108 protein-coding genes, 1 pseudogene and 1 riboswitch (1 of these 110 cut by a window edge) are annotated in these 113846 nt (G+C 53.0%); of the genes and pseudogenes, 55 read left to right on the top strand and 54 right to left on the bottom strand.

The window, feature by feature from the left end; all coding sequences use genetic code 11:
- Positions 1-858, bottom strand: partial view of a uridine diphosphate-N-acetylglucosamine-binding protein YvcK gene (gene yvcK, locus ACO7SM_RS14835; protein ID WP_490468176.1) — the 5' portion only. 51 nt of this gene lie to the left of the window's left edge; 858 of the gene's 909 nt are visible here — the first part of the coding sequence; its start codon is at positions 856-858; its stop codon lies off the left edge, out of view.
- A 266-nt stretch (positions 859-1124) separates the two neighbouring features.
- Positions 1125-1270: riboswitch (molybdenum cofactor riboswitch) on the top strand.
- Between yvcK and moaA the strand changes: the two genes are divergently transcribed.
- From moaA to ACO7SM_RS14805, 6 genes are all read left to right on the top strand, one after another.
- Positions 1258-2247 (top strand): GTP 3',8-cyclase MoaA, encoded by a 990-nt coding sequence (gene moaA, locus ACO7SM_RS14830; RefSeq protein ID WP_490468175.1) that lies wholly within the window; start codon positions 1258-1260, stop codon positions 2245-2247. It overlaps the preceding riboswitch by 13 nt.
- A 20-nt stretch (positions 2248-2267) precedes the next feature.
- A complete protein-coding gene (moaB, locus tag ACO7SM_RS14825) occupies positions 2268-2780 on the top strand; it encodes a molybdenum cofactor biosynthesis protein B (RefSeq protein ID WP_192611644.1) in 513 nt (170 codons plus the stop codon).
- A gap of 2 nt (positions 2781-2782) precedes the next feature.
- On the top strand, positions 2783-3268 hold the full coding sequence (gene moaC / locus ACO7SM_RS14820) for a cyclic pyranopterin monophosphate synthase MoaC (protein ID WP_490468174.1): 486 nt from the start codon (positions 2783-2785) through the stop codon (positions 3266-3268).
- Positions 3261-3506: a molybdopterin synthase sulfur carrier subunit gene (gene moaD / locus ACO7SM_RS14815; RefSeq protein ID WP_490468173.1), complete on the top strand. Its 246-nt coding sequence runs from the start codon at positions 3261-3263 to the stop codon at positions 3504-3506. The genes moaC and moaD overlap by 8 nt, the downstream gene beginning before the upstream one ends.
- 1 nt (position 3507) lies before the next feature.
- Positions 3508-3960 (top strand): molybdopterin synthase catalytic subunit MoaE, encoded by a 453-nt coding sequence (gene moaE / locus ACO7SM_RS14810; RefSeq protein ID WP_490468172.1) that lies wholly within the window; start codon positions 3508-3510, stop codon positions 3958-3960.
- Positions 3961-4011: 51 nt separating this feature from the next.
- On the top strand, positions 4012-4716 hold the full coding sequence (locus tag ACO7SM_RS14805; protein ID WP_490468171.1) for a Bax inhibitor-1/YccA family protein: 705 nt from the start codon (positions 4012-4014) through the stop codon (positions 4714-4716).
- Positions 4717-4764: 48 nt separating this feature from the next.
- On the opposite strand, the gene ACO7SM_RS14800 is transcribed toward ACO7SM_RS14805, so the two are convergent.
- The 3 genes from ACO7SM_RS14800 to ACO7SM_RS14790 are packed head-to-tail and all read right to left on the bottom strand — an operon-like array spanning position 4765 to position 7726.
- On the bottom strand, positions 4765-5727 hold the full coding sequence (locus ACO7SM_RS14800) for a lysylphosphatidylglycerol synthase domain-containing protein (protein ID WP_490468170.1): 963 nt from the start codon (positions 5725-5727) through the stop codon (positions 4765-4767).
- A complete protein-coding gene (gene clsB / locus ACO7SM_RS14795; protein WP_490468169.1) occupies positions 5727-6968 on the bottom strand; it encodes a cardiolipin synthase ClsB in 1242 nt (413 codons plus the stop codon). The genes ACO7SM_RS14800 and clsB overlap by 1 nt, the downstream gene beginning before the upstream one ends.
- On the bottom strand, positions 6965-7726 hold the full coding sequence (locus ACO7SM_RS14790; RefSeq protein ID WP_490468168.1) for an endonuclease/exonuclease/phosphatase family protein: 762 nt from the start codon (positions 7724-7726) through the stop codon (positions 6965-6967). Before ACO7SM_RS14790 ends, clsB begins: the two co-directional genes overlap by 4 nt.
- Before the next feature lie 133 nt (positions 7727-7859).
- Here ACO7SM_RS14790 and ACO7SM_RS14785 point away from each other — a divergent pair, with 133 nt between their 5' ends.
- The gene (locus tag ACO7SM_RS14785; protein ID WP_490468167.1) at positions 7860-8270 is read left to right on the top strand and encodes a YbhQ family protein; all 411 of its coding nucleotides are present in this window, start codon (positions 7860-7862) and stop codon (positions 8268-8270) included.
- Here ACO7SM_RS14785 and ACO7SM_RS14780 read toward each other — a convergent pair.
- The 5 genes from ACO7SM_RS14780 to cecR are packed head-to-tail and all read right to left on the bottom strand — an operon-like array spanning position 8232 to position 13864.
- The gene (locus ACO7SM_RS14780; RefSeq protein WP_192611653.1) at positions 8232-9338 is read right to left on the bottom strand and encodes an ABC transporter permease; all 1107 of its coding nucleotides are present in this window, start codon (positions 9336-9338) and stop codon (positions 8232-8234) included. The genes ACO7SM_RS14785 and ACO7SM_RS14780 overlap by 39 nt on opposite strands.
- Before the next feature lie 10 nt (positions 9339-9348).
- Positions 9349-10482 (bottom strand): ABC transporter permease, encoded by a 1134-nt coding sequence (locus ACO7SM_RS14775; RefSeq protein ID WP_490468166.1) that lies wholly within the window; start codon positions 10480-10482, stop codon positions 9349-9351.
- Positions 10475-12211 (bottom strand): ATP-binding cassette domain-containing protein, encoded by a 1737-nt coding sequence (locus ACO7SM_RS14770; RefSeq protein WP_490468165.1) that lies wholly within the window; start codon positions 12209-12211, stop codon positions 10475-10477. The genes ACO7SM_RS14775 and ACO7SM_RS14770 overlap by 8 nt, the downstream gene beginning before the upstream one ends.
- Positions 12204-13199 (bottom strand): secretion protein HlyD, encoded by a 996-nt coding sequence (gene hlyD / locus ACO7SM_RS14765; protein ID WP_490468164.1) that lies wholly within the window; start codon positions 13197-13199, stop codon positions 12204-12206. The genes ACO7SM_RS14770 and hlyD overlap by 8 nt, the downstream gene beginning before the upstream one ends.
- Positions 13196-13864: a transcriptional regulator CecR gene (cecR, locus tag ACO7SM_RS14760; RefSeq protein WP_490468163.1), complete on the bottom strand. Its 669-nt coding sequence runs from the start codon at positions 13862-13864 to the stop codon at positions 13196-13198. The genes hlyD and cecR overlap by 4 nt, the downstream gene beginning before the upstream one ends.
- A gap of 229 nt (positions 13865-14093) precedes the next feature.
- On the opposite strand from cecR, the gene rhlE reads away from it, so the two are divergent.
- The 3 genes from rhlE to ybiB all read left to right on the top strand — a co-directional run bounded on the left by rhlE (position 14094) and on the right by ybiB (position 18730).
- Entirely contained in the window at positions 14094-15482 is a 1389-nt protein-coding gene (gene rhlE, locus ACO7SM_RS14755) for an ATP-dependent RNA helicase RhlE (RefSeq protein WP_490468162.1), read from the top strand.
- 105 nt (positions 15483-15587) lie between these two features.
- Positions 15588-17732 (top strand): ATP-dependent DNA helicase DinG, encoded by a 2145-nt coding sequence (gene dinG / locus ACO7SM_RS14750; RefSeq protein WP_490468161.1) that lies wholly within the window; start codon positions 15588-15590, stop codon positions 17730-17732.
- A gap of 29 nt (positions 17733-17761) precedes the next feature.
- Entirely contained in the window at positions 17762-18730 is a 969-nt protein-coding gene (gene ybiB, locus ACO7SM_RS14745; protein WP_490468160.1) for a DNA-binding protein YbiB, read from the top strand.
- A gap of 106 nt (positions 18731-18836) precedes the next feature.
- Here the strand turns inward: ybiB and ybiJ are convergent, their stop codons facing one another.
- The 5 genes from ybiJ to mcbA form a co-directional block, all read right to left on the bottom strand.
- A complete protein-coding gene (gene ybiJ, locus ACO7SM_RS14740; RefSeq protein ID WP_192611661.1) occupies positions 18837-19097 on the bottom strand; it encodes a DUF1471 family protein YbiJ in 261 nt (86 codons plus the stop codon).
- Between the two features lie 285 nt (positions 19098-19382).
- A complete protein-coding gene (locus ACO7SM_RS14735) occupies positions 19383-19649 on the bottom strand; it encodes a DksA/TraR family C4-type zinc finger protein (RefSeq protein WP_203358396.1) in 267 nt (88 codons plus the stop codon).
- 82 nt (positions 19650-19731) lie between these two features.
- The gene (gene ybiX, locus ACO7SM_RS14730) at positions 19732-20409 is read right to left on the bottom strand and encodes a PKHD-type hydroxylase YbiX (RefSeq protein ID WP_490468159.1); all 678 of its coding nucleotides are present in this window, start codon (positions 20407-20409) and stop codon (positions 19732-19734) included.
- A 45-nt stretch (positions 20410-20454) separates the two neighbouring features.
- Positions 20455-22740 (bottom strand): catecholate siderophore receptor Fiu, encoded by a 2286-nt coding sequence (locus tag ACO7SM_RS14725; protein WP_490468158.1) that lies wholly within the window; start codon positions 22738-22740, stop codon positions 20455-20457.
- A gap of 302 nt (positions 22741-23042) precedes the next feature.
- A complete protein-coding gene (gene mcbA, locus ACO7SM_RS14720) occupies positions 23043-23303 on the bottom strand; it encodes a DUF1471 family periplasmic protein McbA (RefSeq protein WP_490468157.1) in 261 nt (86 codons plus the stop codon).
- 287 nt (positions 23304-23590) lie between these two features.
- Here mcbA and rlmF point away from each other — a divergent pair, with 287 nt between their 5' ends.
- Positions 23591-24517 carry a 23S rRNA (adenine(1618)-N(6))-methyltransferase RlmF gene (rlmF, locus tag ACO7SM_RS14715; protein ID WP_490468156.1) on the top strand — a complete coding sequence of 309 codons (927 nt, stop codon included), beginning with the start codon at positions 23591-23593 and terminating at the stop codon, positions 24515-24517.
- A 5-nt stretch (positions 24518-24522) separates the two neighbouring features.
- Here the strand turns inward: rlmF and ybiO are convergent, their stop codons facing one another.
- The 6 genes from ybiO to rhtA all read right to left on the bottom strand — a co-directional run bounded on the left by ybiO (position 24523) and on the right by rhtA (position 31181).
- Complete coding sequence (gene ybiO, locus ACO7SM_RS14710; protein ID WP_490468155.1) at positions 24523-26754, bottom strand: mechanosensitive channel protein; 2232 nt, start codon at positions 26752-26754, stop codon at positions 24523-24525.
- A gap of 119 nt (positions 26755-26873) precedes the next feature.
- Positions 26874-27596 carry a glutamine ABC transporter ATP-binding protein GlnQ gene (gene glnQ, locus ACO7SM_RS14705; RefSeq protein WP_192611668.1) on the bottom strand — a complete coding sequence of 241 codons (723 nt, stop codon included), beginning with the start codon at positions 27594-27596 and terminating at the stop codon, positions 26874-26876.
- Entirely contained in the window at positions 27593-28252 is a 660-nt protein-coding gene (gene glnP / locus ACO7SM_RS14700) for a glutamine ABC transporter permease GlnP (RefSeq protein WP_203358390.1), read from the bottom strand. The genes glnQ and glnP overlap by 4 nt, the downstream gene beginning before the upstream one ends.
- A 126-nt stretch (positions 28253-28378) precedes the next feature.
- Positions 28379-29125: a glutamine ABC transporter substrate-binding protein GlnH gene (gene glnH, locus ACO7SM_RS14695; RefSeq protein ID WP_301696297.1), complete on the bottom strand. Its 747-nt coding sequence runs from the start codon at positions 29123-29125 to the stop codon at positions 28379-28381.
- A 365-nt stretch (positions 29126-29490) separates the two neighbouring features.
- Complete coding sequence (gene dps / locus ACO7SM_RS14690) at positions 29491-29994, bottom strand: DNA starvation/stationary phase protection protein Dps (RefSeq protein WP_490468154.1); 504 nt, start codon at positions 29992-29994, stop codon at positions 29491-29493.
- Positions 29995-30293: 299 nt separating this feature from the next.
- The gene (gene rhtA / locus ACO7SM_RS14685; protein ID WP_490468153.1) at positions 30294-31181 is read right to left on the bottom strand and encodes a threonine/homoserine exporter RhtA; all 888 of its coding nucleotides are present in this window, start codon (positions 31179-31181) and stop codon (positions 30294-30296) included.
- 354 nt (positions 31182-31535) lie between these two features.
- Between rhtA and ompX the strand changes: the two genes are divergently transcribed.
- On the top strand, positions 31536-32051 hold the full coding sequence (gene ompX / locus ACO7SM_RS14680; protein WP_276292314.1) for an outer membrane protein OmpX: 516 nt from the start codon (positions 31536-31538) through the stop codon (positions 32049-32051).
- A gap of 98 nt (positions 32052-32149) precedes the next feature.
- Here the strand turns inward: ompX and ACO7SM_RS14675 are convergent, their stop codons facing one another.
- Both ACO7SM_RS14675 and mntS read right to left on the bottom strand, forming a co-directional pair.
- The gene (locus ACO7SM_RS14675; protein WP_490468152.1) at positions 32150-33733 is read right to left on the bottom strand and encodes a phosphoethanolamine transferase; all 1584 of its coding nucleotides are present in this window, start codon (positions 33731-33733) and stop codon (positions 32150-32152) included.
- 268 nt (positions 33734-34001) lie between these two features.
- Positions 34002-34130, bottom strand: a complete 129-nt coding sequence (gene mntS / locus ACO7SM_RS14670; protein ID WP_490468151.1) for a manganase accumulation protein MntS — start codon at positions 34128-34130, stop codon at positions 34002-34004.
- 186 nt (positions 34131-34316) lie between these two features.
- On the opposite strand from mntS, the gene mntR reads away from it, so the two are divergent.
- Entirely contained in the window at positions 34317-34790 is a 474-nt protein-coding gene (mntR, locus tag ACO7SM_RS14665) for a manganese-binding transcriptional regulator MntR (protein WP_490468150.1), read from the top strand.
- Positions 34787-35890 (top strand): anion transporter, encoded by a 1104-nt coding sequence (locus ACO7SM_RS14660; RefSeq protein WP_490468149.1) that lies wholly within the window; start codon positions 34787-34789, stop codon positions 35888-35890. Before mntR ends, ACO7SM_RS14660 begins: the two co-directional genes overlap by 4 nt.
- 95 nt (positions 35891-35985) lie before the next feature.
- On the opposite strand, the gene ldtB is transcribed toward ACO7SM_RS14660, so the two are convergent.
- The gene (gene ldtB, locus ACO7SM_RS14655) at positions 35986-36906 is read right to left on the bottom strand and encodes a L,D-transpeptidase (protein WP_276292309.1); all 921 of its coding nucleotides are present in this window, start codon (positions 36904-36906) and stop codon (positions 35986-35988) included.
- 234 nt (positions 36907-37140) lie between these two features.
- Between ldtB and ACO7SM_RS14650 the strand changes: the two genes are divergently transcribed.
- Complete coding sequence (locus tag ACO7SM_RS14650) at positions 37141-38736, top strand: ABC-F family ATPase (RefSeq protein ID WP_192611677.1); 1596 nt, start codon at positions 37141-37143, stop codon at positions 38734-38736.
- Between the two features lie 346 nt (positions 38737-39082).
- Here ACO7SM_RS14650 and ACO7SM_RS14645 read toward each other — a convergent pair whose 3' ends face one another.
- Together ACO7SM_RS14645 and ACO7SM_RS14640 are read right to left on the bottom strand one after the other, a co-directional pair.
- Positions 39083-41446 (bottom strand): glycoside hydrolase family 31 protein, encoded by a 2364-nt coding sequence (locus tag ACO7SM_RS14645; RefSeq protein WP_490468148.1) that lies wholly within the window; start codon positions 41444-41446, stop codon positions 39083-39085.
- Between the two features lie 17 nt (positions 41447-41463).
- The gene (locus ACO7SM_RS14640) at positions 41464-42765 is read right to left on the bottom strand and encodes an MFS transporter (RefSeq protein WP_490468147.1); all 1302 of its coding nucleotides are present in this window, start codon (positions 42763-42765) and stop codon (positions 41464-41466) included.
- 290 nt (positions 42766-43055) lie between these two features.
- Between ACO7SM_RS14640 and ACO7SM_RS14635 the strand changes: the two genes are divergently transcribed.
- Positions 43056-44129, top strand: coding sequence for a LacI family DNA-binding transcriptional regulator (locus tag ACO7SM_RS14635; RefSeq protein ID WP_490468146.1), 1074 nt, complete (start codon positions 43056-43058; stop codon positions 44127-44129).
- Here ACO7SM_RS14635 and ACO7SM_RS14630 read toward each other — a convergent pair.
- From ACO7SM_RS14630 to ACO7SM_RS14615, 4 genes are all read right to left on the bottom strand, one after another.
- A complete protein-coding gene (locus ACO7SM_RS14630; RefSeq protein ID WP_490468145.1) occupies positions 44126-45388 on the bottom strand; it encodes a DUF1479 domain-containing protein in 1263 nt (420 codons plus the stop codon). The genes ACO7SM_RS14635 and ACO7SM_RS14630 overlap by 4 nt on opposite strands.
- Before the next feature lie 264 nt (positions 45389-45652).
- Complete coding sequence (locus ACO7SM_RS14625; RefSeq protein ID WP_490468144.1) at positions 45653-46468, bottom strand: Cof-type HAD-IIB family hydrolase; 816 nt, start codon at positions 46466-46468, stop codon at positions 45653-45655.
- Between the two features lie 236 nt (positions 46469-46704).
- The gene (locus ACO7SM_RS14620; protein WP_490468143.1) at positions 46705-49137 is read right to left on the bottom strand and encodes a glycyl radical protein; all 2433 of its coding nucleotides are present in this window, start codon (positions 49135-49137) and stop codon (positions 46705-46707) included.
- Positions 49138-49142: 5 nt separating this feature from the next.
- Positions 49143-50042, bottom strand: coding sequence for a glycyl-radical enzyme activating protein (locus tag ACO7SM_RS14615; RefSeq protein WP_490468142.1), 900 nt, complete (start codon positions 50040-50042; stop codon positions 49143-49145).
- A 134-nt stretch (positions 50043-50176) separates the two neighbouring features.
- Between ACO7SM_RS14615 and fsa the strand changes: the two genes are divergently transcribed.
- Complete coding sequence (fsa, locus tag ACO7SM_RS14610) at positions 50177-50839, top strand: fructose-6-phosphate aldolase (RefSeq protein WP_490468141.1); 663 nt, start codon at positions 50177-50179, stop codon at positions 50837-50839.
- Positions 50840-50879: 40 nt separating this feature from the next.
- On the opposite strand, the gene moeB is transcribed toward fsa, so the two are convergent.
- Together moeB and moeA are read right to left on the bottom strand one after the other, a co-directional pair.
- The gene (gene moeB / locus ACO7SM_RS14605) at positions 50880-51629 is read right to left on the bottom strand and encodes a molybdopterin-synthase adenylyltransferase MoeB (protein ID WP_490468140.1); all 750 of its coding nucleotides are present in this window, start codon (positions 51627-51629) and stop codon (positions 50880-50882) included.
- Positions 51629-52864: a molybdopterin molybdotransferase MoeA gene (gene moeA, locus ACO7SM_RS14600; protein WP_490468139.1), complete on the bottom strand. Its 1236-nt coding sequence runs from the start codon at positions 52862-52864 to the stop codon at positions 51629-51631. Before moeA ends, moeB begins: the two co-directional genes overlap by 1 nt.
- A gap of 189 nt (positions 52865-53053) precedes the next feature.
- Between moeA and iaaA the strand changes: the two genes are divergently transcribed.
- From iaaA to gsiD, 5 genes are read left to right on the top strand one after another with little or no spacing between them, the layout of a single operon-like run.
- Positions 53054-54019, top strand: coding sequence for a beta-aspartyl-peptidase (iaaA, locus tag ACO7SM_RS14595; protein ID WP_490468138.1), 966 nt, complete (start codon positions 53054-53056; stop codon positions 54017-54019).
- Complete coding sequence (gsiA, locus tag ACO7SM_RS14590) at positions 54006-55877, top strand: glutathione ABC transporter ATP-binding protein GsiA (RefSeq protein WP_490468137.1); 1872 nt, start codon at positions 54006-54008, stop codon at positions 55875-55877. The genes iaaA and gsiA overlap by 14 nt, the downstream gene beginning before the upstream one ends.
- Positions 55878-55909: 32 nt before the next feature.
- On the top strand, positions 55910-57448 hold the full coding sequence (gene gsiB, locus ACO7SM_RS14585) for a glutathione ABC transporter substrate-binding protein GsiB (RefSeq protein ID WP_490468136.1): 1539 nt from the start codon (positions 55910-55912) through the stop codon (positions 57446-57448).
- A 47-nt stretch (positions 57449-57495) separates the two neighbouring features.
- Complete coding sequence (gsiC, locus tag ACO7SM_RS14580; RefSeq protein WP_490468135.1) at positions 57496-58416, top strand: glutathione ABC transporter permease GsiC; 921 nt, start codon at positions 57496-57498, stop codon at positions 58414-58416.
- Positions 58417-58418: 2 nt separating this feature from the next.
- A complete protein-coding gene (gene gsiD, locus ACO7SM_RS14575) occupies positions 58419-59330 on the top strand; it encodes a glutathione ABC transporter permease GsiD (RefSeq protein ID WP_192611692.1) in 912 nt (303 codons plus the stop codon).
- Positions 59331-59365: 35 nt separating this feature from the next.
- Here the strand turns inward: gsiD and ACO7SM_RS14570 are convergent, their stop codons facing one another.
- On the bottom strand, positions 59366-59875 hold the full coding sequence (locus ACO7SM_RS14570; RefSeq protein ID WP_490468134.1) for a GNAT family N-acetyltransferase: 510 nt from the start codon (positions 59873-59875) through the stop codon (positions 59366-59368).
- Positions 59876-60146: 271 nt separating this feature from the next.
- Positions 60147-61025: a LysR substrate-binding domain-containing protein gene (locus ACO7SM_RS14565; RefSeq protein ID WP_490468133.1), complete on the bottom strand. Its 879-nt coding sequence runs from the start codon at positions 61023-61025 to the stop codon at positions 60147-60149.
- A gap of 105 nt (positions 61026-61130) precedes the next feature.
- Between ACO7SM_RS14565 and ACO7SM_RS14560 the strand changes: the two genes are divergently transcribed.
- The gene (locus tag ACO7SM_RS14560) at positions 61131-62315 is read left to right on the top strand and encodes an MFS transporter (RefSeq protein ID WP_490468132.1); all 1185 of its coding nucleotides are present in this window, start codon (positions 61131-61133) and stop codon (positions 62313-62315) included.
- A 149-nt stretch (positions 62316-62464) separates the two neighbouring features.
- On the opposite strand, the gene ACO7SM_RS14555 is transcribed toward ACO7SM_RS14560, so the two are convergent.
- The 3 genes from ACO7SM_RS14555 to rimO form a co-directional block, all read right to left on the bottom strand.
- The gene (locus ACO7SM_RS14555; protein ID WP_490468131.1) at positions 62465-63778 is read right to left on the bottom strand and encodes a murein L,D-transpeptidase catalytic domain-containing protein; all 1314 of its coding nucleotides are present in this window, start codon (positions 63776-63778) and stop codon (positions 62465-62467) included.
- A gap of 204 nt (positions 63779-63982) precedes the next feature.
- Entirely contained in the window at positions 63983-64651 is a 669-nt protein-coding gene (locus ACO7SM_RS14550) for a hypothetical protein (RefSeq protein ID WP_490468130.1), read from the bottom strand.
- Positions 64652-65010: 359 nt separating this feature from the next.
- Positions 65011-66336 carry a 30S ribosomal protein S12 methylthiotransferase RimO gene (rimO, locus tag ACO7SM_RS14545; protein WP_490468129.1) on the bottom strand — a complete coding sequence of 442 codons (1326 nt, stop codon included), beginning with the start codon at positions 66334-66336 and terminating at the stop codon, positions 65011-65013.
- A gap of 230 nt (positions 66337-66566) precedes the next feature.
- Here rimO and bssR point away from each other — a divergent pair, with 230 nt between their 5' ends.
- Together bssR and ACO7SM_RS14535 are read left to right on the top strand one after the other, a co-directional pair.
- The gene (bssR, locus tag ACO7SM_RS14540; protein ID WP_490468128.1) at positions 66567-66950 is read left to right on the top strand and encodes a biofilm formation regulator BssR; all 384 of its coding nucleotides are present in this window, start codon (positions 66567-66569) and stop codon (positions 66948-66950) included.
- Positions 66951-67052: 102 nt separating this feature from the next.
- Positions 67053-68168 carry a PQQ-dependent sugar dehydrogenase gene (locus ACO7SM_RS14535; RefSeq protein WP_490468127.1) on the top strand — a complete coding sequence of 372 codons (1116 nt, stop codon included), beginning with the start codon at positions 67053-67055 and terminating at the stop codon, positions 68166-68168.
- Positions 68169-68233: 65 nt separating this feature from the next.
- Here ACO7SM_RS14535 and ACO7SM_RS14530 read toward each other — a convergent pair whose 3' ends face one another.
- Positions 68234-68860, bottom strand: a complete 627-nt coding sequence (locus ACO7SM_RS14530) for a glutathione S-transferase family protein (protein WP_490468126.1) — start codon at positions 68858-68860, stop codon at positions 68234-68236.
- A 258-nt stretch (positions 68861-69118) separates the two neighbouring features.
- Here ACO7SM_RS14530 and dacC point away from each other — a divergent pair, with 258 nt between their 5' ends.
- Positions 69119-70321 (top strand): serine-type D-Ala-D-Ala carboxypeptidase, encoded by a 1203-nt coding sequence (gene dacC, locus ACO7SM_RS14525; RefSeq protein ID WP_490468125.1) that lies wholly within the window; start codon positions 69119-69121, stop codon positions 70319-70321.
- 52 nt (positions 70322-70373) lie between these two features.
- On the opposite strand, the gene deoR is transcribed toward dacC, so the two are convergent.
- Both deoR and ybjG read right to left on the bottom strand, forming a co-directional pair.
- On the bottom strand, positions 70374-71132 hold the full coding sequence (gene deoR, locus ACO7SM_RS14520) for a DNA-binding transcriptional repressor DeoR (RefSeq protein ID WP_490468124.1): 759 nt from the start codon (positions 71130-71132) through the stop codon (positions 70374-70376).
- 70 nt (positions 71133-71202) lie between these two features.
- On the bottom strand, positions 71203-71811 hold the full coding sequence (gene ybjG / locus ACO7SM_RS14515) for an undecaprenyl-diphosphate phosphatase (RefSeq protein ID WP_490468123.1): 609 nt from the start codon (positions 71809-71811) through the stop codon (positions 71203-71205).
- A 306-nt stretch (positions 71812-72117) separates the two neighbouring features.
- Between ybjG and ACO7SM_RS14510 the strand changes: the two genes are divergently transcribed.
- A complete protein-coding gene (locus ACO7SM_RS14510) occupies positions 72118-73350 on the top strand; it encodes an MFS transporter (RefSeq protein WP_490468122.1) in 1233 nt (410 codons plus the stop codon).
- Between the two features lie 52 nt (positions 73351-73402).
- Here ACO7SM_RS14510 and ACO7SM_RS14505 read toward each other — a convergent pair whose 3' ends face one another.
- Both ACO7SM_RS14505 and ACO7SM_RS14500 read right to left on the bottom strand, forming a co-directional pair.
- A complete protein-coding gene (locus ACO7SM_RS14505; protein WP_490468121.1) occupies positions 73403-74218 on the bottom strand; it encodes a Cof-type HAD-IIB family hydrolase in 816 nt (271 codons plus the stop codon).
- Positions 74218-75426 (bottom strand): MFS transporter, encoded by a 1209-nt coding sequence (locus tag ACO7SM_RS14500; RefSeq protein ID WP_490468120.1) that lies wholly within the window; start codon positions 75424-75426, stop codon positions 74218-74220. Before ACO7SM_RS14500 ends, ACO7SM_RS14505 begins: the two co-directional genes overlap by 1 nt.
- A gap of 84 nt (positions 75427-75510) precedes the next feature.
- Between ACO7SM_RS14500 and ACO7SM_RS14495 the strand changes: the two genes are divergently transcribed.
- The gene (locus tag ACO7SM_RS14495; RefSeq protein WP_490468119.1) at positions 75511-76053 is read left to right on the top strand and encodes a TetR/AcrR family transcriptional regulator; all 543 of its coding nucleotides are present in this window, start codon (positions 75511-75513) and stop codon (positions 76051-76053) included.
- Between the two features lie 16 nt (positions 76054-76069).
- Here ACO7SM_RS14495 and ACO7SM_RS14490 read toward each other — a convergent pair whose 3' ends face one another.
- From ACO7SM_RS14490 to ACO7SM_RS14475, 4 genes and pseudogenes are all read right to left on the bottom strand, one after another.
- The gene (locus tag ACO7SM_RS14490) at positions 76070-76870 is read right to left on the bottom strand and encodes an SDR family NAD(P)-dependent oxidoreductase (protein WP_490468118.1); all 801 of its coding nucleotides are present in this window, start codon (positions 76868-76870) and stop codon (positions 76070-76072) included.
- 93 nt (positions 76871-76963) lie between these two features.
- A complete protein-coding gene (locus ACO7SM_RS14485; protein WP_490468117.1) occupies positions 76964-77188 on the bottom strand; it encodes a hypothetical protein in 225 nt (74 codons plus the stop codon).
- A gap of 855 nt (positions 77189-78043) precedes the next feature.
- Positions 78044-78499, bottom strand: a pseudogene (locus ACO7SM_RS14480) (tyrosine-type recombinase/integrase); the annotation flags it as partial.
- A 392-nt stretch (positions 78500-78891) separates the two neighbouring features.
- A complete protein-coding gene (locus ACO7SM_RS14475; protein ID WP_192611713.1) occupies positions 78892-80577 on the bottom strand; it encodes an aspartate:alanine antiporter in 1686 nt (561 codons plus the stop codon).
- 271 nt (positions 80578-80848) lie between these two features.
- Between ACO7SM_RS14475 and ACO7SM_RS14470 the strand changes: the two genes are divergently transcribed.
- Entirely contained in the window at positions 80849-81226 is a 378-nt protein-coding gene (locus ACO7SM_RS14470) for an inner membrane protein YbjM (RefSeq protein WP_490468116.1), read from the top strand.
- Positions 81227-81255: 29 nt separating this feature from the next.
- Here the strand turns inward: ACO7SM_RS14470 and ACO7SM_RS14465 are convergent, their stop codons facing one another.
- Positions 81256-81519: a GrxA family glutaredoxin gene (locus tag ACO7SM_RS14465; protein ID WP_162379633.1), complete on the bottom strand. Its 264-nt coding sequence runs from the start codon at positions 81517-81519 to the stop codon at positions 81256-81258.
- Positions 81520-81692: 173 nt separating this feature from the next.
- Here ACO7SM_RS14465 and ACO7SM_RS14460 point away from each other — a divergent pair, with 173 nt between their 5' ends.
- From ACO7SM_RS14460 to rlmC, 10 genes are all read left to right on the top strand, one after another.
- Positions 81693-81983, top strand: a complete 291-nt coding sequence (locus ACO7SM_RS14460) for a YbjC family protein (protein ID WP_192611715.1) — start codon at positions 81693-81695, stop codon at positions 81981-81983.
- Complete coding sequence (nfsA, locus tag ACO7SM_RS14455) at positions 81967-82689, top strand: nitroreductase NfsA (protein WP_490468115.1); 723 nt, start codon at positions 81967-81969, stop codon at positions 82687-82689. The genes ACO7SM_RS14460 and nfsA overlap by 17 nt, the downstream gene beginning before the upstream one ends.
- A gap of 59 nt (positions 82690-82748) precedes the next feature.
- Positions 82749-83651: a 30S ribosomal protein S6--L-glutamate ligase gene (rimK, locus tag ACO7SM_RS14450; RefSeq protein WP_490468114.1), complete on the top strand. Its 903-nt coding sequence runs from the start codon at positions 82749-82751 to the stop codon at positions 83649-83651.
- 90 nt (positions 83652-83741) lie between these two features.
- Positions 83742-84218 carry a type III secretion system chaperone family protein gene (locus ACO7SM_RS14445; protein ID WP_276292267.1) on the top strand — a complete coding sequence of 159 codons (477 nt, stop codon included), beginning with the start codon at positions 83742-83744 and terminating at the stop codon, positions 84216-84218.
- Positions 84219-84570: 352 nt separating this feature from the next.
- Positions 84571-85683, top strand: a complete 1113-nt coding sequence (potF, locus tag ACO7SM_RS14440; RefSeq protein WP_490468113.1) for a spermidine/putrescine ABC transporter substrate-binding protein PotF — start codon at positions 84571-84573, stop codon at positions 85681-85683.
- A 149-nt stretch (positions 85684-85832) separates the two neighbouring features.
- Positions 85833-86966 (top strand): putrescine ABC transporter ATP-binding subunit PotG, encoded by a 1134-nt coding sequence (gene potG / locus ACO7SM_RS14435; RefSeq protein ID WP_490468112.1) that lies wholly within the window; start codon positions 85833-85835, stop codon positions 86964-86966.
- Between the two features lie 9 nt (positions 86967-86975).
- Positions 86976-87929 carry a putrescine ABC transporter permease PotH gene (potH, locus tag ACO7SM_RS14430; protein ID WP_490468111.1) on the top strand — a complete coding sequence of 318 codons (954 nt, stop codon included), beginning with the start codon at positions 86976-86978 and terminating at the stop codon, positions 87927-87929.
- Entirely contained in the window at positions 87926-88771 is an 846-nt protein-coding gene (gene potI / locus ACO7SM_RS14425) for a putrescine ABC transporter permease PotI (protein WP_203358328.1), read from the top strand. Before potH ends, potI begins: the two co-directional genes overlap by 4 nt.
- Positions 88772-88821: 50 nt before the next feature.
- Positions 88822-89319: a YbjO family protein gene (locus tag ACO7SM_RS14420; protein WP_490470955.1), complete on the top strand. Its 498-nt coding sequence runs from the start codon at positions 88822-88824 to the stop codon at positions 89317-89319.
- Positions 89320-89358: 39 nt separating this feature from the next.
- Complete coding sequence (gene rlmC / locus ACO7SM_RS14415) at positions 89359-90489, top strand: 23S rRNA (uracil(747)-C(5))-methyltransferase RlmC (protein WP_490468110.1); 1131 nt, start codon at positions 89359-89361, stop codon at positions 90487-90489.
- A gap of 156 nt (positions 90490-90645) precedes the next feature.
- Here the strand turns inward: rlmC and artJ are convergent, their stop codons facing one another.
- The 6 genes from artJ to ACO7SM_RS14385 form a co-directional block, all read right to left on the bottom strand.
- A complete protein-coding gene (gene artJ, locus ACO7SM_RS14410) occupies positions 90646-91377 on the bottom strand; it encodes an arginine ABC transporter substrate-binding protein ArtJ (protein WP_192611723.1) in 732 nt (243 codons plus the stop codon).
- A 178-nt stretch (positions 91378-91555) separates the two neighbouring features.
- Positions 91556-92224, bottom strand: coding sequence for an arginine ABC transporter permease ArtM (gene artM / locus ACO7SM_RS14405; RefSeq protein ID WP_192611724.1), 669 nt, complete (start codon positions 92222-92224; stop codon positions 91556-91558).
- Positions 92224-92940 carry an arginine ABC transporter permease ArtQ gene (artQ, locus tag ACO7SM_RS14400; protein WP_490468109.1) on the bottom strand — a complete coding sequence of 239 codons (717 nt, stop codon included), beginning with the start codon at positions 92938-92940 and terminating at the stop codon, positions 92224-92226. The genes artM and artQ overlap by 1 nt, the downstream gene beginning before the upstream one ends.
- 6 nt (positions 92941-92946) lie before the next feature.
- Positions 92947-93678, bottom strand: a complete 732-nt coding sequence (gene artI / locus ACO7SM_RS14395; RefSeq protein ID WP_192611726.1) for an arginine ABC transporter substrate-binding protein ArtI — start codon at positions 93676-93678, stop codon at positions 92947-92949.
- 17 nt (positions 93679-93695) lie between these two features.
- A complete protein-coding gene (artP, locus tag ACO7SM_RS14390; RefSeq protein ID WP_192611727.1) occupies positions 93696-94424 on the bottom strand; it encodes an arginine ABC transporter ATP-binding protein ArtP in 729 nt (242 codons plus the stop codon).
- A 306-nt stretch (positions 94425-94730) separates the two neighbouring features.
- Positions 94731-95249: a lipoprotein gene (locus ACO7SM_RS14385; RefSeq protein WP_490468108.1), complete on the bottom strand. Its 519-nt coding sequence runs from the start codon at positions 95247-95249 to the stop codon at positions 94731-94733.
- Between the two features lie 127 nt (positions 95250-95376).
- Between ACO7SM_RS14385 and ACO7SM_RS14380 the strand changes: the two genes are divergently transcribed.
- The 3 genes from ACO7SM_RS14380 to ACO7SM_RS14370 all read left to right on the top strand — a co-directional run bounded on the left by ACO7SM_RS14380 (position 95377) and on the right by ACO7SM_RS14370 (position 97424).
- On the top strand, positions 95377-95700 hold the full coding sequence (locus tag ACO7SM_RS14380) for a heavy metal-binding domain-containing protein (protein ID WP_135321344.1): 324 nt from the start codon (positions 95377-95379) through the stop codon (positions 95698-95700).
- Positions 95697-96527, top strand: a complete 831-nt coding sequence (locus ACO7SM_RS14375; protein WP_490468107.1) for an N-acetylmuramoyl-L-alanine amidase — start codon at positions 95697-95699, stop codon at positions 96525-96527. Before ACO7SM_RS14380 ends, ACO7SM_RS14375 begins: the two co-directional genes overlap by 4 nt.
- Before the next feature lie 273 nt (positions 96528-96800).
- A complete protein-coding gene (locus ACO7SM_RS14370) occupies positions 96801-97424 on the top strand; it encodes a helix-turn-helix domain-containing protein (RefSeq protein ID WP_490468106.1) in 624 nt (207 codons plus the stop codon).
- Here ACO7SM_RS14370 and ACO7SM_RS14365 read toward each other — a convergent pair whose 3' ends face one another.
- Together ACO7SM_RS14365 and ACO7SM_RS14360 are read right to left on the bottom strand one after the other, a co-directional pair.
- Positions 97425-98063: a hypothetical protein gene (locus tag ACO7SM_RS14365; RefSeq protein WP_490468105.1), complete on the bottom strand. Its 639-nt coding sequence runs from the start codon at positions 98061-98063 to the stop codon at positions 97425-97427.
- Positions 98063-99640 carry an ExeA family protein gene (locus tag ACO7SM_RS14360; protein ID WP_490468104.1) on the bottom strand — a complete coding sequence of 526 codons (1578 nt, stop codon included), beginning with the start codon at positions 99638-99640 and terminating at the stop codon, positions 98063-98065. Before ACO7SM_RS14360 ends, ACO7SM_RS14365 begins: the two co-directional genes overlap by 1 nt.
- A gap of 301 nt (positions 99641-99941) precedes the next feature.
- Between ACO7SM_RS14360 and gspC the strand changes: the two genes are divergently transcribed.
- From gspC to ACO7SM_RS14295, 13 genes are all read left to right on the top strand, one after another.
- On the top strand, positions 99942-100673 hold the full coding sequence (gene gspC, locus ACO7SM_RS14355) for a type II secretion system protein GspC (RefSeq protein ID WP_490468103.1): 732 nt from the start codon (positions 99942-99944) through the stop codon (positions 100671-100673).
- Between the two features lie 12 nt (positions 100674-100685).
- Entirely contained in the window at positions 100686-102608 is a 1923-nt protein-coding gene (gspD, locus tag ACO7SM_RS14350) for a type II secretion system secretin GspD (RefSeq protein WP_490468102.1), read from the top strand.
- Positions 102609-102619: 11 nt separating this feature from the next.
- The gene (gspE, locus tag ACO7SM_RS14345) at positions 102620-104098 is read left to right on the top strand and encodes a type II secretion system ATPase GspE (protein WP_490468101.1); all 1479 of its coding nucleotides are present in this window, start codon (positions 102620-102622) and stop codon (positions 104096-104098) included.
- On the top strand, positions 104098-105306 hold the full coding sequence (gene gspF / locus ACO7SM_RS14340) for a type II secretion system inner membrane protein GspF (protein ID WP_490468100.1): 1209 nt from the start codon (positions 104098-104100) through the stop codon (positions 105304-105306). Before gspE ends, gspF begins: the two co-directional genes overlap by 1 nt.
- Before the next feature lie 3 nt (positions 105307-105309).
- Positions 105310-105759 (top strand): type II secretion system major pseudopilin GspG, encoded by a 450-nt coding sequence (gene gspG / locus ACO7SM_RS14335; RefSeq protein ID WP_490468099.1) that lies wholly within the window; start codon positions 105310-105312, stop codon positions 105757-105759.
- A complete protein-coding gene (gene gspH / locus ACO7SM_RS14330) occupies positions 105759-106244 on the top strand; it encodes a type II secretion system minor pseudopilin GspH (protein WP_490468098.1) in 486 nt (161 codons plus the stop codon). The genes gspG and gspH overlap by 1 nt, the downstream gene beginning before the upstream one ends.
- Positions 106237-106617, top strand: coding sequence for a type II secretion system minor pseudopilin GspI (gene gspI, locus ACO7SM_RS14325; RefSeq protein WP_490470954.1), 381 nt, complete (start codon positions 106237-106239; stop codon positions 106615-106617). The genes gspH and gspI overlap by 8 nt, the downstream gene beginning before the upstream one ends.
- Positions 106614-107306: a type II secretion system minor pseudopilin GspJ gene (gspJ, locus tag ACO7SM_RS14320; protein WP_490468097.1), complete on the top strand. Its 693-nt coding sequence runs from the start codon at positions 106614-106616 to the stop codon at positions 107304-107306. The genes gspI and gspJ overlap by 4 nt, the downstream gene beginning before the upstream one ends.
- Positions 107306-108316: a type II secretion system minor pseudopilin GspK gene (gene gspK, locus ACO7SM_RS14315; RefSeq protein WP_490470953.1), complete on the top strand. Its 1011-nt coding sequence runs from the start codon at positions 107306-107308 to the stop codon at positions 108314-108316. Before gspJ ends, gspK begins: the two co-directional genes overlap by 1 nt.
- 15 nt (positions 108317-108331) lie before the next feature.
- Positions 108332-109474 (top strand): type II secretion system protein GspL, encoded by a 1143-nt coding sequence (gene gspL / locus ACO7SM_RS14310; RefSeq protein ID WP_490468096.1) that lies wholly within the window; start codon positions 108332-108334, stop codon positions 109472-109474.
- Positions 109471-109956 (top strand): type II secretion system protein M, encoded by a 486-nt coding sequence (locus ACO7SM_RS14305; protein ID WP_490468095.1) that lies wholly within the window; start codon positions 109471-109473, stop codon positions 109954-109956. The genes gspL and ACO7SM_RS14305 overlap by 4 nt, the downstream gene beginning before the upstream one ends.
- Positions 109953-110750, top strand: coding sequence for a prepilin peptidase (locus tag ACO7SM_RS14300; RefSeq protein WP_490468094.1), 798 nt, complete (start codon positions 109953-109955; stop codon positions 110748-110750). The genes ACO7SM_RS14305 and ACO7SM_RS14300 overlap by 4 nt, the downstream gene beginning before the upstream one ends.
- A gap of 258 nt (positions 110751-111008) precedes the next feature.
- A complete protein-coding gene (locus ACO7SM_RS14295; RefSeq protein ID WP_490468093.1) occupies positions 111009-113726 on the top strand; it encodes a glycosyl hydrolase family 18 protein in 2718 nt (905 codons plus the stop codon).
- Positions 113727-113846 lie beyond the last annotated feature (120 nt).

Genomic DNA, 113846 nt, shown 5'->3' with positions numbered 1-113846 from the left:
ATCATGACGATACGGAATGTCGCTGGCCTCCAGAATCTCCTGAATCACAATTCTGTCGGTGATGGCGGAGGCATCGACTTTCGGCCCGACCACCACCGCATCAATGACTTTCTTCCCGACATACTGCTCCATAATGGCGAGCTTATCGCCAAGGGATAAACTGGCGGCAGGCAGACTCAACTCGCGCCCCAGATTACCGATATACACCATCGGCGCAGGGGTACGTCGTAACGCCTGCGCCAGGTCGTCCAGCAGCAGGATAGGCATCAGGCTGGTGTAAAAACTGCCCGGCCCAATCAAAATCAGATCCGCTTCGCTAATGGCCTGCACAGCCTCACGGGTGGCGGGGACTTTCGGCGACAGCATCAATTCTTGCGGCGGCATGGATAACTGGTCGATATTGACCTCGCCATACACTTCATGCCCCTGGGAGTCGATTGCCATCAGGTCTACCGGCAGCTCCGACATTGGAATTAAATGCGCATCCACTTTCAGCAAATTACGAATTAAATTGATGGCTTCAAGAGGCCTTACGCTAAGGTGATCCAGCGCCTTTAACATTAAATTTCCGAGGTTATGCCCGGAAAGTTCGCCATTACCGCCAAAACGATACTCAAACATAGCCGAAGCGACGCTGGGTTCAGTAATTAACTGGTTCAGACAATTACGCATATCGCCCCAGGCGATACCGCCTTCTGAACGGCGAATACGCCCTGTTGAGCCGCCGTTGTCTGTCGTCGTAACAATACCGGTCAGGCGTGAACCTAATGGCGAGAGTGAAGAAAGAACGCGTCCTAATCCATGCCCTCCGCCGAGAGCCACAACGCGGTCGAGGTCTGCCAGCGTGCGATTGCGCATATGAATTCCTGATGTCAAAAGATCTGCATTACAGTAGCGCAAATCGCGGGTTTTCAGCAATTAGCCTGGTAGGCTGAGCGGAAATAAAATCGTGGCGTCTACCACTTTATGGCGAGGGGTAAGGTACAGCAAAATGATGTATATCAATGCAAAACTGTGGTTTTTGCTTATTCTGTAGCGAAAGTGCACGATCATGACGCTATATATATGATTATACAGCGTAAGTGTAGATGGCGTAAAAAACGTTTACACGCTAGTATCGGCATAACCACAATAAACACTCTAGCCTCTGCACCTGGGTCAACTGATACGGTGCTTTGGCCGTGACAACGCGTAAACGTGCTTGTCACCAGGGCGCAGGAAGAAATGACTCCGCCTCCCGTATTTGGAAAGGTGTACATGGGCTCACAACTTACCGATGCTTTCGCGCGTAAGTTTTACTACTTACGTTTGTCGATTACCGATGTGTGTAACTTTCGTTGCACCTACTGCCTGCCGGATGGCTACAAGCCTGGCGGGGTCACCAATAATGGCTTTCTGACCGTCGACGAAATCCGTCGGGTTACCCGCGCGTTTGCGAACCTGGGCACCGAGAAAGTGCGCCTGACGGGCGGCGAACCCTCCTTACGTCGTGACTTTACCGACATCATCGCCGCCGTGCGTGAAAATGCCGCCATCCGCCAGATTGCTGTCACCACCAATGGCTATCGCCTGGCGCGTGACGCGGCGAACTGGCGCGACGCCGGGCTGACCGGCATCAACGTTAGCGTCGACAGCCTCGACGCCCGACAGTTTCATGCCATTACCGGGCAGGATAAATTTCAGCAGGTGATGGCAGGAATCGATGCCGCCTTTGACGCCGGATTTGAAAAGGTCAAAGTCAATACCGTGCTGATGCGCGATGTCAATCACCATCAACTGGACACCTTCCTTGCCTGGATTCAGGCGCGCCCCATCCAACTGCGTTTCATCGAACTGATGGAAACCGGCGAGGGGAGCGAACTCTTCCGTAAACACCATATTTCTGGTCAGGTGCTGCGTGACGAACTGTTGCGTCGCGGCTGGCTCCATCAGTTACGCAAACGCAGCGACGGCCCGGCGCAGGTTTTCTGTCATCCCGACTATGCCGGTGAAATCGGTCTTATCATGCCGTATGAGAAAGATTTCTGCGCAACCTGCAACCGTCTGCGCGTGTCGTCAGTGGGTAAACTCCACCTGTGCCTGTTTGGCGAAGGCGGCGTCAGTCTGCGCGATCTGCTGGAAGATGACGTTCAACAGCATGCGCTGGAAGCGCGCATTTCTGCCGCCTTGCTGGAGAAAAAACAGACCCATTTCCTGCATCAGAACCAGACCGGAATTACGCAAAATTTATCGTACATTGGTGGATAAACGCTAAAAGGAGATTTCAGATGAGTCAGGTAAGTACTGAATTTATCCCAACCCGTATCGCTATTCTTACGATTTCCAGCCGTCGCGGCGAAGAAGACGACACCTCAGGTCATTTTCTGCGTGATTCCGCGCTGGAAGCAGGCCACAACGTGGTCGATAAGGCTATTGTAAAAGAAAACCGTTACGCCATCCGCGCCCAGGTTTCCGCCTGGATTGCCAGCGACGACGTGCAGGTGGTGCTGATTACCGGGGGAACTGGGCTGACCGAAGGCGACCAGGCGCCGGAAGCGTTATTGCCGCTGTTTGACCGGGAAGTTGAAGGGTTTGGCGAAGTGTTCCGCATGCTCTCTTTTGAAGAGATTGGCACCGCGACGTTGCAGTCTCGCGCGGTGGCCGGTGTGGCCAACAAAACGCTGATTTTCGCCATGCCGGGTTCCACCAAAGCGTGTCGCACCGCGTGGGACAATATTATTGCGCCGCAACTGGATGCCCGTACGCGTCCGTGCAATTTCCACCCTCATTTGAAGAAATAAGTATGTCGCAACTGACCCATATTAACGCCGCTGGCGAAGCGCACATGGTGGATGTCTCCGCCAAAGTGGAAACCGTTCGCGAGGCGCGCGCGGAAGCCTTTGTCACGATGCAGAGCGAAACGCTGGCGATGATAATCGCTGGCAGTCACCACAAAGGCGACGTTTTTGCGACCGCCCGTATTGCCGGGATTCAGGCCGCCAAACGCACCTGGGAGCTGATCCCTCTGTGCCATCCACTGCTGTTGAGCAAAGTGGAAGTACAACTGCAGGCGGAACCGGAGCACAACCGTGTGCGTATCGAATCTGTCTGCCGTTTGACCGGGAAGACCGGAGTGGAAATGGAAGCGCTGACCGCGGCATCTGTTGCGGCGTTGACCATCTACGACATGTGCAAAGCCGTGCAAAAAGACATGGTGATTGGCCCGGTACGCTTACTGGCGAAAAGCGGCGGCAAGTCGGGCGATTTTAAGGTGGATGCCAATGATTAAGGTGCTTTTCTTCGCGCAGGTGCGCGAACTGGTCAATACCGATGCGCTGGAACTGCCCGCTAATTTCACCACGGTGGACGCACTGCGTCAGCATCTGGCGGCACAAAGCGATCGTTGGGCGCTGGCGCTGGAAGATGGCAAACTGCTGGCTGCGGTTAACCAGACATTAGTCAGTTTTGATAACCCATTGGTTGACGGTGATGAAGTGGCGTTCTTCCCGCCTGTGACGGGAGGCTGAAATGGCTGAAACGCGAATTGTTGTAGGATCTGCCCCGTTTAGCGTCGGGGACGAGTATCCCTGGCTGGCGGAACGCGATGAAGATGGCGCTGTCGTCACGTTCACCGGGAAAGTCCGCAATCATAATCTCGGCGACAGCGTGAAGGCGCTGACGCTGGAGCACTACCCCGGCATGACGGAAAAGGCGCTGGCGGATATCGTCGATGAAGCGCGTAGCCGCTGGCCGCTGGGGCGGGTGACGGTGATTCATCGCATCGGCGAGCTGTGGCCTGGCGATGAAATCGTCTTTGTCGGCGTGACCAGCGCACATCGCAGCAGCGCGTTTGATGCCGGACAGTTTATTATGGATTATCTGAAAACGCGGGCGCCATTCTGGAAGCGCGAGGCGACGCCGGAAGGGGAACGCTGGGTAGATGCGCGTGATAGCGATCAACAGGCGGCGAAACGCTGGTGAGATAATGTGATACGCTTAGTGACAGGTATCACTTTCAATCAGGAGATTATCATGGACCGATTTTCAAGACCCGATTCTATCGTTCAGGCGCGATCCGGCCTGCAAACCTACATGGCGCAAGTCTATGGCTGGATGACCTGCGGTTTACTGCTGACGGCGTTTATCGCGTGGTATGCGGCCAATACGCCTGAGCTGATGATGTTTATCTTTTCCAGCAAAATTACCTTCTTTGGTTTGATTATCGCTCAGCTTGGGTTGGTGGTTGTGCTGTCTGCGATGGTGCATAAACTCAGCGCCGGGATGGCGACCACGCTGTTTATGCTTTACTCCGCGCTGACCGGATTAACGCTGTCGAGTATTTTTATCGTCTATACCTACTCTTCCATTGCCAGCACCTTTGTGGTTTCGGGCGGCATGTTCGGCGCGATGAGCCTGTACGGTTACACCACCAAACGCGATCTCAGCGGTTTCGGCAACATGCTGTTTATGGCGCTGATTGGTATCATTCTGGCGTCGTTGGTCAACTTCTGGCTGAAAAGTGAAGCGCTAATGTGGGCGGTGACCTATATCGGGGTGATTGTGTTTGTCGGACTGACCGCCTACGACACGCAAAAGCTGAAAAACATTGGCGAGCAGATTGACGTCCGTGACAGCGCTAACCTGCGCAAGTACTCCATACTGGGCGCATTAACCTTGTATCTGGACTTCATCAACCTGTTCCTGATGCTGCTGCGTATTTTCGGTAATCGCCGTTAATTGCTGTAGTGCCTGACGGCGTTCGTACTGAACGCTGTCCGGCACAAATCACTTCGCCATCGCCTTCTCGTTTTTTGCCCGCAATTTCTTCGCCCGACTCTCCAGCACCAGATAACAGATCAGCGCCAGCAGCAGTGGAATAAAATAATAGAGCACCCGCCAGGCGAGCAGGGCGGCAATAATCGCACCCTGAGAGGTATGTTCTCCTGCGAGAAGGGCGATAAAAACGGCTTCCAGTACCCCAATCCCTGCCGGAATATGCACAATGACGCCTGCGATACTGCTCACCAGTAACACGCCAAGGACAAAGAAAAAGTTTACGGACTGCCCCAATAACAGCCAGATGGTCGCCCCCATCACCATCCAGTTAATGCTGGAAATGACCATCTGCGCGAGGGCGAATTTCCAGGAGGGCAGCACCAGTTTTTGCCCTTTGATGGTGAGATGGCGATGCTTTGCAAAGGCGCAGCACCACAGGTATAGCGTAATGATCAAAAGCAACGCCACGCCCAGAATACGCAGCGTATTTTCATCGATATACCAATGCTCAGGCAGTTGCACTACGCCGAAGGTAAAAATCACGCCCCCCAGCGCGATGTATCCCAACCAGTTGGTGGCAATGCTGAGGGAGAAAATTCGCGTGATCGTGCTGCCCGGTAAGCCGAGACGGGAATAAAGTCGGTAACGCATCCCGATACCGCCAACCCAGGTACTGAGCGTCAGATTAAAGGCGTAACAGATGAAAGAAACCAGCATCACCTGCCGTTTTGCCAGTCGGTGCCCACAGTAGAGGCGCGCGAGCAAATCATAACAGCCATAGAGTAGGTAGCTGACAATCACCAGCCCGACAGCGCCTGCCATGGCCATCCGGTTATAGTCGTGGACAACCGTCCAGACCTCGTTCCAGTCGACTTTGCTGGCGTAGACCACCAGCAGCACGATGACGGCAATAAAAAACAGCCCGGTGAGGATCTTTTTAGCCCGCCGCCAGCGCGTATGGGATTTAGCCATCAGGGTTTGCCCCCTGTATCTTGCGCTTCTACCCGGCCTGTAGTTTCCATCGCTGGCTGGGCTTGTGGTTCAACCCGCGTCAGATGCGGAGTATGGGCCGGAAGCCAACCGACCAGCGCAGGGAAGTGACGTAAAAAGTGGAACGCCAGTACGCTTTTGGTGAGGTTCCACCAGGTGCGTTTAGGCAACATCGATTCATCAACCTGTTTGCAATCATCGGCAATGATCGTGCTGAGATTGTCGCGTAACGTCTGGTTAAATGTCCGATCATGAATGATGATGTTCGCTTCCAGATTGAGCGACAGACTGAGTGGATCAAGGTTACTGGAACCTACGGTTGCCCAGTGGTCATCCATCAATGCCACTTTGCCATGCAGAGGGCGACGGTGATATTCAAAAATCTGTACGCCGCCCTTTACCAGATAGTTGTAAAGCAGCCGCGCGCCGACTTTGACAATCGGCATATCGGGCTCACCCTGCACGATAAGCTTAACGCGCACGCCGCGCCGGGCCGCGTTGCGCATTGCATGCAGCAGGCGATAACCGGGGAAGAAATAGGCGTTCGCAATCATCACTTCGCGTTTTGCCTGGGTGAGCATTTTCAGGTAATGGCGTTCGATATCGTCGCGGTGTTCGTCATTATCGCGCCAGACAAACAGCGCCTGCGCTTCGCCGGGCTGGCGATTTTCCTGCGCGCGATGATGGTGCCGCCACCAGCGGCGTGCCGCGCTCTGTCCCGGCAGATTCTCCAGCTCAAATTGCAGAATATCCTCCACAATCGGCCCTTCAACCCGAACGGCGTAATCCTGTTTGGCTTCAGGGCCATAGTTGGACATCTGTTCGGCGGAGTAGTTAATCCCGCCTACAAAGGCGATCCGGGCGTCTATCACGACAATCTTTCGGTGCATCCGGCGAAACAGATTGGTGCGCATCCCCAACAGGCGCGGGCGAGGATCGTAATAGCGAAAAATAATCCCTGCCGCCGTCAGCTCCTCAACAAAAGCGTCGCTAAGATCCGGGGAACCGTATCCGTCCAGTAACACTTCAGCGTGTACGCCACGTTGGGCGGCCTTGAGCAGGGCCGCGTGCAGTTGTCTTCCTACCTCATCGTCAAACCAGATAAAGGTTTCCAGAATGATTTTCTGCTCCGCCTGGGCGATGGCCTCAAACACGGCAGGGTAATACCGATCGCCATTCTCCAGTAACTGAATCTGATTGCCTTCACGCCAGCCGCATTTCATAGATGAATCTCCGCACTCAGAGGCGCATGGTCAGATAAGTGTCGCCAGTGAGCCAGCGGTAGCGCTGTGGGGGCGCTGGCGTTGGCATTTTTGACATAAATGCGATCAAGGCGCAGTAATGGCAGGCGCACCGGAAACGTCCGCGCCGGGCGACCGTGGGCGCGGGTGAAGATCTCCTCCAGACCCGCACGGGTCTTTAACGGACGGTTAGCCTGTTGTCGCCAGTCATTAAAATCCCCCGCGACAATCACCGGTTCGCCAGGGGGGAGGCTGTTCACCCAGTCGGCCAGCAGGGTGAGCTGCGCCTGGCGGTGGGCTTCACGCAAACCCAGATGTACGCACATAACGTGGATCGGGCTGTTCAACTGTGGCGGAATAATGCGGCAATAAAGCACGCCGCGTTTTTCGCTGTTGCCAACGGAGATGTCACGGTTTTCATCATATTCAATGGGATAGCGAGAAAGTACGGCATTGCCGTGGTGCCCTTCCGGGTAAACGGCATTACGCCCGTAAGCAAAATCACGCCACAGGGTATCGGCGAGAAATTCGTAATGGGGAGTCTCCGGCCAGTTTGCAATGCGCTGGGGGTGTATGTGATGGGCGCCCATCACCTCCTGCAAACAGACAATATCCGCACTGACGGTTCGCACCGCCTCTCGTAGCTCAGGTAAAATAAAGCGCTGGTTAAACGCCGTGAAACCTTTATGGGTATTGAGGGTGAGCACGTTGAATGAAAATCGCTGCGTTTGTCCGGGCATAATTCTCCTGTTTGCATCACTTTCCTGAATAAAAATAGTGTAGTCGCCGTCACAAAAAGATGCGGTCTTACGGAATTTTCCGTAAAGTCCGGTACTCTGAGTAATTAGACAAAAATCCTTCAGGAGATTAGCCATGAGGTGGCAACAACGTGTTCGTGTCGCAACGGGTCTAAGTTGCTGGCAGATTGTGTTGCATTTACTGGTAGTGGCGTTGCTGGTGATGGGCTGGATGAGCGGTATACTGGTACACGTGGGGCTCGGGCTTTGCGTGGTTTACGGCGTGACGGTTTTGCTGATGCTGGCGCTGCAACGCCACCATGAACAGCGCTGGCGCGACGTTGCGGATGTACTGGAAGAACTCACCACAACCTGGTATTTCGGCGCGGCAATGATTGCGCTGTGGTTGCTGTCTCGTGTTTTGCAAAACAACGTACTGTTGGCTTTTGCGGGGCTGGCGATCCTTGCCGGACCCGCGGTGTTTTCGTTACTGGCGAAAGAGAAAAAGTTACATCACTTTGCGTCTAAACATCGCATACGCCGCTGATCCCGTTGTGGCTGCTATCACCAGTAGCGGCCACAAACTTCCCCAGACAATCTTCAGACTCGCATCCTTCAGGTAAATCTGCTTGGTGATATCCGTAAAGTGGCGGATAGGGTTTATCCACGTTAAATTCTGCAACCAGACCGGCATATTCTCGACCGGGGAAACGTACCCCGAGAGCAAAATCGCCGGCATCATAAAGACAAACACGCCGATAAACGCCTGTTGCTGGGTAGCGCACAGCGACGAGATCAACAACCCGAAACCGACCAGCGACAAACCGTAAATCACCATCGTGAAGTAGAACAGGGCCAGTGAACCGGCAAAGGGAATTTGGTACGCCCAGATGCCGATCCCCAGCACGATGGTGGCCTGCCCGGTAGCAACAATCAGCGCAGGGACGGCTTTGCCGATGAAAATTTGCCAGGTGGTCAGCGGGGATACTAACAGTTGATCCAGCGTTCCTTGCTCGCGTTCGCGGGCAACGGAAAGTGAGGTCACGATCATCACGCCAATAGTGGTGATCATGGCGATCAGCGACGGCACCACGAACCATTTATAGTCCAGATTCGGGTTGTACCAATTTCTGACGACCAGCTCGCTGTTGTTGGGTTTGGGCTTACCGTCCATCAGCTCCTGCTGGTAATCTTTGACGATTTGCTGCAAATAGTTGGCAGCGATTTGCGCGCTGTTGGAGTTGCGCCCGTCAAGAATCAACTGCATTGGTGCCTGCTGGAAGGTATCCAGATTACGCGAAAAATCGGCCGGGAAGCGCACCAGTAACAGCGCTTTCTGGGTATCGATAGTCGGTTGGATCTCTTGCGGGCTATTGAGCAGCAGAATATGCGTAAACGCTTTGGCGCGGGCAAAACGTTGGGTCAGCTCGACCGAATGTTTGCCGTTATCTTCGTTATAAATGGCGATGGTGGCGTTGGTGACTTCCAGCGTGGCGGCAAAGGGAAACAGAATCACCTGAATCAGCACCGGCACAATCAGGATCGCGCGGGTCTGCGGCTCGCGCAGCAGCGATTGCAGCTCTTTGCGGATTAACGTCCATAAGCGATGAAACATGCTCTTCTCCCTAATCCAGCCGACGTTTGGTTTTGAGCCACGTCAGACCAATAAACATGACTGCCGACGCGATTAAAAACAGGACGTTGGTCATCAGCACCACCGGGATATTACCGGCCAGAAACAGGCTTTGCAGGGTACTGACGAAATAGCGTGCCGGAATAATGTACGTCACCGCGCGGATAACCGCAGGCATGCTGTCTATCTGGAAGATAAACCCCGACAGCATAATCGAGGGCAAAAAGGCGGCATTTAACGCCACCTGGGCGGCGTTAAACTGGTTACGGGTAATGGTCGAAATAAGCAGTCCCATCCCCAGGGTGCTGAGTAAAAACAGGCTGGTGATAAAAAACAGGATCAGCAACGAACCGCGATACGGCACGCCGAGAATAAACACCGAAACCAGCATACACAGCAACATCGCCAGCATCCCGAGGAAGTAATAAGGGATAAGCTTACACAACAGCAATTCCACGCGGGTGACTTCGGTGGAGAGTAGCGCTTCCATGGTGCCGCGTTCCCATTCGCGTGCGATCACCAGTGAGGTGAGGATGGCGCCGATTACCGTCATAATGATGGTGACCGCCCCCGGGATAATAAAATGCTGGCTGATGGCAGCCGGGTTAAACCAATAGCGGGTCTGCACGTCAATCAACGGCTTAAACTCTTCTCCGCGATCCTCCGCCCGCTGCATTTGCCAGAGTTGCCAGATCCCCTCGACATAACCTTGCACAAAGTTTGCCGTGTTCGGCTCGCTGCCGTCCGTGATCACCTGAATCGGGGCGGTATCATTGGCTCGCGCCATTTGCTGGGCGAAATCAACCGGGATAACCACCAGACCGCGAATACGCCCGGCCTGCATCTTTTCGATAAGCTCATGACGGTTATCGCTGATGGTCGCGTCGATGTAGGGTGAGCCCGTCATGGCGTGCGTAAAGTCGAGCGCCTCTTCACTTTGCTGCTCAAGCAGGATCCCCACCCGCAGTTTGCTGGAGTCGAGATTGATGCCGTAGCCAAAAATAAACAGCAGCAGCAACGGGATCACCACCGCAATCAGCCAACTGCTGGGATCGCGAACGATCTGGCGCGTTTCTTTGATGCACAGGGCGCGTACCCGGCGCCAGGAGAGTACGGTGTTACTCATGCGTATGCTCCTTGTCCCAGTCGTGGATCAGGGTGATAAAGGCGTGCTCCATCGTCGGGTCTGGCGTGTCGTTGTCGGCGGTCTGCGCTTTCAGGTCATCCGGGGTGCCGCTGGCGATCAGTTTCCCGCGATACACAAGACCAATACGGTCGCAGTATTCCGCTTCATCCATAAAGTGGGTGGTGACCATGACCGTCACACCTTTTTCGACCATGCTATTGATATGCAGCCAAAATTCGCGGCGGGTGAGGGGGTCTACGCCTGAGGTCGGCTCATCAAGAAAGAGAATATCCGGTTCGTGCATCAGCGAGCAGGCCAGCGCCAGGCGCTGTTTAAATCCCAGAGGCAGTTCGTCAGTGGCATGTGACGCAATACTTTTCAGACCAAAGGCTTCGCTCATCCGCGCAATTTTTTCGTTTTGCGCGCGTCCCCGCAGACCGTAGACGCCGGAGAAGAAACGCAGGTTTTGCTCCACCGTCAGGTTGCCGTAGAGGGAGAATTTTTGCGCCATGTAGCCCAAATGCTGACGCGCCTTGCCCGAACTGACCTTCAGATCCATATCCAGTACCAGCGCTTTACCGGAGGTCGGCACCAGCAGACCGCACATCATTTTAAAAGTGGTGGATTTCCCCGCGCCGTTGGGGCCGAGCAGGCCAAAAATTTCCCCACGCTTGACGGCAAAATTCACCTGGTCGGTTGCGGCAAAATCCCCAAACTTCTTGGTCAGTTGCTTTGCTTCAATCACCGTCTCGCCGGGCGTTCCCTCCACCGTATGCAGGATGGCGCCAAGCGGGGATTCTGACGTGCCCGCCCCGCCGAGCAGATCAATAAACGCATCTTCAAAGCGCGGTGCAGTTTCATCAATCGCGATTTCCGGCATCCCTTCACCGTTGCGAATATCGTCTGCCGTGGCCTCTTTTTTCAGGATAAGACGAACGGATTTTCCCTGAATCATGCCATCGCTGACCTGTGGCAGTTTTAACGCCTGCTGCAACAGCTTACGGTTGTTTATCTGCGGACTGCTGATTAAGAAACTGCGGCCCGCCATGGTTTGTGTCAGCGCCGTCGGTTCGCCCTGATAGAGAAGTTCACCTTCGTTCATCAGCAGCACGTCGCGACACTGTTCGGCTTCATCCAGATACGAAGTGCTCCACAGGATCAGCATTCCGTCGCCCGCCAGCTCATGCACCATTTGCCACAGCTCGCGCCGTGAAATCGGGTCTACGCCGACGCCGGGCTCATCGAGCAGCAGAACTTTTGGCGCGCCGACCAGCGTACAGGCCAGCCCCAGCTTCTGTTTCATTCCCCCGGAGAGTTTACCGGCCAGCCTCCCGGTAAACGGGCCGAGCGAGGTGAATTCCAGCAGACGTGCAAAGGTTTTTTTCCGCGTCTCGCCAGTGACGCTGCGCAGATCGGCATAGAGATTCAGGTTCTCCATAACCGTCAAATCTTCATACAGGCCAAATTTTTGCGGCATATAACCGAGCACGGCATGCAGTGCGCTGTCGTCGCGAATCGGATCAAACCCAATCACCGAAGCCTGGCCGCCGTCGGGCTTCAGTAACCCTGCGAGCATCCGCATAAGCGTGGTTTTTCCGGCGCCGTCCGGCCCCACCAGCCCGGTGACATAGCCTGCGTGAATCGTGCAGTCGAGCGGCGCCACGGCGCACTTTTCCATTCCCGCGAAGCGTTTAACCAGTCCGTTTAGCGTAATGACGGCGTCATTCATGCCGCGCCTCGTTACCGAACTTCAGTGTCACCGGCATTCCCTGGCGTAGCGCATCATCGGCGTCCGTCACCACAATGCGCAGGCGATAAACCAGATCGGTGCGCAGATCCGGGGTCTCAACGGTTTTCGGGGTGAATTCTGCGGTCGGAGAAACAAAGCCGATTTTGCCGTGATAAGGCTTATCGGGACGACCATCGGTATAGAGCAAGATTTCTCGACCCGGCGGTACCTGGCTCAGGTTACGCTCATCGACGTAAGCGCGCACCCAGACCGGACGCGTCAGCGAGAGAGTGAGAACCGTGCTGCCGGCATTCAGCATACTGCCCGGCTCCACGGCGCGAGTTAACAGCGTCCCGTCAGAGGGGGCGACCAGTGTGGCATCCTGCAAATCGAGTTCAGATTGCGCCAGTTGCGCCTGTGCCTGTTCAAGGCTGGCTTTCGCCTGGGCGATATCCTGTTGGCGATTACCGGTGCGGTACTGGCTCAGTTTGTCCTGCGCCGATTTCAGCGTTGCCTGCGCCTGGTCACGGGATGAGCGGGCATTTTCCAGATCGTTGGCGGAAATGGTGCGACTTTTCCACAACCCCTGCTGACGTTGGTAAAAGTTCTGCGCGTAGTCAAATGCGGCCTGCGCCTGTTTGACGGCGGCCGCCGCCTGGGCTATCTCTTCATCGCGATAGCCTGCCAGCATCAGGTCATACTGTGCCTGTGCGACTGAGACGCCCGCTTTAGCCTGCATTAATGCGTTTTCATACGGTGCTTTATCGAGCGTGCCCAGCACCTGCCCGGAGGTGATGGTATCGCCTTCGTCAACCGCCAGTGAAGCGAGTCGACCGCCAACGCGAAAGCTTAAATTGACGGTACGAATGTCTACATTACCGTACAACGTCAGCCCGTTATCCTGCCGACTTTGGTACCACCACGTTCCACCAGCAATCACGGCGACAAGCACCGCCACGGCCAGTCCGATAGCGACGGGTTTCTTCATGAGTCCAGACTCCTTTGCGTTAAACCTTGCAGAATGAGATCGATATGACAGGTGATCGTCTGGTAAATCAGCGCGGTTTTTTCCTCATCAAATTGCGACCAGCCTGTGCGCTTGAGGATCGTTTCCTTCCCCAGACGGAACGCCAGCACTTCTCCTAACAGAGCATGGGTATGCAAAATGGTTTGGGTATCGTCGGCATCGCTGCCGGTATAGGCCGCAATCAGCCTTGTGAGATGGGTATGCAGTGGGGCGATAACCTGATGGTGTATCAGTTGATAGGCCGCCGTTGGCGAGAGCTGCTCGCGTGAGATGAATTTGCTGAGGTTCACCGTGTCTTCCTGGGTCAGCAGCATAATCATGTTTTTGCAGGCGCGCAGAATCAGCTCGCGCATCGCACCGCGATCGGGCTGCGGCTGGGCGAAGAGATGTTCCGCCTCCTCGGCGTGAGGTCGAAACTGCCCGCCAATAAAGTCGGCAATCCACTGGGCGCAGGCGAGGTAGAGATCGTCCTTTGAACCAAAATAGTAGGTGATGGCGGCGATATTCTGCCCGGCCTGCGCGGCGATATCGCGGGTGGTGGCATGCAGGCCATATTCACCGAACTGCGCAAGGGCAGCGGCAATCAGTTGGCTCTTTGCCTGCTCGCCTTTGGTCGTCATGTTCATAGCATGACCTAAGTATTAATCAATCGATTGATTAACATTATGACTGATTTTTACGCTTGTCCAGCCCGGCGCTTTATTTTGTTTCAGGTACGTTCCGGGATAATTTATGCGGTACGTCACAAAAACTGCTACACTCCGCCCCTTCATGACACTGTGGTTTTTGTCATCTCTTTTGCGAGTATCTCCCTGAAAACTACACCGGGAACGGTCGGGGCGGTTCGGAGTAGTTATGTCTTTTGATTCCCTGGGTTTAAATCCTGATATTTTGCGCGCCGTTGCAGAGCAGGGCTACCGTGAACCCACCCCTATCCAGCAGCAGGCGATCCCTGCGGTACTGCAAGGCCGCGATCTGATGGCCAGCGCACAAACGGGTACGGGTAAGACAGCGGGCTTTACGCTGCCGCTGCTGCAGCACCTTATTTCCAATGAACCGCATGCGAAAGGGCGTCGCCCGGTACGTGCGTTGATTCTGACCCCAACTCGTGAACTGGCCGCGCAAATCGGCGAAAACGTGCGGGATTACAGCAAATACCTGAACATTCGCTCGCTGGTGGTTTTCGGCGGGGTAAGTATCAACCCGCAGATGTTGAAACTGCGTGGCGGCGTCGACGTGCTGGTGGCGACCCCAGGCCGTTTGCTCGATCTGGAGCATCAAAACGCCGTCAAATTGGACCAAATTGAAATTCTGGTGCTGGATGAAGCTGACCGCATGTTGGACATGGGCTTTATCCACGACATTCGCCGCGTGCTGGCTAAATTGCCGCCGAAGCGTCAGAACCTGTTGTTCTCCGCGACCTTCTCCGACGACATCAAAGCGCTGGCTGAAAAATTGCTGCATAACCCGCTGGAAATCGAAGTCGCGCGTCGTAACACGGCGTCCGAGCAGGTGACACAGCACGTCCATTTTGTTGATAAGAAACGCAAACGCGAACTGCTGTCGCAGATGATTGGTCAGGGCAACTGGCAGCAGGTGCTGGTCTTCACCCGCACCAAACATGGCGCCAACCATCTGGCGGAGCAGTTGAACAAAGACGGCATTCGTAGCGCAGCCATCCACGGCAATAAATCGCAAGGGGCGCGTACGCGTGCGCTGGCTGATTTTAAATCCGGCGACATTCGTGTGCTGGTCGCCACGGATATCGCGGCGCGTGGTCTGGATATTGAAGAGCTGCCGCACGTGGTGAACTATGAATTACCGAACGTGCCGGAAGATTACGTTCACCGTATCGGTCGTACCGGGCGTGCTGCGGCAACCGGTGAAGCGCTGTCGCTGGTCTGTGTTGATGAACACAAACTGCTGCGTGACATCGAAAAACTGCTGAATAAAGAGATCCCGCGTATCGCGCTGCCAGGCTATGAGCCGGATCCTTCCATTAAAGCAGAGCCGATTCAAAACGGTCGTCAGCAACGTAGTGGCGGCGGTGGCGGCGGTCGTGGCCGCTCCCCACAGGGGCAAGGTCAGGGCGGTGCAGGTCGTGGTCAGCAGTCACCGCGTCGTTCAGAAGGCGGTGCGGCAAAAGCCGGGGCCAAGCCTTCACGCCGTACGGGTGATGCGAAACCGGCGAGTGATAAGCCGCGCCCGCCACGCCGTCCGCGCAGACTGTCTTCCGCAGAGTAATGCAGTAAACGGGAAGCCCGACCGAATGGTCGGGTTTTTCTTTTTGCGACCCGTCTAAGAAAGTGCCACAATAGTGGCTGTTTATACAGTATTTCAGGTTTTCTCATGGCATTGACCGCTGCGCTGAAAGCGCAAATTGCTGCCTGGTATAAGGCGCTTCAGGAACAGATCCCCGACTTTATTCCCCGTGCGCCGCAGCGGCAGATGATTGCTGACGTCGCTAAAACGCTGGCCGGGGAAGACGGGCGACATCTGGCGATCGAAGCGCCGACCGGCGTCGGGAAAACCCTCTCGTACCTGATCCCCGGTATCGCCATCGCGCGCGAAGAACAAAAAACGCTGGTGGTGAGTACCGCTAACGTGGCCTTGCAGGATCAGATTTACAGCAAAGATCTTCCCCTGCTGCGCAAAATTATTCCCGATCTTAAGTTCACCGCCGCCTTTGGGCGCGGGCGGTATGTGTGTCCGCGCAATCTGGCGGCGTTGGCCAGCACTGAACCTGACCAACAGGATTTGCTGGCGTTTCTTGACGATGAACTCACACCGAACAATCAGGAAGAGCAAAAACGCTGTGCCCGACTGAAGGGCGATCTGGACAGCTATAAGTGGGATGGTTTACGTGACCATACCGATATCGCCATTGATGATTCACTGTGGCAGCGACTGAGCACCGACAAAGCTAGCTGCCTCAACCGTAACTGCCACTATTACCGCGAGTGTCCATTCTTTGTGGCGCGCCGTGAGATCCAGGACGCCGAAGTGGTGGTAGCAAACCATGCGCTGGTGATGGCGGCAATGGAGAGCGAAGCGGTATTGCCGGATCCGAAAAATCTGCTGCTGGTGCTGGATGAAGGGCATCATCTGCCCGATGTTGCGCGCGATGCGCTGGAAATGAGCGCGGAAATCACCGCGCCCTGGTATCGCCTGCAACTCGATCTGTTTAGCAAGCTGGTGGCGACCTGTCTGGAACAGTTTCGGCCAAAAAACACGCCGCCGCTGGCTATCCCTGAGCGTCTGAATGCGCACTGCGAAGAGCTGTACGAACTGATTGCCTCGCTGAATGCGATTCTGAATCTTTATATGCCCGCCACCCAGGAGGCGGAGCACCGCTTCTCAATGGGCGAATTGCCCGCAGAGGTGATGGAGATTTGTCAGCGGCTGGCGAAACTCACCGAAATGCTGCGCGGGCTGGCGGAACTGTTTCTTAACGATCTCAGCGAAAAAACCGGCACCCACGACATCGTGCGCCTGCATCGGGTGATTTTGCAGATGAACCGTGCGCTGGGTATGTTCGAAGCGCAAAGTAAGCTGTGGCGTCTGGCATCGCTGGCGCAATCGTCAGGCGCGCCGGTTTCCAAATGGGCCACCCGCGATGTGCGCGACGGGCAAATGCACGTCTGGTTTCACTGTGTCGGGATCCGCGTCAGCGATCAGCTGGAAAGGCTGCTCTGGCGCAGCGTGCCGCATATTGTGGTGACATCCGCCACGCTACGTTCGCTGAACAGTTTCTCTCGCTTGCAGGAGATGAGCGGGCTGAAGGAGAAAGCGGGCGATCGTTTCGTGGCCCTCGACTCGCCCTTCAACCATGTTGAACAGGGGAAAATCGTCATCCCCCAAATGCAGTATGAGCCGCTTATCGATAACGAAGAGCAGCATATTGCGGAGATGGCGGCCTATTTTCGTCAGGAACTTGAGAGCAAAAAGCACCAGGGCATGCTGGTATTGTTTGCCAGCGGCAGGGCGATGCAACGGTTTCTCGAGCATGTGACGGATTTACGTTTGCTGTTGTTAGTTCAGGGCGATCAACCGCGATACCGGCTGGTGGAGTTGCACCGCAAGCGGGTAGAAAATGGCGAACGCAGCGTGCTGGTGGGTCTGCAATCTTTTGCGGAAGGGCTGGATCTGAAAGGCGACTTGCTTACCCAGGTTCATATTCACAAGATTGCCTTTCCGCCTATCGACAGCCCGGTGGTCATCACCGAAGGGGAATGGCTGAAAAGTCTGAACCGTTACCCCTTTGAAGTGCAGAGTTTGCCCAGCGCGTCGTTTAATTTGATCCAGCAGGTGGGGCGACTGATCCGTAGCCATAGCTGCCGGGGAGAAGTGGTAATTTACGACAAGCGTCTGTTGACCAAAAATTACGGCAAGCGTTTACTGAATGCGTTACCCATTTTTCCGATAGAGCAACCTGTCGTGCCAGACGTTATAGTAAAAACAAAAGCAAAAGCGACTCGCCGCAAACGGCGCTAATGGTGTGCGCACCCCGCAAGGAGTTTTCGATGGATTACCGCAAAATCATCAAAGAGGTTGGGCGAGGTAAAAACCACGCCCGCGATCTGGACCAGGACACCGCGCGCGGCCTGTATACCGAGATGTTAAAAGGGGAAGTCCCTGACCTGGAAATGGGCGGCGTACTGATTGCGCTGCGCATTAAAGGAGAAGGTGAGGCCGAAATGCTGGGCTTCTATGAAGCGATGCAGAAGCACACTATTCGCCTGACGCCGCCTGTGGCAAAACCGATGCCTATCGTGATCCCCAGTTATAACGGGGCGCGTAAACAGGCAAACCTGACGCCGCTGCTGGCTATTCTGCTGCGTAAACTGGGTTTTCCGGTGGTGGTTCACGGGGTGAGCGAAGATCCGACGCGTGTATTGACCGAAACTATTTTTGACATGATGGGAATTACGCCGACCCTGCATGCCGGTCAGGCGCAGGCAAAACTCGACGGACACCAGCCGGTGTTTATTCCCGTCGGCACGTTGTGCCCGCCGCTGGAAAAACAACTGGCGATGCGTTGGCGAATGGGGGTGCGTAACAGTGCCCACACGCTGGCGAAGCTGGCGACGCCTTTTGCAGAAGATGCAGCTTTACGTCTTGCCAGCGTTTCTCATCCGGAATATGTCCCGCGTGTGGCGAAGTTCTTTGGTGATATTGGTGGACGCAGTCTGCTGATGCATGGCACTGAAGGGGAAGTGTATGCCAATCCGCAGCGCTGCCCGCAAATTAGTCTGATCGATAAGCGTGGCGTGCAGGTGCTTTTGGATCGTCAACGCGAAATGCCCGAAGAGCCGGTGCCACTCCCTGTCGCCAAAGATCCAGAAACCACAGCGCGTTGGATTGAGCGCTGCCTGGCGGGCCGCGAACCGGTTCCTGACGCGTTGAAAATGCAAATGGCCTGCTGTCTGGTGGCAACGGGCGAAGTGGAGACACTGACAGAAGGTCTGGCACGCGTCGGTCAGAGTTTTTAACGGATTCAGGTAAAAAAAAGCCCGTCCAGTGGCGGACGGGCAAACAAAGGGTAATACAGGTCTATGAGGGTTGGAGCAGGGCGTCTGTTGGCATACAGACAAAAAATTATTTGTAGATAACCGCAGTACCGCTCATTTTGTTGTTGCTGTATGCAGAGGTAATGCTATAGCTGCTTGCGCCAGCAGCAGCGGCTTTTTCAGCCAGTTTCGCTTCCAGACCGTCCAGGGTGGTGGCGCCTTCCGCAGAAACTACACCGATTTTATTCATGCTTTGTGCTTGTGCAGCCGTCACCGGCTCAGCGGCGAAAACGCCAAAGGAAAGTCCAGACAGAGCGATAGCGGCAACAGCATATTTGATGGTTTTCATAGTTAATCTCTCGCAGGTTATTCTGTTAGTAAGACGATGTTCCGTCGATGTGATAAGTATCACGTTATTGAGCGAGAGATAAAATCGAATAGAATTGACGGCCTCAATCAAAAATATTGAATGACAAATAACCTATTGATTATTAATAAATTCAGATTATCCCTTTACAGTTCCTGATGCTTCGGTTTACAGAGCGAAGGATAACGGCACATTTTGCTATGCAGTTCGCCAAAAAACGTGAGTGTAAAGGAAACCGCATCGCGCGATTTTTTCGGTAAAGATAAGTCAACGTAACTGGCTGTCTTTCGATCCTCTGCGATTATATCCTGAAAATGTTTCGTTTCTTGAATCTTTCTCCTGCTGACAGGCCAGGCATAACCTGACGCCCGGAACGGCTTTGCGTCGGGCTTCGGGGATAGGATCGCCACACTCTTCGCATTCATGCAGACTTTCCCCCTGGGGTAATTCCCCGCGAACGCGTGCGACAGCATCTTCAATGGTATTGTTGATCTGTTCATTCACGGCGTCGTCATTTGCCCATCCGGATGCCATAAGCCGTCACCTCCACATTCATTTCATAGGGTAATTGTAGTGAATGTGGGGGCAATAATCGCACCGTCAAGACAGCGTCTTCTCAGATCTCAGACCATTCACGCAGCAGGTTATGGTAGAGGTTGAGTAAAGAGAGGATCTCCTCGCTTTCGCCGTTGCGGCTTTTGAGCGACTGGATATTTTTGTCCAGTTCAAACAGCATCGCGCGTTTCTTATCATCGCGGATCATCGACTGAACCCACATAAATGAGGCAACGCGGACTCCCCGCGTCACGGGGGTGACGCAATGCAGGCTACTGGAGGGATACAGCACGACATCGCCAGCCGGTAACTTCACCGCATGTTGTCCGTAGGTATCGTTAACAATCAGTTCCCCGCCGTCATAGCTTTCCGGCGAACTCAGGAATAGGGTGGCGGAAAGATCGGTGCGCATCCAGCCGTTTTCCGGGTGGCTGCGTACAGCGCCATCAACATGAAAACCATAGGTTTCATTATCCTGATAGCGGTTGAACAGCGGCATGGAAATCGTTTTCGGCAAGGCGGCAGAGAAAAACAGCGCGCTCTGGTTGATGGCTGACAGTACCGCCTTCTGTAACGCGATATACAGTTCGCTTCCGGTATCAACCTGCTGGTTATTTTTGACCTGAGCGCCCTGAGCGCCAGTGGTTGCCCGGCCATCGATCCAGTCAGCCTGCTCGAGTTGTTGTCGACATTGCGCGACGGCTTGCGGCGTTAAAACGCCCGGAATGTGATACATCATGTGCGATTCTCCGAAAAGTGGGGCCGGGGCCCCACGCGATGCAAATCAGAAATGCATATTGGCTGTGAACAGGAAGGTTCTCGGTTCACCCGGATGATAACGGTATCCGCTCTTGTTAATCGAGGAGACGTAGTCAGTGTCAAACAGGTTGTAAACGTTCAACTGGAAATCGAGATTGCGGTTCACGCGGTATCCCAGTTTTGCATCCGCGACCCAATAACCTTCGGTGTAAGACGGCGTGCCGACCGCACCGTCAGAACCCCGGTGCATGCTGCCGATATAGCGCGCGCCAGCCCCGACGGAGAGATCGCTGGTGGCCTGATACTGGCTCCACAGGGTAAAGGCGTGTTCTGGCGTATACGGCAGGGAAGAGGAACCATCCTGCGCCACATCTTTGCCGTCGCGAATGGTAGCGTGCTGTTGGGTGTAACCGCCGATAACCTGCCAGTCCGGCGTGATGTTCCCGGCAACGGAAAGTTCATATCCTTCCACACGCTTCTTCCCGTACTGGGAGTACGTTCCGTCGTCGTTCTGTTCAACTTCATTTTCGATATCGGTACGGAATATCGCGGCGGTTAACAGCAGACGTTTATCCAGCACTTCCCACTTGGTGCCCACTTCGCTGGTTTTCGCTTTCTGCGGTTTGAAGTCAGTACGGTTAGCGCTGTTGCCGCTGCCGCTCTGGGCGAGGGCAAAGTTATTTCCGCCTGGCGGTTGCTGAGAAATAGCGTAGTTAACATAAATATTGCCGTTGTCGGTCAGGTGGTACAGCGCGCCTGCTTTCCAGTTCACCAGATTGCCCGACTTTGCGGTGTCCACTGTTGTGACCGGGGAACCTTTCGCTGCGCCCGCCGGGCAAGCCACTGCGCCGCGTCCCGTGCCGCCACAGGCGGTGGCGCTATCGTACTCGGTACGGTAATTATCGAGTCGAATGCCGCCGTTGAGTTCAATGTCGCGGGTGATTTGCAGGGTATCGAACGCATAGATGCCGAAGGTGTCGGTCTGGCCGTTGGCGTTTGCGCCATTACGGGTCAGCCCGCCAATGTGGACGTTGCTATTGGGGTTGTAAATATTGACCGGTGGCGGCGTCAGAGGATTTACGCCGTAGTTGGTCTGGGTTTCACGGGTAAATTCGACACCCGTACTGATGTCGTGTCCGATGGAGCCGGTATAAAACGTCGACGTCAGGTTGGTCTGGTTGGTCAGGATCTTGTTGCTGACATCTTTGGTATTCGCCAGGCGAGACCAGGTCCAGGAGTCAACGTTGTTGTCAGGCTGTGTGATGTTCGATGCACCGCCCATCACCGCGGTCATCAGATAATCCTGTTTGACGCGTGACCAGCGTGTGGTGTTACGCAGGGTGGTGCTGTCGGTCAGGTCATGTTCGAAACGCATGGTGGCGGTGTCGGTCGTGGAATCGTCGTAGTCGGAATCCGTGCCGTAAAAATTGTGCGTATCCACTTTGCCAGAACTGTTGAGTACGGACGTGCCAGCAGAAGGCGCAGAATAGCCAGGTAAACCAATCGTCGGGATCCCCCCGTCTGGTGTGTTGTGCTGGGTCACATGCAGATAATTCAGATACAGGCGAGTCGGCGTACTCAGACCGAAAGCGACGGAAGGGGCGACGCCGTAACGTTCGTTTTTAACGTTATCACGGCCCGCGTCATGCGTTTTTTCGCCCATCAGGTTCAGGCGCGCGGCGGTGGTTTCGCCTATCACTTGGTTAATATCCAGCGTACCACGGCGGAACCACGCGCTCCCCGCGCTGGCAGAGGCATCAATGCCCGAGTCGGTACGGGGCTGTTTGCTGATCATATTGATCGAGCCCGTCGGTGCGCTGCGGCCGTAATCGGTACCGGACGGGCCTTTGATCACTTCAACCTGTTCAGTGTTGAAGGTATCGCGCGTGACGCTGCCAATGTCACGCACGCCGTCAATGTAGATGCTGTTTGAGGTATCGGCGCCACGCATATAAACCGCATCGCCCGTGGTGGAGTTACCGTTCTCGCCTGCAAAGAAAGCGCCAACGCCGGGCACGTTTTTGAGTGCATCGGTCAAATTGGTGGCGCCCTGATCTTTGATAACCTGTTCTGAAATCACCGTCATTGTGCGTGTGGTGTCCGCCACCGGGCGCGAGAATTTCGGATCGGCGGATTTTGTCGGGGCGTAAAGCGACGGGGTGGAGGCTTCCACGACTAACGTATCATCCTGTTTCTTTGCCTGTTCATCTGCGGCGACAGCGTGTGCAACAGGCGAAAGTCCGATGCACAGACCGGCAAAAAACGTGAGCGAATGGAAGCTACTGGAAGGCAGGTTGCGATTTTTATCCATGTTAATAAGCGACTTTTTATTATTTGATTGATATTCCCACCCCGCGAAGGGGACATCTCTGCGGATGTCATGCCACTGCAGGTCTCGTCGGTGTGGAATCGTAAGTGATAATGATTTTGATAATGGTTATCACTTGGCGCGAATTTCTATCATTCATTCGTTAAAAAATAAATACATTTATTTACATGGCTCTCAAATTTCACACATGATGTTTACAAAGTGAGCGAATGGTGAAGAAGCGGTAAGGCAGGGGAGAAAGGAAAACTGCATCCAGGACGAATGCAGTTGAGCGGGTAAGAACACTATTTGTAGATGGTTGCAGTGCCGTGCATCTGATTGTTACCGCCAGCGGAGTTAACCACAAAACCTTTCGCGCCTTGTTCACGCGCTTTTTCAGCCAGTTTATCTTCCAGATCGCTTAGGTTAGTCGCCCCTGAAGCGGAAACGGTACCAGACGCTCTTAGCTGTCCGGTTTCTGGACTGGTGATTGGCTGTGCGGCAAATGAAGCAAACGTCAGGCCGGTAAGTACGGTGACTGCAAGTAAAGTGAAGCATTTTTTCATGATGACTTCCTCTGAGAGACAACGGGTAGTGCCTGATAAGTTTAGGACGTCAGAGGACGACAATTAACGCAAAAAATCGATGAAGATCTGCTTATTTTTTGAACGATGCATATTGACGAATATTGACAAATCAAGGACATAAATATTACTTATTTGGGCCGCTCTGGCAGTAAAATTTATGCGCTTTGTCGATAACCTTCTGGCGTCATAACGGTTTTCGCCGCTTAAGCATGTTTACCGCGTTGCGTTATACGGGTATCTTACGCCGCTGTTAAAAGGAGAATGCCATGTCCCCCCAGAAACCGGGATTACACCCCCGTAACCGTCACCACAGTCGTTACGATCTCGCGACATTATGCCAGGTCACGCCAGAGCTGGCGCAATTTCTCGTTCGCACGCCAGGTGGCGAACAAAGCGTTGATTTTGCCAACCCGCTGGCCGTAAAGGCGTTGAACAAAGCGCTGTTAGCGCATTTCTACGCCGTGACGAGCTGGGATATACCTGACGGTTTTTTGTGTCCTCCGGTACCGGGGCGCGCGGATTATATTCACCATCTTGCCGATCTGCTCGGTGAGACGACGGGAACGATTCCGACCACGGCAAGCATACTGGACGTGGGCGTGGGGGCGAACTGTATTTACCCGCTGATTGGGGCTCATGAGTATGGCTGGCGCTTTACCGGAAGCGAAACCAGCGATGAGGCGCTTGCCAGCGCCCAGGCGATTATTAAGGGAAATCCAGGGTTAACCCGCTCTGTCCGTTTGCGTCGTCAAAAAGATCCTACGGCGATTTTCAACGGCATTATTCATAAAAATGAACAATTTGAGGCTACCTTGTGTAACCCGCCGTTCCATGACTCGGCCGCTTCTGCGCGTGCCGGCAGCGAGCGTAAACGCCGTAATCTCGGGCAGGATAAAGACGATGCGCTGAATTTTGGCGGCCAGCAGCAGGAGTTATGGTGTGAAGGCGGCGAAGTGGCGTTCATCAAAAAAATGATCGCGGAGAGCCAGGCGTTTGGCCGTCAGGTCATGTGGTTTACCACGCTGGTTTCGCGCGGTGAGAATTTGCCCCCGCTGTATCGTGCTTTAACGGATGTTGGCGCGGTCAAAGTCGTTAAAAAAGAGATGGCCCAGGGGCAAAAGCAGAGTCGCTTTATCGCCTGGACCTTTATGGATAACGATCAGCGTCGCCGCTTTATGACGCAGAAACGCTGACCGGCCTAGATCGTCGGTTCGTCAGGCGGCAGAGGTTGTGCCGCCGCAGTCCCGCCGGTCGGTGCCGGTAGAACCTGATAGGTTTGTACCGGGGGACGGATATTGGCGAGGTCAAAGTGTTTTTTGACCTGAGTGTCGAGCGCGAAGCGGACAGTCCACTGCTTCAGCGGCAATGTGGTAAACGATACGCGCAGCGTAAATGACGTATTGGTTAAGCCCACAATGCCGGAAAATGATGGCTCGCCAATAATCAGGCCACGCACGTCGTCTATTTCCATCACCGCCGCAACGGCGTCTTTCAGCGCCTGGTTAGCTTTGTCGGCATCTTCATGACGATCCACATCATAGTTCGCCACCACCGAACCAATACCGCGTACGAAGTTGGCGAAGGTGGTTATCGATGACCACGGAACAATATGATAAGCCCCGGTATCCTGACGCACGCCCACCGATCGAATAGACATCCGTTCCACCGTCCCGGTTAACGGCCCGATCGTCACCAGATCGCCGGTATTCATGCCGTTTTCAAACTGGATAAAGATCCCGGTAATAATATCTTTCACCAGCGTTTGCGAGCCGAATGAAACCGCCAGCCCCAGCGCCCCGGCGCCTGCCAGTAACGGCGCGATATTGACCCCGATTTCCGAGAGCACAATCATGATGGTGATGGTACTGATGATCACCGCCAGCGCATTACGAAACAGCGTGAGCAATGTGCGCGTACGTGCGCTGGGCAGCGGACGCCCGTGGACATCGGAGGCCAGACGATTTTCTATCAGGCTTGCCAGTACAGTCCAGCCAATGGCCGAGAAAAACAGGATCAGCGCGATGCGGATCAGGATATCAACCGTTTTTTCGCCTGCCCCGTAATGCAGCCAGTTCCAGAAGTCGAATAATCCCCAGGCGTTAAGCAATAGCATGCCGGCGATACAGACCGTCAGGAATCGCGCCACTTTCAGCGCCATAGAGAGCCAGTTATTGAGCCGTTTTTGCAGTTCAGGGTAGTTTCGCTGCGTTTCGGGAGACAGGGTGATGGTTTTAGCAATCCAGCGAGAGAAGACCCCGGAGATAAACGCGGCGGCGCCAATAATGATCAGACTGCGCACCGTGGCGCCCATCATAAATTTCAGGCTATTGCCGGGATCAAACAGAGAAAAGAAAAACAGCACGATGAAATAGGCGCTGGCCAGCCAGTGCCACACCAGGGCAAAGGCGCGGATAAACAGACTAAAAAACGCCAGCGAACGTTGCGCCAGATCCAGCAGATGCTGGGTGATCTCCTGCTTGTTTTTGAAGATCAGATACAGTGCCCATAAGGTGATGCACAACATGATGATGACGTTGGCCATCGCCCCGACCTGGACATTCACCTGGTTGGAGATAATAGGAACGGCGACAATCAGCCCATAGCCAATCAGGCTGCTGAGCGAACTTAAACGGCGGTTCCAGTAGCGTGCGCCATCATTCTGAAGAGTAAACGGACGCAGCTCCGGCACGGCCGGGCAAAATATCAGGCGCAGGATAGCCTTGAAAAATTCAATCAGCGCAAACGCGTTGAGAAACAGACTCTGCTGAAACGCGATGGTGCGGCTACCTGCGTTCATTTTATCACTCAGCATCTGCCCGACAAATAACGTCAGCGCCAGCAACAGCAGATCGATAATAAACGCGCCGACAATCATCGCTGGTAGCTGTAGCCAGTTACTGCGATCGCGGTTTTTGTTACGCGCCCACTGACCCATTTTGCGATACAGCGGCAGCGTACACAGACGGATGACCCAGTAAAAGGTGAAGACTGAGGCCGCCAGCATTAAAAAATGGGTCAGGGCATTTGTAAATGATTGTGAATTGAAGGGTTTGTGCGGGGAATCGGTAATATTGCGATAGAGTTGGGCAAACTTCCCGGAGAGCGCATCACCGTAGTGACGACTGATGTCAGTGACATTCTCCAGCACGGTTTTTTCTTCTGCAAGCGTAGGGGGCGTGATGTCAGGCACCGACTCTGCGGGAGGCGTCTTCGCGACGCTGCGTAACTGCGCGATCAATTCTTTACGCGACGTCTCGTTCTCCAGCACGTCCGCGAGCGCCGCATAGGCTGCTTTCTTTTGTTCGACATCAGGTTCCGTTGTGGGTGTCGCGCCCGTCTGGGACGGTGTGCCCGTCGTTACGCCGGGTATCACGACTGCGTGGGCGGGAGCGCCCAGTAGAATGAAGAGGATGAACAGAATCCACCGCATGACTCCTCCAGTGAGAAAGTAAAACAAAAAGATAAGTATAGAGGATGGGGGAGGAGGAATTTGAAATGGGACAATTCGCAGGGAACCTCCCTTCGAAAGAAGGGAGGTGAGCACGGGGATCAGGAGACGTGTTGTAAAAACTCCTGTAAACGCTGACTGGGTGGATTTTCAATCAGCGTTTGCGGGTTACCGTCTTCCGCAATGCGGCCTTTGTCGATGAAGATTAAACGTGAAGCCACTTTCTCGGCGAAGCCAATTTCGTGCGTCACGATAACCATCGTCATGCCTTCTTCCGCCAGATCCTGCATGACTTTCAGCACTTCGTGGCGCAGTTCCGGGTCGAGCGCGGAGGTCGGCTCATCAAACAGCATCATTTTGGGCTTCACCGCCAGCGCACGGGCGATCGCCACGCGCTGTTGCTGGCCGCCGGAAAGCTCAGACGGATAGTGATGAGCGCGTTCCGCCAGCCCGACTTTCGCCAGCAGCTCTTTAGCCAGTTTCTCCGCGTCCTCTTTTTTCGCACCGCGTACGCGCTGTGGGCCGAACATGACGTTTTCCAGCGCCGTCAGATGCGGGAAGAGGTAGAACTGTTGAAACACCATCCCCGCTTCCTGGCGGATTAAGCGCTCGTCCACCTTCGGATCGTTCACTTTCAGGCCATCGACGATCAGATCGCCAGAGGTGATTTCTTCCAGCTTGTTGATGCAACGCAGCAGGGTGGATTTACCGGAGCCGGAAGGCCCGATAATGACGACCACTTCGCCCTGACGGATGTTCAGATCGATGTTATGCAGCACCTGGGTTGGGCCAAAATGCTTAGAGACGTTTTTAAATTCAATCACAGGATTTTCATCCTTCTTTCCAGACGACGCAGAATAAAGCTCAGTACCAGCGTAATGATCAGGTAGAACACCGCAACGGCGCTCCAGATTTCCAGTGCGCGGAAGTTACCGGCAATGATCTCCTGGCCCTGACGGGTGAGTTCAGCCACGCCGATAACAATGAACAGTGAGGTATCTTTAATGCTGATGATCCACTGATTACCCAGCGGCGGCAACATGCGGCGCAGCGCAAGTGGCAAAATGACATGACGAATGGTTTCTGTGCGAGAAAGTCCAAGCGCCAGTCCGGCTTCGCTGAAACCTTTATGGATTGAGAGCACGGCCCCACGCGTAATCTCGGCGATGTAGGCGCCTGAGTTGATCATAATGGTGACGACGGCGGCGCTGAACGGGTCAATCCGCAAATCGTTAAACGCCATTGGCAAGGCGAAGTAGATAAACATCACCTGCACGACGATGGGCGTACCGCGGATGACTTCAATAAAGACCAGCGCGACGTGGTTGGCAATCCAACCGCCATAGGTGCGCGCAAAGCCTGCTGCCAGCCCGATAACCAAACCGCCGGCCAGACCGAGGACCGAAATCCACAAGGTCATTTTGGCGCCTTCAATGAGAAGCGGAATGGCGGGCCAGATGGCACTCCAGTCAAACTGCATATGTCGTTCCTGTTACCGTGGTGAAATTATTCAAAGGCCCATGTTGCCGGAGGCGGACAGGGGCTAAAACGTAGGCCCGGTATGCGTGAGCGCCACCGGGCACGACGAGCCGATTTTCAGGCTGTTTTATTTAGGTTCAGTACCGAACCATTTTTTGTAGATTTCGTTATAGGTGCCGTTATCACGCAGCGTCTTCAGCGCGCCGTTCACTTTCTCGCGCAGTTCATCGCTGCCTTTCGGGAAAGCGATACCATACTGCTGCGCTTCCAGAGACTCACCGACCGCTTTGAACTTGCCGTTGCCCGCGGTTTTGATGAAGTACAGGATGTTAGGCGTATCATGCAGAACAGCGTCTGCACGGTTGGTGCCCAGCTCCATGTACGCGTTATCGATGTTCGGGAACTGACGCAGATCTTTGGTTTTGATGTTGGCTTTCGCGTAATCAACAGAACCGGTTCCGCTCTTCACGGCAACCACTTTACCGTCGAGGTCTTTAACGCTTTTTACGTCGTTATTGTCCGTTTTCACCATCACTAACAGACCACTTTTGTAGTAGCCATCAGAGAAGTCGATCGCTTTTTTACGTTCTTCTGTAATGGTGATGCCCGCCAGCGCCAGATCGATGTTTTTGGTTTGCAGCGCAGGGATGATGCCGCTGAAATCCATCGGTTTCAGTTCATAATCCAGCTTCAGTTCTTTTGCTACGGCAGCCCACAGATCCACATCAAAGCCAACGTATTTGTCGCCCTGTTTGAATTCAAACGGAACGAAGGCCGTGTCGGTTGCGACAACGAGTTTCTTATCCGCGGCGTGAGAAGATACCGCAAAAGCCAGGGTAAGTGCTGCCAGTGAAACTTTTAATACAGACTTCATAGCATTTCCTTTTATATCCACGGGGCGATCCCCTGCGAGAACAGATAATGTAATGAAAAAAACATGCCAACTTTGCAACTCATTGTTTTAACAGGCATGTGTTTTATGTCGTTGCACAATAAGCGGGGCAAAGTCGACGCTTCGCACCGTTTTGGGGCACTGAATTAGTGCAGAATTGTCCTGGTGCAAACGGTATGGCTATTTAGCGTAAAAATTGTTGATAAAACAATCTTTCGTTAACGATTGTGTGAAGTGATTATTACAATTTATTCACTTTGGCAGGGCGGAAGGAATCTTTGGTGCACCATAAAAGTGCAAAACCCCCGCCAGCGCGAGGGTTATTAGAGGAAGTACTTATGACGTGCTTATTCGATGTTGGATTCAATGAACCACAGGAATTTGTCGAGATCGCGAGAGGCGGCGGTGAGGATATCCGCAGTGTCTTCATCTTTCGTTTCGCTGATGGCTTTACGCACATCGTTAGCGACTATCGCATAGCGATCGGCCAGCTCTTTCAGGTGATCCTGTACGGTATGGATATCCAGCGGGTAGCTTTTCAGCGGCGTCTTGCTATTAATGACTTGCGTTGTGCCTAATGCCACGCCACCCAACTGTACTGCGCGTTCAGCCATCGTATCAAGGTGATCGGTCAATGCGGTACGGAAGCCATCCAGCATTTCATGTACGGCAATGAAATTGGCACCGCGCATGTTCCAGTGGGCCTGCTTGGTTATCAATGACAGGTCAATAAACTGAATCACCTGACGATTCAACAGCTCGATTGTCGCTTTCTTATCGCTGTCGGAGACATCGTTGCGGGTATAAAGCAGATTAGACGCTTTCGTTTTTACTAATTTAGCGGTACTCATAATCTCATATCCTCTTGATGTTTTGTGTCCCAGGTAATTAACGAAACTAAGTATAGCAGCAGATTTAATTCCTGCTTTTTTGGTTGTGCCTATTGCATTAATAGCGAGGATGATGAGAAATATAAAAATAGATAAAAATCAAAGGCATGATTGTTTTGTTGTGTCTTTGTTGCTTATTTTTATCAGAGAATGAAAATGAGAATAAATATGCCAACGAGAACGCAAAAATAAAAGGATATCAGACGGTTCAGCAGTGGGAATATTCTGCATGATGATGCACATCATGCAGAACGGCGACGTTAATTAATATCAACTTGCTCTATTTTGGTTTCGCGACGCAGAGTGAGCGTTGAACCCACGGATGCCGCAATGATGGCACCTAAGGCCAGCGTCTGTACCCACGTCAGCGTCTCTCCCAGGAAGATCATCCCGGAAACGGCGGCAAGGGCAGGCTCCATACTCATCAGCGTGCCAAAGGTGCGCGTGGGCAGGCGTGTCAGCGCAATCATTTCCAGCGAATAGGGCAGTGCTGTGGAAAGGACAGCCACCGCCAGACCTAACGGGATAATCGACCAGTGCCACAGGGCATCACCCGCCTGGATGACGCCAAGGGGAACGAAAACCATTGCGGCAATCAGCGAACCGACGGCGACGGTGGCGGGGCCGTGCTCCTCTCCCGCGCGGTGTCCGGTGAGAATATAAACGGCCCAGCAGGTGCCTGCCCCAAGCGCCAGTAACGCGCCGGTGAGATCAACATGAGAGACATCCTGCCCCAGCGGTAACAGAAACCACAGTCCAAGGACGGCCAGCGCCACCCAAATAAAATCAACCGGACGTCGTGAAGAAAACAGGGCCACCGCAAGGGGGCCTGTGAATTCCAGCGCAACGGCGATACCCAGCGGTACCGTCTGGATCGACAGATAAAAGAGGTAGTTCATTCCCCCCAGCGACAGCCCATAAAACACCAGAGGAAGACGTTGTTCTTTTGCAAAACGCAAACGCCAGGGTTTAAAGAACGCGATGAGGATTAATGTACCCAACGCAAGGCGCAGCGCAGTAACACCCGGCGCGCCAACGAGAGGGAATAGCGTTTTCGCCAGTGAAGCCCCGCTTTGAATAGAGGACATGGCAATAAGTAAAACCAAGATGGGTAACCAGACTGGCGTTTTTCGTGACGACCCCGGCATCCTTTCTCCTGTCAATAAATGTGTAGAAAAGTAAAAGGGGGAGTGTAAAGGAAATAACCCTCTGGCGGTTGAGTATTCGTTGAAAAAAAAATCCAGAAAATCCGTAGAATAGGGGTTGGTTGATGGAATAATAATCTGTGTGATTAGGATTAATCTGGATGAAAGTGCCATATTTTGCGCGTAATAATGGTGCAATCATGCGAAAAAGTGATGTTATTTGAAAGAGATAGCGAGCTTTGGAAACGTTCTGTTACATGAAAGGCTCCGTTAGACATCGCGAATCGCAAAGAGTTTCTCATCAATATTTGATATATTTAAAGCTTAGGATTTACTTGAAGCACATTTGAGGTGGTTATGAAAAAAATTGCATGTCTTTCAGCACTGGCCGCTGTACTGGCTATCTCCGCAGGTACTGCTGTAGCTGCTACTTCTACCGTTACTGGTGGTTACGCTCAGAGCGATGCTCAGGGCCAGGCCAACAAAATGGGTGGTTTTAACCTGAAGTATCGTTACGAGCAGGACAACAACCCGCTGGGCGTAATTGGTTCCTTCACCTACACCGAAAAAAGTCGTACTAACAGTGCAGGCGATTACAACAAAACCCAGTATTACGGCCTCACTGCTGGCCCGGCTTACCGTCTGAACGACTGGGCAAGCATCTACGGCGTAGTGGGTGTTGGCTACGGTAAATTCCAGGAAACGAATTTACCGACTGACAAAAACGACACCAGTGACTACGGTTTCTCCTACGGTGCCGGTGTTCAGTTCAACCCGATCGAAAACGTTGCTCTGGACTTCTCCTACGAGCAGAGCCGTATTCGTAGCGTTGATGTGGGTACCTGGATCGCGGGTGTTGGTTACCGCTTCTAATCACTACGGTGATATGAAAAATCCGCCTCTTGGGGCGGATTTTTTTTTGTCTGAAAATGGCGCAAGCGACGGGGCGATATCTCATCCCCGTTCGGTTATCACGATTTGGTATCGAAGATGTCAGTGCCCAGATGGTTGTAATCCACCTTCTGTAACTTGAAGTTGGTGATGAAGATAGGCCCGGCTTTCTGCTCAGAGATGAAACGGTATTTAGTGTCGATCTCTTTCGCGCTGATCCCGGTCCACTGGGTGAAAAAGCCCAGGAAGTCATTAGCGGAACGGCGCGCTTTGATTTTGCGGTGGGCTTTATCATCGCTGGAGATAACCATAAACGGCACCTGGAAGTTCTGCTGGAACTGATCGTCATGCGCCAGATACTGCACCTCTTTTCCACGCTCTTTAAACGCCAGACCGTGATCGGAGAAATAAACCATCGAGAAACTACTGCCGCTATTGCGCAGTTGGTCGTATAGCTGGCGCAGCAGGTCGTCAGTTTGCGTCATGGTGTAGAGATAGCAGGACGTCTCTTTTGACTGCACGAATTCTGCGTATTTACCTTGCGTACGATCGCAGGCCTGCGGATGAGAGCCCATTAAATGCAGGACAATGAGCTGCGGCTGCGTATGCTCGGTTTCGAGTACCTGGGCGGTCATTTTTAACAGCGCTTCGTCACGCACATTTTTGTTCGCTTCAAAGTTACCGTCTTTCAGGAAATGCACTTCGTCAGCACGTTTCGCAATACTGGCAATAGCGGTATCGTACTCGCCAATTTGCCCCTGATTTGAGAACCACCAGGTCTGGAAACCGGCGCGGTTGGCCAGCGTCACAAAGTTGTCCTGATACTGCGGTTGATTGTCCACCACACGGTTAAGCGTCAGCCCAAGCGATTTTTGTGTGGATCCGCTCGCAGCAACGTAATCCATAAAAATATTGCCGTTGACCGTGCTGGCGAAGGGGGTGTTATCCCAGTGACCGCCAAACGCCCCCAGCGCGTCCCGGCGCGCACTTTCGCCAATCACCACCACATAGGTATGGTATTTGGGTTTCACCGCCGTCACCGTCCAGGTGTCTTTCATTCCGGCCAGTTTTGCCATCCGCGCCTTTTCATCAATCACTTCATTGTTATTGACGATAACGTCTTTGACGAAGCGGAATACCGGGTAACCCGTATCTTTCAGTTTAAAGACGCCGCCCCACGCCAGGTTTTGCACGGGGGTAACAAAGAACGTGATGACGCTAAACAGCAGGCACAGGCTGTTGAGCGTATTCCAGGGTTTCTTTTCGCTCTCTTTTTTGCGGCGAATGGCAATCACGCCCAGCGCAAAAATGAAGACACCCACCAGGTAGTTGTACCACGGGAAAATAGTCAGGATCTCAGCCGACTCTTCCACGTTGGTCGAATGCATCGCCAGCAAGGTATTAAAGTTGGGCGAACCGTATGCCTGACCGAACGGAAAATACATTGCGGCGATCAGTGAACATACGCCGATCAACACCTTTTGCGTTCGCGGCGCGCTGCGCCAGAGCAGCAGCAATATGCAGGTAAAGGCTGCGCTATAAAGCAGGCTAAAGGGGTAACCCAGTGCGAGGTTAATCAGCAAAGATTGTAAAAAGTAAAAGGCCGTCCACGGGGTAATGACCCGGCTGCGGGCAATAAGCGAGTCTTTGAGGGTTAAATTCATATGCCACTATTACAAAAACGCCATGTGCTTACCCTGGCGCAAAGGGTTAATGCCTGCCTGAGAGTGCGTGAAGAGGGTATCTGCGTGCCGCAATATATGCAGGGCTGCAAGAAGATAGAGCTTGCTCATGTTTAGGTCAACTACTACAGCGAAAATGTTTTGCGAAGGGGATAGCAAATCAGACAAAAAGAAGGGGTATTTGCGCTGAACCGAGAAAAATTATCTGAAGTGGAGAGAAGAAAAGGAAGCGGCGTACCGCGACGCCGCATTAGTGTGAGGAGGGTTTACCCTGATCTGGTTTGCCGTTGATCATTTCGCACAGCATTGAGATCAGCATTAACCGTACTTTAAAGGGAGAGTGACTAAACACGCGCATACACCTCTTGAATTCGTTCATATAAACCTCCTGACTTCTCGATCCCATCAATCCTTGAGGGATGACTGTATTACATACAGATATAGCACAGGCTATATTATATAGCTATTGCTAAAACGTTAATTTTTTGTGCCAGGACAACTCTGGTTTACAATGGCTTTTCTTACATCTGATACAGTCAACGCGTCACAGTCATGGGGAAGCAGAATGAGTCGTCGCGCAGGTATGCCAACAACAAAAAAAGTGACGCAACTAGTGAATGTCGAGGAACATGTCGAGGGGTTTCGTCAGGTCAGGGAAGCGCACCGTCGTGAACTGATTGATGACTATGTCGAGCTGATTTCCGACTTAATCAATGAGGTCGGGGAGGCGCGTCAGGTTGATATGGCGGCCCGACTCGGTGTTTCGCAACCCACCGTCGCGAAAATGCTCAAACGGCTGGCCTCGGTTGGGCTGATTGAAATGATCCCCTGGCGAGGGGTGTTCCTGACCCCGGAAGGGGAGAAACTGGCGCAAGAAACCCGTGAGCGGCATCAGATCGTTGAAAATTTTCTGCTGGTGTTGGGGGTGAGTGCGGATATCGCGCGCCGTGATGCAGAGGGAATGGAGCATCACGTGAGTCAGGAAACGCTGGAGGCTTTTCGACTGTTTACGCAAAAGAACGGAACCGCATCTGAATGAGTCTTCCCTTTTTGCGTGCGCTCAGGCGCGATCGCTTTTTTCAGTTGTTGATGATTATCGGGATTGGCTTAAGTTTTTGTGTTCCGTTTGCGCCTCGTCGTTGGCTCACCGCCATTGACTGGCATACCATTATTACCCTCAGCGGTTTAATGCTGCTGACAAAAGGGGTTGAGCTGAGCGGCTACTTTGATGTGCTGGGGCGCCGCATGACCCGCCGGTTTGCCACAGAGCGTCGTCTGGCGATGTTCATGGTGCTGGCGGCCGCAGGGTTGTCGACGTTTCTGACCAACGATGTGGCGTTGTTTATCGTGGTTCCTCTCACCATTACCCTCAAAAAGCTGTGCGCGATTCCGGTTAATCGGCTGATCATTTTTGAAGCGCTGGCGGTGAATGCCGGTTCGCTGCTCACCCCGATTGGCAATCCGCAAAATATACTGCTGTGGGGACGTTCTGGCCTGTCATTTACCGCCTTTACCTGGCAGATGTTGCCGCTCGCTGTCGCAATGATGCTGACCTTACTGGTGCTGTGCTGGTTCTGTTTTCCGGCGAAAGCGCTGCAATACCATACCGGGACGCGCTCGCCAGACTGGCAGCCGCGCCTGGTGTGGAGCTGTCTTGGGTTGTACATCGTCTTTCTGACTGCACTGGAGCTGAAGCAGGAGCTGTGGGGACTGGCGATTGTGGCGGCAGGGTTTCTGGTACTGGCGCGCCGCGTAGTGCTCAGCGTGGACTGGACGTTGCTGCTGGTGTTTATGGCGATGTTTATCGACGTGCATTTATTAACCCAGCTTCCCGCGTTGCAGGCGATGTCAGGTCATATCGGCACGCTTTCCGGGCCGGGGCTTTGGTTGACGGCTATCGGACTGTCGCAATTTATCAGCAACGTGCCCACGACGATTTTACTGTTGAACTATGTACCGCCTACGCTGTTACTGGCATGGGCTGTCAATGTTGGTGGTTTTGGTCTGTTACCGGGCTCGCTGGCAAATCTGATTGCATTACGCATGGCAAACGACCGACGCATCTGGTGGCGTTTCCATCTGTATTCGTTACCGATGTTGGTGTGGGCGGCGTTGGTAGGGTATGGGTTGTTGATGTGATCGAAGTGCCAGACCCGATGGCGCTATGCGTATCGGGCCTGGTGAAACCTGTAGGCCGGATGAGGCGTTAGCCACCATCCGGCGTTTACAGCGAATTAGTTCAGACGAACCGGCATACCAGAACGGTTCTGTACCGCCTGTTCAACGACGGACTGATCGACGTCAGGCTGACCGGTGATGCTCGTAATGCTCTTGTTCAGCGTAATCGGCACGATCTCGCCGCCTTCGAACTGAGCTTCAGTGGTCGACAGCGGGTTATGCACCTCAATATAGCGGCTGCCGTCTGGCTCGGTGGTGGCTTTCACTGGCTCATCAATAAACTGAACGCGCGTACCGACCGGCACATTCTGGAACAGGAATTTGATGTCTTCGTTACGCAGACGCACACAACCGTGGCTCACGCGCAAACCAACACCAAAGTTGGCGTTAGTCCCGTGGATAGCATACAGACGGCCAATATACAGGGCGTACAGACCCATCGGGTTATCCGGGCCGGCAGGCACGACCGCTGGCAGCGGTTCACCCGCAGCACGGTATTCGGCGTGCATTTTAGCCGTCGGCGTCCAGGTCGGGCCTGCTTTTTTACGTTCCACTTTGGTGGTCCAGTTGATCGGCGTATCTTTACCTAACTGGCCAATACCAATCGGCAGCACGATAACGGTGTTGGTGCCTTTCGGGTAATAGTACAGACGCATTTCAGCACTGTTGATGACAATACCTTCATGCACGGTATCCGGCAGGATCAACTGCTGCGGAATGTTCAGCACCGTACCGCCTTTCGGCAGGAAAGTATCCACACCAGGGTTCGCTTCCAGCATGTTGGAAAGACCCATCTGGTATTGGGCGGCAAAATACTCCAGCGGCTGGGTATTGCCTTCCGGGACAGTGATGACCTGGTTTTGACCAATCACCCGGCTACCGTCTGTCGGTAGTGGGTAAGTTACGGCTGAAGCAGTGCTGCAAAAGCCAACAACAGCGAGTGCCGCCGCGAAAAACGTTGTCAATTTCATATTCATATTCATTTATGCGAGATTCATTGCCAGGCAGGCTATTGGGTTGAGATTTCTGTAGTGTTGGGAGCGCATTATATGTGCATTCGGGTTCACAGGGAAATCAGATGTGTACGAAATCACATTTTTTCCCTTGATCTGACCTTTTGTTCTGCGTTCATACTTCTGACAATACGCGATCTTTTTTAAGACTTGTGGCATAATATGCGGTTTGTCACATATTTTTCTCAGGATACGCCAGTGTTAGTTTCCAGCAACGTCACCATGCAGTTCGGCAGTAAGCCGCTTTTTGAAAATATTTCCGTCAAATTTGGCGGCGGCAACCGTTACGGCCTGATTGGCGCGAACGGTAGCGGTAAATCCACCTTTATGAAAATCCTCGGCGGCGACCTTGAGCCGACGCTGGGCAACGTCTCCCTCGATCCCAATGAGCGTATCGGTAAGCTGCGCCAGGATCAGTTTGCGTTCGAAGAGTTCACCGTACTGGATACGGTAATCATGGGCCACGCTGAACTGTGGGAAGTGAAACAAGAACGCGATCGCATCTACGCGCTGCCGGAAATGAGCGAGGAAGACGGCTATAAAGTGGCCGATCTGGAAGTGAAATACGGCGAGATGGACGGCTATTCTGCTGAATCCCGCGCTGGCGAACTGCTGCTGGGTGTTGGCATTCCGGTAGAACAGCATTACGGCCCGATGAGCGAAGTCGCCCCCGGCTGGAAGCTGCGTGTGCTGTTGGCGCAGGCGCTCTTTTCTAACCCGGACATTCTGCTGCTCGATGAACCGACCAACAACCTGGACATCGACACCATTCGTTGGCTGGAGCAGACGCTGAACGACCGTGACAGCACCATGATCATCATTTCGCACGACCGTCACTTCCTGAACATGGTCTGTACGCACATGGCGGATCTCGACTACGGCGAGCTGCGTGTTTATCCTGGTAACTATGACGAGTACATGACAGCGGCAACCCAGGCGCGTGAACGTCTGCTGGCCGATAACGCCAAGAAAAAGGCGCAGATTGCCGATCTGCAGTCCTTCGTCAGCCGCTTTAGCGCCAACGCCTCGAAATCGCGTCAGGCAACGTCACGTGCGCGTCAGATTGATAAAATCAAGCTCGACGAAGTTAAAGCCTCCAGCCGTCAGAACCCGTTCATCCGTTTCGAACAGGACAAGAAACTGTTCCGTAACGCGCTGGAAGTGGAAGCGCTGGCCAAAGGTTTTGATAATGGCCCGCTGTTTAAAAACTTTAATTTGCTGCTGGAAGTGGGCGAGAAGGTTGCCATCCTGGGGGCGAACGGCGTGGGTAAATCGACCATGCTGAAAGCGCTGGTCGGCGACATTGCGCCGGATAATGGCACCGTTAAATGGTCTGAGAATGCGCAAATTGGCTACTACGCGCAGGATCACGAATATGAGTTCGAAAACGATCTGACCGTTTTCGAATGGATGAGTCAGTGGAAACAGGAAGGCGATGACGAGCAAGTTGTTCGTAGCTTCCTTGGTCGTCTGCTGTTCAGCCAGGACGATATCAAGAAGCCTGCCAAAGTGCTGTCCGGTGGTGAAAAAGGGCGCATGTTGTTCGGTAAGTTGATGATGCAGAAACCAAATATTCTGGTGATGGATGAACCAACCAACCACCTGGATATGGAATCTATCGAATCGCTGAACATGGCGCTGGAGATGTACCAGGGCACGCTGATCTTCGTTTCTCATGACCGCGAATTCGTGAGCTCGCTGGCAACCCGCGTTATCGAAATTACGCCGGAACGCGTTGTCGACTTCACCGGTAATTACGAAGATTATCTGCGTAGCAGAGGCATCGACGGCTAATTTCCCGTCGTCTTTCACGCTACAGCTGCGTTGGCTGCTCCTGCGCACCCCGGTCACTTACTTTTGTAAGCTCCCGGGGATTTGCAGGTTTGCCGCCTTGCTGTAGCGCGAAATACTTAGGGAAATACTCCTGTTTGCCGGGTGGCGCTAACGCTTACCCGGCCTACAAAAAACATCGATCACGTAGGCCGGGTAAGACAAAGCCGCCACCCGGCAAACAGGTTTAGGGAAATATTCCTGTTATGTAGGCCGGGTCAGGTGAAGCCGCCTCCCGGCAAACAGGTTTAGGGAAATATTCCTGTTATGTAGGCCGGGTCAGGCGAAGCCTCCACCCGGCAAACAGGCACTACATCACCCAGTCACTGCGTTCTTCACCGTTAATCAGCAGCGTGCGCTGCTCACCCGCCGGTAACGACACTTTCAACGCTTTCCACGCCGGACGATAATCGCCGCGCGTTGTCACGTTCAGGTTGATAGTCGAACCTGTACACGCCATCTCCCACGTAAGCCACAGCGCATCGCCGTGCTGATAATTCCAGCTCTCGCCATCATCTTCAAACAGCATACCGTGCGTCGTGCCCGTGCCCTTAACGGGGAAGAGTTTCAGCTCGCGCGTATCGTCTTTCTCTGCGCTGACGTGGGTGATGCGTTCGCTCAGCGGTAAACCGGCGCCTGCCCGTACCAGCAGCGGCAGTTTTTCCAGCGGGGCATCGCGGGTAATCCACTGACCACCAGAGAACCATTCGTGCGTGTAAAAATCGTACCAGCCGGTTTCGTTATCCGGTAACCAGACGCGGCGCTGGCGTTGACCTTCTTCAACCACGCTTGCCACTAAAATATCGCGGCCCAGCAGGAAATCGTCGCACTCTTCGAAGGTTTGCGCATCATGCTCATGGTCGAGGAATGTCGGGCGCAGCATCGGCTCATCGTCGGCATGAGCCTGCCAGAGCAGGGTATAAAAATAGGGCAGTAAGCGATAACGCAGCTCAATCGCACTGCGAATGGCGGGCGTCACACCGGGATACATCCACGGTTCATTGACCGTATGATCGTCATTCCACGAGTGAATAGTAAAGCGTGGGTGCATCACGCCATTCTGTACCCAGCGCACGAACAGCTCGGCGTCCGGTTTGTCGCCGGAGAAACCGCCCACGTCGTGACCGACGTTAAACAGACCGGAAAGGCTCATCCCCAGCCCCATTCTTGTGTTGTAGCGCAGCGTGTCCCAGTGGGTGCGATTGTCGCCACTCCAGGTCTGGACGTAGCGCTGCATCCCGGCGCAGCCCGAGCGCGAGATAAGATACGGCCGTTTTTCTGGCGCAAAACGCTGCTGGGCTTCCAGTGAGGCGCGCATCATCAGCAGCGGCATCACCGGGCGAATGTGCTTAATGGCGATCTCCTGGCCAAAACCGTGACAGCGGGCTTCGCCGTCCCACACTTCAAACTCGTTGTTGTCGTTCCAGGTCGAGTCGATGCCCATCTCCAGCAGTTGAGTGGTCACGCCATCCTGCCACCATTGAATTGTTTGCGGGTTGGTAAAATCGAGATTAGACCCTTCATCGTCCCAGAAACTGGAGCGTTCCGGCGCATTCGTTTCTGAATCGCGAATGAACAGGCCTTTTTCCGCCACTTCGCTATAGCGCGGATGGTCTTGTAGCAAGCACGGCTTGATGTTGGCTGCCAGTTTAAGCCCTGCATCATGGAACGCGCGGGACATCACTTTCGGCTGCGGCACTTTGTCGTAGTTCCAGTTGAAGACGTAGCGCTTGCCGTTGATCGAGGTGTAGCCGGAAGAGAGCTGGAATGAATCGCACGGAATTGCGTGCTCTTCGCACAGGCGAATAAAGTTCATTAGCTGGTTTTGCGCGTCCGGTGCGTCGGTGTAGTGCATGGTCGAGCCGCTGTAGCCGAGGCTCCATTTCGGCCCGAACAGCGTTTTTCCGGTCAGACGCACAAACGCTTTGGTGACGTCCAGCACCCGTTTGCCGGTAAACATGTAGTAATCGATATCACCGGCCTCTGCCTGCCAGCGGCGATACGCGGTGTGGTAGTTATCAATTTCATTGCCCAGATCCAGCCAGCAACTGCTCAGGTTGTCATAAAACAGACCGTAGCTCACATCGTCGCGGCGGGTGATGGTGAAGGGAATATGTTTGTACAGCGGATCGGTGCTGACGGCGTTATAGCCCATCGCGTCCAGATTGCGCATCTCATAGCGTTTACCGTTGCGCTGCAAATTACCGGCTTTCTCGCCCAGCCCGTAAAAGCGTTCATCTTTTTGGCGGCTCAGATAGTGCGCCACGCCGTCGCCGTGGGCGTTCAGCAGATAGGCGCTGGTGCTGCGATCGCTCGCCAGCGGCTGCCAGTCACCCGCCTCATCGCGATAATGCCACTCCAGCCACAGCGGCTGGTGGACGGTGACGCGCAGCTTTTCAGTGCTGATCGTCACGGTTTCGTTCTGCTGCTCCAGGCTCCACGCCGGGCAGCTAAAGCCGCTGAGGTCATCGCGATGACGCCCCTCCCAGGGCACATCTTGCTTCGGTGCGATGCTCCAGGTTCTGTCCAGCGCCAGCGCGCCTTTACGCTTAATCAGTACGCGGAACAGATTCTCTTCCAGCACATACAGGCATACGCGGTGCTGGTTATCCACCAGCAGTTCCAGATGATGCGCTGATTGCTTCTCAACAGTCCAGTTCTTCAGGGTTTTCATATGCAATACATCCACTATCAAGCGCGCTTTGCGCGACGTTCAGCAATAAATGCCACCAGGAAAACAGCGCCAATCAGGTCGAAGAAACCCATGGCGATGAAGAGGGGGTTAAAGCCGATTTTGTCAGCGGTAACACCAATCAAAAGGGAGAACAGGAAACTGGCTATCCACGCCGCCGAACCGCGCATGCCGTTGACGGTCGCCATCTGACCTTTATCGAATGACTCCACGACCAGCGCGCTCAGCATGCAGGAGATAATTTGATGCCCGAAGCCGCCGATGGACATCAGGATCACGGCAACAATCGGATCGCGGGTGATCGCCACCGCGGCGAGCGAAATCATCATAAATGCGCCGGTGACGGAACTGGCGATGGTTGAGTTAACGCGTGAGTAGCCGAACAGGCGGGTATAGAGTTTGGTCAGATAGCCGCTTGCCACGCTGCCGAGATCGGCGGCGAGAAACGGCAGCCAGGCAAATAAGGCGATCTGCTTGAGATCCATATTGTATTCTTTGGCGAAGTAGAGCGGCATCCAGAAACTGAACACTGCCCATGCCGGTTCCGCCATAAATGCCGGGATGGCGATACCATAAAAACGTTTGTTTTTAGCGACGCCTTTCAGCGCGGCGAAGAAAGGCTGTTTTACGGGCGCGGGCTCGTTGTCCTGTTTGATCCAGGCCAGCTCGTCTTTGCCGAGATTCGGGTGCTGTTCCGGGTTATGGTAGAACACCCACCACAGAATCACCCACAGCAGCGCCAGTACACCGGTGAACATAAATGCACCCTGCCAGCCAAAAGAGGCGTGGGCAAAGTAAATAATCGGCGGCGCTAACATCGCACCAATTGAGAAGCCGACACCCGCCCAGCCTGCGGCAATCGGGCGCTCGGTTTTCGGAAACCATTCGCCAATTGTTTTGGCGTTGGCCGGGGTTGCTGCGGCTTCTGCGCCGCCCATAAAGAAGCGCAGAATCGCCAGATGCAGCCAGTTTCCGGCGCCAGCGTGAGCGATACAGGCAATGGCCCACAAACAGGCGCAAATCATAAAGCCGAGCTTCAGACCGATCACATCAATCAGCCAACCGCACAGGGGTTGGAAAAGGGTGTAAGCGAGCTGGAAAGCGCCGACTATCCAGGAATATTGTTCGGTGGTAATACCCAGACTGTCTTTGAGCTCCGGGGCCAAAATACCTAACGAGTTTCGCGTGATGTAGTTAACCGTGACGCCAATTAAAAACAGCACCAGCATGTACCAGCGCAAGTTTTTCATGACACGGCGGGTTTTGCTTGCCGTAACTGTGTTGTTAATGTCCTGACTCATTTCTTTCTCCACAAGACGGACGATAGAGGGAAAATTCATCCTAGTTGTCATACAGATTTGTATCAGTTTGATATGTATCTGTTTTATGGTCTAAAGCTGACATATAACTAGTATGGAAGTGGTGTGACAAATTCACCTTAAGGGAGAAAAGAGGTGGGTAATAGCGGATTTTGTGCAAGCTTTCTCATAACGATTGTCTTTTATTTGTCATGATGCGCCGGACACCCGTTACAGCTTAATCTCAGGATTATGAAAATTTTTTCATATGCCTGATGGAGCGAGATCACAAAATGGATAAAAGGCTCAAAATCGCCGAAATTGCTGCCCGCACGCAGCTCTCCATCAGCACCGTTTCCCGGGTGCTCGCGGGGAAGGCCAACACCAGTGAAAAAGCACGCAGTAAGGTGCTGGCCTGTGCGCGGGAACTGGGGGTGATGGACGGGATGGCGGCGGGGCGTCTGCTGCTCAATAACCTGTTGGTGTTTGCGCCGCAGCGGGCGTTTGATGAGCGGTCGGACATCTTTTACTACCGGGTGCTCCAAAGTTTAAGTAAAGGGCTGGCTTCCCATGAGGTCAGGCTACGCTATTGCGCGCTGGAAGAGCTGGACAGCGATGCCCAGCTTTTTCTGGCGCGTATTAATGAGCCGGAAACGCAGGCGGTGATGTTGCTGGGTATTGATGATCCGCATATTCATGATCTGGTGGTGGATGTCGGGAAACCCTGTATGTTGATCAACTGTCGTGACCGACGGATGCGTTTGCCGGCGGTTGCGCCCGACCATCGCGCGATTGGTGAGCTGGCGGCTGATTATCTGTTTGAGATGGGCCACCGGGACATCATGAACGTGTTCTGTCTTCGCCGTTATACGATGGAACTTCGGCTGGCGGGCGTTCGCGATGCCTGGCAGTCGCATAATCTGAGGTTCAATGATCAACGCGATTTGCTGGTGGTGCCCAGTTTCAGCGCGAAAGAAACAGAGCTACAGGTGAGCGAATGGTTGAAACACACGCCAGCCAAAGCGCTGCCGACTGCGTTTCTGGTGGGCGGCGATTTTATGGCCGCAGGGACGATCAGCGCACTGCAAAAGCAGGGGTTGCGTGTGCCGCAGGATGTTTCGGTCATGAGTATCGACGGCTTTAATCTGGCGGCAATTCAGGATGTTCTCTTAACCGCCGTTCATGTCCCGCGCGATGCGTTGGCAATAGAGGCCGTACAAATGCTTCAGCAGCGGCTGATGCGCCCCGATGCGCCAGTCGGTACGCTGTTGCTCAATGGTTCGCTGGCAATCCGTGAATCTGTCCGGCGGATACGTCAGGGAAAACGACGCACCGCCGTCGAGAGAGAAGGGCTGTATGACGATTAAGCCATACCCAGCGCGCGTTTACCGTGAATATTCAAATCATTGAGCGTAAAGCGTCCTTCCCAGTGGGTTTCATAATCCTCACGGGGGAAGTCGCCTGGTGAGGCGCCTTTCTCCAGTGCGGCTCTGACTTTGTGCGCATAAGCCAGATTCTTTTCGCACAACGGCGCGGCAGGGATGTACATCACGTTACCCCAGCCTTGCTGGTTTTCAACGGGCGCCACGGAGTGAATGACGTCGCAATGCCACCAGACGGAGTCACCGGCTTCCAGTTGTGGAATGCTGGTTAACGCGTCAATTAACAACGGGTGCCATTGTTCGGAAATGGGCAATACTCTGCCTGGCGCGACGCCGCACAGTTCATCTTCCGGCACATCATCCAGCAGGGGACGTAGCAGGACGTACGCCATCGCTTCCGGGATCGGCACCACGTGCAGCAATCCTTGACCGGGCAACATATCGGAAAGCGCTGTCCAGCCCTGGAAAGTACGAAACACCGAACATTTGGTGGTGTTCTCCACGGTGTACTCTTCCACGTCGGTACGGTGCGCAGCGTTCCACGGATCGTACTGCTCGATATTGCCGTCAAACACCTGCGCGAAGACCTGTTGATACGCCGGGAGCAGCCAGCGTTCCAGCGCGCCAGAGTCGGTATGTGCGCCAAGGCCTTTTGAGGTTGTTCCCGGCGGGCGGCGGCGAATACGATCCGGGTAAATCACGCTCACATCCGGGTTAAACCACTGCTTGCCGTCGCTTTCAAAAGTCCACAAACGGTTAAGGAATGACTGGGCGTTAGCCATCTCCTCGCTTTGACGCGCCTGCATTTGCGCCTGTGACCAGTAGATCGGATAAATTTCCGGGCGGGAGGCGGACAGTGTTCCGAAAAAGTTATCGCCAGGGCCTTTATACACCTCGTCAAACTGGTTGCTGTCCAGGTAGTCGAGCATCGACTGATCCCAGTCCAGCGCCTGCTCGCGTGGGAAATGTTGCTTAATGACCACGCAGCCGTGTTGTTTAATCTCTTCTCGCTGGGCGCCTGTGATGCGGCCTGCTTTTATGTCAGCGTAAGTGAGTTCAGGCCAGACAGTTTCGCCGCGTGCTTTACGCGCATTAATGTCCGCCACGCGGGCTGTAATCACATCACTGAGTTTGTCAAAAACCTGCTGAACATCACCGATTTGTGCTCGCAGCGCTTTCTTCATCTGCCGGATAGCGGATTTGTGGTCGGCGGGTAACGTATCGCTGGTAAAGGTAAGAGCCATAAACACCTCACATAAACTTTCATTCGAAAGAAACATAACTTACAAGTGATACTTTAAGTTAAAAATAAGTTAATGCAAGTTGAAATTTTCGACAGTGTGAAAAGAATGCAGAGAGGGGAAGAAAAACGCGAGTGCAATGCGCCGGGGGGGCGAGGGCGTCCGGGAGAACCTTTTACTCTGGTGAACGTCGCCCTCACCAAAATAAAAGGTTCTCCCAATTCCTTAACCAACTGGCATTAAATCACCACGCTCCAGATTGCTGATTCATTCATTGAAGGGGGCGGTTTTATCCAGTACGGCCTGAATAACGTTCAACGCGCCCTGGTGATTATTGTCGTCAGTTGAATAGCGAGAGAGGGTTTTGATGCTGTCTGCGGCATTCTTCATGGCGAACGAGTAGCGCGCCAGTTTCAGCATTTCCGCGTCATTGCCGCTGTCGCCGATGGCGACCACATTTTGCGGCGACAAATTCCAGCGTTTTAACAGGCGGCTAATGCCGTTGGCTTTATGCAGACCCGGAATTATCAGGTCAATAAAGCCGAATCCGCTGGTGACCGGTTTCATAATGCCATTCAACGCGGTATGCAGCGTGTCTATCATTATGGGGATCTGATTATCCGGTAAATTCAGTGAGAATTTAAACAGCACGTCGTCGATGTCGTGGTAATCCTTCACCGGTTTCAGGCGGTGATAGTGTTTTGACATCAGCGCCACAAAGGTGTCGGGGGCGTTTTCGCTGATGTACGCGCTTTGCAAACCACAGGCGACGAAATTGAGCTGTTTATCTTTTAATAATTCGCCAATCACGATTTGCGATTCGTGACGGGTCAGTTCGCCGTGGAAAATTTGCTCGCCATGCTCAAAAACCAGCGCACCGTTTTCGGCGACAAAAGAGATTTCATCTTTGAGTTCGGGGAAGAAGGAGATGAGTTGGTAATACTGATTGCCGCTGGCGACGACAAATTCAATATCGCGTTTTTTCAGTTCTTGATACTGCGCCATAAAACGCGCACGATCGTACTGCTTGGCGTCGTCGAGAAAAGTCCCGTCCATATCGGTGACGATAACTTTTACGGTCATACATTGCTCTCCAGAATATTACTGCGACTAGCAACATTCTAATAACAATGTGACCTGAAGCACAAATTTAATTTCGAATGAAAGTGAGAGAGGGTACAGACGCTGTAGGCCGGATCCGCGTCAGCGCCATCCGGCAATCGTGAGGAGAGGCTGCCGGATGTCGGCGTGAACGCCTTTCCGGCCTACGGAGAGAGGCTTGTAGGCCCGGTAAGCGCAGCCGCCACCGGGCGTGAGGGTTAAAGCATATGTTCGGTACGGGCGATGATGTCGTCCTGGGCGTCCGGGGAGAGCGCGGTGAAGAAGGCGGAATAGCCTGCCACACGCACGACCAGGTCGCGATACTGGTCTGGGTGCTTTTTCGCTTCCAGCAAGGTTTCACGCGAAACGATGTTGTACTGAATATGCCAGCCTTTGTGCTCTTCAAAGAAGGTGCGCAGCAGGATCATCAGCTTCTGCTTGTCGGACTCATTTTCCAGGGTGGCCGGATTCAACTTCTGGTTGAGCAGCACACCGCCGAGAATGGAGCCGGTCGGCAGTTTACCGACGGAGCCAATCACCGCCGTAGGGCCGAGGTGGTCAGTCCCGGAAGAGGGGCTTGCACCTTCCGCCAGCGGCGTGTGGGCTTTGCGACCATCCGGCGTTGCCATTGTCGCGGCGCCAAAAGGCACGTTGGCAGAGATAGAGGACGTACCGGCGTAGTAGTTGCCACCCGTCGGGCCACGACCGTAACGCGGGTTATGGTACTGTTTCAGTTCGTCGATATAGGTCTGGTAAGCGCGGGCCAGCAGGGTATCGACGCTATCATCATCGTTACCGTACTTCGGCGCGCCGTTGATCAGACGCTGGCGCAACTGTTCGTGGGTCAGCCCTTCGAAATCGTCAGCCAGTGCAGCCGCCAGTTGCTGTTGACCAATCGCCCCCTGGTCAAAGACCAGTTTTTTCACTGCGGCCAGGCTGTTACCGAGGTTGGCGATACCCACCTGCAGACCGGAAACCCAGTCATACTTCGCACCGCCTTGCTTGATGCTTTTCGCCCGCTCGATGCAGTCATCGACCAGTGCTGAACAGAGAATGTCATGTACGTTCTCTTCCAGCATGGTATCGACCACATACTCAATTTCGATCGATTTACGGGTGTAGTAGCGGATCTGGGTATCCCAGGCCTCCATCACTTCGTCGAAATTGTTGAAGTTACCGGCAGAGAGCGCCTTTTCCTGTGGCAGGAAGACTTTCCCGCTGGTGGCGTCACGACCGCCTTCCAGCGCTGCCAGCATCACGCGCGCAAAGTTAATAAAGCTCATCCCGGTGCAGCGGTAACCCCACTTGCCGCCAACGGCGGTTTCGATGCAGCCAATAGCCGCGTAGTCGTAGGCGTCCTGCGGGTCGATGCCGAGTTTAATAAATTCCGGAATAACGATTTCGTCGTTGTTAAATGCCGGCATCCCAAAACCACAGCGAATCACCTGTACGCAGGCGTCGAGGAAGTCATTGCTCATCCCGGCGTGGTAGCGCACGCTGAGGTTTGGCTGCGTTGAACGCAGGCGACCACAGGATTCCAGAATGGCATAAGAGAGCGGGTTAACCGCATCCATCGGCTGGTCGTTAACCAGATTCTGACCGCCAATGGTGACGTTCTGATACAGCGGGCTACCGGCAGACGCTTTGGAGTGGGAGCCGGAGCGGATTTTGTTCACTTCCAGCAGTTTCAGCCAGCAGCTATGCAGCAGCTCAATGGCGTGCTCGCGATCCAGCGTCTGGTTCAGCTCGACGTCGCGACGGTAGTACGGATAGAGGTACTGGTCCATACGACCGAACGAGACGGAGTGGCCGTTAGACTCAATTTGTAGAATAAGCTGGATGAAGTAGCACAGTTGCAGTGCCTGCCAGAAGGTTTTTGGCGGTTCGTGAGCGATAACATCACAGTTTTCCGCCATGGCCAGCAGTTCATCGCGGCGGCTTTCGCGCGTTTCGGTAGCCGCCATTTCGCGTGCCAGGTCGGCAAAACGCTCGATGTGCAGACTCACCGCGTCGAGGACGATATCAATTGCTTTGAGGAACTGATCGCCGTGCAGATCTTCCAGGCAGGTGAGATTAATGCGGGAACGACGTTCGTCGACTTTATGACGCAGACCGTCGAGCCCTTTTTCCAGCACCAGTGGGAAGTTGACCGCCAGATGCGCATCACCGGAGGTCATGTTGCCTTCGGCCTTGATGATCCCCGTTTCCAGCAGACCTTTTTGCTCATCGGTAAACATGCCGTAGCAGCGATCCTGAACGGTCTGTCCGCGCCACCATGGGCAGACTTCATGCAGCACGCGTTTGTTCTCTTCGCTGACCGCAAAACCGGCGCCTGGACGATCGGCGAGGTCATCGATCTCTTTTTCAATCCACGAGACGGTGTATTCCGGGAAGATAGGCGCAGCACGGACTTCACTGGCCTGGTTGCCGATGATCAGTTCGTCGTGTTTGATCCAGATAGTCCGCTTTTCCAGATGATGCGCCAGCGCCAGAGCACGACGAACCGGGATAGGTTTATTCAAATGCTGCTGATACATCTCGGTGTAGTGCTGGGCGCGTTCGGTACATACCGGCGGTTTTACAATATGAATAAGCGCGGTTTTGTGTGCCTTGATGCGGTCGCTGAGTGTATCCAGTTTCAGTGTGGTCATGGGAATTATCCTCGTAAAGTCGCGGTCAAACCTTTCGTGCTGGCGTACTGTTGCGCAAAGTCTAGCAGCGCAGGCGCATCAAGCGGTTTGTCTGGGGCGTTGTAGGGTTGACTGAGTAAGTGGTATTTGTTGATGCCCAGCGTGTGGTAGGGCAGAAAATGGATCTCACCGACGTGCAGTTCGTCGGCGGCAAAATCGGTAATGGCTTTTATCGCCTCTTCATCGGCATTAAAGCCCTGAATCAACGGCACGCGAATAATGATTTTTTTCCCTGCGGCGGCCACTTTTTTCAGATTTTCCAGCACCCGGGCGGCGTTGCCATCGGTCCATTGTTTGAACGGGGCGTCGGCAACATGCTTCAGATCTGCCAGAAACAGGTCGATATTCGCTAATGAGGGCGCAATGTATTTCCATGGCACATGCAGACAGGTTTCAACGGCAGTATGAATGCCCGCGTCATGGCTGGCTTTGAAGAGCGCGGCCGCCAGTTCTGGCTGCATAAACGGTTCGCCGCCGGAGAGGGTAATTCCGCCGCCGCTGCGATCGTAAAAGGGTTTATCGCGCAACACGGTGGCCATGATCTCTTCCACGCTTTTCATCTCGCCGCACACGGTTAACGCTTGTGTCGGGCAGCAGTCGGTGAGCGCATTCATGTGGGCGTCGGTCAGTTTCTCACGGTGGATAAGCAGGCCATTCAGCGTACGTTCGCACACACCGGGTGCTGCCTGAGCGCAGAGGTTGCACCCTTCCAGGCACAAACGCGCATCGTATAAAAGATCCTGTGTACGCGCGCGGCTCTCCGGGTTCTGGCACCAGCGGCAGCTCAGGGAGCAGCCTTTGAGGAACACCACGGTTCGTATACCTGGGCCATCGTGTGTGGAATAGCGCTGAATGTTGAAAATCATAAATCGGCCCTCTTGTTTCGTATAAAGATTAAATTACTTTCGAATGAAAGTTATATTGACGCAAGTCAACTAACAGAGAGGTTTTGCCGTGGTATCGTTAATCCATGCTAAATCTCACAGTTTGAGGAATGATTATGGAACTCTATCTGGACACTTCTGATGTCGATGCCGTGAAAGCCCTGGCGCGCGTTTTTCCGCTGGCGGGTGTCACCACCAATCCCAGCATTGTGGCCGCAGGTAAAACGCCGCTGGACGTGTTATTGCCCGAGTTGTATGAAGCGATGGGGGGGAAAGGACGTTTGTTTGCCCAGGTGATGGCAACCACCGCAGAAGGCATGGTCAGCGATGCGCGCCTGTTGCAGGCGATTATTCCTGACATCGTAGTGAAGATCCCGGTCACCTCAGAAGGTCTGGCTGCCATTAAATTGCTGAAATCTGAAGGTATCCCAACGCTGGGTACGGCAGTTTACAGCGCTGCGCAAGGGTTGCTGGCGGCGCTGGCTGGGGCGGATTATGTTGCGCCATACGTGAATCGTCTCGATGCGCAGGGCGGTGACGGTATTCAGACGGTTAATGAACTTCAGCAACTACTGCACATGCATGCGCCGCACGCTAAAGTCCTGGCGGCCAGCTTCAAAACGCCGCGTCAGGCGCTGGATTGCCTGCTGGTAGGGTGTGAGTCTATTACGCTGCCACTGGATGTCGCCCAGCAACTGATCAGCTCGCCGGCGGTGGACGCCGCCGTGAAGAAATTTGAGCACGACTGGCAGGGCGCCTTTGGGCGGACGTCTCTGTAAGTTTTGATCCCGGGTGGGCGCCATGCTCACCCGGTCTTGTTTACTTCCCGCAGACCTCACAGTCCGGATTGCGCATTAACTTCATCTCGCGGAACTGGCAGGTCATTGCGTCATACATGACGATTTTGCCGGAGGCGGGTTTGCCGTACTGCGCCAGCACTTTAATTGCCTCCATGGCCTGCAATGAGCCAATCACGCCAATCAGTGGCGCCATAACGCCCGCTTCCACGCAGGTCAGCGCGTTCTCGCCGAACAAACGACTCAGACAGCGATAGCAAGGCTCACCGTCTTGCCAGGTGAAGACGGTAATCTGGCCTTCCATGCGGATAGCCGCGCCGGAAACCAGCGGCACTTTTGCGGCGAAACAACCCGCGTTGAGCTGGTTACGCACCGTGACGTTATCGGTACAGTCCAGCACCAAGTCATGCTCAGCGATCAGCGCATGGAGGGCTGCATCTTCCAGCAGGGCGTTAATCGGGGCGATAATAATATGCGGATTAATACGCATCAGCGCGTCACGGGCGGATTCGACTTTGGCTTGCCCAACCGTCGCGTCACTGTGCAGCGTCTGACGCTGCAAATTGGAGACCGACACCGTATCAAAATCGAGCAGCGTCAGATTGCCGATTCCCGCGCTTGCCAGATATTGCGAGGCCGCACATCCCAGTCCACCCAGCCCGACCACCAGCACGCGCGCCGCTTTTAAGGCTTCTTGCCCGTCAAAATCGAAGCCACGCAGAATGATTTGCCGGTTATAGCGCATCATCTCCTGGTCGCTGAGCTCAGCCATTACAGACCTCCGAACAGCGCGTTAAACGGCTCGACTTCCACCCATTCGCCCGCTTCAACATTGCCGCGATCGCGCTCCAGCACAATAAAGCAGTTCCCCTGGCTAAAGGAGCTGAAAATATGTGAACCCTGATGTCCGGTCGTGGTGACTTCCAGTTCGCCGTCGGCGGTGCGCTGTAGCACGCCGCGCTGAAAATCGAGACGCCCCGGCGTTTTCTTCAGACGAGAGGCGGTGCGCACCCGCTGGCGTGCGGGCAGTCCACAGGCGGTATTGCCGCTGAGTTTGGCCAGCAGTGGCTGAACGAGTTGATAAAACGTCAGCGCGGCGGAGACCGGGTTGCCCGGCAGACCGCAGAACCAGCTATTGTTGAGTTTGCCAAAGGCGAAAGGTTTACCGGGCTTAATGGCCAGTTTCCAGAACGTAATTTCGCCCAGCTCTTCCAGAATCGTTTTGGTGTAGTCCGCTTCGCCAACGGAGACGCCGCCGGAGCTAATCACCACATCCGCCTGGCTGTCCGCTTCTACAAATGCAGCGCGCAATGCCTGCGGGTCGTCGCGGATAATGCCTAAGTTGATAACGTCGCAACCGAGCTGCTCCAGCATCAGATGCACCGTTAAACGGTTGGTGTCATAAATTTGCCCGTCGCCCAGAGGCTGACCCGGCAGTTGCAATTCATCGCCAGTCGAGAACAGCGCCACGCGCACTTTACGTACTACCGGAACGTCCGCGATGCCCAGCGAAGCCAGTACCGGCAGTTCTGCGGTGGTCAGGCGCGTTCCCGCCGCAAACACCGTGGCGTCAGCGGTAATGTCTTCTCCGCGATGGCGAATGTTTTGCCCGCCGCGAACTTCCGCCGTAAAGCGTACGCCTTCGTCTGTTTGTTCTGTTTGTTCCTGCATTACCACCGCTTCGCAGCCTGCCGGGACGGGGGCGCCAGTCATAATACGGATACAGGTATCTGCTGGCCATTCACCCTGAAAAGGCTGTCCGGCAAAGGCTTTACCGGCCACAGGAAGCGGTTTACCGGAGGCCAGATCGCCTAAGCGAACCGCATAGCCGTCCATCGCAGCGTTATCAAACCCAGGTACATCGAGGGGAGAGACAACGTCGTTTGCCAAAATGCGACCAAAACACTGAACCAGCGGTAGCGTTTCGACGGCGGTAAGAGGGGTAATGCGCGATAACATTTGCGTGAGTGCCGATTCAAGCGGCATTAATCCGGCGGTAAATTCCATGGAAATACTCCTGCGGGGCAAATTCGAATCCGGCTATTATGTCAGAAAATGCCAGCAGACTGTATGCCACCTCGGGCTTAACCTTTACATGCCGCTTGCATCTTTCTATATTCAAAAATTGAATGAAGAATTCACAATAATTCTGATATTTATAGCAAAAGTATGTGCCACCGTTAATGGACGACAAAAATGGGCAAAGCAGTCATTGCGATTCACGGCGGCGCAGGCGCCATTTCCCGCGCGCAATTGAGTCAGGAGCAAGAGCAGCGCTACATTCGGGCGCTGTCCGATATTGTTGAAGCAGGGCAAAGGATGCTCGAAGCAGGGGAAAACGCGCTTGATGTGGTGACGGAAGCGGTGCGTTTGCTGGAAGAATGCCCCTTATTTAATGCTGGCATTGGCGCGGTGTTTACCCGAAATGAAACCCACGAGCTGGACGCCTGCGTCATGGATGGCAACACGCTAAAAGCCGGTGCCGTCGCCGGGGTGAGCCAGTTGCGTAATCCGGTGCTTGCCGCCAGATTGGTGATGGAGCATAGCCCGCACGTCATGATGGTCGGTGAAGGGGCGGAAAATTTTGCTTTTTCGCAGGGAATGGCGCGCGTTTCCCCCGATATTTTTTCGACTCCCCAACGTTACGAACAGTTACTGGCGGCGCGTGCCGCCGGTAAAACGGCGCTTGATCACAGCGGCGCGCCGTTGGATGAAATGAACAAAATGGGCACCGTCGGCGCCGTCGCGTTGGATCAATACGGCAATCTGGCGGCAGCGACCTCAACCGGCGGCATGACCAATAAACTGCCCGGACGCGTCGGCGACAGCCCCCTGGTGGGCGCGGGGTGCTATGCCAATAATGCCAGCGTCGCGGTCTCCTGCACGGGAACCGGCGAGGTATTTATCCGCACCCTGGCGGCCTACGATATCGCCGCGCTGATGGATTACGGCGGACTGAGCCTTGCCGACGCCTGCGAACGGGTGGTGATGGAAAAATTACCGGCGCTGGGCGGTAGCGGCGGATTAATCGCCATCGATCATGAAGGGAATGTCGCCCTGCCGTTTAACAGCGAAGGCATGTATCGCGCCTGGGGATATGCCGGGGATACGCCAACCACGGGGATCTACCGGGAAAAAGGGGATACCGTTGCCACACAGTGACGAACTGGACGCCAGCGATGTACTGGCCGTCAGCAATCTGAATATTGCGTTTGTACAAGAGCAGCAACGCGTTAGCGCGGTGCGCAATCTATCGTTTCGCCTCAGGCGTGGAGAGACGCTGGCGATTGTTGGCGAGTCGGGGTCGGGAAAATCGGTCACCGCGCTGTCGTTGATGCGCCTGATTGAGCAGGCCGGAGGGGAGATTCAGTGTGATGAAATGCTCCTGCGTCGGCGTAATCGTCAGGTGATTGAATTGGGCGAGCAAAGCGCGTCTCAGATGCAGAGCGTGCGCGGTGCGGATATCGCCATGATCTTTCAGGAGCCGATGACCTCGCTCAACCCGGTGTTTACCGTGGGAGAGCAAATCGCTGAGTCGATCCGCTTGCATCAGGGCGCCAGTCGCGAAGAGGCGATGGCGGAAGCCAAACGGATGCTCGACCAGGTGCGTATTCCTGAGGCAAAGGCCATTTTATCCCGATATCCGCACCAGCTTTCCGGTGGTATGCGCCAGCGTGTGATGATCGCGATGGCGCTGTCGTGTCGCCCGGCCGTGTTGATTGCGGATGAGCCGACGACGGCCCTGGATGTCACTATTCAGGCGCAGATCCTGCAATTGATCAAAGTGTTGCAGCAGGAGATGTCGATGGGGGTAATTTTTATCACCCATGATATGGGCGTGGTAGCTGACGTCGCCGATCGGGTGCTGGTGATGTATCAGGGCGAGGCCGTGGAAACCGGCAGCGTTGAGCAGATTTTTCATGCGCCGCAGCACCCGTATACCCAGGCGTTGCTGGCGGCAGTACCACAACTGGGGGCGATGAACGGACAGGCGTTTCCGCGCCGTTTCCCGCTTATTTCACCCAACAACCCACAATTGCGCGAACCGCAGACAGCGCAGGATACGGTTGCCGCAGGCGAGCCCATCTTGCAGGTGCGTAATCTGGTGACGCGTTTTCCGTTGCGAAGCGGCATCTTTAACCAGGTCACCCGGGAAGTCCATGCCGTAGAAAACGTCAGCTTTGATCTCTGGCCGGGAGAGACGCTGTCGCTGGTGGGGGAGTCTGGCTGCGGCAAATCCACGACCGGACGCGCGTTGTTACGGCTGGTGGAATCGCAACGCGGCGAAATTACGTTTAACGGTCAGCGTATTGATACGCTTCCGGCGGGCAAATTGCAGCCGCTGCGCCGGGATATCCAGTTTATCTTTCAGGATCCTTACGCCTCTCTGGATCCTCGCCAGACGGTGGGATACTCCATTATGGAGCCGCTGCGCGTTCACGGTGTGCTGCACGGTGATGCGGCAGCGTCACGGGTGGCCTGGCTGCTTGAGCGTGTCGGTTTGCGCCCGGAACATGCCTGGCGATATCCGCACGAGTTTTCCGGGGGACAACGCCAGCGAATCTGCATTGCCCGCGCGCTGGCGCTCAATCCAAAAGTGATCATTGCCGATGAGGCCGTCTCGGCGCTGGATGTCTCTATTCGCGGGCAGATCATCAATCTGTTGCTCGATCTCCAGCGGGAGATGGGGATCGCGTATCTGTTTATCTCCCATGATATGGCGGTGGTTGAGCGAATCAGCCATCGCGTGGCGGTGATGTACCTGGGGCAAATCGTGGAAATTGGCCCTCGCCGCGCCCTGTTTGAGAATCCGCAACATCCTTATACCCGGAAGTTAATGGCGGCCGTTCCGGTAGCCGATCCTTCCCGACATCGGCCGCAACGCGTGCTGCTGTCCGATGATATCCCCAGCAATATTCGTAAGCGTGGGGAGCAGATTACGCCCGTGTCATTGCAGTTCGTTGGGCCGGGTCATTACGTTGCGCGTGTGCAGCCGGAAAATGCGCTTTCGCGTTTATAACATTCAGACACACAGGGTTTCAGGAGAATAATATGACAAAATTTGTTGCCCGTAATTGGCTGGTTGCAGCGGGCGTTGCTTCGGCGTTGACGGCGTCGCCTGCATTTGCGGCGAAAGATGTTGTGGTGGCGGTCGGCTCCAATTTCACAACGCTCGATCCGTACGACGCGAATGACACCTTATCGCAGGCGGTGGCGAAGTCGTTTTATCAGGGACTGTTTGGCCTCGATAAAGATATGAAACTGAAAAATGTGCTGGCAGAAAGCTACAGCGTCTCCGACGACGGTTTGATCTACACCGTGAAACTGCGTCAGGGGGTCAAGTTTCAGGACGGCACCGACTTTAATGCGGCGGCAGTAAAGGCCAATCTGGACAGGGCAAGTAATCCGGAAAGCCATCTCAAACGCTATAACTTGTACAAGAACATCGCGAAAACAGAGGTGGTGGACTCAGCAACGGTGAACATCACGCTGAAACAACCGTTTTCTGCGTTCATCAATATCCTGGCGCACCCGGCGACGGCGATTATCTCCCCGACGGCGCTGGAAAAATACGGTAGCGAGATTGGATTCCATCCGGTCGGTACGGGCCCGTATGAACTGGATACCTGGAACCAGACTGATTTCGTCAAAGTGAAAAAATTCGCCGGTTACTGGCAGCAAGGATTACCGAAGCTGGACAGCATCACCTGGCGACCGGTGGCGGACAACAACACGCGCGCGGCGATGCTGCAAACGGGCGAGGCGCAATTTGCCTTCCCAATTCCTTACGAGCAAGCCGCGCTGCTGGAAAAAAACAAAAACCTGGAGTTAGTCGCCAGCCCCTCTATTATGCAGCGTTACATCAGCATGAATGTTACGCAGAAACCGTTTGATAATGCCAAAGTGCGCGAAGCGCTCAACTACGCGATTAATCGTCAGGCGCTGGTGAAAGTGGCGTTTGCCGGTTATGCGACGCCTGCCACTGGCGTGCTGCCGCCGGCGATTGCGTTTGCGCAAAGCTATACGCCGTGGCCGTACGATCCGGCAAAAGCGCGCGAACTGTTAAAAGAAGCGGGTTATCCGAATGGTTTTAGCACCACGCTGTGGTCATCGCATAATCACAGTACCGCGCAAAAAGTGTTGCAGTTTACCCAGCAACAACTGGCGCAGGTCGGTATTAAAGCGCAGGTGACGGCGATGGATGCCGGGCAGCGCGCGGCGGAAGTGGAAGGCAAAGGGCAGAAAGAGAGCGGGGTACGACTGTTCTACACCGGCTGGACGGCCTCCACGGGGGAAGCCGATTGGGCGCTGTCGCCGCTGTTCGCGTCGCAAAACTGGCCGCCAACGCTGTTTAATACCGCGTTCTACAGCAACAAACAGGTCGACAGCGATCTGGCGGACGCGCTGAAAACTAACGACCCGACGGAGAAAGCGCGCCTGTACAAAGAGGCGCAGGATATCCTCTGGAAAGAGTCCCCGTGGGTGCCGTTGGTCGTCGAAAAACTGGTTTCGGCACACAGTAAAAAGTTGACCGGTTTCTGGATTATGCCGGACACGGGTTTCAGTTTTGAAGATGCGGATTTGCAGTAAGCCATCTATTCTGCCCCTGATGTTCAGGGGCAGACGCAGGGAGTCTGATGTTTAGTTATGTTCTCAAGCGTCTGCTGGGGTTAATTCCAACCCTGTTGATTGTCGCGGTGCTGGTGTTTTTGTTTGTCCACCTGTTACCCGGCGACCCGGCCCGGCTGATTGCCGGGCCGGAGGCCGATGCGCAGGTGATTGAACTGGTGCGCCAGCAGCTTGGCCTTGATCAACCGCTACATGTTCAGTTCTGGCATTACATCACCCACGTTCTCCAGGGAGACTTTGGGACGTCGATGGTTTCGCGCCGTCCGGTTGCGGAAGAGATAGCCAGCCGCTTTATGCCGACATTTTGGCTGACCATCACGAGCATGGTTTGGGCCGTAATGTTTGGGATGACGGCCGGGATTATTGCTGCGGTCTGGCGTAACCGCTGGCCGGACAGAGTGAGCATGACGCTGGCGGTCACGGGGATCTCTTTCCCGGCGTTTGCGCTAGGCATGTTGTTAATGCAGGTCTTTTCCGTCGAACTGGGTTGGTTGCCAACGGTCGGCGCAGACACCTGGCTGCACTACATTTTGCCGTCTGTCACGCTGGGCGCGGCGGTGGCTTCGGTGATGGCGCGCTTCACTCGTGCGTCATTTGTCGATGTGCTCAGTGAAGATTACATGCGTACCGCCCGTGCAAAGGGGGTGAGCGAAACCTGGGTTGTGCTAAAACACGGTCTGCGTAACGCGATGATCCCGGTTGTCACCATGATGGGGCTACAGTTTGGCTTTTTGCTGGGCGGATCCATTGTCGTCGAAAAAGTGTTTAACTGGCCGGGGCTTGGCCGCCTGCTGGTCGACTCGGTGGAAATGCGCGACTATCCGGTAATTCAGGCAGAAATCCTGCTGTTTTCCCTGGAATTTATTCTTATCAATTTAGTGGTGGATGTGCTCTACGCTGCCATTAATCCGGCTATCAGGTACAAGTAAGGATGCGACTGTTCAACTGGCGCCGTCAGGCGATTTTAAATGCCATGCCTCTGGTGAAACCGGACAGGGTACGTACCCCGTGGCATGAGTTCTGGCGGCGTTTTCGTCGTCAGCGTGTGGCCATGATCGCCGGTGTATTTGTGCTGCTGCTTATCCTGGTGGCGATATTTGCCCGCGGATTAACGCCGTTTGATGCGGAAAATTACTTCGATTACGACCGCCTTAATGACGGCCCTTCCATGCTGCACTGGTTTGGCGTCGATTCGCTGGGCAGGGATATTTTCAGCCGCGTGCTGGTTGGGGCGCAAATCTCCCTGGCGGCTGGGGTATTTGCGGTATTTATTGGTGCGGCGATCGGTACGCTATTCGGTTTACTGGCAGGCTACTATGAGGGCTGGTGGGACAGAATAATCATGCGTATCTGCGATGTGCTGTTTGCTTTTCCGGGCATTCTGCTGGCGATTGCGGTGGTGGCGGTGCTGGGCAGCGGCATTGCCAATGTGATTATCGCGGTGGCGATCTTTTCCATTCCTGCGTTTGCTCGTCTGGTGCGGGCGAATACTCTGGTGTTGAAACAGCAAACATTTATTGAGTCGGCGCGCAGTATTGGCGCCAGTGATGCCACCATTCTTTTCAACCATATCCTGCCGGGAACGGTCTCTTCGATTGTGGTCTTTTTTACCATGCGTATCGGCACCTCGATTATCTCGGCGGCCAGTTTGTCTTTTCTCGGATTAGGCGCACAGCCGCCAACGCCGGAATGGGGGGCAATGCTCAATGAAGCGCGGGCGGATATGGTGATTGCGCCGCACGTGGCGTTGTTCCCGGCGGTCGCGATTTTCCTGACGGTGCTGGCATTTAACCTGCTGGGCGATGGGCTGCGCGACGCGCTGGACCCGAAGATTAAAGGGTAACGACGTCAGGCCAAATTTAACGGTAAAGCGATCCCTCAGATACGTTTACCCAGGATATGCAATGTGCTTTGCTGGGTCGGGGTGCTGAACGTCGTCTCTTTGATAGGTGTTAACCCCTGGCGGGTGTAAAAGCGGTACGCCCGCGGGTTAGCATCTAAAACTTCCAGCCAGAAATACGTTTCACCACGGCATTGCGCCAGATGCACTATTTCTGCAAGCATCGCCTCACCGTAGCCCTTGCCGGTTTCACCGGGCAGCAAATAGAGTTTATGCAGCAGTGTACCTGTCGGGCCGTCATCATCTACGGCGCTGTGCCAGGAGACTTTGGCAAATCCGACCGGAACAGTCTCTGTTGCGATAAACCAGCAACTGGCTTCGCTTTGTAATTCTTCCTGTATTGCGCTCAGCGAGTACTCCTGAAAGAGAAAAGCCTGCAATTCGTTGTGCTCATGCCACAGGTGGGCAAAGTGGTGAGTGTAGCTGGAATAACCCATCTGACTTAATAATGCGGCATCTTCCAGATGCGCTTTTCGTACTGTCATCATTTTCTGGTCGTCTCTCCACGGTGAATAACATTCTACTGTAGTCGAATGCGGCATTATTTGTGGCGAAGATGCGTTTTGAGTGTCGGTGTTAATTCAACGCATTCGGCAGTAAGGTTTTCCTTGTGCCCGTTGAGATAGAACGGAAAAGCGGTGTTCTGCCTGCAATAAGAGAACCGAAATAACGCCATGAATGACGGATAGGTATCCATTAAAACAGTGGAAATTGAGTAAAAAGGTTATTTCAGTTATCAGAGAATCAGCATTATGTCGCTCATCGCTGAATTTCAGCCTGCATGATAATCCACTCGATAAAACAACTGGCTTCTGGATTTCCTTTCTCGGGCAACGTCACTGAATACGTACCCGTCTTTGTCGCAACCTTATACCACGGGATAACCAGTCGTCCTGATGCAAGATGTTTCTCGCAGAAAATACGTGGAATTAAAGCGATCCCCAGTCCATCTTCCGCAGCCTGAATAGCCGCATAGGTATGATCCAGGTGAAGGTGATTCAGAACATGCTCAGTGGATATTTGATGTTGTTCACCCCAGGTTCGCCACAGATCCTCTCGAACCCGAATATGAATCAGGGTATGCCCGGTCAGAAGGGGGGCTTCCTCAGCATGAGGACGCAAGAAATAATTACGGCTGCACACGATGACACTATCTTCGCTCAGAAAAGGTACGGTTCGCAGCCCTGAAAAATGAGACGGATCCCGTCGTATCACAATATCGAAGCTCGCTTTAGGATCCGCGACACCGGTGCCTGTGATTACATTTATCCGTATATCAGGATATTTTTGGTAGAAATCTGGCAATCTCGGAATGAGCCAGTACATTGCAAAAGTTGGCAGGCAATTAACGGTGAGTGTCTTGAGCCCTGAACAACGTTTAATGCTTGTCTCAGCAGCAGAAAGCTCCTGAATGATTTTCTGGCACGTGACTGCAAATCCCCGTCCCGCTTCCGTCAGTTGTACCCGTTTATGACCACGGATGAATAACAGTACGCCCAGCTTATCCTCAAGGGTTCTTATATGCCTGCTGACTGCGCCAGTGGTCAGACATAGCTCATCCGCTGCTGAGCTGAAGCTTTCAAATCTGGCGGCAGACTCGAAAGCCATTAAGTGGGGGAGAGAGCATATTTTTTTCATTGGTTGAGTTTAATTCAACCATGAGTGAGCTAAAAGATCATTTGTCACGGTTTTCAGCGCTGGTTAGCATCCGGATGGAAAAATACTGACAGGATATTCAATATCATGAATCCTTTTTTAGTCCTCTGCATCGGACGTATCGGGTGTTGCGTCGGAAGTATGGCTTTTGCCGGTGCATTGCCGGTTGTACGGGATGAATGGCATCTGGATGCAGCTTCTGCAGGCTCAGTTCAGATGGTTTTTAATATCAGTAATGCCATTGCACTGTTAGCGGCATCCTGGCTCAGTGATCACATTGGTCCGAGAAAAGTTTATCTCGTTTGCTCATGGCTGGGGGTACTTGCCCTCGCGTTATTTGCCTGCTTTGCCCGCGATCTTCCATCCGCTCTGGTATTAATGTCATTTGTCGGGTTAACCCAGGGCGGTACATATACACCCGCACTCATGCTCGCCATTAACATGCACGGTTCGGCGAAAAGAGGGTATGCCGTTGGCACTATGCTTGCTGCAGGATCTCTGGGATACCTGCTTTCAATATTTATTGCTACATGGGGAGCGTTGAGATGGGGTGTTTCTGTCGCCTTCCTGCTCTGTACTGTGGTGGTATTATTTGGGGCTATCCTGGGTTCATATGCTCTGAAAACAGAACAAGATAAACCCGTAGTTGCCCGACAAATACCCCATTTAAAACCACTCCGTAAGGGCAGAAACATCACGGCAATACTCTTGCTGGCAGGTTATACCGCGCATTGCTGGGAGCTTCTTGGAAACTGGTCCTGGACACCCACGCTGGTTGCTACTGCGCTGATTCCCTGGCAGCTATCTCCCGTAGCCATCGGGCTTTTGACTGCGGCGACAATTCATCTGTCGGGAATGATATCAACGTTTACGGTAGGTTCAATTTCTGATCGATTTAACCGGACCAGCGTACTTATTGTTATGGGAGGAATGGGAGCATTATGCTCATTACTGATAGGCTGGTCAGCTTCACTTTCAGCCGGTTGGGTGCTCTTTATGGCTATGATAGGTAGTTTTTTTATCCTGGGTGATTCGGGGGTTCTTTCCGCGGCAATTGCTGATAATGTCGCTCCGGAAACATTGGGCAGAGTGATGGGGATCCGCTCATTACTGGGGTTTGGTATCGGTTCTTTTTCACCTTTCATCGTTGGTATTGTTCTTGACGAGACGAGCAGTTGGAAACTGGCATACAGTGTGCTGGCAATGGGAGGAGGAATCGCATTTTTAGCCGCAATAGCTATACCCATTCTTTCTCCACGGTTGCAGCGCTAGCACCCTTTCCGGAACATGTTTGAGCGATAGTTGGTACGCAGGGGATTTTTATCAGATGGCCCTCGCGTTCTGATCTGCACCCAGGATTAGCATCACACAGTGCCAGAAGCGCTCGCTTCTGGCACAACGCGAGCATGATAAACTCCTGTTCAGGATATCAGCAGCAGTGAGCCTCCTTTGAGCTGATCAATAAGCACCTGTACAAGGGCATATTCTACGGCAGGGCAGCCATGGGATCGTCCACAACGGCCATATTGCTTAACATACTGCTCCCCTGCATAGGGGACGCCATGAAAGACAATTCCGCGCTTAAAAGCATTACTGTTGCTTGCTTCCAGACCTTCCAGTCTTAGTGCTCTGCCATGTTGTGCCATCGTATAGGTACTCAGCGTTTTGTAGAGCCCTAACGAACTTTGGTATGACTCTGGTGTATTTGAAAAAGTGGTCGCCAGTCCGTCATGATTTGGGTCGCTGCCTGTCCCATGTACCGCATGGACACTCTGCACCGTTTTATTGACCCGATCAAAAATATGCATTCTTTTTGTTTTGGAATGCTCTTTAATTTTGAAAACAGCCCAATATCGGGGATTGGAACCGGCATTATTATGTGTCTGCCAGTCAATCATTCGTTTAATGTCATCGTGCGGAACACCCGCTTCTTCCGCCAGTGCATATAATTCCTCTCCGATAGAGGTTCCCGGCACCAGTGGCGGAACACTAACGTCTGCGCTGTCATTATCAATCAGTGAGCGAAGTCTATTGGCCCTGTTCGTCCACCCTTTAAGGAAAACCTTCTGGGATGGATTTTGGGTGGCAATCTGGTTAAATCGGTCAATAACTTTATCGGCAAACAGCGGAATGAATTTGTCATCGGTAGTATTATTGATGGCTTCCAGCGTCTCACTGTTCATTCTGGCGGTTTGATTAATACCCAGCACCGATTGGCAAATTTTTAATGCTGTTCCTGGGCCAAACAACACGCCCATATCAAATAGCGCGGTAGCAATGCTCTGGTCTAACACTTGATCAAGATTTAATACATCCCAATAATTCTTTTTGTAGATAATATTAATGGTTTCAAAACTCATGTTTTTTACTTCTTCTTCTGTAACATCATCTCTCCCCAGATACTCCTTTAATCGCTTAAGCGTGATGCCTTTATTCGTTGGCCCGCCTCTGTCCGCAGGATGGTTTGTATAGCCACCCTCATTTTTTAAGGTAAATATCAGCGCTTCATCAATATTTGACCCCGGTTGATCAATCACGTTATCAATTGTTGTGATATCCGGTACAGGGTCTTCTGGTAAGGGTTTATCCGTAAACGATTTTTCGGCCGTGAAGGCTTCGAGTTTTTTAATTGCGGACAACGTCAAAGGTCCAATAAGACCATCAATTTTCCCACTATAAAGATCTAATGATTTTAATGCTAACTGGAGTGACTCAATTTTGTTATGAGTAAACATCGCATTCTCCTTTATGAGGGGAGTACAGAAAGCAGGGTTATCCTGTACTTATTTATTTGATATTAGCTCCTGGAGTGGGGAAGGAAATTCATTCACAAAATGAGGCGTAAATAACATCATGCTCACGCACTAAACCCGTCAGACCAACGTTATATTGCTGTGTGTCTTTTTAGAAAAACAACTGTTCTCTTCCCCACTAAATGTTTATTGCAACTCTTGTTTGACGGCAAAGAGAGAATAATCCACACGGATGTTTCCCGTTAGGTCAGGGATGCCATCTCGTTTCCGCTCACCATATCGATAATGCTCTTGCTTGTTGAGTGACATATAGAGCAAACCGAGTTGATCATCGGGATTACTCTTCAGTGCAGTGGAGACAACATTCGTTAAGAATTTTGCAATCATCACACCCGCAGCGAACGCTGGATTGGCGGCTCCAAGAATCAGTGTTCCTAAACTTGCAGCAAAAACATCAAAATCAGGTCGCATAACAGCCGATTCCAGCTTCCTTCCTATGTCGTTGGTATTATTGTCATCCTTAATAACCGTCAGGCACCAGTTGAAATTATCTGGGATTTTGGAGGATGAGTAGAGAGTATATCCAGTATCGCCAAAAGTGAGTACGGAATTATCTCTGACCTCAGAGACTTCACTAAAATATCGTGCTGACACAACTTGTTGAACTGCCTGTGTGAGTAGCTGTTTTTTTACCTCCTCATCATTTTCTGAATACCATGCATCAAGTATCGGAATGTCTGCATCTGAGGTAATAAAACTAATTAATTTAACTTGTACAGCATCATCGACAAAAAAAAGAAAACCTTTTTTATGATTATCTAAAATCCTGATTCTGTTTATTCTAAAATAAAACATACTCCCTCCTGTTGTAGGTGGAGATGACATGTGTATTGAATTCAAATAATCAACGTTATTAATTATCTGTTCAATAGCAGTATAGATTGACCACTCAGACCACGCCAATTGTTGCCATTCGCATCATCATTTAACTGAGAGGAAAAAAATTTCATGTTATTAATTTATTATTGTTCAATGATATTGTGTTATAAGAAATTGGAATGGCAGGATAAAATTATCCTCTTTTTTGATTTTTTGACGGAAAAAACGTTATTGCTGACGTTGAAAAAAGCCAGGTATAAAAACCTGGCTTTCCTCAGGGACGGTGCGCCCGTTTATCCTCAGTTCACGCCGCGCTGAAGGCGGCGCGCAAAGGGTTAAACGCGGCTACCCCACAGATCGTATTCGTCGGCGTTCTCAACTTTTACGCGCACGATATCGCCGGGTTTCACGCTTGTTTCACCGTTCAGATAGACCGCGCCGTCGATTTCCGGGGCATCGGCCATACTGCGGCCAATTGCGCCTTCTTCGTCGACTTCATCCACGATGACCATAATTTCGCGGCCCACTTTTTCCTGCAAGCGTTCAGCAGAAATTTGCTGTTGCAACTGCATAAAGCGGTTCCAGCGCTCTTCTTTTACCTCTTCCGGCACCTGATCCGGCAGTTCATTGGCACCTGCACCTTCAACCGGGCTGTACTTAAAGCAACCCACACGGTCCAGGCGCGCTTCTTTCAGGAAGTCGAGCAGCATCTGGAAGTCTTCTTCCGTTTCGCCAGGGAAGCCAACGATGAAGGTAGAACGCAGGGTCAGCTCCGGGCAGATTTCACGCCACTGTTTGATACGCGCCAGTTGGCGGTCAACAGACCCAGGGCGCTTCATCAGTTTGAGAATGCGCGGGCTGGCGTGCTGCAGCGGGATATCGAGGTAAGGCAGGATTTTGCCTTCTGCCATCAGCGGGATAACGTCATCCACGTGTGGATATGGGTAGACATAATGCAGACGCGTCCAGATACCCAGTTTTGAAAGTTCTTCACACAGATCAACCATGCTGGTTTTGACCGGCGCGCCGTTGTGAAAACCGGTACGGTGCTTCACGTCTACACCGTAGGCGGAGGTGTCCTGGGAGATAACGAGGATCTCTTTGACGCCCGCATCGACCAGACGCTTCGCCTCGCTCAGCACCTCGCCAATCGGGCGGCTTACCAGATCGCCACGCATAGACGGGATGATGCAGAACGTGCAGCGATGGTTGCAGCCTTCCGAAATTTTCAGGTACGCATAATGACGCGGGGTCAGTTTGACGCCCTGTTCCGGTACGAGGCTCAGGAACGGATTGTGTTTCGGTTTGGGCACATAGTGGTGAACATGTTCCAGCACCTGCTCGTAGCTATGAGGGCCGGTGATCTCTAGTACTTTCGGGTGAACTTCGCGGATCTGATCGACTTTCGCACCCAGACAGCCAGTGACGATTACCTTGCCGTTTTCGTTCAGCGCTTCACCGATCGCTTCCAGTGATTCTTGTACGGCGCTGTCGATAAAGCCGCAGGTATTGACGATAACCATATCGGCGTCGTCGTAGCTTGGCACCACGTCATAGCCTTCGGTACGCAGTTCAGTCAGGATTCGCTCCGAATCGACGAGGTTTTTCGGGCAGCCAAGGGAAACGAAGCCGATTTTCGGCTGGTGGGTTACTTTGCTCATAGCTTAAAAATTGTTCAGTTATTGGAATGGTCAGGGCAGGGATTCTACAGAGATCCGGGCAAAAATTGTATCGCAATCTCACCAGGTCTTAAGCACAGGCAAGGTGAAGGTTATAGATACAATGTAAATTTTGTTAATTTATGGTGAATTGTTGATCTCAGGCATCATTGCGTTCAAAAAATGACCATACTATTAAGTTGCACCATGAGTAGATAGAGGAGGAACAAGGTATGGTCGTTGGCAGACTGAGAACTGCTCTACTTAACAAGCTTGTCAACGCGCGAATCGATCTCGCCGCGTACCTGCAGTTGAGGAAAGCGAAAGGCTACATGTCAGTCAGCGAAAGTGATCGTCTGCGTGATAACTTTTTTGAATTGAATCGCGAACTTCACGATAAATCACGACTGCAGAAACTTCATCTGGATACAGAAGAATGGGAGGCATTGCATCTTGCTGAAGGTGCATTATCTGCCGCTGCCGTCTGCCTTATGAGCGGGCATCATGATTGTCCGACTTTCATTTCCGTCAACGCAGAGAAACTTGAAAACTGTCTGACGAATTTGACGCTCAGCATCCAGTGCCTGAAAACGCATTCCATGCTGGCACAGGTCTAAGCTGGGGGGAGGCAACTCCCCCTTATCGTCCGTTTTTGTAAATATAATTCTGCACGCCTTCTCGCTGACTACGCTTTAACGCAGAGCCCTACAGGAGGCGTTATGCGTCGATCTCATCGCTGGTTACTCCCATTGTTGCTGTTCTCAACGCTTGTTGATGCCGCGCCATCCGCAGTCAGGGTTGATGTGCTGCAAACCAAACTTGATCATCCATGGTCGCTGGCTTTTTTACCCGATAATCGCGGCATGTTGATTACGCTTAAAGGCGGCCAACTGCGGCACTGGCAAGCCGGCAAAGGGCTTTCCGATCCGCTGACGGGAGTGCCAAAAGTGTGGGCGCATGGGCAGGGGGGATTGCTGGATGTGGTGCTGGCGCCCGACTTTGCGCAGTCACGCCGCGTCTGGCTCAGTTTTTCGGAAAGCGATCTGAACGATAATGCGGGCACGGCAGTAGGGTATGGGCGACTCAGCAAAGACCTGAAGCGTCTTGAGAACTTCCAGACTGTGTTTCGTCAAATGCCGAAACTCTCCACCGGAAACCATTTTGGCGGACGATTAGTATTTGATGGCAAAGGGCATCTGTTTATTGGCTTAGGGGAAAATAATCAGCGTCCTACCGCCCAGGATCTGGATAAATTGCAGGGCAAAGTGGTGCGTCTGACCGATCAGGGAAAAATCCCACCCGATAACCCGTTTGTCAGCAAAGATGGGGCGCGCCCTGAAATCTGGGCGTACGGCATTCGTAATCCGCAGGGGATGGCAATAAACCCGTGGAGCGATACGCTTTGGCTCAATGAACATGGCCCCCGCGGCGGGGACGAAATTAATATTCCGGAAAAAGGCAAAAACTACGGCTGGCCGCTGGCAACCTGGGGAATCAACTACAGCGGTTTTAAAATCCCGGAAGCGAAAGGGGAGATTGTCGCGGGGACAGAGCAGCCGATCTTTTACTGGAAGCACTCGCCCGCCGTCAGTGGCATGGCGTTTTATAACAGCGACCGATTCCCGCAGTGGCAGCAAAAACTCTTCATTGGGGCGTTAAAAGAGCAGAACGTGATTGTTATGACGGTCAACGGGAATACGGTGACGGAAGATGGGCGTATCCTCGGGGAGCGAAGACAACGCATTCGCGATGTTCGCATCGGGCCAGACGGCTTTTTGTATGTGTTAACCGATGAGTCCGACGGGGAATTACTCAGAGTGAGTCCGCGAACGTAACGCGTCATGCCCTCAGACGCCGGGTTAGCCTGTGGCTCACAGACTAACCCGCAGACAGATGCCGCTTAGCTGACCGGGATCATCACGATTTTACGAAACGCCGGACGTTCGCTGAGTTGCTGATACCAGCGCTCAAGGTGCGGACGCGGTGTCCAGGTCAGGCCGACATTGAACAGGTTATAGACGAAGGGGGCGATGGCGATATCGGCCACGCCAAATTCGTTACCGGAGAACCAGCGTTGGCTGGCCAGCGCGTCGTCAAGCATGCCAAACAGGCCATCGCATACTTTAGCGCTGGCGTCGATGGCCGCAGGGTCGCGCTGTTCCACCGGGGTTCTGACCAACCCAAACAGGATCACGCGGTGCGCCGGACTCAACGTTTGATTTGCCCAATCCATCCATTTTTCACCTTCCGCGCGTCGGGCCGGGGAGTCTACCCACAACCGGTTTTGCCCGTACTGCGCTGCCAGATAACGCACAATACTATTGGATTCCCACAGCACAAGGTTGGCTTCATCATCACGCAGTAACGGCACCAGACCATTGGGATTCATGGCCAGATATTCAGCGTCATGATTGAGGCCAAATTGACCTCCGGCGAGAATGTGTTGAAAGGGTAATTCCAGCTCTTCAAGCGTCCATAACACTTTTTTTACGTTGGTCGAGTTGTTCCGTCCCCACAGCGTAATCATAGTAACCCCTTAATTTGATTGGGCAGCCTTAGGGCTGCGTCGGCATCTGACCGGGTACATGGTGAAATAAAGCGCATATTTACGCAACAGCCTGTAAAAAAATCGTGTGGAATGCAGCGTAGCGGGGCGTTATTGCATAAACTTTAAAAACTTTACCTGGTTACGGTTTCTTTAAGCTCGCAAGTGCGTTATTACTCACCAAACGTGTAACACGGTGATGTGACGTGGTTTTTTTGAATGGATACTCGGGTGGCATTTATGAAGCAATACTCCTTTTCTCTTCGCAGCCTTGCTGCGGGCTCAGCACTATTATTCCTTTTTGCGCCGACCTTGCAGGCGGCCGAGCAGACGACCGCGCCGCCGAGCGTTGATGCGCGGGCATGGATCCTGATGGATTACGCCAGCGGAAAAGTGCTGGCTGAAGGTAATGCGGATGAGAAACTCGACCCTGCCAGTCTGACTAAAATTATGACCAGCTATGTGGTCGGACAGGCGCTGAAGGCCGGAAAAATCAAGCTGACGGACATGGTGACGGTGGGGAAAGATGCATGGGCAACGGGAAACCCGGCATTACGCGGTTCATCGGTGATGTTCCTTAAGCCAGGCGATCAGGTGGCGGTTTCTGACCTTAACAAAGGCATTATCATTCAGTCCGGTAACGATGCCTGTATTGCCCTCGCGGATTATGTTGCCGGTAGCCAGGAATCGTTTATCGGATTAATGAATGGGTATGCGCAAAAACTTGGGCTTACCAATACGATCTTCCAGACGGTACACGGTCTGGATGCGCCAGGTCAGTTCAGTACCGCCAGGGATATGGCCCTGCTGGGAAAAGCCTTGATCCACGATGTGCCTGAAGAGTATGCCATTCATAAAGAAAAAGAGTTTACGTTTAACAAGATCCGTCAGCCAAACCGTAACCGTCTGTTGTGGAGCACCAATCTGAATGTCGACGGCATGAAAACCGGGACAACGGCAGGCGCTGGTTACAATCTGGTTGCCTCCGCAACGCAGGGCGATATGCGCCTGATCTCGGTGGTGTTGGGGACGAAAACTGACCGCGTTCGCTTTAATGAATCGGAGAAATTACTGACCTGGGGCTTCCGCTTTTTTGAAACGGTGACGCCGATTAAACCGGATGCTACGTTTGTCACGCAGCGCGTCTGGTTTGGTGATAAGAGCGAAGTGAACCTGGGGGCGGGTGAAGGCGGTTCGGTGACGATCCCGCGTGGACAGCTTAAGAACCTGAAAGCGAGCTTTACCCTGACGGAACCGCAGTTAACCGCGCCGCTGAAGAAAGGCCAGGTGGTGGGCACCATCGACTTCCAGCTTAACGGGAAATCCATTGAGCAGCGTCCGTTAATGGTGATGGAAGCGGTGGAAGAGGGTGGATTCTTTAGCCGGATGTGGGATTTTGTGATGATGAAATTCCATCAATGGTTTGGCTCCTGGTTCGCCTAATCCCCGTGTTGCCGGAGGGCGGCGTTTGCGCTGCCCTCTGGAAAATACTGTTTTAATACATGAGTTTAATGCGCTGCGCTTTCGCGTACTCGACCAGTTCATCATCCGGGCGGCAGTCGCTAATAATGGTATCAAAGCAGGTTAATTCCCCCATTCGCGCCGGTCGCACTTTGCCAAATTTGCTGTGATCCACGACCAGAACGTGGTACTGCGCCATCGACATCGCCCACTGTTTCACCGGTAACTCTTCCAGATTAAAACAGGTCACGCCTTTGCTGACATGCACGCCCGCGGCTGAATAGAAAGCGATATCCGGGCACAGGTTGTTCAGGGTTTCCTGAAAATTGAGCGGCTTAAAAATGGCATTGCTGGCGTGGAATTCGCCGCCACACAGGATGGCGCGACACAACGGTTTTTCCTGCAACGCCAGAAAGGTATTCAGCGAATAGCAAACGGCGGTGAAGGGAAGTTCATTATCGATAGCTTCAATAATCCACGGTGTGGTGGTACCACAGTCAAAAAAAAGCGTCTGATGCGGTTGTATCAGGCTTGCTGCCAGGTGCGCCGCGCGCCGTTTTTCTTCGACCAGACGGGATTTCTGATCGCTGAGTAAATAGTGACTGGCGCTACGGGGTTCCAGAACGATATAGCCGCCCAGCAATACGACGGGCGCGCTTTTATTGTTCAGGTCGCGACGGATGGTCATCTCAGATACGCCCAGAAGGGTCGCGGCTTCTTTTAGGTGTAATTTATCGCTGCGCTTTAAGGCTTGCAGTAATTGACCAATACGCTCGTCGCGTCGTGTTTCCATAGTTCCCCTGAAGAGTTAGTGATCACCCTGCACGGTGCAGGGCGATTAATACTACTCTTTTTTGGTCAGATTAGTCACGCACCCAGCCTTTTCGGATGGGAAGCGCAAAGCAAATGCGATAGCACGTTTGCAGGCTGCGATAGAGCGACGCGCCATATTTTTGCCAAACCATCTGCGCGCTCAGACATCCGATCATCGCCACCAGTAAACCGCCAACCATATCCAGCGGCCAGTGCACGCCGAGGTAAACGCGCGACCAGGCGATTGTCACGGCCAGCACCATCAACACGGCGCCTGACCAGAAACGGTGCCAGAACAAAAATGCCAGCGCAACGGTGAAAATCACCGTGCCGTGATCGCTGGGAAACGAATCATCTGCGGCATGGTGCAGGAAGTTATAGCCAACATGGTCGACAAACGGACGATCGTGAGGGAACAGATGCCCCATTACCCAGGAGACGGCCAGACTGACTACCAGGGCGATCGCCATCTTTATGATTAACTGGCGATGGGCGCAGACCCTCTCTCGCGGTCCCCAAAGCCAGAGTATCACTGCCAGCAACGGCACAATACTGATCAAATCTTTGGCAATGAAAATGGCGAGATCAATTATCCACTGCGCGGAATCGGGGGTGGCGTTGATCAAAGAGAACAGCGAAATATTAATATTTTCCAGCATAACATTCAGGCTTAGCGCAATGAGGTGAATAAAGGACAGCCATGTAAATGACCCGTGCCTGGCTGAGAATAAAATCCCTGTTAAAAACCGTAAAGCGGCATTGTCTTAAATGAAAAATCTCAGGGTAATTAGCAGGATTCCGGCAACATCATAGTGGCAGCAACTTAAATTAACCTTAAAGGAAACTGAAACTAATCGACATTCTGTAAAAATGTGCGCTATTTGCGGTCAACGCGCATAATTTGCTATATCCGCAGACGCGCTTTCATTACACTTTGCGCGATTTTTCATTTGTGAAGAGATTGCATGCAAAACCGTTTATCTTCTGGCGCCCGACTGGGCCGTCAGGCATTGCTTTTCCCTCTCTGTCTGGTGCTCTACGAATTCTCCACCTATATCGCTAACGATATGATCCAGCCAGGAATGCTGGCGGTAGTGGAACAATACCAGGCCGGAATTGACTGGGTGCCGACATCAATGACCGCCTACCTCGCGGGCGGCATGTTCTTGCAGTGGCTGTTAGGGCCGCTGTCGGATCGCATTGGCCGTCGCCCGGTAATGCTCGCGGGCGTGGTGTGGTTCATCGTCACCTGTCTTGCCACGCTGTTGGCGCAAAGCATTGAACAATTTACCTTTCTGCGCTTCCTGCAGGGGATAAGCCTGTGTTTTATCGGCGCCGTGGGGTATGCCGCGATTCAGGAGTCTTTTGAAGAGGCGGTGTGCATTAAAATTACCGCGCTGATGGCCAACGTGGCGCTGATTGCGCCCCTGTTGGGGCCTCTCGTCGGAGCCGCGTGGGTGCATGTGCTGCCGTGGGAAGGCATGTTCGTTCTGTTTGCCGTACTGGCGGCATTCGCCTTTGTCGGTTTACAGCGCGCGATGCCGGAAACGGCAACCCGGATAGGCGAAAAGCTCTCGCTGAAAGAGTTGTGGCGGGATTACAAGCTGGTGTTAAAGAATGTGCGCTTTGTGGCAGGTGCACTGGCGCTGGGGTTTGTCAGTCTGCCTCTGCTGGCATGGATCGCGCAGTCGCCCATTATCATCATTAGCGGCGAACAGCTCAGCAGTTATGAATATGGTCTGCTCCAGGTTCCTATTTTTGGCGCACTGATCGCAGGGAACCTGGTGCTGGCGCGTCTGACGGCCAGGCGAACGGTTCGTTCGTTAATTATCATGGGCGGCTGGCCGATTATGCTGGGACTTATCCTGGCTGCTGCGGCGACGGTCGTCTCCTCTCACGCCTATCTGTGGATGACGGCAGGTCTTAGTCTCTATGCGTTTGGTATTGGCGTGGCAAACGCGGGGCTGGTGCGTTTGACCCTGTTTGCCAGCGACATGAGCAAAGGCACGGTGTCTGCCGCGATGGGCATGTTGCAAATGCTGATTTTTACCGTCGGTATCGAAGTGAGCAAATATGCTTATCTGGGGGGTGGAAACGGCCTGTTTAGCCTGTTTAATCTGGCTAACGGGATCCTCTGGCTGCTCCTGATGTTTATCTTCCTGAAAGATAAACAGGTCGGCGCTTCACGGGAAGGGTGATAATCACCAGCCTGTCGGGGAGCGCCGGCAGGCTGGCTGTTTGAAACGCCGATCAGTGCGAGAACGGCGCTTCGTTGCGAAGAATCCTGTCAATCACGTCCAGCACGCCTTCCTGGTTGTTCGAGCCAGCACGGTATTTTGCGGCGGAAACCACGGCCTCTCTGGCATTCTCCATCGCATAGCTAAAACCGGCCTGGCGCAGCATCTCTATATCGTTACCGCCATCGCCGAAGACGGCGACCTCATCATCGTTGATACCCCAACGTTGTTGGAGCAGACGTAAGCCATTGGCTTTGTGGACGCCTGGAATTATCAAATCGATACTGCCGTAACCGGTATGCACCGGCACCATGATGTCGCCGATGGCCTCGTGCAGTTCAGCCTGCAGTTCAGGAATGCGCTCTTCGGAAATGTTAAGTCCGAATTTAAAGAAAATATCGTTGATATTGCTGAAGTTATCAACGAATTCAAGGCGATGGTAGTACATGGCCGCCATCTCTTTTAAGGCGTCGTCGTACTGCTTCAGGGTGTACGCACTGTTTTTACCGCAGGCGATGATTTCCACCTCCGGGCGCGTCAGCAAATGGTCAACCACCGCATGAAAATCGGCGCGGGACAACTCACCGTTGAACACGTCGTTTCCCTCGCTCACCACCCAACCGCCGTTTTCCGCAACGAAGGCGATTTCGTGGGCAATGTCAGGGAAAAAAGAGATGAGCTGATAATACTGGTTGCCGCTGGCGACCACAAAACGGATCCCTTTCTCTTTCATCTGCTGATACTGCGCCATAAACCGGTCACGGTTATAGGTTTTTTGATCGCTCAGAAAAGTACCATCCATATCTACCGCAATTAACTTGATACCCATTAACCATTCTCCATCGCAGTGTGCGTTTTTGTTTCTGGTTTAGCGACCGCTTTAGCCACCAGCGCCGCCAGCAGCACCAATGCCAGAACGACCAGCATGGCGCTACGCAACCCATAATGTTCGCCGAGATATCCCAACAAGGGCGGCCCGACGAGAAAGGCGAGATAACCGGTGGTGGCGACCACGCTGACGCGCGTCGGGGCGTCGGGGCCGGTATCACTGGCGGCGGAGATAGTCAACGGGAAGCCGAGCGAGGCACCCAGTCCCCAAAGCACCACGGAAAACCCAGCCACCCAGGCGCTATCGACAAAGACGATAAGACCGATACCTAAAGCTCCCATTAGCGCACTGGCGCGCACTACCGCGACGCGGCTATATCTGTCAATAAACCAGCCGCCGGTGAAGCGCCCAACGGTCATCCCTAGCGTGAAACCTGCGTAAATCAGAGAGCCGGACGTTGGGCTAAATCCGTGCCCGTCTACCATTAGCAACGGTAACCAGTCATTGGCAGACCCTTCCGCAAATGCCATTGCCAGTACCACCACGCCAATGAGTAAAAGCTGGATGTCCCGGTAAAAGGGCAGCCCTTTTTCCGCGGAGTGGGTGCCATCCGCGGCGTTTTTACCGGTGCCGTCGGGGATTTCCCGAATGGCGATAAAAATAGGCGCGATGGCTATCAAGCCAGCCAGTAAAATATGCGTTGTGGCCGGTACGCCAAATGCGGTCAACGTCATGCCCACACCGGCGCCCGCCAGTGTGCCCAGGCTATAAAAGCCATGCATCATCGGCAGGACGGTTTTGTTTAATTCGCGTTCAACCGCCGCACCCTCAACGTTTATTGCGACCTCTGCAGAACCGAAACTGGCGCCAAAGACACCTAAACCCAGCGCAAAGAGCAGTGGGGAGGTAAGCCCTAACGCAATGCTGAGGATGGCCATTCCCACGACTGCGCATGACATCGTTATCTGAATAACGTTGCGTGTACCAAAACGCTTCACCAGCCAGGCCGAACACAGAATACCGCTCATCGAACCAATCGAAAGCCCAAACAGAACCGCCCCCATTTCCGCGGTTGAGACAGAAAGGATGTCGCGGATGGCGGGGGTGCGCGTTGCCCAGGACGCCATCAGCAATCCCGGTATGAAGAAGAACATAAACAGCGCCCAGGTTCGGCGTCTTAATGCTCTGCGTGATGAACTGGCGGTCATGAATTCAAACCAAAAAAGAGAAGAGAGAGACAACACTAGCAATTTTGTGTACATTTGTACACAAATGGAATGAGAGGACACAGTGTGCGACGTGCAAACGATCCAAACCGGCGAGAAAAAATCGTTCAGGCTACGCTGGAGGCGATAGTAACTCATGGTCTTCATGCCGTGACGCACCGCAAAATCGCCACTATCGCCCAGGTGCCGCTGGGATCAATGACCTACTATTTTTCAGGCATCGACGATCTTCTGATGGAGGCGTTTAGCGGTTTTACCGAAAGCATGTCGCAGCAATATCAGGCCTTTTTTGATGATGTGAAAGATGCGCAGGGCGCCTGCAATGCGATTACCGACATGATTTACGGCTCTCAGGTCACAACGCCGGACAACATGGAGCTGATGTACCAGTTGTATGCATTTGCCAGTCGTAAACCGGCCTTAAAACAGGTGATGCAGAACTGGATGCAGCGCAGTCAGCGCACGCTGGAGCAGTGGTTTGATCCGGTCACCGCCCGTGCGCTGGACGCATTTTTAGAAGGTATGACCCTGCATTTTGTGACAGACGCAACGCCGCTCGCGCGCGAAGACATTCTGGTGATGGTAAAGCGAATCGCCGGGGAGAGCTGAAACAACGGCTGCTTCCTTATCCGTCGAGCGTTGCGCCCGCCGTTATATTCACCACCGTTGCGGTCATGGCGCTTGCGTGATCCGACGCGAGAAACGCTATCGTCTCAGCCACTTGCGAAAGCGTTGGCAGCCGTTTGAGCATCGTGCTTTGCGCCGCGCCCGCGACCCACTCTTCTACGGATAATCCCATCGCTTGCGCCTTTGGCATAAACACGTCGCGGGTATAAGAGCCTGCCTGTACCGCGTCGGTAATCGCATGACACCGCACGCAGATAGCGCGAATATTTTTCGGGCTGACTTCACTGGCCAGCGCTCTGGTGAACGCTTCTGTCCCTGCGCAGCCGACAATGTGACCGGAATGACCCGACACTGCCATCGGGCCTGCGGGAGCAACGACCGTGAGGATTGTTCCTGTACGTTCACCTCCCATATGGGGAATGACCGCTTTGGATATAGTGAAGTATGCAGACAGAAACGGGCTTATCCCTTGCATAAATTCGGTCAGAGATAATTCTGCGATTCCTTTTCCCTGATTGTGGTTAAAGCCGGTGGCGTTAACCACGATGTCAAAGCTGCCGGTCTGTTGGGCCAGTTGCGCCGTGCGCGTCACGGTGGACTGTTCATCGAGTACGTCGAGGGTAAATGTTCCGACCGTTCCCCCTGCGGCGCGGATTTCACCTGCAACACGATCCAGGCGAGTCTGGGTGCGTGCGCCAAGGTACACCTGCGCCCCTTCACGCGCCATAACATGCGCAACCGCGCTGCCAATTGCGCCGCTACCCCCGAAAACGACAGCGATTTTGCCTTCAAGTAACATTGCGTTATCCCATCACCTGTCTGCCCATTCAAAATTATGGGCAATAACCCGCATCATGCAAGCGGGCAGCAGGTTATGTTGCAGGCGCTAATTTTAGGGCAAGGTCACGGGGGCTGCTTTTTCTTCCCGTTCAGAGCGTTCACGTATGGCCTGCGCTAACTTTTCCTGACTCTCACTTAATTGATTCGAAAGGGCTATATTGCTGGCTGTCAGGGCATCAATCTCTGTCTTATGTTTTTTGTTTTTTTGGATCAGAATGACCGCCAGGACAGGAGCGAGTAAGGCTAACAAGGGTACAAAAACGAGAAATAAAATCATTTCTAAATCCTTTTACGCTATCAATATGAAACAGTTGTGCGTCTTAGGCATGCAATCACTTCGATACCCGAAAAAGCACATTCGACATTATTTTCTGTCGTTGGAATTTTAATTATAGCTGTTGTCAGTCTTGTCGCGATGGCGACCAGGAATCGAGGGTGTTCAGAAGTGAAGAGGGCGAAAACGTCAGGGGGACGGAACTCCGATTTCTGCGACCAGGGTTAGCGTGGTCGCCACTTTGTCGCCATTTAGAAAGGTGACCGGATTACAAAGTGGATATGGTTTAACCAATGAGTTGTGATAAGTAACTTTTGTCAGTAAACTATACGCAGTTAGTGGAAGTGTGATGCCCCCTACACAGACAACCAATCTTGTAGGATTGTAAAAAAGCCCAACCTCACCAGTTGGGCTTTTTTACGTCCAGGTACTACTTATTCGTTGAATCATACGCTGATCTCCCTATAATTCATCTCGTTAGTTGTGTGTCGCAATGCAAAGCCAAAGTACTTACTACTTGAAAAGGAATTCAAATTTTCTGCATGGCTTGCGGAAATGATCATAAGTCCTGGGTGATTACGGGTGGTGCCGGGTCAGACTTTTGGTTTAAGCGCGTCACACTTCCACTAACACTGAAGTGAGGGTGACTATCCAGGCAATGTAAGGGGTATAGTCACCTAAACGCGCTTCCTGAAATGGGAGCAAAACGGATGAAAGCAATCTTAGATGTTGCAATTATCACTCTAAAAGCGCTGACGGCGGTTTTAGAGTTGATCCGCGCTATTTGGTTCTAAGCCAGTAACGTTGGAAACGTAAAGTAAGCCGCTGGGAATAACCGCCCAGCGGCTTTTTTAATGCTTACGTTTCGGGCATGGTGGCCAACGGGTTAAAGCTTAACGAAGTTTCAAGGTGATCAGGTGCAAGGTGGGCGTAGCGCATTGTCATTTTGATATCGTGGTTACCAAGTATTTTTGCAGCGCCAATATATTTCTACCGGACATCATAAAGTGTGCCGCAAAGGTGTGGCGGAGTACGTGTGTTAATTGGCCTCGCGGCAGAACGATAGATGTTTTGTCCATTACTGATGAAAATTGAAAATAGTAATCCTCAAAAAACTTAAATCCCTTCAGGGCTGTCATTTCTTCGTAAAGCTCCTGGCTGATGGGGATGCTTCTATTTTTCTTTCCTTTCGTCCTTGTAAAAGTGATGCGGTACTTTGTGTACTTGTGATCTTGTTAGATTGACTGCTTCACGCCAGCGAGCGCCGGTAGTTAGGCAAATCTTCACCATAAGCGCTAGAAATCTGTTTTGACGGTTATCCGAGGCATCATCTTTGGTCATTCTGAGAGTCTAAAAATTTTAGCGACTGAAAAACTTACTGAACTGAACTCCATAGCCTTGAAGGATATTGACTGATTAGGTCAGGTCAATATTCATAGGTCGGGAAGGCACCTCAATGATTCGTGGTTAGCGTGGTCGCCACTTTGTCGCCAGATACGGGAAAGTGATGGTGTAAGTGATTGATTTGATAGATGGCAAATTTCAGGCAACAAAAAACCCATCAACCTTGAACCAAAACGGCGGGGTTGATGGGCTCCACAAATTGGGGACATCAAAGAAAAGCAGTGGCACTAGTTATGACTGACACCTTTAAGAAAAGTTCTACTCACCTGCAAAAATTTTTCACTTAAAGGCAAATGTCAGTTTTAGCCTAAGCCAGGCCAGATGATGACGATGAGTGTCCCCGCCAGCGTTAACAAGACGTTGGCAATCGCGTAGGTGCCTGCATAACCTAATGCAGGGATGTTGCTGCGCGCGGTGTCGCTGATGATTTCCATCGCTGGGGCACAGGTACGAGCTCCCATCATCGCGCCAAATAATAAAGCGCGGTTCATGCGTAATACATAGGCGCCAAACAGGAAACAGATGACAACGGGCACCAGGCTGACCACCAGACCTGCAATCAGCATTTGTCCGCCGACAGCGCCAAGTCCGTTGCCGATACCGCTACCTGCACTCAAACCGACGCCCGCCATGAATACCATCAGGCCAAACTCTTTCACCATGTTCAGCGCCCCCTGAGGGATGTAGCCAAAGGTGGGGTGGTTGGCGCGCAGAAAGCCCAGCATGATCCCGGCAAACAGCAGTCCGGCAGCATTACCGATCCCGAAACTGAAGTTGCTGAACTGGAAAGTGATCATCCCGATCATCAGGCCAATAATAAAGAAAGCGCAGAAGGCCAGCAGGTCAGTGACCTGGCTGTGAATGGAGATAAATCCAATGCGATCGGCAATGGTTTTCACGCGACGGGCATCGCCGCTCACCTGCAGGACATCGCCTTTGTTCAGCACCACATTGTCGTCAATGGGCATTTCAATCTGGCTGCGGATCACGCGGTTAAGAAAACAACCGTGGTCTGTGAGTTTCAACTGCGCAAGACGGCGTCCCACGGCATTGTGGTTTTTCACCACGATCTCTTCGGTAACGATGCGCATGTCGAGCAAATCACGGTCGAAGACCTCTTTCCCATTACGGAAGCTGTGATCGAGGCGGGCATGGGCGTCAGGGTAGCCCACTAACGCGATTTCATCGCCCATTTGCAACACCGCATCGCCATCGGGATTTGCCAGAATACCGTTACGGCGGATCCGCTCAATGTAACAGCCAGTCTGACGATAAATACCCAGCTCGCGCAGATTTTTTCCGTCGGCCCATGCAACGAGTTCCGGCCCCACGCGGTAAGCGCGGATAACCGGCAGATAGACTTTACGGTTGGCGTCAGTGTCCAGGCCGCGTTCGCGTGCGATCTGTTGGGCGCTGGTTTGCAGATCCTGGTGCTGGAGTTTCGGCAGGTAGCGGGCGCCGACAATTAAACTGACCAGGCCTATCAGATAGGTCAGCGCGTAGCCCAGGCTCAGGTTATCCAGCGCGGCAGAAAGTTGGGAACTCGCCATTCCGGAATGGCGCAGCGTGTCGCCCGCACCGACAAGCACCGGCGTGGAGGTCATTGAACCGGCGAGCATACCGGCCGTCAGGCCGATGTCCCAGCCAAACAGCTTACCTAACCCTAAGGCGATCAGCAGGGCGCTACCCACCATCACCAGGGCTAACATCAGATAGTTTTTCCCATCGCGAAAAAAAATGGAAAAAAAGTTAGGCCCGGCTTCCACGCCGACACAGAAAATAAACAGCATAAAACCGAGATTCAGGGCGTCAGTGTTAATACTGAAGTGCTGCTGCCCTAATAATAGAGAGACGACTAAAACGCCAATGGAATTACCGAGTTGGACCGATCCCAGGCGCAACTTGCCCAGACACAGGCCAAGCGCAAGGACCACAAATAATAACAGGATGTAATTCCCATTTAACAAATCTGCGACGTTTATATTCACGGAGACTAACTTCTTGTTTACTAGTAAGCTGTTGAAAGAAATGACAATTTACGCTAATGTTTTTGCCATGAATTAAGGGGCGACGGCATCGTGCACAGCCTCCAAAATAAAAGCAACAAAGCAATTTATGCGGTTAGTTTAATCTCATTACGTATCAACGGCTATAAGAATCGTGTGGGCGTGTTTTGGCATGGAATGCCGAATGACTTTATCTGACTGGACGCCTTCGGGCGAAAAGAGTGTTCGATAGAGAGAGTGTCAGGAGGAACGATTGAAACATAAACAAGGTTGGGCAGGCGCTGTCTGCTGCTTTGTACTCTTTATAGTGGTGTGTCTTTCATTAGTGATGAACGTAAAAGGTGCCTTTCGGGCCTCGGGTCACCCTGAGATTGGGTTACTGTTTTTTACGCTACCCGGTGCGGTGGCCAGTTTCTGGTCTCATCGCAGGGAAGTGATCAAACCCCTGTTTGGTGCGATGCTGGCGGCGCCCTGTTGTCTGTTGCTCATGCGGTTGTATTTTACACCAACCCGCTCTTTGTGGCAGGAGCTTGCGTGGCTGTTTAGCGCGGTGTTCTGGTGCGCGCTTGGGGCTCTCTGCTTTTTATTTATTAGCAGTCTGTTTGACCCGCGGCGCAAGAAAAGCGAATAACGCCCTCATGATGAGGGCGTTACGTCGCATCAGGCAAACAGATTGACGTTCTCTTTTGCCCACGCTTCAAAATCGGTGCAACCGCCGATGTGTTTTTGATCGACAAAAATCTGCGGCACGGTCTCAACCGGTTTACCGACCGTCTTTTCCAGATCCGCTTTCGTGATCCCTTCAGCGTGAATATCGATATAACGGTAGTTGAAATCGTCGTGCTCATTGCTTAATTTCTCTGCCAGTTCTTTGGCACGTACGCAATAGGGGCATCCTGGACGACCGAAAATTACGGTAAACATTGTTTCTCTCCTCGAACTTACTGAGCCTGACGGCGAATCCCATCATGATGCCGCTAAATGGTGATGATTAAAAGCAGGTTGCACCTGTTGCTTTGATATCTTTAGGCTATATCTGTTAAGCAAGTCATATCCGAAAGTTTTACAATGAGCATCCGTTCATCGGGAGACATCATATGCGGACGATTGGCGCGCTACCCAAAAGTGTGTTGATACTGGAGTTTTTCGGTATGGTAATACTGGCGCTGGCCTTGTTATCGCTCAATCACACTCTCACACTGCCTGCACCTTTCAACACCTCGTTGGCTGAAATAGCGATGATCTTTATTGGCGTCCTGCTCATGATCCCTGCCGCAGTCGTGCTGATGTGGCGAATCGCGCAACGACTCGCTCCGCAACTGATGACACGTACCCCCGACACCTCATCCCGTTCTGACAGAGAAAAACCTCATGACTCCAACCATTGATTTACTGTGCGGTCACCGTTCTATTCGCCATTTTACTGATGAAGCGATCTCCGATGCGCAGCGTGAGGCGATCATCGCCGCCGCGCAGGGAACGTCGAGCTCCAGCTTTTTGCAGTGCAGTTCTATCATCCGTATTACCGATAAAACACGTCGTGAAGCGCTGGTAAACTTAACCGGTGGGCAAAAACACGTGGCGCAGGCCGCCGAGTTCTGGGTGTTTTGCGCGGATTTTAATCGCCATTTACAGATTTGCCCCGACGCCCAGTTAGGCCTCGCGGAGCAGTTATTGCTGGGTGTGGTCGACACCGCGATGATGGCGCAAAATGCGCTGACCGCCGCAGAATCTCTGGGGCTGGGCGGGGTGTTCATTGGGGGGCTGCGTAATAATATTGAGGCGGTAACGGAAATGCTGAAATTGCCAAAACACGTGCTGCCGCTGTTTGGCTTGTGTCTCGGCTGGCCCGCCGATAATCCTGGGGTTAAACCCCGTTTGCCTGCCGGGTTGATTGTTCACGAGAATCAGTATCAGCCGATGGATGCTTCTTTATTAGCGCACTATGACGAGCAGATTGCGCACTATTATCAGACGCGAGACAGCAACGCGCGCCGCGATACCTGGAGCGACCATATTCGGCGTACCATCATTAAAGAAAACCGACCTTTCATTCTGGAATATTTACATAAACAAGGCTGGGCGACGCGCTAAAGGCCATAACCCAGTGTATGATACGCAGGCTTTTACCAGGTCTTTCAGAGAGGTGCAGGGTGAAAATTGCCATTTTGTCCCGGGACGGAACGCTCTATTCTTGTAAACGCCTGCGAGAGGCGGCGATGAAACGCGGCCATCTGGTTGATATTCTCGATCCCCTTTCCTGCTATATGAACGTCAGTCCGGCTGGCTCGTCCATTCATTACAAAGGTCGCCAGCTTCCTCAATATGATGCGGTCATTCCGCGTATTGGTTCTGCGATTACGTTTTACGGCACGGCGTCCCTGCGTCAGTTTGAGCTGCTCGGCAGCTATCCGCTTAATGAATCCGTGGCGATCACCCGCGCGCGCGACAAACTGCGTTCGTTACAGTTACTTGCCCGGCAAGGGATTGATTTACCCATTACCGGAATCGCCCATTCACCGGACGACACCCATGACCTGATCGAGATGGTTGGCGGCGCGCCGCTGGTGGTCAAACTGGTTGAGGGAACGCAAGGGATTGGCGTTGTGCTGGCAGAAACGCGTCAGGCGGCAGAGAGCGTGGTTGACGCCTTTCGCGGGCTTAACGCGCATATTCTGGTGCAGGAGTATATTGCGGAAGCCAAAGGTCGCGATATTCGCTGTCTGGTGGTGGGCGATGAGGTTGTGGCGGCGATCGAACGACAGGCAAAAGAGGGCGATTTTCGCTCTAACCTGCATCGTGGCGGCGTTGCCAGCATCGCCAACATTACGGCACGTGAACGAGAGATTGCCATTAAGGCTGCGCAAACGCTGGGGCTGGATGTCGCGGGTGTCGATATTTTGCGTGCCGAGCGCGGGCCGTTAGTGATGGAAGTGAACGCATCGCCAGGCCTGGAAGGCGTCGAGAAAACCACAGGGGTTGATATTGCCGGGCGAATGATCCAGTGGATTGAACGTCACGCGACAGCCGAATTTTGCCTTAAAACGGGCGGCTAATCTCAATATTGTACCTGATCGTGGTATGACGCGGTCTTTTTGCGTAAGCTGTGCCCGGTATTTTTTCATCGTAAGAGGTAGCACATTATTATGACATCACTGGTCGTTCCCACTCTGGATACGTTGCGTCAATGGCTCGACGACCTGGGCATGAGTTTTTTTGAATGTGATACTTGTCAGGCGCTGCATTTACCGCATATGCAGAACTTCGATGGCATCTACGACGCAAAAATTGATTTGGTGGATAACACGCTGCTGTTCTCTGCCATGGCGGAAGTCAGACCTTCCGCGCTGTTGCCGCTGGCGGCCGATTTATCCGCGATTAACGCCAGTTCGTTAACCGTGAAAGCGTTTCTCGACATGCAGGATGACAATCTGCCAAAACTGGTGGTCTGCCAATCGTTATCCGTGATGCCGGGGGTGACGTACGAACAGTTCGAGTGGTTTGTTCGTCAGAGCGAAGAACAGATCTCAATGGTTATCCTGGAAGCCGGGGCGCACCAACTTCTGTTCAGCGCTGAGGAAGACGCGCAAAAAAATGGCGCTGAAAACCATTTTCTTCACTGATCCCTTCTAAAAAAAAGCAGCCGCTGCCAAAGCGGCTACTGTTTTCATTGTGTTATGCTGTATTTAACCTTTTCTTAAAGAATTATTCACTTCCTTTCCGGCTGTTTCGCTTTACGTCATAGACAAATCCTGCATAAAAAATTGATAAAAGGCGTTTTTTAATCTGAGCTATAGTCTCAAACCCTGGCTAAAGTTATTCTTGCGAGGCTTTTATATCGCGAGCAATGACGGCAGGGGGAGAGTCGACTCTTCTTTACCTGTGTCGGATGAAAAAATATGCATGTTTTTTGCATATCTTAGAATGTGACAATATTGATTCGTTTGTTAACGGATTTTCATAAGGAAAGAGATTATGACCGCCTTAAATAAAAAATGGCTATCGGGTCTGGTTGCGGGCGCTTTGATGGCCGTCTCTGTCGGCACGCTCGCTGCTGAACAAAAAACCCTTCATATCTATAACTGGTCTGATTATATCGCCCCGGATACGGTGGCTAATTTTGAAAAAGAGACAGGCATTAAAGTTATCTATGACGTGTTTGACTCCAATGAAGTCCTTGAAGGTAAGTTGATGGCCGGGAGTACCGGTTTTGATCTGGTGGTGCCATCCGCGAGTTTTATGGAACGTCAGTTAACGGCGGGTGTGTTTCAACCTCTGGATAAAAGCAAACTTCCTGACTGGAAAAACCTCGATCCTGAATTATTGAAGCTGGTTGCCAAGCATGATCCGGGCAATAAATTTGCGATGCCGTATATGTGGGCGACGACCGGCATTGGCTACAACGTCGATAAAGTGAAAGCGGTGCTGGGGGAAGATGCCCCGGTGGATAGCTGGGATCTGATTTTTAAACCTGAAAATCTCGAGAAGCTGAAAAGCTGTGGTGTTTCTTTCCTGGATGCGCCTGAAGAGGTGTTTTCGACGGTGCTGAACTATCTGGGTAAAGATCCGAACAGTACGAAAGCAGATGATTATACCGGCCCGGCAACCGAGCTGTTGCTGAAGCTGCGTCCCAATATTCGCTACTTCCATTCCTCGCAATACATCAACGATCTGGCCAATGGCGACATTTGCGTGGCAATTGGCTGGGCTGGGGATGTCTGGCAGGCCGCTAACCGTGCAAAAGAAGCTAAAAACGGCGTAAATATTTCCTATTCAATCCCGAAAGAGGGGGCGATGGCGTTCTTTGACGTCTTTGCGATGCCTGCTGACGCGAAGAATAAAGAGGAGGCTTATCAGTTCCTCAACTATCTGTTGCGCCCGGATGTGATTGCTCACATTTCCGATCATGTGTTCTACGCTAACGCTAACAAAGAAGCGACGACGTTGGTCAGCCCGGAAGTCCGTGATAACCCGGGCATTTATCCGCCAGCGGATGTACGCGCAAAAATGTTCACGCTGAAAGTTCAGGATCCGAAGATCGACCGTGTTCGTACACGTGCCTGGACCAAGGTGAAGAGCGGTAAATAAGCGTTTGAGGTTATTGCCCGGTAACGCGCGTACCCGTCCTGCAGAACAGTGGGTTTTGTGGGGCGGGTAACTCGCACGCTACCCGGCAATGCGCACCGTGATGGTGCGTAATTTGCACTGTTTTTTTGTTTTATGCCGGAGAGCACCCCGTGAATGAGTCAATCCCCCGCCCGCAGGCGAAAATCCGTAAAGCGCTAACGCCGCTTCTTGAAATCCGCAATCTGACCAAGTCATATGACGGTCAGAATGCTGTGGATGACGTCAATCTCACTATCTATAAAGGCGAAATATTTGCATTACTTGGCGCATCGGGCTGCGGGAAATCCACGCTGCTGCGTATGCTGGCGGGTTTTGAACAACCGACCACCGGACAAATCATCCTGGATGGCGTTGATTTGGCGCATGTCCCGCCTTATCTGCGCCCGATCAATATGATGTTTCAGTCTTATGCGCTGTTTCCACATATGACGGTGGAGCAGAACATTGCGTTCGGCCTCAAGCAGGACAAGCTGCCAAAGGGCGAAATTGACGCGCGCGTGACTGAAATGTTGGGGCTGGTGCACATGCAGGAGTTTGCCAAACGTAAGCCGCACCAGCTTTCGGGTGGGCAACGTCAGCGCGTGGCACTGGCGCGCAGTCTGGCTAAGCGTCCGAAGTTACTGCTGCTCGACGAACCCATGGGCGCACTGGATAAAAAACTGCGTGACCGGATGCAACTGGAAGTGGTCGATATCCTTGAACGAGTGGGCGCGACCTGCGTCATGGTAACGCATGACCAGGAAGAAGCGATGACCATGGCCGGGCGCATTGCGATCATGAATCGCGGGAAGTTCGTACAAATTGGCGAGCCGGAAGAGATCTATGAACATCCGACCACCCGGTATAGCGCGGAGTTTATCGGTTCCGTGAATGTCTTTGAGGGCTTGCTGAAAGACCGTCAGGAAGATGGGCTGGTGATCGACTCTCCGGGGCTGGTACATCCCTTAAAGGTGGATGCCGATGCGTCGGTTGTCGATAACGTGCCGGTATATGTCGCGCTTCGTCCAGAAAAGATCATGCTGTGCGAGGCACCACCGGCAGATGGCTACAATTTTGCCGTGGGTGAAGTGGTACATATTGCCTATCTCGGCGATCTCTCCATTTATCATGTGCGTTTGAAAAGCGGCCAGATGATCAGCGCCCAGTTACAGAATGAACACCGCTATCGCAAAGGTTTACCCACCTGGGGCGATGAAGTGCGTCTGTGTTGGGATGCGGATAGCTGCGTGGTGTTGACGGTTTAAGGAGCGAAGATGAGTACACTTGAACCTGCGGCACGCGTGAACAAACACAGCAACTTCACGCTGTTTATGTCGCGTATGCAAATGAAACATGGGCGCAAGATGGCTATTGCGCTGCCCTATATCTGGCTTGTCCTGTTCTTTCTGCTGCCTTTTCTGATTGTCTTTAAAATCAGTCTGTCGGAGATGGCGCGGGCGATTCCGCCGTATACCAATCTGATGGAGTGGGCTGACGGGCAGTTGTCTGTCACGCTAAATCTGGGGAACTTCCTACAATTAACGGACGATCCGCTCTATTTTGACGCGTATCTGCAATCACTGCAGGTGGCAGGGATTTCGACACTCTGCTGTTTACTGCTGGGGTATCCGTTGGCGTGGGCGGTGGCGCACAGCAAATCTTCGACGCGCAACATCCTGTTGTTGCTGGTGATTTTACCGTCATGGACCTCGTTTTTGATTCGTGTTTACGCCTGGATGGGGATCCTGAAAAACAACGGGGTGCTGAATAACTTCCTGATGTGGCTGGGGGTTATTGATCAGCCGTTGACGATTCTGCACACCAATCTGGCGGTGTACATTGGGATTGTGTATGCCTATCTGCCGTTTATGGTGTTGCCGATTTATACCGCGCTAACGCGTATTGATTATTCGCTGGTGGAGGCTTCGCTGGATTTAGGGGCAAAACCGTTGAAAACCTTCTTTAGCGTCATTGTACCGCTGACCAAGGGCGGCATTATAGCCGGGTCGATGCTGGTCTTTATCCCGGCGGTTGGGGAGTTCGTGATCCCTGAATTGCTCGGCGGCCCGGACAGCATCATGATTGGCCGCGTGTTATGGCAGGAATTCTTCAACAACCGTGACTGGCCGGTCGCGTCCGCCGTGGCCATCATCATGCTGTTACTGCTGATCGTCCCGATCATGTGGTTCCATAAACATCAGCAAAAAAGCGTGGGGGAACACGGATGAACAACTTACCGGTAGTCCGTTCGCCCTGGCGAATTTTCATTCTGGTGCTCGGCTTTACCTTCCTGTATGCGCCGATGTTGATGCTGGTTATTTACTCCTTTAACAGTTCCAAACTGGTGACGGTCTGGGCGGGCTGGTCTACGCGCTGGTACGGCGAGCTTTTCCACGATGAAGCGATGATGAGCGCGGTCGCTCTGAGTCTGACCATTGCCGCCTGTGCGGCTACCATGGCGGTGATCCTCGGCACCATCGCCGCCGTGGTGATGGTTCGCTTTGGCCGTTTTCGCGGCTCCACCGGGTTTGCGTTTATGATAACCGCGCCGCTGGTGATGCCAGACGTCATTACCGGGCTGTCATTGCTGTTGCTGTTTGTGGCGTTGGGACACGCAATCGGCTGGCCGGCGGATCGTGGCATGTTGACTATCTGGCTGGCGCACGTCACCTTTTGTACCGCGTATGTGGCGGTGGTAATTTCTTCAAGGTTGCGCGAACTGGATCAATCGATTGAAGAGGCGGCGATGGATCTTGGCGCCACACCCTTGAAAGTGTTTTTCGTGATCACCTTGCCAATGATTATGCCTGCGGTGATCTCCGGCTGGCTGTTGGCCTTCACGCTCTCGCTTGACGATCTGGTTATCGCCAGCTTTGTCTCCGGTCCTGGTGCGACGACCCTACCGATGCTGGTTTTCTCCAGTGTACGAATGGGGGTTAACCCGGAAATAAACGCCTTAGCGACCCTGATCCTTGGGGTGGTCGGAATTGTCGGATTTATCGCCTGGTATCTGATGGCGCGTATGGAAAAACAACGGATCCGCGATATCCAGCGTGCAAGACGCGGCTGAAGAAACTAAAATCTGCCCACCTGGCTACACTCTGCCGCGCTTGTCGCGGCATTGCTTTCACGGAAGAGAACGCGTTGGGATTTTTTAAAAAATCAGCCTCATCACATGCTCGCCTTAATGTTCCTGCTTTGGTGCAGGTGGCGGCGCTCGCCATTATTATGATCCGCGGCCTTGACTTGCTGATGATTTTTAACACGCTTGGCGTGCCGGGAATCGTTGAATTTATTCATCGCAGCGTGCAGACATGGAACCTGACCCTGGTCTTTTTGGGGAGTCTGGTACTGGTATTTGTCGAAATTTTCTGCGCGTTTTCATTAGTCAAAGGGCGCAACTGGGCCCGCTGGGTCTATCTGCTGACCCAGGTCATTGCGACCGGTTATCTGTGGGCGGCCTCGTTGGGGTACGGCTATCCAGAGCTGTTTAGCATTGCAGGCGAGTCAAAGCGTGAGATCCTGCGTACCCTGGTGATGCAAAAACTGCCCGATATGCTGGTTTTGCTGCTGCTGTTTATTCCCCCCGCCAGCCGCCGGTTCTTCCGTCTGCAATAATGTGTATAATCACCGCCCTGGTAATTTGAAGGTTTTCTTATGCACTGCGCACTCTATGACGCAGGTCGCTGCCGCTCTTGTCAGTGGATAACAGCGCCGATAAGCGAGCAACTCGCGGCAAAAATAGCCGATCTGCACACCTTGTTGGCCGAACGCCCGGTCACCGAGTGGTGTGCGCCTGTCAGCGGCCCTGAGCAGGGATTTCGCAATAAGGCGAAAATGGTGGTCAGCGGCAGCGTGGAGAAACCGCTGCTGGGGATGCTTCATCGTGACGGCACGCCGGAAGATCTCTGCGATTGCCCGCTGTATCCTGCCTCTTTCGCCCCCATTTTTGCGACGCTGAAACCGTTTATCGCCCGCGCCGGTCTGACGCCCTACAATGTGGCGCGCAAACGCGGCGAACTGAAATACATCCTGCTGACGCAAAGCCAGCAAGATGGCGGCATGATGTTGCGTTTTGTGTTGCGTTCAGAGGCTAAACTCGGGCAATTGCGTGCGGCGTTGCCGTGGCTACTGGCGCAATTGCCGCAACTGAACGTCATTACCGCGAATATTCAGCCTGTGCATATGGCTATTATGGAAGGGGAGACGGAAATCTTCCTGACTGAGCAACAGGCGCTGGCGGAACGTTTTAACGGCGTACCGCTGTGGATCCGTCCGCAGAGTTTTTTCCAGACTAACCCCGTGGTGGCAAGCCAATTATATGCGACGGCGCGTGACTGGGTGCGACAGCTTCCGGTCAATCATATGTGGGATCTGTTCTGTGGCGTTGGCGGGTTTGGTCTGCACTGCGCGACACCGGAGATGACGCTTACTGGCATTGAAATCGCCCCGGAGGCCATCGCCTGCGCAAAGCAATCCGCCCGCGAATTAGGATTACAGAATCTGCATTTTCAGGCGCTGGACTCAACCCAATTTGCTACCACTCAGGGGGGCGTACCCGAACTGGTGCTGGTCAATCCGCCGCGTCGCGGTATTGGCAAGGCGCTGTGTGATTATTTAAGCCAGATGGCGCCGGAATACATTATCTATTCCAGTTGTAATGCACAGACAATGGCGAAAGATATCGGTGAATTACCGGGCTATCGCATTGAACGCGTCCAGCTTTTCGACATGTTCCCGCATACCGCCCATTATGAAGTGTTGACGCTGCTGGTCAGACAATCATAAAGCCGCTTTTCACGTAACACCGCTATTTTAAGACCGGGATACCCGGGGCGACCACCGGGTTTGGCGTCCCTCCGGGAACCAAATCCCGGTGTTTCCCCTAATTCATTGGCTTAAACTAATGGTGTTAGCTTATCGCGGCTTTATTCATTTCCGGTCTTACTGCGGGAACCATTGGTCGCTGATTTTCTGATAGGTGCCGTCGGCTTTAATGGCGGCCAGCGCACCGTTCAGTTTTTCCAGCAGGGCTTTGTTATCCGGGCGGACGGCGATGCCAAGACCGGTGCCGAAGTATTGCGGATCGGTCACTTTTTCTGTGGCAGTGCCCAGTTGTGGGTTGGTTTTCAGCCACTCATTCACCACGGCGGTATCGCCAAATACGCCATCAATACGGCCATTCTTCAGATCGATAATCGCATTTTGATAGCTGTCATAAGCCACGGTTTTTACCTCAGGATGTTTGTCCTGCAGGTACTTCTGGTGGGTGGTGCCGTTTTCCATACCGATACGCTTACCTTTCAGGTCGGCGAAGGTTTTGTAGGTCTCTTTTTTCGCAATTACCAGCGCAGAGTTGGCGTAGTAAGGCGTGGTAAATGAAACCTGCTTGCTGCGTTCCGGCGTAATATCCATACCCGAAATCACCGCGTCATATTTTTTGAATTTTAAGGCGGGGATCAGGCTGTCAAAAGCATGATTGGTAAAAGTACATTCAGCCTGCATTTGTTTGCATAATGCTGTCGCCAGATCGATATCAAAACCGACAATGTTGTTGTTCGCATCCATCGATTCAAAAGGGGGGTAAGTGGCGGAAACGCCAAAATTGATCTTTTCAGCCGCTGCGGCACCAGTTGCAAACGTTGCGAGTAATGCAGCCAGAACTAACTTTTTCATTGTGAAACTCCCGTCTGTCAATCTTATGATTTTTACCGTGTCTGCGGTACGAATTCACAATGCCATTTAATGAATTTATATGCAATAAAAACGATTAATTATTTTTTCATGGATAAAAAAAGACGGACAATTGTGAGGCTTGTCCGTCTTGTTGATTCACCGTTATGCAGTTTACGGTTTAATTTCTACGCTCAAACGCCAGGGCTTTACGCTCGACCAAACGCATCAGCAGCGTCAGCAGGCCGTTAACGATCAGGTAAATGACGCCTGCCGCGCCGAAGACCATCACATCGTAGGTGCGACCGTACAGCAACTGACCATGTCCCATCACTTCCATCAGCGTAATGGTGTACGCCAGCGAGGTACTTTTGAAGACCAGTACCACTTCGTTAGAGTAAGAGGAGAGGGCGCGTTTAAAGGCGTAGGGCAACAGAATCGCCAGCGTGTCTTTTTTGCTCATCCCCAGCGCGCCGCAGGACTGCCATTGGCCCTCTGGAATGGCGCGGATAGCACCATAGAACAACTGCGTGGTATACGCGGCGCTGTTCAGGGATAACGCAATTAACGCGCACAGCCACGGCTCCGAGAGCAGATGCCACAGAACCGGATACTCCTGCAGCGACGGGAACTGTCCGGGGCCGTAGTAGATCAGGAAGATCTGCACCAGCAGCGGTGTTCCGGTAAACAGCGTGATATAGGCGCGAACCACCCAGACCAGCACGGGCGTTTTCAGCGTCAGGATGATGGTGAAAACCAGCGCCAGAATCAGCGCAACCACGATCGACGCCACGGTCAACGTCAGGCTGGTATGCAGCCCTTTCATCAATTCAGGTAAATACTCAAGCATCAGCCCGGTCTCCGTTCAAAACGTGTCGCGCGCAGGTCAATGCGTTTGAGAATGTACTGACTGACGAGGGTGATGATCAGATAGATAGCCGCCGCCACGATGTACCATGTGAAAGGTTCCTGGGTTCGGGTGGCGATGCTTTTCGTTTGCAGCATCAGGTCGTTGACGCTGATAAGACTGACTAAAGCCGTATCTTTCAGCAGAACCAGCCACTGGTTACCCAGTCCCGGCAGAGCATGGCGCCACATTTGCGGCATCACCAGACGAAAGAAAATCGCCGCTTTTGACAGACCCAACGCCTGACCCGATTCCCATTGCCCGAGCGGAACGGCTTTCAATGCTCCACGCAGAGTCTGCGAGGCATAGGCCGCATACAGCAGCGACAGGGCAATCACACCGCACAGAAACGGACTGACGTCGAAGTTTTCGATCTGCATTTGCAGCGGGATCTGCACAACGCCGAGGTTAATCGTGAATCCGTCCGACAGCATCAACAGAAGCTGAGAGGAGCCGAAATAGATAAACAGCACGACCAGAATTTCTGGCAGTCCGCGCAGAATCGTGACCAGCGCCGAACCTGCCCATGCAACCGGACGCCATTTTGCTGACTCCCAGACTGCAAAGAGCATGGCGAGCGCCAGGCCAATGATCAGTGCGCAAACGGCAAGGCCGACGGTCATCCCGGCGGCGCTTGCTAAAGGAAAAAATTCATTCATCAAGGATTACTTCTGGAACCATTTGTTATAGATGGTTTCGTACGTCCCATCTTTCTTCACTTTTTCCAGCGCAGTGTTGAATTTCTGCTGCAGCTCGCTGTTGCCCTGACGGACAGCAATGCCCAGACCGGTGCCGAAGTAATCTTTATCGGTGACTTTATCGCCCACCGGCGCCAGCTTCGGATTGTCTTTCAGCCATTCAGTCACCACGGCGGTATCGCCAAAGACGCCATCAATACGGCCGTTTTGCAGATCCAGTTTGGCATTCTGGTAGCTGTCGTACGGAACGGTCGTGATTTCCGGATGCTTATCCATGATGAATTTCTGGTGCGTGGTGCCGTTTTGTACACCGACTTTTTTGCCTTTCAACTGGTCAACGCCGGTGAATTTACCCTGCTGACCAATGAACAGCGCGGAGTTGTCGTAGTACGGGGTGGTGAACAGTACCTGTTTTTCACGCTCCGGCGTGATATCCATCCCTGCCATGACCGCATCGAAACGACGGAATTTGAGGCTTGGGATCAGGCTGTCAAACGCCTGGTTAGTGAATGTACAGGTCGCATCAATCTCTTTACACAGCGCATTCGCCAGATCAACGTCAAAACCAACGATCTTGTTGTTAGCGTCCATGGATTCAAACGGAGGATACGACGCTTCAGTAGCGAAACGGATAGTCTGGGCTGCGGTAGCAGAAAGGCTAAAACTGGCAATTAGCGCGGCAATCAGAACTTTTTTCATTGTCATTGTCCCGAAACTTAGTGAGAGAGATAGTTTTTAAATGCATCGGTCTGCGGATCTGCAAAGCAGCTCGCATCCCCAAGCTCTACGATGTGACCGTTTTCCATATACACCACGCGGCTGGCGGTTTTACGCGCCACTTCCACTTCGTGAGTGACGATCACTTGGGTAATGTTGGTTTCTGCCAGTTCACGAATGATACTGACGATTTGGGCGGTGATTTCCGGATCCAGCGCGGCTGTCGGTTCATCAAACAACAGGATCTGGGGTTCCATCATCAGCGCGCGCGCAATGGCCACACGCTGTTGCTGACCGCCGGAAAGGTGCAACGGGTAACGATCGCTGTACGGCTTCAGACGCAGACGTTCCAGCAGTTTTTCCGCGCGCGCCAGCGCCTGGTCTTTACTCAAACCCAGTACGCGGCAGGGTGCTTCAATCAGATTTTGTTGTACCGTGAGATGGGGCCACAGATTGTATTGCTGAAAGACCATGCCCACGTTCTGGCGCAGCTCACGAATTGCCTTATCGGAAGGCGATTTCGTGAAATCGAAATGGTTACCTGCGATGGTGAGCGTGCCGGAACGCGGCATCTCAAGCAGATTGAGTACGCGCAGTAGCGAGCTTTTACCCGCCCCGCTTGGGCCAAGTAACACCAGTGTTTCGCCCTGAGGGCAATCCAGCGTGATATCGAACAGCGCCTGATGCGCGCCGTAGAAGCAGTTAATGCCGTTTAATTGAATACTCATTGACACTCGTATACTGGCAGTCTGATAGCTATTGAAGCCGCAGATACTACCTTTGACAGAATAGTTATGCAATATTTATGCGTTAAAAGTTAAATGCAAACCGCATTCATAACTAAACATAGCACAAAATAGCGGAGCCGGTGGCCGGCAAGAATAATTGTCGGCATTCTATGCAGAATGCCAGACAATTTATGGGGGTTATGATTTAAGCCTGTGAGAGAATAAGCAGAATGCCCTCTGGCTATCATGCCGCCAGGCTGCCGGATGGCGCTACAGTTTACAACGCTTTATCCGGCAAGCCGGGGGTTAGCGGTTCTCGATCGACTGACGTAAGGTACCGGCTGGCGCATCAACGCTGCCGCCCACATAGCGCACATCGTCAATCACCCAGCACTGGCCTTCATTAATCATCAATACTTCATCACGCCAGCTTTGCGTCCCCTGTTTTTGCTCTACGCGCAGCGGAATATTACGTGCATCACTATTCGGAATGGTCGATGCACTGGCAACGCTGGCGCTATCCGGCAGCGCAGAGCGGCTTGAGAACGGATCGCTGCCCATCAACTGGCTGTGATTTTGATCGCGGCTGGCATCGGTCAGTAATTTCGCCAGATTATCGCTCAGGTAAGGGCGAAGGGCGGTAATGTCATTGTTACGGTGCTGGATGCGGTAATCATAAAACTGTTGAGCCACGCTGTCCGGGCCGCCTTCTACGCAGGAGCCGCTACGTGAACCATTGTCCTTGTATGCGGGGGTTACGGTCGTTGTACAGGCGCTGAGAAGCAGCGCACAGGGAACAAGCAGGGAGAGTTTGCGGTAGCGCATAGTGATTTCCTTATTAAGCTTTCTGCATAAAAGCTGTCTACGATAATGAATAATATCTTTTCAATGATAGCGTATCGGTTCGATAATGCTTTTGAGATCGAGTGCTTAGGCAAATAAGGAGAACAACATGCAGTTTTCGACTACCCCAACGCTGGAAGGGCAGAACATCGTGGAATATTGCGGTGTAGTGACCGGAGAGGCGATTCTCGGCGCTAATATTTTCCGCGATTTCTTTGCCGGCATTCGCGATATCGTCGGTGGCCGTTCCGGTGCCTATGAAAAAGAGTTGCGTAAAGCGCGTGAAATCGCCTTCCAGGAACTGGGCGAACAGGCGAAAGCCCTGGGCGCAGATGCGGTGGTTGGCATCGACATCGATTACGAAACCGTCGGCAAAGACAGCAGTATGCTGATGGTGAGCGTCAGTGGTACGGCAGTGAAAACGCGCCGATGAGACGTGTGTTGTGGCTCATCGCGCTCACGCTGCTATTAGCGGGATGTGCGGGTGAGAAAGGTATCGTCGATAAAGCCGGTTATCAACTGGATACCCGTCGGCAGGCGCAGGCGGCGTATCCGCGTATCAAAGTGCTGGTCATCCATTACACCGCGGATGATTTTGACTCTTCCCTGGCGACGCTGACGGATAAAAACGTCAGCTCGCACTACCTTGTCCCTGCCGTCCCTCCGCTTTATGGCGGCAAACCGCGGATCTGGCAGCTTGTACCTGAGCACGATCTGGCCTGGCATGCGGGGATCAGCTACTGGCGAGGCGCCACGCGTATCAATGACACTTCAATCGGCATTGAACTTGAGAATCGCGGATGGCAACAGTCGGCGGGGACAAAATATTTCGCTCCCTTTGAGCCTGCGCAGATCCAGGCGTTGATCCCGCTTGCGAAAGAGATAGTCGCCCGTTATGACATTAAACCGCAGAATGTGGTGGCGCATGCGGATATCGCCCCGCAGCGCAAGGACGATCCGGGGCCGCTCTTTCCGTGGCGGGAGCTGGCGGCACAGGGCATTGGCGCGTGGCCAGACGCCGCGCGGGTGACGTTTTATCTGGCCGGGCGGGCGCCGCACGACCCCGTGGAGCCCGCCGTACTGCTGGATCTCCTGGCGCGCTACGGCTATGAGGTGAAACCCACGATGACGCCGCGCGAACAGAAGCGGGTGATTATGGCGTTCCAGATGCACTTCCGCCCGGCGTTATGGAACGGCGTGGCGGATGCAGAAACGCAGGCGATTGCCGAAGCGCTACTGGAAAAGTACGGGCAGGGGTGATTCTTCCTCTGTGTGTCTGAGGCAAAAATTATTGAGTCTCTAATTGGACTCACAAATCCTGTCACATCAATTCATCCTAGTTATAATTGTCTCATTCAAATTACTCGCACAAATGCTTGACACAGAATGTACGATGTAATGATGAAAATAAAATAGACAAACAGAGACGCGTTCTCGCCGTAATGTAATTTCTCATTTCAAAGGATTGTCGGTAAGTCTTCGCGGCTGAATTCATTCGCCTTTAATAATTAATCATCTCAAGCGGGTATAACAATGTTAAGTAATTATGGTAAAAAACTGCGCCCTCAACATGAAATGGAAGCCATTATTTCTGCCACCTCTGGTTGCGAAGAAAAAACGTTAAAAAAATGGCAAAAAATCACGACCTCTGATTCTGACTGTATTCACATCATCGTCAGCGGCGAAGTGGAATTTCGTCGCGACTCAGATGAGTTGTGTATGTTTACCGTCGCAGGACAGTATATTTTTGGCCTCTCCGCTATGTTCTATAACTCTCCTCATATGTACGGCCTTGTTCGCAGTAACACCGTCGTACGCTCCATTGAAAAAGAGGCGTTCATCCGTCTGATGACGGAAAAAAACTTATGGAAAGAACTCACCAAAGTACTCTCATGGTATATTTGTATTATGAGTAAGCGTGATGATGTTCTGGTCGCTCGCAGCGCTTATGCTGTGGTGCGTGAATTTTTATTAGAAATTCATGAACTGATTATTCATCATCAACGTGATATCAACGTCTATGACTATATTCAGGAATACACTAACCTGGCACGCAGCACCATTATTAAAATCCTTTCCGATCTGAAAAAAGGCAATTATATCGTCGTGGAAAATGGACGACTTCGTAATCTTACAGCCTTGCCTGAAAAATACTGATTATTCCAGCCGATCGCCTTTTACGCTCAGTGGCGATTGGCCATTTACATATTGTCGCGAAGTCACCTGCGAATTATCCTGCGTTTCGTCAACCGGCGGCGCGGGAATTTTCCCATGCGCATAATCCTGCTGCTGCTCTTTCAATGCCTGCTTAAACAGTTCTGTTAATGATGTATCGTCATCACTCTCGCGGGCATTCGTGCTGGCGGGAGTTTCAGCATGCGCTTCGGTTCCCGGCAATATATCGTGCGAGGTATCGTGCGGAATATTTCCGTCCGGAGCCTGTTGCCAGTCAGCGTCATCGCGAGTCATTGGCATATCCTGCAGCGCGGGAACCTCTTCATGTACCGGCACAGGTTTAGGTTGCGGATGAGGGAATGGTTTACTCACATACACATAATGCATATCTGAAAGTTGCGTTTCCGGTTTGACGGTGCTGACTTTAACCGGGTCAGGCGCAGGATGTCGCAGGTTCCAGTAAATATGCGCGTACACCCCGGCAACCAGCATGGCGGCAAGACCCAGTAGCCATAAAACGGTTGTCGCGGCCATTTTTTTCAGGCTGGGGAAACGCCTGGAAAACCAGACCGCTTCCCCGGTAACGTAGCTGCGCTGTGCGGCGAGACATATTGTAGACATCAGGAATTCTTCTCTTGTGTTGCCGCATCCGTTGCGCTCTGCGAGGCCTGGATCAGTACGCTCGGCGTGGTGTTGTTTTCGCGCATTAATTGCATCAGCGTCTCTTCGCCAGGGATGCCATCCACATGCAGATTCATTTTCTGCTGGAACTCGCGGGTGCGTTTCATCATTTCTGCCGTCCAGTTCTGCGAGTGCGTTTCGGGATGGGCGAGCGCGATACTCAGTTGCTGATCGAGCCAGGCCATATCTTTACTGTCGCTGGCCGTGCTGATGGCGTCTTTACCTTCCGGCGTCAGACGGTGCAGTTGCGTGTAATTTCCGGTCGCGTGCTGGTTATACCAGTTACGGCTGACTTGCCATGTGCGGTTATTCATCAGCAGATCCAGTGAGTCGTTGCCGACACGCGCAACCACGGCGTAGTTAAGGTGGTTCCCGGTTTTCATTTCACTGACCCACGGATACCCTTCGTGCGCCAGCGTCTCCAGCGGCGCATTCCCCTGTTTACACGTCAAATTGACCTTCGCAGCGTTCTGACACTGGGCATCTTCCACCGACGCGTCGTAACCCCACATGACATACAACTGATGCATCGCATTGGGCTGATTGACCATGTCGTTATCGATAACAGGCACCACCGGCGCCTGCGTTTTCGGCAATGGCTGTTTCCAGCTTACCGGAACCGGCAGTTGAATCGGCAGCCTGGCGCTGATTGAGGACGTCAGATACCAGCCGCAGGCGGCGAACAAGACGGAAGCAAATAATCCGACGGTCGCCAGGCGCTTACCGCGGGCTTTGGCGGGCAGGATCTCGCCCGCCGCCAGGCGTAAATGACGCGGCCCCACCGTAGCGGCGCGTTCTGTCCATGCCGCCAGCATCGCCAGGTGCGCCAGTTCATTGAATTGACTCACGTGACCTTTCGTCAGCGCATGCATTTTGCGTACGCGGGCGGGGGCTAACGGTGAGGTTTCACAACCCTGCTCTTCACATTGCGCTTGCACATAATTCAGCATTTCACGGCAGGTCAAAGAACGAATCACATGGTGGGTATGAACATACCCCTGGAGCCCGGAGTGGCGCATCAGAACCGTTTCCTGATCGGCACTGCCCATCAGCACAATCGACAACGGAAACTCAAGTTCCTGTGCCCGGGTCAGTAACATTCCCAGCACATCGCGGCAATTATCTTTCATGGCTTCGATGTGTGAAATCACCAGTACTTTGTTTTTCGCTTTGCGGGAAGCGGATTCTTCCCGCCACTGGTGCAGCACGGCGTCCACCGCATGAAGGCGGGTTTTACTCTCTTTGCTCCCTGGATTGAGCTTGTACAGCAGGCTACTGGCACTCAATTTCGGGAAAGCATTAACAGAAAGGACGTTGTGACTGGCACTTTTCAGCGCATCGCTGTACTGGCACAGCAGGACGGCGTCGTTACAAAAGAGTCCAGTAATTCCCGCCTGTTGGGTTTTCTCCTTCAACAGGTTAAAGATGTCCTGATGATACGGCACAAAAAAATCACCCGAGGTACGGGTGATTTTCCTGAAGGGCGGGTTATTAAAATTAAAATGACTTTGATACATAACGACTGACCGTCTCTTTGCATGATTAACTCTGGGGTCAGAAAGTAAGGGATGCGATGCGTCGGGTCAATTTGAACACAGAGTAAAAATAACCTCTCCAGACGGATTATCATCAAGATTATCATTGGTCAATATTTTTCTGTATTAAAGTTAACGGCAAAGTCGGTGGTCAGTTTTGTGGCAGGTAATTACTCTTTGTCTCACTTATTGGCGCAGTGAGTCGCTGCTTAATTTCGCTATGCAAAAGGCCAGATGAATAATGAGTTTCTCATTTCTATCCCGATGGATAACGCCCTGTATTATGTTTGTGCTGCTTATTTTTTGCGGCCAGCAAGGGTATGTGGTCATTAAGGATTATCGAAAACAGTCAAATAAAATGGCGAACGCGGATGTCACACCGAAACAAACACGCAAGGATGAAAAATCGTTTGCGCTGTTTACCGCCGCAGTGCGCCAGCAAACGCCGTCTGCGGCCACGAAAGCGCCGTTATCCGCCGAAATTGAAGGTATCGTCAGCAGTGATGAAGCATGGCTCTCCTTTGTCGTTATTAAGACTCAAGGTGGACAAAAGAGCTACCGCGAAGGTGAGAACCTGAGCGGATTTAACAATGCGTATATAGAGGCAATCAATAAAGATAATGTGGTGGTTAATTATGAAGGTACTTCGCAGGTACTGGCACTAAAAAAGCCTGATTATTTTAAAGGTGGCGTTGACAGCGGCCCGGTAACCAAATCGACAAAAGATGCAGGCGCTGAAAGTGTGCATCTGGATGATTATCTGGTGTTAAAGCCGTTAATCGAAAAGGGACAACTTGAAGGTTACAACATTAATCCCAGAAATGCCTCCGAGTTTTACAGTCATTCAGGGCTGGAAAAAGGAGATGTGGCAGTAGAAGTAAATTCCGTCGATATGACCAAAGAAAAACAGGCGAAAAATATTCTCGCCAACTGGTCGAAAATGAAAGAAGCGGAGGTCGTCGTCAGACGTCACGCTCACCTTGAAAATATTCGGGTTAATGTTCTAAACAATTAAAAGTGTACAGACATGAAGAAATTTCCCTGGGCGTGCGTGGCGTTGACCGCATTGTCGTTATATTCCGGTTCGCTGCTTGCAGCCAACTTTAGCGCCAGTTTCAAAAACACCGATGTTCGTGAATTTATCGATACGGTGAGTCGTAATTTAAATAAAACCATTCTGGTCGACCCTTCCGTTCAGGGACAGGTGTCGGTCAGAACCTATAACGTGTTGTCGGAAGACGAGTATTACCAGTTCTTCTTAAGCGTGCTGGATCTGTACGGTTTGTCGGTGATCCCAATGGACAACGGTATGATCAAAGTGGTGCGCTCAAGCGTGGCGCGCACGGCGGGCGTACCGCTTGCCGACAGCAAAAACCCGGGCAAAGGCGATGAGATAATCACCCGCGTGGTGCGGATGGAAAACGTCCCGGTACGTGAACTGGCGCCATTGCTGCGTCAACTCAACGATGCCTCCGGTATTGGTAACGTGGTCCATTTCGAGCCGTCGAACGTTCTGCTGTTAACCGGTAAAGCCTCGGTGATAAACCGTCTGGTCGACCTGGTACAGCGCGTGGACAAAGACGGCATTCAGCGCCGTGAGATAGTGCCCCTGCGTTTTGCCTCTGCCAAAGAGTTGTCGGAGATGTTGAATAATCTCAATAACGAAGAGCAGAAAGGGCAGAGTGCGCCACAGTTGACCACCAAAGTGGTGGCAGATGACGAAACCAATAGCCTGGTGATCAGCGGTTCAGAAGACGCCCGTTTACGCACGCGTTCGCTGATCGCTCAACTGGATCGTGAGCAAAATAATGAAGGGAACACGCGAGTGTTCTACCTCAAATTTGCCAACGCCAGCAAAGTGGTGCCGGTGCTGACCGGGATTGGCGAACAGTTGAAAGACAAACCTGGCGCGACGAAAAGCAAAGTGGCGACGGCGGCAAGCGATCTGAATATTACCGCCGACGAATCGACCAACTCGCTGGTGATCACCGCGCAACCTAACGTGATGAACTCGCTTGAGAAGGTGATCGACAAGCTGGATATTCGTCGTCCGCAGGTATTGGTGGAAGCCATTATCGCTGAAGTACAGGACGGTAACGGTCTGGATCTCGGCGTGCAGTGGACCAGTAAACACGGCGGCGTACAGTTTGGTTCAACGGGTCTGCCGATTAGCCAGATCAAGAAATCGAAAGTCGTCGGCAGCTTTACGGGCCTGGCGACCGGCTTCTTTAATGGCGATTTCGGCGCGTTGATGACCGCACTTTCCACCAACGGCAAAAACGACATTCTCTCCACGCCGAGCGTGGTGACGCTGGATAACAAAGAGGCGTCGTTTAACGTCGGTCAGGATGTGCCGGTGCTTTCCGGTTCGCAGACTACCAGTGGCGATAATGTCTTTAACTCGGTTGAGCGTAAAACCGTGGGGACCAAGCTGAAAATCGTTCCGCAGATTAACGACGGTGACATGATCCACCTGAAGATCGAGCAGGAAGTTTCCAGCGTAGATAACAGCTCGACGGAAGATGCCAGCCTCGGCCCAACGTTCAACACGCGCACCATCAACAACGAAGTGATGGTGCACAGTGGCCAGACAGTAGTGCTCGGCGGTTTGATGGAAAACGTGACTAAACAGTCGGTCTCCAAAGTGCCGCTGCTGGGTGATATTCCCGTGGTGGGCCAGTTGTTCCGCTACACCTCGCAGGATTCGGCAAAACGTAATCTGATGGTCTTTATCCATACCACAGTGCTGCGCGACGACGACAATTTCAGCGCGGCGACAAAAGAGAAATATGACCAACTCCGTGCGCGGCAGCAGCAGCGTATGGAAGAGCATAAACTGGGAATTATTGAAAACGCGGATAGTCCTGTACTGCCTGAATTCCCCACGCCGAGCAGCGTTGCCCCCGTGCAAACCAGTGGCAGCGCGTCCCACAACCCGTTTAAACAGTAAGGTGGGGCAACGTGGACGAACTGAGTAAATATCTCTGCAGCAGCAGTTACGCGAAAGATAACGGTATCTTGTTTTATAACGACGAGATCTATATCCGTGGCGATACCCCCGCGCTTGCGTTGCTGGAGATGCGCCGGGTGCTGGGACGCTCTTTCATGCCGGTGACCCTGACGTCGGAAGCGTTCGACGAGATGCTGGCGAAGATCTGGCAGCAAAGCAGCGGCGTCTCGCAACAACTGGTTGACGACATGGATGCGGATATCGATCTGATGGCGTTAACCGAGGAGATCCCGGACAACGAAGATCTGCTGGATAACGACGAAAACTCGCCGGTGATCCGCCTGATCAACGCCATTCTTGGCGAGGCGGTGAAAGAGGGGGCGTCGGATATTCATATTGAAACCTTTGAACGCACGCTGAGCATCCGTTTTCGCGTTGACGGCGTGCTGCGCCCGGTGCTACAGCCCGCGCGCAAGCTCGCGCCGCTGTTGGTGTCGCGTATTAAGGTGATGTCCAAACTCGATATCGCTGAAAAACGTTTGCCGCAGGATGGTCGTATTTCCCTGCGCATTGGCCGTAAGGCGGTCGATGTGCGTGTCTCCACCATTCCGTCGCAGTATGGCGAGCGGGTGGTCATGCGTTTGCTGGATAAAAGCAATCTGAAGCCAGACATCAACAAGCTCGGGCTGATTGATGAAGAGCTGGTGAAGTTAAAAGAGCTGATTGACCGCCCGCACGGCATCATTCTTGTCACCGGGCCAACGGGGTCAGGGAAAAGTACCTCCCTGTACGCCATTCTGTCGGCGCTGAATGGTCATGAACGTAACATTCTGACCGTCGAAGACCCGATTGAATACGAACTGGAAGGGGTGGGGCAAACGCAGGTTAACCCCCGCGTGGACATGACCTTTGCCCGTGGGCTGCGTGCCATTTTGCGTCAGGACCCGGACGTGGTGATGATCGGGGAAGTTCGTGACGCGGAAACGGCGCAAATTGCGGTGCAGGCGTCGCTCACCGGTCACCTGGTGATGTCAACGCTGCACACCAACAGCGCCGCAGGGGCGATTACCCGTCTGCGCGATATGGGGCTGGAGCCTTTTTTAATCGGTTCATCATTGCTTGGTGTCATTGCCCAGCGTCTGGTGCGTCGGCTGTGTACGCACTGCCGAACCACCAGTCCGCTGGATGACAATGAGCACGCGTTGTTCAGCTTTATGGAGACGCCGCCAAAAGCGATTTTTCGTGCGGTGGGCTGTGAGCATTGCCGCCAGAGCGGCTACCAGGGCCGCGCCGGGATCCACGAATTTCTGGTGGTCGACTCCGCCATGCGCCGCGCCATCCATGAAGATAAAGATGAAATGTCTATCGAAACGCAACTGTTTAAACAGGCCTATAGCCTGCGAGAAAACGGTCTGCTGAAAGTGGTGAACGGCGTAACGTCGCTGGAAGAAGTCATGCGCGTGACCGCCGAGCGTGGAGGCGATGAATAATGGCCTTCTACGCATGGACGGCAACGGACGCCGCAGGGAAAACCCAGCGCGGCACGTTGCAGGCTGAGGGGCAAAAACAGGTTCGCCAGATGCTGCGTGAGCAAAAACTGATGCCCGTCAGTATCAACGAAACCCGCGAGAAAGCGGCATCCGGCGCGGCGAAAACCGGGACAAAACTCTCCACGCCGGTACTGTCGATGTTTACCCGCCAGCTTTCAACGCTGGTGAACGCGGCGTTGCCGCTTGAGAGCGCCCTGAAGGCGATTTCGAAACAGAGCGAAGATAAAAAACTGGCGGCAATGGTCGTGGAGATCCGCGAAAAGGTCGTCGAAGGGCATACGCTGTTTGACGCGTTCAGCCAGTTTCCGCGCACCTTTGACAAGCTCTACTGCACGCTGGTGATGGCGGGGGAAAAAACCGGCCATCTGGGCGACGTGCTGGAAAAACTGGCGGAATATAACGAGCAACGCCAGAAGATGAAAAGCAAGCTGACGCAGGCGATGGTCTACCCGATTACTCTGACGGTGGTGGCGATTGCGGTGATCAGCATTTTGCTGGTGGCCGTGGTTCCGCAGGTCATTGAGCAGTTCACCCATATGAAACAACAGTTGCCGGTAACCACCCGCACGCTGATTGCAGTGAGCGATTTCCTGCAGGCCTTTGGGATCTACATCGCAGGCAGTCTGGCGGGAGGCATTATCGGCTTTAAGGCGTGGCTTAAAAACGCGAAAAACCAATTTCAGTGGCACCGTTGGCTGGTTAACGGCGCGCCGATCAAAAAGCTGGTCTGCGCCATTAACAGCGCCCGTTATATTCGCACGCTAAGTATTTTGCAGGCGAGTAGCGTTCCGCTGCTGGACGGGATGTATATCGCCATGGACGGTATCGAAAATCTTTATGCCCGGCAGGTGCTGGAGCAGGCGGCGGATACCGTTCGCCAGGGGGCGACATTATATGCGGCGCTGGAACAGGCGAAATTATTCCCGCCCACCATGCTGTATATGATTGCCTCCGGCGAGGAGAGCGGCGAATTAGGTAACTTAATGGACCGCGCAGCGGAAAACCAGGAATCAGGATTACAGCACCGAATTACATTAACGCTGTCGGTATTTGAACCGGCGCTGGTGGTCACAATGGCGACAATCGTTTTATTTATCGTATTGTCAATATTACAACCGCTTCTGCAACTTAATAATATGGTAGGTTAAATCATGGCTATGAAACGAAAATACCTGGCTCGCCAGGCGGGCTTCACGTTGCTCGAATTAATGGTGGTTATTGTTATTCTCGGCGTACTTGCCAGTATGGTGGTGCCCAATTTAATGGGCAATAAAGAAAAAGCGGACGTGCAAAAGGCGACCAGCGATATTGTGGCGCTCGAAGGTTCACTGGATATGTATAAGCTGGATAACCACCGTTATCCCACTACCGAACAAGGCCTCCAGGCGCTGGTGACCAAACCTGAAATCGCGCCCATTCCGAACGGCTACCGCGCTGATGGCTATATTCGTCGCCTGCCGCAGGACCCGTGGGCCAGCGATTATCTGCTGGTCAGTCCCGGTGAACACGGTGCTGTAGATGTCTTTTCCGCCGGGCCGGACGGTGAAGCGAATACCGCCGATGACATTACCAACTGGTCTCTCGATAAAAAATCGAAATAATGAAAAAACAACGAGGCTTTACGTTGCTGGAAATTATTCTGGCGCTGGTGATATTTGCCAGTTGCGCCATGATGGTGGTGTCAACCATTCCTTCACGCAGCGGTGCGGATATATTTGGCCAGCAATTAAAAGCCCTTGTTGATTATGGTTCTGACCGTGCCGTGATGGACGGAAATATCGTGGGGCTGGTGGTCACAACGGATAATTATCAACTGGTGACGCTGGAAGATAAAAACGGCGAGCGTCACTGGGTACCTTTATCCGCCGGTCGTATTACCACTCAGGGCGAATTTCCACAGGATATGCACGTTTCGCTCATGCCGCAACGCCTGGCTGCCACGAAGGATGCCGATCCGCAGGTGGTCTTTTTGCCGGACGGTGAAATCAGTCGATTCACGCTGATGCTGCAAAGTGACGACAAGCAGCACCATTTCCGCGTGGTGTCGCAAGGGGCGGTGCCCGTATCGGTAGAAAATGATGGCTAACGGCAAGAAAAAACAACAAGGCATGACGCTGCTGGAAGTGATGGTGGCACTGGTCATCTTCTCCACCGCCGCGCTGGCGCTGATGAACTCAGTCACCCTCAATGTGCGTTTCACCCATGGTCTTGCGGATACGTTACAGGCCAGTTGGGTGGCGGAAAACCAGTTAGCGGAAGCGCAGCTTAGCAAAAGCGATTTTCCCGACGCGCAAGAGCATGGGACGGAGATGATGGGCGGGCGCAACTGGAACTGGCGCAAACAACGGGTCAAGACGGCGGATAACGGCTGGGCTAACGCGATACGGGTCTATGCGGAAGGCGACGAAAGCCAGCCAGTCATGACGTTACAGATTATTCCGCCAGGAGAAAGCCAGTGAAGAACAGACAACGCCAGCGCGGATTTACCCTGCTGGAGGTCATGATTGCGCTGACAATCTTTGCGGTGATCAGCACCCTGGCCTGGCAAATTCTGGACGGGGCGATGCGCACCAGTTCCGCGACGGAATCCAGTACGGCGAAGCTTAATCAGCTTCAGCGTGCCTGGAGTCTGATGGAGCGCGATTTCTTTCAGCTTCAGGCGCGTGCGCCGCGTAATGAGCCAACCGTATTCCTCCAGGATGGCGATGCTCTTGAACTGACCACGCTGAATGGCGTGAGTGGTTCAGTGCAGCTTGAGCGTGTGCGCTGGCGGCTGGCTGAAGGGCGTTTGTATCGCGATGTCTGGCCTGCTATCGATAGCCCGGCGGAGGTCAAGCCCGAAGAGGTGCCGATAGTCAGCGACGTGAAATCAGTGGCCTGGCGTTTTTACAGCAAAGGCTGGTTAAACAAGTGGACGGACGCTTCTCATCAGCCAGACGGCGTAGAGCTGACGCTGACCATGAAAGAGGGCGAAACCTGGCGCTGGGTATTTATGACGCCGGGGGACATGCCGGATGCGGCAGCTCCCGCGCCGAAAGACAATGCCGACGCGCCAGCATCGAAAGACAGCGCCGATACGTCAACACCGTCGACAGACGCCGCGCCTGCCGCGCAGACGAAACCGCACGCTGTACCGGAAGGTAAATGATGAGCCCATTACGCAAACAGAAAGGCGTGGCCCTGCTGGTGGTGCTGATCCTGCTGGTCATGATGTCGGCGCTGGCGGCCAAAATTAGCCAGCAGTTCTGCCGTAACCTGCAGAAAACCCACTACCAGGTGAGCCAACAGCAGTTGCGCTGGGCCATGCAGGCGCAGGAAAAGGTGGTGAAGGACAGGCTACAGACCGACGCCAGCGGCGAAAGTAAAGCGCTGGCACCCGACGGCGACTGGCATCAACCGCTGGAAACCCATGGGGAAGATTACACGGTAGTGAGCCAGGTGGAAGACGCGCAAACCTGCTTCAACGTCAATAACCTGCTTGCCGAAGAGAAAGAGGCTCAGGGGCAAGATGCCCCGGCGGTAGCGGAAAAACCGCTTAAGGAGCTGAGTGTTGAGCAGATCCTGACGCAGAGCGGCGTCAGTTTGACGACCGCCGAAGAGATCTATTTGCAACTGGTGGACTACCTCGATGGCGATACAACAACGGCCAAAGAGGGGGCGGAGAGCGATGCCTGGGCGGGAGTGGTTCCGGCCAGACAGCCCGCCAACCAGATGATGCGCAACATCGCAGAGATCAAGCTGTTGCCCGCGTTTCCTGCCGTTACGTACGCCAAAGTGAGCAAGCTGCTGTGTGCGTTGCCGGACTCCGCGAGCAAAGTGGACGTCAATACGCTCAGCCTGGAACAGGCGGCCGTTTTGGCGGCGATGTTTCCCGGAAAACTCACGGAAGATGATGCGGCGCGCATGATTGAAGCGCGGCCTGAAGCCGGTTGGGAAAACATTGAGGACTTCAGCAAGATGCTGGAACAAAACTTCCCGCAGCTTAAAGACGATTTGCCGCGTGTTGCGGAGCAGATGTCCATCAACAGCCGATATTTCCGCGTTAACTATACCGGCAATACCGATGATTTGACGCTACGCATTGTCAGCCAGCTTCAGGTGAATAACGAAGTCGGCGAGATTTTGACGTGGCAGCGTCGTTACCGAATGATTGAATAACAAAAGTCGAATGCTATGAAACAGGTGCTTTTTATTCGTCCCGACAGCCGCGAGGACGGGACGTTATGGTGGTGTGAATCGGGAAGTCAGCAGGTGGAAACGCTTGATAGCCTGGAAAGATTGGGTGAGCTGGCAGACCATCCTCTGGCGTCACGCGTATGTCTGTTATTGCCTGCCAGCGAGATGATCTTCCGCCACTTTACGTTGCCGAAAAAGGTAGCATCGCAGGCGAAGGCGTTCTCGTGGATGGCCGAAGAGACGCTGATCGGTGAGGTGGATAATCTTCACTGGACGGTGCTCAATAAGAAAGGGCGCGAGGTGGATGCGGTGGCGATTGACGCCGCGCGTTTACGTCACTGGCTGAGTCGTTTTCACGACGCGGGATTCAAGGTGGTTCAGGTACTTCCGGACGCCTGGCTGTTGCCAGTGGCGCCGGGGGGAAGCACGGTGGTCGCTCTTGATGAGAGCTATTGGCTGCGTTTTTCACCGGATGCTGCCTGCGAAGTTGATGCGACGCTGCTGCCGTTGTTATTGCAGAAAACCCGTGAAGGTGACGTGCGCGGCTACGGAGAGATCCCCGATGGCGTGGCGGTGGACGAACATCTGGCCTGGCAGCACCCGCTGGTGTTGATTCAACCGCAATGGCAAACATGCCGTATCAACCAGTTGCACGGTGAATTTAGCGCCCGAGCCTCTTCAGGCAGTGCGGTCAAAGGGATCAGAGCGGCGATGATTGCCGCAGGGATCTTGTCGCTGGGCTTGCTGTTAGGGCCGCGTATTGCGCTGGCCTGGATGCTGGTGCAGGAAGAAAATCACGTTCAGCAGGACATTGTGCAGATTTACCAGTACCACTTCCCGAGCATGCGTCAGATGACCAACCTCAAGTATCACTTCGGTCAGAACATGAAGAAGCAGAGCAAGGGCATCTTCCTGCAAATGGATGAGCTGGAAAAAGCCAAACAGTCGGTTCCGGAAATGGAAATTGACTTGCTGGAATACGATGGCTCCCGGGGGGCACTGACGTTGAGCGTCAGTGCGGAAAACCCGCAGGCGCTGCAGGAGTTTGTGAATCGGACGGGAGAGCATTTTGATTTTGCTCTGCAGCCTGTGTCAAAAGAGGCGCCCTATACCGCCATGATTACCGGAAAATATAAATGAAAGAGCGAATCGCGCTGCTGAAATCGCGCTATCAGAATTACAGCCCCAGGGAAAAAAAGGGTTTACTCATTTGCGCTGCAGTCATGTGCTGCGCCGCCGTTTACTACACAGCGGTTATTCCGCTGGATAATATGATTCAAAGCAGTAAATCAACGTTGACGAGGCAAAGAGAGACGCTGAACTGGATGCGTGGAGAAATTGATAAAAATCATCTTCAGGTGCAAAAGGTGAAAACCAATAATCCACGCAGCATTGTGGAAAAGAGCGCGCGCGACATTCATTTATCACTGACGGATGTGCGTCAGGACGGGCAGACGTTATCGTTTGTGGTGGGGCGGGTCAATATTTATCAATTAAAGAACTGGCTGCGGCAAATGAATATGGCCACCGGCATTCGGCTGGAAAAAATAAGTCTGACGCCGGTGGATCATGTGAATGACGTTCAGGCGAAAATTCAGCTCACCTGGAAAAAAAGCGTATGAATACGTTTATGCTGCTCCGGGAGAGTTACCCGGTGGCGGTGACCGGGATGAGTGCGGTACTGGGGGCGATCATCGGCAGTTTCCTCGGCGTCGTGGCGGAACGGGTTCCGGCAATGGTCATGGATGATGAGAACCGCAATAATTTACTTTTTCCTGCGTCGCATTGCCCGGTCTGTCAACATTCGCTCAACGCCTGGGAAAATATCCCGATTGTTAGCTGGCTGGCGCTTCGCGGCCGCTGTAGCGGCTGTCACACGGCGATTCCGCTACGGTTATTGTTAGTCGAACTGGTCACTGCGCTGTTTTTCGGCGCAACGGCCTGGTGGGGGCCGGATGTTCAGACGCTTCTCTCATTGTGGCTGCTGGCGGCCTTTTTATTGCCGTTGGCCATGATTGACGCGCAGCACCAGTTGTTGCCCGATTGCCTGACGCAACCGTTGCTGTGGGCCGGGTTGTTGATACATGCTCTGGATACCCGATTACCGCTCACTGATGCGCTTTTCGGCGCGGTTGCGGGTTACCTGTCGCTTTGGCTCCTCTACTGGGCGTTCCGACTGGCGACCGGGCGTGAAGGCCTGGGCTATGGCGATTTTAAACTGCTGGCAGCGCTCGGGGCGTGGTGCGGCTGGCAGGCACTTCCTGCCATTGTATTAATCGCGGCATTAAGCGGGATTACGTTTTTTCTCGTATTAAGACATTCAGATAAAAATACCCAAATTATTCCTTTCGGTCCCTCACTGGCTTTTGCTGGAATGGCGGTATTCGCTGAGCAGGTGTTCGTTTCCATATTCTGAATATTCTGGTCAAGTTTTTTTTAAAATTATTTCAACGGGGAAAGAGAAGGCGGAATGTTTCCCGTGAGAGTATTGTAAGCGACATAAGCTATACGGATTTTGAGCTTGTATCTTTTTATAGAGGAGTACAGCGCGTCATAAAATAATATTGGCTATGGTTGTTGTTTTTTTAAATAAAGACTCTGTAATGGATATTCCATGTTTTAAAGGAAAACATGGGTTATTAATGTTTATGAATAAATTTATCAGGAAATAAAAATGAAATTTATGAAGCCTAAATACCTGGCGCTCTTTATTGCGGCAGCGACAAGTTCTGCATTTGCTGCAGCGCCGGGTGCTCCTTCTATTAGCAGCGGCAATGACAAATTTGCCCTTGTTGAAGTAGACCAGGCGGCACAGGCGTACAACAACCTCATTAAACTGCATAAAGATGGTGTAGATGTGAAGGTTGAGTGGAATGTCTGGAGTGGTGGCACGCCAACATCAGCGAAAGTTCTGCTGGATGGCACCACCGTCTGGACAGGGGCGGGCAGCAATGCAGGCTCTGCGACCTTCAAGGTGAAAAAGGGGGGACGCTATCAGGAGCAGGTCGAACTGTGTAACACCAGCGGCTGCACCAAGAGCGCCAGTAAGCTGATTATCGTTGCGGATACCGACGGTAGCCATCTGCTGCCGCTGAATACCGCACTGCGTGAAAACAATAAAACATTCGCTCAGCACACCGATAAAGTGGTGGGTGCGTATTATCCGGAGTGGGGCGTTTATGACCGTGATTTCCAGGTCGACAAAATTCCTGCGGCTAACCTGAACCATATTCTGTACGGCTTTATTCCGATTTGCGGCGGCGATGGCATCAACGATGGTCTGAAAACCGTTGAGAATGGCAACAGTTTTGCCGCGCTGCAACGCGCCTGTAACGGCAGCCAGGACTTTACCGTCGCTATCCACGATCCATGGGCTGCGCTGCAGAAACCACAGTCCGGTGTTTCCAACTGGGACGACCCGTACAAAGGTAACTTTGGTCAGTTGATGGCGCTGAAAAAAGCGCATCCGGATCTGAAAGTTCTGCCTTCCATTGGCGGCTGGACCATGTCCGATCCGTTCTTCCATATGGCTGACCCGGCCATTCGCGCACGCTTTGTTGGCTCAGTGAAAGAGTTCCTGCAAACCTGGAAATTCTTTGACGGTGTCGACATTGACTGGGAATTCCCAGGCGGCGGTGGCGTGACTGAAAACCTGGGCAACCCGCAGCAGGATAAAGCGACCTATACCGCGCTGATGCATGACCTGCGTACCATGCTCAACGAACTGAAAGCAGAAACCGGTCGTACCTACGAGCTGACCTCTGCGATCGGTTCCGGTAAAGATAAGATTGAAGACGTGGATTACACCACGGCGCAGCAGTATCTCGATCACATCTTCCTGATGAGCTATGACTTCTATGGCGCGTGGAGCAATACCGAACTGGGTCACCAGGCGGCGCTGAACGCACCTGCAGATCGTCCGGATACCAACTACACCACGGTTAACGGCATTAACGCGCTGCTGGGTCAGGGCGTACAGCCAGGCAAGATTGTTGTCGGCGCTGGCATGTATGGTCGTGGCTGGACTGGCGTCCATGGTCAGACGGGCAATAACCCGTTCACGGGCACAGCCACTGGCGCAGTGAAAGGGACATGGGAACCGGGCGTGGTTGACTATCGTCAGATTGTTAACGAATTCAAAGGTAAAGCGGGTTGGGAATATGGCTACGATGCGACTGCTGAAGCGCCATACGTCTTCAATAAAACCACTGGCGACCTCATCAGCTACGAAGATGCCCGTTCTACTGCCGCGAAAGGCAAATATGTACTGGCGAACAACCTGGGCGGTCTGTTCGCATGGTCAATCGACTCTGATAACGGCGACATTCTGAATGCCATGAATGAAAGCCTGGTGGGGGGATCATCGACACCGGTTGATCCGGTGGTGACTAACCATGCGCCAATCGCTTCAGCGGCCGATCAGAACGTGACAGGCCCGGTAACCGTAACGCTTGATGGTTCTGCATCCAGCGATCCGGATGGTGATGCTATTACCTACAAATGGACTCAGGTTTCTGGTCCAGCCGTGACCATCAGCAACAGCGCTAAAGCGAAAGCATCCTTTAACGTTGCCGCAGCGACCAGCGACCAGACCATGGTGTTCCGCCTGACGGTAACTGATGCCAAAGGGCTGAAAAACGCGGTGGATATCAAGGTTCTGAACAAAGCACCAAAAGCGAACCAGGCGCCGGTAGTAAACCAGATGGAAACGGTCACCCTGCAGGCTGGTGAAAGCCACTCTCTGCATGCGCAGGCAGCGGATCCAGATGGTGATGCACTGACCTATACCTGGAGCGTTCCAGCGGATATGCAAGCGACCGGCGCCAATACCGCCAACGTGAACATTACTGCGCCAGAAGTGACCTCCGAGTCTACCTACACCCTGAGCGTTGTGGTTAGCGATGGTAAAACCAGCGTGCAGTCAAACGTACAGGTTGTGGTAACGCCGAAACCCGCAGACGAAGGTAATACGCCATCAGACGAAGGTAACACCCCATCTGATGAAGGCAATACGCCATCAGACGAAGGTAACACCCCATCTGACGAAGGTACTGCGAACAGCAGCTGTGACAAACCTGTTGATGCGAATGCCAGCAAATATGCAGCATGGAGCGCCAGCAAAGTTTACAACAGCGGCAATACCGTCAGCTTCGATGGTCTGGTGTGGAAAGCGAAATACTGGACGCAGGGCAACCAGCCTGGCTTTGGTGTGGATGCATGGGAACTGGTCAGCAAAGTGAGCATGAACTGGCGTTCTGATGTGGTCTACAACAGCGGTGAAACCACCACTTACCAGGGTTCGGTATACCGTGCGAAATGGTGGACTCGTGGTGATAAACCGGGTAACAGCGATGTATGGGTGAAAGAAGGGGCATCAGCAGATTGCAAGTAATCTTCTGACCCTGACATTACGGGCGTGATCTGCGTCCGTAATGGCTGACGGCTCTCCACGTCGGGCGTCGTCAGCCACTCAACAACATTAATCAATGTGCACAAGGAGGGAGCAGGGACA

The organism is Citrobacter sp. LJND-P06 (assembly GCF_058188415.1).
The sequence above is the reverse complement of the archived record's forward strand: the minus strand, read 5'-3'. Positions and strand labels throughout refer to the sequence as shown.

What these genes read in the sequence shown, in the direction of transcription:
- moaA (WP_490468175.1), top strand. Translation starts at nt 1,258, where the DNA reads ATGGGCTCACAACTTACCGATGCTTTCGCGCGTAAGTTTTACTACTTA.
- moaB (WP_192611644.1), top strand. Translation starts at nt 2,268, where the DNA reads ATGAGTCAGGTAAGTACTGAATTTATCCCAACCCGTATCGCTATTCTT.
- moaC (WP_490468174.1), top strand. Translation starts at nt 2,783, where the DNA reads ATGTCGCAACTGACCCATATTAACGCCGCTGGCGAAGCGCACATGGTG.
- moaD (WP_490468173.1), top strand. Translation starts at nt 3,261, where the DNA reads ATGATTAAGGTGCTTTTCTTCGCGCAGGTGCGCGAACTGGTCAATACC.
- moaE (WP_490468172.1), top strand. Translation starts at nt 3,508, where the DNA reads ATGGCTGAAACGCGAATTGTTGTAGGATCTGCCCCGTTTAGCGTCGGG.
- ACO7SM_RS14805 (WP_490468171.1), top strand. Translation starts at nt 4,012, where the DNA reads ATGGACCGATTTTCAAGACCCGATTCTATCGTTCAGGCGCGATCCGGC.
- ACO7SM_RS14800 (WP_490468170.1), bottom strand. Translation starts at nt 5,727, where the DNA reads ATGGCTAAATCCCATACGCGCTGGCGGCGGGCTAAAAAGATCCTCACC.
- clsB (WP_490468169.1), bottom strand. Translation starts at nt 6,968, where the DNA reads ATGAAATGCGGCTGGCGTGAAGGCAATCAGATTCAGTTACTGGAGAAT.
- ACO7SM_RS14790 (WP_490468168.1), bottom strand. Translation starts at nt 7,726, where the DNA reads ATGCCCGGACAAACGCAGCGATTTTCATTCAACGTGCTCACCCTCAAT.
- ACO7SM_RS14785 (WP_490468167.1), top strand. Translation starts at nt 7,860, where the DNA reads ATGAGGTGGCAACAACGTGTTCGTGTCGCAACGGGTCTAAGTTGCTGG.
- ACO7SM_RS14780 (WP_192611653.1), bottom strand. Translation starts at nt 9,338, where the DNA reads ATGTTTCATCGCTTATGGACGTTAATCCGCAAAGAGCTGCAATCGCTG.
- ACO7SM_RS14775 (WP_490468166.1), bottom strand. Translation starts at nt 10,482, where the DNA reads ATGAGTAACACCGTACTCTCCTGGCGCCGGGTACGCGCCCTGTGCATC.
- ACO7SM_RS14770 (WP_490468165.1), bottom strand. Translation starts at nt 12,211, where the DNA reads ATGAATGACGCCGTCATTACGCTAAACGGACTGGTTAAACGCTTCGCG.
- hlyD (WP_490468164.1), bottom strand. Translation starts at nt 13,199, where the DNA reads ATGAAGAAACCCGTCGCTATCGGACTGGCCGTGGCGGTGCTTGTCGCC.
- cecR (WP_490468163.1), bottom strand. Translation starts at nt 13,864, where the DNA reads ATGAACATGACGACCAAAGGCGAGCAGGCAAAGAGCCAACTGATTGCC.
- rhlE (WP_490468162.1), top strand. Translation starts at nt 14,094, where the DNA reads ATGTCTTTTGATTCCCTGGGTTTAAATCCTGATATTTTGCGCGCCGTT.
- dinG (WP_490468161.1), top strand. Translation starts at nt 15,588, where the DNA reads ATGGCATTGACCGCTGCGCTGAAAGCGCAAATTGCTGCCTGGTATAAG.
- ybiB (WP_490468160.1), top strand. Translation starts at nt 17,762, where the DNA reads ATGGATTACCGCAAAATCATCAAAGAGGTTGGGCGAGGTAAAAACCAC.
- ybiJ (WP_192611661.1), bottom strand. Translation starts at nt 19,097, where the DNA reads ATGAAAACCATCAAATATGCTGTTGCCGCTATCGCTCTGTCTGGACTT.
- ACO7SM_RS14735 (WP_203358396.1), bottom strand. Translation starts at nt 19,649, where the DNA reads ATGGCATCCGGATGGGCAAATGACGACGCCGTGAATGAACAGATCAAC.
- ybiX (WP_490468159.1), bottom strand. Translation starts at nt 20,409, where the DNA reads ATGATGTATCACATTCCGGGCGTTTTAACGCCGCAAGCCGTCGCGCAA.
- ACO7SM_RS14725 (WP_490468158.1), bottom strand. Translation starts at nt 22,740, where the DNA reads ATGGATAAAAATCGCAACCTGCCTTCCAGTAGCTTCCATTCGCTCACG.
- mcbA (WP_490468157.1), bottom strand. Translation starts at nt 23,303, where the DNA reads ATGAAAAAATGCTTCACTTTACTTGCAGTCACCGTACTTACCGGCCTG.
- rlmF (WP_490468156.1), top strand. Translation starts at nt 23,591, where the DNA reads ATGTCCCCCCAGAAACCGGGATTACACCCCCGTAACCGTCACCACAGT.
- ybiO (WP_490468155.1), bottom strand. Translation starts at nt 26,754, where the DNA reads ATGCGGTGGATTCTGTTCATCCTCTTCATTCTACTGGGCGCTCCCGCC.
- glnP (WP_203358390.1), bottom strand. Translation starts at nt 28,252, where the DNA reads ATGCAGTTTGACTGGAGTGCCATCTGGCCCGCCATTCCGCTTCTCATT.
- glnH (WP_301696297.1), bottom strand. Translation starts at nt 29,125, where the DNA reads ATGAAGTCTGTATTAAAAGTTTCACTGGCAGCACTTACCCTGGCTTTT.
- dps (WP_490468154.1), bottom strand. Translation starts at nt 29,994, where the DNA reads ATGAGTACCGCTAAATTAGTAAAAACGAAAGCGTCTAATCTGCTTTAT.
- rhtA (WP_490468153.1), bottom strand. Translation starts at nt 31,181, where the DNA reads ATGCCGGGGTCGTCACGAAAAACGCCAGTCTGGTTACCCATCTTGGTT.
- ompX (WP_276292314.1), top strand. Translation starts at nt 31,536, where the DNA reads ATGAAAAAAATTGCATGTCTTTCAGCACTGGCCGCTGTACTGGCTATC.
- ACO7SM_RS14675 (WP_490468152.1), bottom strand. Translation starts at nt 33,733, where the DNA reads ATGAATTTAACCCTCAAAGACTCGCTTATTGCCCGCAGCCGGGTCATT.
- mntS (WP_490468151.1), bottom strand. Translation starts at nt 34,130, where the DNA reads ATGAACGAATTCAAGAGGTGTATGCGCGTGTTTAGTCACTCTCCCTTT.
- mntR (WP_490468150.1), top strand. Translation starts at nt 34,317, where the DNA reads ATGAGTCGTCGCGCAGGTATGCCAACAACAAAAAAAGTGACGCAACTA.
- ACO7SM_RS14660 (WP_490468149.1), top strand. Translation starts at nt 34,787, where the DNA reads ATGAGTCTTCCCTTTTTGCGTGCGCTCAGGCGCGATCGCTTTTTTCAG.
- ldtB (WP_276292309.1), bottom strand. Translation starts at nt 36,906, where the DNA reads ATGAATATGAAATTGACAACGTTTTTCGCGGCGGCACTCGCTGTTGTT.
- ACO7SM_RS14645 (WP_490468148.1), bottom strand. Translation starts at nt 41,446, where the DNA reads ATGAAAACCCTGAAGAACTGGACTGTTGAGAAGCAATCAGCGCATCAT.
- ACO7SM_RS14640 (WP_490468147.1), bottom strand. Translation starts at nt 42,765, where the DNA reads ATGAGTCAGGACATTAACAACACAGTTACGGCAAGCAAAACCCGCCGT.
- ACO7SM_RS14635 (WP_490468146.1), top strand. Translation starts at nt 43,056, where the DNA reads ATGGATAAAAGGCTCAAAATCGCCGAAATTGCTGCCCGCACGCAGCTC.
- ACO7SM_RS14630 (WP_490468145.1), bottom strand. Translation starts at nt 45,388, where the DNA reads ATGGCTCTTACCTTTACCAGCGATACGTTACCCGCCGACCACAAATCC.
- ACO7SM_RS14625 (WP_490468144.1), bottom strand. Translation starts at nt 46,468, where the DNA reads ATGACCGTAAAAGTTATCGTCACCGATATGGACGGGACTTTTCTCGAC.
- ACO7SM_RS14620 (WP_490468143.1), bottom strand. Translation starts at nt 49,137, where the DNA reads ATGACCACACTGAAACTGGATACACTCAGCGACCGCATCAAGGCACAC.
- ACO7SM_RS14615 (WP_490468142.1), bottom strand. Translation starts at nt 50,042, where the DNA reads ATGATTTTCAACATTCAGCGCTATTCCACACACGATGGCCCAGGTATA.
- fsa (WP_490468141.1), top strand. Translation starts at nt 50,177, where the DNA reads ATGGAACTCTATCTGGACACTTCTGATGTCGATGCCGTGAAAGCCCTG.
- moeB (WP_490468140.1), bottom strand. Translation starts at nt 51,629, where the DNA reads ATGGCTGAGCTCAGCGACCAGGAGATGATGCGCTATAACCGGCAAATC.
- moeA (WP_490468139.1), bottom strand. Translation starts at nt 52,864, where the DNA reads ATGGAATTTACCGCCGGATTAATGCCGCTTGAATCGGCACTCACGCAA.
- iaaA (WP_490468138.1), top strand. Translation starts at nt 53,054, where the DNA reads ATGGGCAAAGCAGTCATTGCGATTCACGGCGGCGCAGGCGCCATTTCC.
- gsiB (WP_490468136.1), top strand. Translation starts at nt 55,910, where the DNA reads ATGACAAAATTTGTTGCCCGTAATTGGCTGGTTGCAGCGGGCGTTGCT.
- gsiC (WP_490468135.1), top strand. Translation starts at nt 57,496, where the DNA reads ATGTTTAGTTATGTTCTCAAGCGTCTGCTGGGGTTAATTCCAACCCTG.
- gsiD (WP_192611692.1), top strand. Translation starts at nt 58,419, where the DNA reads ATGCGACTGTTCAACTGGCGCCGTCAGGCGATTTTAAATGCCATGCCT.
- ACO7SM_RS14570 (WP_490468134.1), bottom strand. Translation starts at nt 59,875, where the DNA reads ATGATGACAGTACGAAAAGCGCATCTGGAAGATGCCGCATTATTAAGT.
- ACO7SM_RS14565 (WP_490468133.1), bottom strand. Translation starts at nt 61,025, where the DNA reads ATGAAAAAAATATGCTCTCTCCCCCACTTAATGGCTTTCGAGTCTGCC.
- ACO7SM_RS14560 (WP_490468132.1), top strand. Translation starts at nt 61,131, where the DNA reads ATGAATCCTTTTTTAGTCCTCTGCATCGGACGTATCGGGTGTTGCGTC.
- ACO7SM_RS14555 (WP_490468131.1), bottom strand. Translation starts at nt 63,778, where the DNA reads ATGTTTACTCATAACAAAATTGAGTCACTCCAGTTAGCATTAAAATCA.
- ACO7SM_RS14550 (WP_490468130.1), bottom strand. Translation starts at nt 64,651, where the DNA reads ATGTTTTATTTTAGAATAAACAGAATCAGGATTTTAGATAATCATAAA.
- rimO (WP_490468129.1), bottom strand. Translation starts at nt 66,336, where the DNA reads ATGAGCAAAGTAACCCACCAGCCGAAAATCGGCTTCGTTTCCCTTGGC.
- bssR (WP_490468128.1), top strand. Translation starts at nt 66,567, where the DNA reads ATGGTCGTTGGCAGACTGAGAACTGCTCTACTTAACAAGCTTGTCAAC.
- ACO7SM_RS14535 (WP_490468127.1), top strand. Translation starts at nt 67,053, where the DNA reads ATGCGTCGATCTCATCGCTGGTTACTCCCATTGTTGCTGTTCTCAACG.
- ACO7SM_RS14530 (WP_490468126.1), bottom strand. Translation starts at nt 68,860, where the DNA reads ATGATTACGCTGTGGGGACGGAACAACTCGACCAACGTAAAAAAAGTG.
- dacC (WP_490468125.1), top strand. Translation starts at nt 69,119, where the DNA reads ATGAAGCAATACTCCTTTTCTCTTCGCAGCCTTGCTGCGGGCTCAGCA.
- deoR (WP_490468124.1), bottom strand. Translation starts at nt 71,132, where the DNA reads ATGGAAACACGACGCGACGAGCGTATTGGTCAATTACTGCAAGCCTTA.
- ybjG (WP_490468123.1), bottom strand. Translation starts at nt 71,811, where the DNA reads ATGCTGGAAAATATTAATATTTCGCTGTTCTCTTTGATCAACGCCACC.
- ACO7SM_RS14510 (WP_490468122.1), top strand. Translation starts at nt 72,118, where the DNA reads ATGCAAAACCGTTTATCTTCTGGCGCCCGACTGGGCCGTCAGGCATTG.
- ACO7SM_RS14505 (WP_490468121.1), bottom strand. Translation starts at nt 74,218, where the DNA reads ATGGGTATCAAGTTAATTGCGGTAGATATGGATGGTACTTTTCTGAGC.
- ACO7SM_RS14500 (WP_490468120.1), bottom strand. Translation starts at nt 75,426, where the DNA reads ATGACCGCCAGTTCATCACGCAGAGCATTAAGACGCCGAACCTGGGCG.
- ACO7SM_RS14490 (WP_490468118.1), bottom strand. Translation starts at nt 76,870, where the DNA reads ATGTTACTTGAAGGCAAAATCGCTGTCGTTTTCGGGGGTAGCGGCGCA.
- ACO7SM_RS14485 (WP_490468117.1), bottom strand. Translation starts at nt 77,188, where the DNA reads ATGATTTTATTTCTCGTTTTTGTACCCTTGTTAGCCTTACTCGCTCCT.
- ACO7SM_RS14465 (WP_162379633.1), bottom strand. Translation starts at nt 81,519, where the DNA reads ATGTTTACCGTAATTTTCGGTCGTCCAGGATGCCCCTATTGCGTACGT.
- ACO7SM_RS14460 (WP_192611715.1), top strand. Translation starts at nt 81,693, where the DNA reads ATGCGGACGATTGGCGCGCTACCCAAAAGTGTGTTGATACTGGAGTTT.
- nfsA (WP_490468115.1), top strand. Translation starts at nt 81,967, where the DNA reads ATGACTCCAACCATTGATTTACTGTGCGGTCACCGTTCTATTCGCCAT.
- ACO7SM_RS14445 (WP_276292267.1), top strand. Translation starts at nt 83,742, where the DNA reads ATGACATCACTGGTCGTTCCCACTCTGGATACGTTGCGTCAATGGCTC.
- potF (WP_490468113.1), top strand. Translation starts at nt 84,571, where the DNA reads ATGACCGCCTTAAATAAAAAATGGCTATCGGGTCTGGTTGCGGGCGCT.
- potH (WP_490468111.1), top strand. Translation starts at nt 86,976, where the DNA reads ATGAGTACACTTGAACCTGCGGCACGCGTGAACAAACACAGCAACTTC.
- potI (WP_203358328.1), top strand. Translation starts at nt 87,926, where the DNA reads ATGAACAACTTACCGGTAGTCCGTTCGCCCTGGCGAATTTTCATTCTG.
- rlmC (WP_490468110.1), top strand. Translation starts at nt 89,359, where the DNA reads ATGCACTGCGCACTCTATGACGCAGGTCGCTGCCGCTCTTGTCAGTGG.
- artJ (WP_192611723.1), bottom strand. Translation starts at nt 91,377, where the DNA reads ATGAAAAAGTTAGTTCTGGCTGCATTACTCGCAACGTTTGCAACTGGT.
- artM (WP_192611724.1), bottom strand. Translation starts at nt 92,224, where the DNA reads ATGCTTGAGTATTTACCTGAATTGATGAAAGGGCTGCATACCAGCCTG.
- artQ (WP_490468109.1), bottom strand. Translation starts at nt 92,940, where the DNA reads ATGAATGAATTTTTTCCTTTAGCAAGCGCCGCCGGGATGACCGTCGGC.
- artI (WP_192611726.1), bottom strand. Translation starts at nt 93,678, where the DNA reads ATGAAAAAAGTTCTGATTGCCGCGCTAATTGCCAGTTTTAGCCTTTCT.
- artP (WP_192611727.1), bottom strand. Translation starts at nt 94,424, where the DNA reads ATGAGTATTCAATTAAACGGCATTAACTGCTTCTACGGCGCGCATCAG.
- ACO7SM_RS14385 (WP_490468108.1), bottom strand. Translation starts at nt 95,249, where the DNA reads ATGCGCTACCGCAAACTCTCCCTGCTTGTTCCCTGTGCGCTGCTTCTC.
- ACO7SM_RS14380 (WP_135321344.1), top strand. Translation starts at nt 95,377, where the DNA reads ATGCAGTTTTCGACTACCCCAACGCTGGAAGGGCAGAACATCGTGGAA.
- ACO7SM_RS14375 (WP_490468107.1), top strand. Translation starts at nt 95,697, where the DNA reads ATGAGACGTGTGTTGTGGCTCATCGCGCTCACGCTGCTATTAGCGGGA.
- ACO7SM_RS14370 (WP_490468106.1), top strand. Translation starts at nt 96,801, where the DNA reads ATGTTAAGTAATTATGGTAAAAAACTGCGCCCTCAACATGAAATGGAA.
- ACO7SM_RS14365 (WP_490468105.1), bottom strand. Translation starts at nt 98,063, where the DNA reads ATGTCTACAATATGTCTCGCCGCACAGCGCAGCTACGTTACCGGGGAA.
- ACO7SM_RS14360 (WP_490468104.1), bottom strand. Translation starts at nt 99,640, where the DNA reads ATGTATCAAAGTCATTTTAATTTTAATAACCCGCCCTTCAGGAAAATC.
- gspC (WP_490468103.1), top strand. Translation starts at nt 99,942, where the DNA reads ATGTTTGTGCTGCTTATTTTTTGCGGCCAGCAAGGGTATGTGGTCATT.
- gspD (WP_490468102.1), top strand. Translation starts at nt 100,686, where the DNA reads ATGAAGAAATTTCCCTGGGCGTGCGTGGCGTTGACCGCATTGTCGTTA.
- gspF (WP_490468100.1), top strand. Translation starts at nt 104,098, where the DNA reads ATGGCCTTCTACGCATGGACGGCAACGGACGCCGCAGGGAAAACCCAG.
- gspG (WP_490468099.1), top strand. Translation starts at nt 105,310, where the DNA reads ATGGCTATGAAACGAAAATACCTGGCTCGCCAGGCGGGCTTCACGTTG.
- gspH (WP_490468098.1), top strand. Translation starts at nt 105,759, where the DNA reads ATGAAAAAACAACGAGGCTTTACGTTGCTGGAAATTATTCTGGCGCTG.
- gspI (WP_490470954.1), top strand. Translation starts at nt 106,237, where the DNA reads ATGGCTAACGGCAAGAAAAAACAACAAGGCATGACGCTGCTGGAAGTG.
- gspK (WP_490470953.1), top strand. Translation starts at nt 107,306, where the DNA reads ATGAGCCCATTACGCAAACAGAAAGGCGTGGCCCTGCTGGTGGTGCTG.
- gspL (WP_490468096.1), top strand. Translation starts at nt 108,332, where the DNA reads ATGAAACAGGTGCTTTTTATTCGTCCCGACAGCCGCGAGGACGGGACG.
- ACO7SM_RS14305 (WP_490468095.1), top strand. Translation starts at nt 109,471, where the DNA reads ATGAAAGAGCGAATCGCGCTGCTGAAATCGCGCTATCAGAATTACAGC.
- ACO7SM_RS14300 (WP_490468094.1), top strand. Translation starts at nt 109,953, where the DNA reads ATGAATACGTTTATGCTGCTCCGGGAGAGTTACCCGGTGGCGGTGACC.
- ACO7SM_RS14295 (WP_490468093.1), top strand. Translation starts at nt 111,009, where the DNA reads ATGAAATTTATGAAGCCTAAATACCTGGCGCTCTTTATTGCGGCAGCG.